This is a genomic window from Leptospira sp. B5-022 (genome assembly GCF_000347035.1).
Classification (GTDB): domain Bacteria; phylum Spirochaetota; class Leptospiria; order Leptospirales; family Leptospiraceae; genus Leptospira_B; species Leptospira_B cinconiae.
The window spans coordinates 125172-240514 of the sequence record NZ_ANIJ01000047.1 but is presented as its reverse complement, the minus strand read 5'-3'; the positions used below and the strand labels follow the sequence as shown (position 1 = coordinate 240514).

General features: G+C 42.2%; 109 protein-coding genes (2 of these 109 cut by a window edge). 61 read left to right on the top strand and 48 right to left on the bottom strand.

The annotated features are described in order from the left end of the window. The 5 genes in view from LEP1GSC192_RS17380 to rsfS are tightly spaced (at most 45 nt apart) and all read left to right on the top strand, a layout consistent with a single transcriptional unit that may run on beyond the window. A protein-coding gene (locus LEP1GSC192_RS17380; protein WP_020771197.1) for a glutamate-5-semialdehyde dehydrogenase crosses the window boundary here: on the top strand, positions 1-9 show its 3' end. 1254 nt of this gene lie to the left of the window's left edge; only the last 9 of its 1263 coding nucleotides appear in the window; its start codon lies off the left edge, out of view; the stop codon is at positions 7-9. A gap of 17 nt (positions 10-26) precedes the next feature. Further along, positions 27-635: a nicotinate-nicotinamide nucleotide adenylyltransferase gene (locus LEP1GSC192_RS17375; RefSeq protein ID WP_020771255.1), complete on the top strand. Its 609-nt coding sequence runs from the start codon at positions 27-29 to the stop codon at positions 633-635. A 24-nt stretch (positions 636-659) separates the two neighbouring features. Further along, entirely contained in the window at positions 660-1253 is a 594-nt protein-coding gene (gene yqeK, locus LEP1GSC192_RS17370; RefSeq protein ID WP_020771128.1) for a bis(5'-nucleosyl)-tetraphosphatase (symmetrical) YqeK, read from the top strand. Positions 1254-1298: 45 nt separating this feature from the next. Then, entirely contained in the window at positions 1299-2447 is a 1149-nt protein-coding gene (locus LEP1GSC192_RS17365; RefSeq protein ID WP_020771493.1) for an LCP family protein, read from the top strand. Between the two features lie 2 nt (positions 2448-2449). Continuing rightward, entirely contained in the window at positions 2450-2827 is a 378-nt protein-coding gene (gene rsfS, locus LEP1GSC192_RS17360) for a ribosome silencing factor (RefSeq protein WP_036090842.1), read from the top strand. Here the strand turns inward: rsfS and LEP1GSC192_RS17355 are convergent. Next, entirely contained in the window at positions 2824-4908 is a 2085-nt protein-coding gene (locus LEP1GSC192_RS17355; protein ID WP_020771337.1) for a thioredoxin domain-containing protein, read from the bottom strand. The genes rsfS and LEP1GSC192_RS17355 overlap by 4 nt on opposite strands. Before the next feature lie 94 nt (positions 4909-5002). On the opposite strand from LEP1GSC192_RS17355, the gene LEP1GSC192_RS17350 reads away from it, so the two are divergent. After that, complete coding sequence (locus tag LEP1GSC192_RS17350; protein WP_020771138.1) at positions 5003-6646, top strand: TolC family protein; 1644 nt, start codon at positions 5003-5005, stop codon at positions 6644-6646. 15 nt (positions 6647-6661) lie between these two features. On the opposite strand, the gene LEP1GSC192_RS17345 is transcribed toward LEP1GSC192_RS17350, so the two are convergent. Next, positions 6662-7600, bottom strand: coding sequence for a cytochrome-c peroxidase (locus tag LEP1GSC192_RS17345; RefSeq protein WP_020771239.1), 939 nt, complete (start codon positions 7598-7600; stop codon positions 6662-6664). A gap of 154 nt (positions 7601-7754) precedes the next feature. On the opposite strand from LEP1GSC192_RS17345, the gene LEP1GSC192_RS17340 reads away from it, so the two are divergent. The 4 genes from LEP1GSC192_RS17340 to LEP1GSC192_RS17325 all read left to right on the top strand — a co-directional run bounded on the left by LEP1GSC192_RS17340 (position 7755) and on the right by LEP1GSC192_RS17325 (position 11672). Beyond that, the gene (locus tag LEP1GSC192_RS17340; RefSeq protein ID WP_020771477.1) at positions 7755-8942 is read left to right on the top strand and encodes an NAD(P)/FAD-dependent oxidoreductase; all 1188 of its coding nucleotides are present in this window, start codon (positions 7755-7757) and stop codon (positions 8940-8942) included. After that, entirely contained in the window at positions 8939-9934 is a 996-nt protein-coding gene (sigJ, locus tag LEP1GSC192_RS17335; protein WP_020771473.1) for an RNA polymerase sigma factor SigJ, read from the top strand. The genes LEP1GSC192_RS17340 and sigJ overlap by 4 nt, the downstream gene beginning before the upstream one ends. 229 nt (positions 9935-10163) lie before the next feature. Then, positions 10164-11000 carry an alpha/beta fold hydrolase gene (locus LEP1GSC192_RS17330; RefSeq protein ID WP_020771103.1) on the top strand — a complete coding sequence of 279 codons (837 nt, stop codon included), beginning with the start codon at positions 10164-10166 and terminating at the stop codon, positions 10998-11000. An 81-nt stretch (positions 11001-11081) separates the two neighbouring features. Further along, positions 11082-11672, top strand: coding sequence for a Crp/Fnr family transcriptional regulator (locus LEP1GSC192_RS17325; RefSeq protein WP_020771479.1), 591 nt, complete (start codon positions 11082-11084; stop codon positions 11670-11672). 114 nt (positions 11673-11786) lie between these two features. On the opposite strand, the gene LEP1GSC192_RS17320 is transcribed toward LEP1GSC192_RS17325, so the two are convergent. Then, positions 11787-12950 carry an acyl-CoA dehydrogenase family protein gene (locus LEP1GSC192_RS17320; protein WP_020771189.1) on the bottom strand — a complete coding sequence of 388 codons (1164 nt, stop codon included), beginning with the start codon at positions 12948-12950 and terminating at the stop codon, positions 11787-11789. Between the two features lie 488 nt (positions 12951-13438). Here LEP1GSC192_RS17320 and LEP1GSC192_RS17315 point away from each other — a divergent pair, with 488 nt between their 5' ends. From LEP1GSC192_RS17315 to LEP1GSC192_RS17305, 3 genes are all read left to right on the top strand, one after another. Then, positions 13439-14086, top strand: a complete 648-nt coding sequence (locus LEP1GSC192_RS17315; protein WP_020771319.1) for a hypothetical protein — start codon at positions 13439-13441, stop codon at positions 14084-14086. A 239-nt stretch (positions 14087-14325) separates the two neighbouring features. Next, positions 14326-14721 carry a DUF1761 family protein gene (locus LEP1GSC192_RS17310; RefSeq protein WP_020771281.1) on the top strand — a complete coding sequence of 132 codons (396 nt, stop codon included), beginning with the start codon at positions 14326-14328 and terminating at the stop codon, positions 14719-14721. Then, positions 14718-15119, top strand: coding sequence for a hypothetical protein (locus LEP1GSC192_RS17305; protein ID WP_036090838.1), 402 nt, complete (start codon positions 14718-14720; stop codon positions 15117-15119). Before LEP1GSC192_RS17310 ends, LEP1GSC192_RS17305 begins: the two co-directional genes overlap by 4 nt. Positions 15120-15127: 8 nt before the next feature. On the opposite strand, the gene LEP1GSC192_RS17300 is transcribed toward LEP1GSC192_RS17305, so the two are convergent. From LEP1GSC192_RS17300 to LEP1GSC192_RS17290, 3 genes are all read right to left on the bottom strand, one after another. Further along, complete coding sequence (locus LEP1GSC192_RS17300; RefSeq protein ID WP_036091003.1) at positions 15128-16300, bottom strand: CaiB/BaiF CoA-transferase family protein; 1173 nt, start codon at positions 16298-16300, stop codon at positions 15128-15130. A gap of 86 nt (positions 16301-16386) precedes the next feature. Continuing rightward, positions 16387-17250 carry a polysaccharide deacetylase family protein gene (locus tag LEP1GSC192_RS17295; RefSeq protein WP_020771140.1) on the bottom strand — a complete coding sequence of 288 codons (864 nt, stop codon included), beginning with the start codon at positions 17248-17250 and terminating at the stop codon, positions 16387-16389. Between the two features lie 275 nt (positions 17251-17525). Further along, positions 17526-17903: an SMR family transporter gene (locus tag LEP1GSC192_RS17290; RefSeq protein WP_036090835.1), complete on the bottom strand. Its 378-nt coding sequence runs from the start codon at positions 17901-17903 to the stop codon at positions 17526-17528. A gap of 144 nt (positions 17904-18047) precedes the next feature. Between LEP1GSC192_RS17290 and LEP1GSC192_RS17285 the strand changes: the two genes are divergently transcribed. After that, positions 18048-18875, top strand: coding sequence for an alpha/beta fold hydrolase (locus LEP1GSC192_RS17285; RefSeq protein WP_020771083.1), 828 nt, complete (start codon positions 18048-18050; stop codon positions 18873-18875). A 15-nt stretch (positions 18876-18890) separates the two neighbouring features. Next, positions 18891-19673, top strand: coding sequence for an AraC family transcriptional regulator (locus tag LEP1GSC192_RS17280; protein ID WP_020771204.1), 783 nt, complete (start codon positions 18891-18893; stop codon positions 19671-19673). Between the two features lie 73 nt (positions 19674-19746). Here the strand turns inward: LEP1GSC192_RS17280 and LEP1GSC192_RS17275 are convergent, their stop codons facing one another. After that, on the bottom strand, positions 19747-20283 hold the full coding sequence (locus LEP1GSC192_RS17275) for a DUF962 domain-containing protein (RefSeq protein ID WP_020771270.1): 537 nt from the start codon (positions 20281-20283) through the stop codon (positions 19747-19749). Between the two features lie 156 nt (positions 20284-20439). Between LEP1GSC192_RS17275 and LEP1GSC192_RS17270 the strand changes: the two genes are divergently transcribed. The 6 genes from LEP1GSC192_RS17270 to LEP1GSC192_RS17245 are packed head-to-tail and all read left to right on the top strand — an operon-like array spanning position 20440 to position 25019. Next, positions 20440-20619: a 4-oxalocrotonate tautomerase family protein gene (locus LEP1GSC192_RS17270; protein WP_020771166.1), complete on the top strand. Its 180-nt coding sequence runs from the start codon at positions 20440-20442 to the stop codon at positions 20617-20619. 3 nt (positions 20620-20622) lie between these two features. Then, positions 20623-21447: a YdcF family protein gene (locus LEP1GSC192_RS17265; protein ID WP_020771329.1), complete on the top strand. Its 825-nt coding sequence runs from the start codon at positions 20623-20625 to the stop codon at positions 21445-21447. Positions 21448-21455: 8 nt separating this feature from the next. After that, positions 21456-21854 carry a cytochrome c maturation protein CcmE gene (locus LEP1GSC192_RS17260; RefSeq protein WP_020771251.1) on the top strand — a complete coding sequence of 133 codons (399 nt, stop codon included), beginning with the start codon at positions 21456-21458 and terminating at the stop codon, positions 21852-21854. Further along, positions 21851-24034: a heme lyase CcmF/NrfE family subunit gene (locus tag LEP1GSC192_RS17255; protein WP_020771111.1), complete on the top strand. Its 2184-nt coding sequence runs from the start codon at positions 21851-21853 to the stop codon at positions 24032-24034. The genes LEP1GSC192_RS17260 and LEP1GSC192_RS17255 overlap by 4 nt, the downstream gene beginning before the upstream one ends. Then, the gene (locus LEP1GSC192_RS17250) at positions 24031-24615 is read left to right on the top strand and encodes a cytochrome c-type biogenesis protein CcmH (protein WP_020771247.1); all 585 of its coding nucleotides are present in this window, start codon (positions 24031-24033) and stop codon (positions 24613-24615) included. The genes LEP1GSC192_RS17255 and LEP1GSC192_RS17250 overlap by 4 nt, the downstream gene beginning before the upstream one ends. After that, entirely contained in the window at positions 24615-25019 is a 405-nt protein-coding gene (locus LEP1GSC192_RS17245; RefSeq protein ID WP_020771482.1) for a zinc ribbon domain-containing protein, read from the top strand. Before LEP1GSC192_RS17250 ends, LEP1GSC192_RS17245 begins: the two co-directional genes overlap by 1 nt. Positions 25020-25026: 7 nt before the next feature. On the opposite strand, the gene hisE is transcribed toward LEP1GSC192_RS17245, so the two are convergent. After that, a complete protein-coding gene (hisE, locus tag LEP1GSC192_RS17240; protein WP_008593771.1) occupies positions 25027-25305 on the bottom strand; it encodes a phosphoribosyl-ATP diphosphatase in 279 nt (92 codons plus the stop codon). Between the two features lie 120 nt (positions 25306-25425). Here hisE and LEP1GSC192_RS17235 point away from each other — a divergent pair, with 120 nt between their 5' ends. Next, positions 25426-26247 carry a thioredoxin family protein gene (locus tag LEP1GSC192_RS17235; RefSeq protein ID WP_020771375.1) on the top strand — a complete coding sequence of 274 codons (822 nt, stop codon included), beginning with the start codon at positions 25426-25428 and terminating at the stop codon, positions 26245-26247. 62 nt (positions 26248-26309) lie between these two features. On the opposite strand, the gene LEP1GSC192_RS17230 is transcribed toward LEP1GSC192_RS17235, so the two are convergent. Genes LEP1GSC192_RS17230 through LEP1GSC192_RS17210 form a run of 5 tightly spaced genes read right to left on the bottom strand, consistent with a single transcriptional unit; the run spans position 26310 to position 30568 of the window. Then, the gene (locus tag LEP1GSC192_RS17230; protein WP_020771200.1) at positions 26310-27620 is read right to left on the bottom strand and encodes a UDP-glucose/GDP-mannose dehydrogenase family protein; all 1311 of its coding nucleotides are present in this window, start codon (positions 27618-27620) and stop codon (positions 26310-26312) included. A gap of 42 nt (positions 27621-27662) precedes the next feature. Further along, a complete protein-coding gene (locus LEP1GSC192_RS17225) occupies positions 27663-28865 on the bottom strand; it encodes an ABC transporter ATP-binding protein (RefSeq protein WP_020771492.1) in 1203 nt (400 codons plus the stop codon). Then, entirely contained in the window at positions 28862-29632 is a 771-nt protein-coding gene (locus LEP1GSC192_RS17220; protein WP_020771324.1) for an ABC transporter permease, read from the bottom strand. Before LEP1GSC192_RS17220 ends, LEP1GSC192_RS17225 begins: the two co-directional genes overlap by 4 nt. 37 nt (positions 29633-29669) lie before the next feature. Further along, the gene (locus LEP1GSC192_RS17215) at positions 29670-30341 is read right to left on the bottom strand and encodes a RadC family protein (protein WP_020771294.1); all 672 of its coding nucleotides are present in this window, start codon (positions 30339-30341) and stop codon (positions 29670-29672) included. A 2-nt stretch (positions 30342-30343) separates the two neighbouring features. Continuing rightward, complete coding sequence (locus LEP1GSC192_RS17210; protein WP_010515858.1) at positions 30344-30568, bottom strand: hypothetical protein; 225 nt, start codon at positions 30566-30568, stop codon at positions 30344-30346. Between the two features lie 287 nt (positions 30569-30855). On the opposite strand from LEP1GSC192_RS17210, the gene LEP1GSC192_RS17200 reads away from it, so the two are divergent. Next, the gene (locus LEP1GSC192_RS17200; protein WP_020771148.1) at positions 30856-31722 is read left to right on the top strand and encodes a hypothetical protein; all 867 of its coding nucleotides are present in this window, start codon (positions 30856-30858) and stop codon (positions 31720-31722) included. Then, entirely contained in the window at positions 31723-33021 is a 1299-nt protein-coding gene (locus LEP1GSC192_RS17195) for a hypothetical protein (protein WP_020771271.1), read from the top strand. An 86-nt stretch (positions 33022-33107) separates the two neighbouring features. Here LEP1GSC192_RS17195 and pssA read toward each other — a convergent pair whose 3' ends face one another. The 9 genes from pssA to LEP1GSC192_RS17150 all read right to left on the bottom strand — a co-directional run bounded on the left by pssA (position 33108) and on the right by LEP1GSC192_RS17150 (position 42174). Next, positions 33108-33866, bottom strand: a complete 759-nt coding sequence (gene pssA, locus LEP1GSC192_RS17190) for a CDP-diacylglycerol--serine O-phosphatidyltransferase (protein WP_036090824.1) — start codon at positions 33864-33866, stop codon at positions 33108-33110. Further along, the gene (tsaD, locus tag LEP1GSC192_RS17185; RefSeq protein ID WP_020771153.1) at positions 33863-34879 is read right to left on the bottom strand and encodes a tRNA (adenosine(37)-N6)-threonylcarbamoyltransferase complex transferase subunit TsaD; all 1017 of its coding nucleotides are present in this window, start codon (positions 34877-34879) and stop codon (positions 33863-33865) included. Before tsaD ends, pssA begins: the two co-directional genes overlap by 4 nt. A gap of 4 nt (positions 34880-34883) precedes the next feature. Beyond that, on the bottom strand, positions 34884-36251 hold the full coding sequence (locus LEP1GSC192_RS17180) for a S41 family peptidase (protein ID WP_020771529.1): 1368 nt from the start codon (positions 36249-36251) through the stop codon (positions 34884-34886). Continuing rightward, a complete protein-coding gene (locus tag LEP1GSC192_RS17175; protein WP_020771425.1) occupies positions 36241-36543 on the bottom strand; it encodes a hypothetical protein in 303 nt (100 codons plus the stop codon). The genes LEP1GSC192_RS17180 and LEP1GSC192_RS17175 overlap by 11 nt, the downstream gene beginning before the upstream one ends. Positions 36544-36602: 59 nt before the next feature. Further along, complete coding sequence (gene lexA, locus LEP1GSC192_RS17170) at positions 36603-37211, bottom strand: transcriptional repressor LexA (RefSeq protein ID WP_020771443.1); 609 nt, start codon at positions 37209-37211, stop codon at positions 36603-36605. A 55-nt stretch (positions 37212-37266) separates the two neighbouring features. After that, positions 37267-38448, bottom strand: coding sequence for an efflux RND transporter periplasmic adaptor subunit (locus tag LEP1GSC192_RS17165; RefSeq protein WP_020771227.1), 1182 nt, complete (start codon positions 38446-38448; stop codon positions 37267-37269). 2 nt (positions 38449-38450) lie between these two features. Then, entirely contained in the window at positions 38451-39911 is a 1461-nt protein-coding gene (locus tag LEP1GSC192_RS17160) for a TolC family protein (RefSeq protein WP_020771369.1), read from the bottom strand. A 74-nt stretch (positions 39912-39985) separates the two neighbouring features. After that, the gene (locus LEP1GSC192_RS17155) at positions 39986-40579 is read right to left on the bottom strand and encodes a hypothetical protein (protein ID WP_020771438.1); all 594 of its coding nucleotides are present in this window, start codon (positions 40577-40579) and stop codon (positions 39986-39988) included. A 32-nt stretch (positions 40580-40611) separates the two neighbouring features. Further along, complete coding sequence (locus tag LEP1GSC192_RS17150) at positions 40612-42174, bottom strand: lipopolysaccharide assembly protein LapB (RefSeq protein ID WP_020771305.1); 1563 nt, start codon at positions 42172-42174, stop codon at positions 40612-40614. A 70-nt stretch (positions 42175-42244) separates the two neighbouring features. Here LEP1GSC192_RS17150 and LEP1GSC192_RS17145 point away from each other — a divergent pair, with 70 nt between their 5' ends. The 5 genes from LEP1GSC192_RS17145 to LEP1GSC192_RS17125 are packed head-to-tail and all read left to right on the top strand — an operon-like array spanning position 42245 to position 45650. Continuing rightward, positions 42245-42769, top strand: coding sequence for an efflux ABC transporter permease (locus tag LEP1GSC192_RS17145; RefSeq protein ID WP_020771289.1), 525 nt, complete (start codon positions 42245-42247; stop codon positions 42767-42769). Continuing rightward, on the top strand, positions 42766-43431 hold the full coding sequence (locus tag LEP1GSC192_RS17140; protein WP_020771412.1) for an ABC transporter ATP-binding protein: 666 nt from the start codon (positions 42766-42768) through the stop codon (positions 43429-43431). Before LEP1GSC192_RS17145 ends, LEP1GSC192_RS17140 begins: the two co-directional genes overlap by 4 nt. Further along, positions 43428-44333 (top strand): ROK family protein, encoded by a 906-nt coding sequence (locus LEP1GSC192_RS17135; protein ID WP_020771520.1) that lies wholly within the window; start codon positions 43428-43430, stop codon positions 44331-44333. The genes LEP1GSC192_RS17140 and LEP1GSC192_RS17135 overlap by 4 nt, the downstream gene beginning before the upstream one ends. After that, positions 44330-44677 carry a histidine triad nucleotide-binding protein gene (locus LEP1GSC192_RS17130; RefSeq protein WP_020771192.1) on the top strand — a complete coding sequence of 116 codons (348 nt, stop codon included), beginning with the start codon at positions 44330-44332 and terminating at the stop codon, positions 44675-44677. The genes LEP1GSC192_RS17135 and LEP1GSC192_RS17130 overlap by 4 nt, the downstream gene beginning before the upstream one ends. A gap of 19 nt (positions 44678-44696) precedes the next feature. Further along, positions 44697-45650, top strand: a complete 954-nt coding sequence (locus LEP1GSC192_RS17125; RefSeq protein ID WP_020771232.1) for a lysylphosphatidylglycerol synthase transmembrane domain-containing protein — start codon at positions 44697-44699, stop codon at positions 45648-45650. On the opposite strand, the gene LEP1GSC192_RS17120 is transcribed toward LEP1GSC192_RS17125, so the two are convergent. Continuing rightward, positions 45647-46075 (bottom strand): hypothetical protein, encoded by a 429-nt coding sequence (locus LEP1GSC192_RS17120; RefSeq protein ID WP_020771311.1) that lies wholly within the window; start codon positions 46073-46075, stop codon positions 45647-45649. The genes LEP1GSC192_RS17125 and LEP1GSC192_RS17120 overlap by 4 nt on opposite strands. Before the next feature lie 266 nt (positions 46076-46341). On the opposite strand from LEP1GSC192_RS17120, the gene LEP1GSC192_RS17110 reads away from it, so the two are divergent. Beyond that, positions 46342-47628 (top strand): beta-ketoacyl synthase, encoded by a 1287-nt coding sequence (locus LEP1GSC192_RS17110; protein WP_020771343.1) that lies wholly within the window; start codon positions 46342-46344, stop codon positions 47626-47628. Between the two features lie 7 nt (positions 47629-47635). Beyond that, positions 47636-48175, top strand: a complete 540-nt coding sequence (locus LEP1GSC192_RS17105) for a SiaB family protein kinase (protein ID WP_020771257.1) — start codon at positions 47636-47638, stop codon at positions 48173-48175. 111 nt (positions 48176-48286) lie between these two features. On the opposite strand, the gene LEP1GSC192_RS17100 is transcribed toward LEP1GSC192_RS17105, so the two are convergent. The 4 genes from LEP1GSC192_RS17100 to LEP1GSC192_RS17085 form a co-directional block, all read right to left on the bottom strand. Then, the gene (locus LEP1GSC192_RS17100; RefSeq protein ID WP_020771084.1) at positions 48287-49051 is read right to left on the bottom strand and encodes a PP2C family serine/threonine-protein phosphatase; all 765 of its coding nucleotides are present in this window, start codon (positions 49049-49051) and stop codon (positions 48287-48289) included. A gap of 125 nt (positions 49052-49176) precedes the next feature. Then, on the bottom strand, positions 49177-49938 hold the full coding sequence (locus LEP1GSC192_RS17095) for an SDR family NAD(P)-dependent oxidoreductase (RefSeq protein ID WP_020771334.1): 762 nt from the start codon (positions 49936-49938) through the stop codon (positions 49177-49179). Further along, on the bottom strand, positions 49935-50813 hold the full coding sequence (locus LEP1GSC192_RS17090) for a four helix bundle protein (protein WP_020771223.1): 879 nt from the start codon (positions 50811-50813) through the stop codon (positions 49935-49937). The genes LEP1GSC192_RS17095 and LEP1GSC192_RS17090 overlap by 4 nt, the downstream gene beginning before the upstream one ends. After that, a complete protein-coding gene (locus LEP1GSC192_RS17085) occupies positions 50813-51253 on the bottom strand; it encodes a thioesterase family protein (protein ID WP_020771359.1) in 441 nt (146 codons plus the stop codon). The genes LEP1GSC192_RS17090 and LEP1GSC192_RS17085 overlap by 1 nt, the downstream gene beginning before the upstream one ends. Positions 51254-51582: 329 nt before the next feature. Here LEP1GSC192_RS17085 and LEP1GSC192_RS17080 point away from each other — a divergent pair, with 329 nt between their 5' ends. The 6 genes from LEP1GSC192_RS17080 (at position 51583) to LEP1GSC192_RS17055 (ending at position 62403) form a co-directional block, all read left to right on the top strand. Beyond that, positions 51583-53394 carry a CoA-transferase gene (locus LEP1GSC192_RS17080; protein WP_036090815.1) on the top strand — a complete coding sequence of 604 codons (1812 nt, stop codon included), beginning with the start codon at positions 51583-51585 and terminating at the stop codon, positions 53392-53394. A gap of 72 nt (positions 53395-53466) precedes the next feature. Further along, complete coding sequence (locus tag LEP1GSC192_RS17075) at positions 53467-54444, top strand: ketoacyl-ACP synthase III (RefSeq protein WP_020771385.1); 978 nt, start codon at positions 53467-53469, stop codon at positions 54442-54444. A gap of 129 nt (positions 54445-54573) precedes the next feature. After that, positions 54574-59949, top strand: coding sequence for an AAA family ATPase (locus tag LEP1GSC192_RS17070; protein WP_020771474.1), 5376 nt, complete (start codon positions 54574-54576; stop codon positions 59947-59949). 29 nt (positions 59950-59978) lie between these two features. After that, complete coding sequence (locus LEP1GSC192_RS17065) at positions 59979-60533, top strand: SiaB family protein kinase (protein WP_020771108.1); 555 nt, start codon at positions 59979-59981, stop codon at positions 60531-60533. A gap of 2 nt (positions 60534-60535) precedes the next feature. Continuing rightward, on the top strand, positions 60536-60910 hold the full coding sequence (locus LEP1GSC192_RS17060; RefSeq protein ID WP_020771230.1) for a DUF1987 domain-containing protein: 375 nt from the start codon (positions 60536-60538) through the stop codon (positions 60908-60910). 20 nt (positions 60911-60930) lie between these two features. After that, positions 60931-62403: an adenylate/guanylate cyclase domain-containing protein gene (locus tag LEP1GSC192_RS17055; RefSeq protein ID WP_020771370.1), complete on the top strand. Its 1473-nt coding sequence runs from the start codon at positions 60931-60933 to the stop codon at positions 62401-62403. A gap of 49 nt (positions 62404-62452) precedes the next feature. On the opposite strand, the gene LEP1GSC192_RS17050 is transcribed toward LEP1GSC192_RS17055, so the two are convergent. Both LEP1GSC192_RS17050 and LEP1GSC192_RS17045 read right to left on the bottom strand, forming a co-directional pair. Next, positions 62453-62911, bottom strand: a complete 459-nt coding sequence (locus LEP1GSC192_RS17050; protein WP_020771485.1) for a VOC family protein — start codon at positions 62909-62911, stop codon at positions 62453-62455. A 71-nt stretch (positions 62912-62982) separates the two neighbouring features. Next, complete coding sequence (locus LEP1GSC192_RS17045; protein WP_020771515.1) at positions 62983-64068, bottom strand: endonuclease/exonuclease/phosphatase family protein; 1086 nt, start codon at positions 64066-64068, stop codon at positions 62983-62985. Between the two features lie 150 nt (positions 64069-64218). Here LEP1GSC192_RS17045 and LEP1GSC192_RS17040 point away from each other — a divergent pair, with 150 nt between their 5' ends. Further along, positions 64219-65253, top strand: a complete 1035-nt coding sequence (locus LEP1GSC192_RS17040) for a hypothetical protein (protein WP_020771190.1) — start codon at positions 64219-64221, stop codon at positions 65251-65253. A 121-nt stretch (positions 65254-65374) separates the two neighbouring features. Here LEP1GSC192_RS17040 and LEP1GSC192_RS17035 read toward each other — a convergent pair whose 3' ends face one another. Further along, positions 65375-66325 (bottom strand): alpha/beta hydrolase, encoded by a 951-nt coding sequence (locus LEP1GSC192_RS17035; RefSeq protein ID WP_020771525.1) that lies wholly within the window; start codon positions 66323-66325, stop codon positions 65375-65377. Between the two features lie 193 nt (positions 66326-66518). Here LEP1GSC192_RS17035 and LEP1GSC192_RS17030 point away from each other — a divergent pair, with 193 nt between their 5' ends. The 3 genes from LEP1GSC192_RS17030 to LEP1GSC192_RS17020 all read left to right on the top strand — a co-directional run bounded on the left by LEP1GSC192_RS17030 (position 66519) and on the right by LEP1GSC192_RS17020 (position 70170). Next, positions 66519-67913: an MFS transporter gene (locus LEP1GSC192_RS17030; RefSeq protein WP_020771357.1), complete on the top strand. Its 1395-nt coding sequence runs from the start codon at positions 66519-66521 to the stop codon at positions 67911-67913. After that, positions 67914-68618 carry an acireductone synthase gene (gene mtnC, locus LEP1GSC192_RS17025; protein ID WP_020771241.1) on the top strand — a complete coding sequence of 235 codons (705 nt, stop codon included), beginning with the start codon at positions 67914-67916 and terminating at the stop codon, positions 68616-68618. Positions 68619-68892: 274 nt separating this feature from the next. Then, positions 68893-70170, top strand: coding sequence for a tetratricopeptide repeat protein (locus LEP1GSC192_RS17020; protein WP_020771085.1), 1278 nt, complete (start codon positions 68893-68895; stop codon positions 70168-70170). A gap of 175 nt (positions 70171-70345) precedes the next feature. On the opposite strand, the gene LEP1GSC192_RS17015 is transcribed toward LEP1GSC192_RS17020, so the two are convergent. Then, the gene (locus LEP1GSC192_RS17015) at positions 70346-71482 is read right to left on the bottom strand and encodes a putative glycoside hydrolase (protein WP_020771261.1); all 1137 of its coding nucleotides are present in this window, start codon (positions 71480-71482) and stop codon (positions 70346-70348) included. A gap of 92 nt (positions 71483-71574) precedes the next feature. Here LEP1GSC192_RS17015 and LEP1GSC192_RS17010 point away from each other — a divergent pair, with 92 nt between their 5' ends. The 8 genes from LEP1GSC192_RS17010 to zigA all read left to right on the top strand — a co-directional run bounded on the left by LEP1GSC192_RS17010 (position 71575) and on the right by zigA (position 82380). Next, the gene (locus LEP1GSC192_RS17010; protein WP_020771501.1) at positions 71575-72501 is read left to right on the top strand and encodes a histone deacetylase; all 927 of its coding nucleotides are present in this window, start codon (positions 71575-71577) and stop codon (positions 72499-72501) included. 84 nt (positions 72502-72585) lie between these two features. Beyond that, entirely contained in the window at positions 72586-72816 is a 231-nt protein-coding gene (locus LEP1GSC192_RS17005; RefSeq protein WP_020771154.1) for a hypothetical protein, read from the top strand. A 352-nt stretch (positions 72817-73168) separates the two neighbouring features. Further along, entirely contained in the window at positions 73169-75208 is a 2040-nt protein-coding gene (locus tag LEP1GSC192_RS17000; RefSeq protein ID WP_020771408.1) for a VWA domain-containing protein, read from the top strand. Further along, on the top strand, positions 75205-77226 hold the full coding sequence (locus tag LEP1GSC192_RS16995) for a tetratricopeptide repeat protein (protein WP_020771495.1): 2022 nt from the start codon (positions 75205-75207) through the stop codon (positions 77224-77226). Before LEP1GSC192_RS17000 ends, LEP1GSC192_RS16995 begins: the two co-directional genes overlap by 4 nt. A 34-nt stretch (positions 77227-77260) precedes the next feature. Continuing rightward, positions 77261-77755: an SRPBCC family protein gene (locus tag LEP1GSC192_RS16990; RefSeq protein ID WP_020771325.1), complete on the top strand. Its 495-nt coding sequence runs from the start codon at positions 77261-77263 to the stop codon at positions 77753-77755. 533 nt (positions 77756-78288) lie between these two features. After that, a complete protein-coding gene (locus LEP1GSC192_RS16980; protein WP_036090811.1) occupies positions 78289-80697 on the top strand; it encodes a TonB-dependent receptor in 2409 nt (802 codons plus the stop codon). 9 nt (positions 80698-80706) lie between these two features. After that, positions 80707-81096 (top strand): hypothetical protein, encoded by a 390-nt coding sequence (locus tag LEP1GSC192_RS16975; RefSeq protein WP_020771099.1) that lies wholly within the window; start codon positions 80707-80709, stop codon positions 81094-81096. A gap of 87 nt (positions 81097-81183) precedes the next feature. Then, positions 81184-82380, top strand: a complete 1197-nt coding sequence (zigA, locus tag LEP1GSC192_RS16970; RefSeq protein ID WP_020771101.1) for a zinc metallochaperone GTPase ZigA — start codon at positions 81184-81186, stop codon at positions 82378-82380. Between the two features lie 66 nt (positions 82381-82446). Here zigA and LEP1GSC192_RS16965 read toward each other — a convergent pair whose 3' ends face one another. Beyond that, positions 82447-82893 (bottom strand): methylglyoxal synthase, encoded by a 447-nt coding sequence (locus LEP1GSC192_RS16965; RefSeq protein ID WP_020771240.1) that lies wholly within the window; start codon positions 82891-82893, stop codon positions 82447-82449. Positions 82894-82932: 39 nt separating this feature from the next. On the opposite strand from LEP1GSC192_RS16965, the gene LEP1GSC192_RS16960 reads away from it, so the two are divergent. After that, entirely contained in the window at positions 82933-83793 is an 861-nt protein-coding gene (locus tag LEP1GSC192_RS16960) for a hypothetical protein (RefSeq protein WP_020771313.1), read from the top strand. A gap of 171 nt (positions 83794-83964) precedes the next feature. Here the strand turns inward: LEP1GSC192_RS16960 and LEP1GSC192_RS16955 are convergent, their stop codons facing one another. The 3 genes from LEP1GSC192_RS16955 to miaB form a co-directional block, all read right to left on the bottom strand. Then, entirely contained in the window at positions 83965-84801 is an 837-nt protein-coding gene (locus LEP1GSC192_RS16955) for a hypothetical protein (RefSeq protein ID WP_036090808.1), read from the bottom strand. A gap of 86 nt (positions 84802-84887) precedes the next feature. Next, positions 84888-86657 carry an LptF/LptG family permease gene (locus LEP1GSC192_RS16950; protein WP_020771445.1) on the bottom strand — a complete coding sequence of 590 codons (1770 nt, stop codon included), beginning with the start codon at positions 86655-86657 and terminating at the stop codon, positions 84888-84890. Then, positions 86654-88003, bottom strand: a complete 1350-nt coding sequence (miaB, locus tag LEP1GSC192_RS16945) for a tRNA (N6-isopentenyl adenosine(37)-C2)-methylthiotransferase MiaB (RefSeq protein ID WP_036090804.1) — start codon at positions 88001-88003, stop codon at positions 86654-86656. Before miaB ends, LEP1GSC192_RS16950 begins: the two co-directional genes overlap by 4 nt. Before the next feature lie 118 nt (positions 88004-88121). On the opposite strand from miaB, the gene LEP1GSC192_RS16940 reads away from it, so the two are divergent. Further along, positions 88122-88766 carry a hypothetical protein gene (locus LEP1GSC192_RS16940; protein WP_020771254.1) on the top strand — a complete coding sequence of 215 codons (645 nt, stop codon included), beginning with the start codon at positions 88122-88124 and terminating at the stop codon, positions 88764-88766. Beyond that, positions 88738-89379 carry a hypothetical protein gene (locus LEP1GSC192_RS16935; RefSeq protein WP_020771097.1) on the top strand — a complete coding sequence of 214 codons (642 nt, stop codon included), beginning with the start codon at positions 88738-88740 and terminating at the stop codon, positions 89377-89379. Before LEP1GSC192_RS16940 ends, LEP1GSC192_RS16935 begins: the two co-directional genes overlap by 29 nt. Positions 89380-89544: 165 nt before the next feature. Here LEP1GSC192_RS16935 and LEP1GSC192_RS16930 read toward each other — a convergent pair whose 3' ends face one another. The 5 genes from LEP1GSC192_RS16930 to ribE form a co-directional block, all read right to left on the bottom strand. Next, positions 89545-90180, bottom strand: coding sequence for a hypothetical protein (locus tag LEP1GSC192_RS16930; protein ID WP_020771444.1), 636 nt, complete (start codon positions 90178-90180; stop codon positions 89545-89547). A 71-nt stretch (positions 90181-90251) separates the two neighbouring features. After that, positions 90252-91532 carry a HEAT repeat domain-containing protein gene (locus tag LEP1GSC192_RS16925; protein ID WP_369750282.1) on the bottom strand — a complete coding sequence of 427 codons (1281 nt, stop codon included), beginning with the start codon at positions 91530-91532 and terminating at the stop codon, positions 90252-90254. Between the two features lie 56 nt (positions 91533-91588). Continuing rightward, entirely contained in the window at positions 91589-93658 is a 2070-nt protein-coding gene (locus LEP1GSC192_RS16920; RefSeq protein ID WP_036090799.1) for a tetratricopeptide repeat protein, read from the bottom strand. After that, positions 93606-94070, bottom strand: coding sequence for a transcription antitermination factor NusB (nusB, locus tag LEP1GSC192_RS16915; RefSeq protein WP_020771510.1), 465 nt, complete (start codon positions 94068-94070; stop codon positions 93606-93608). Before nusB ends, LEP1GSC192_RS16920 begins: the two co-directional genes overlap by 53 nt. Before the next feature lie 2 nt (positions 94071-94072). Further along, positions 94073-94534, bottom strand: a complete 462-nt coding sequence (ribE, locus tag LEP1GSC192_RS16910; protein WP_020771361.1) for a 6,7-dimethyl-8-ribityllumazine synthase — start codon at positions 94532-94534, stop codon at positions 94073-94075. Positions 94535-94581: 47 nt separating this feature from the next. Here ribE and LEP1GSC192_RS16905 point away from each other — a divergent pair, with 47 nt between their 5' ends. After that, positions 94582-95385, top strand: coding sequence for a hypothetical protein (locus LEP1GSC192_RS16905; RefSeq protein WP_020771296.1), 804 nt, complete (start codon positions 94582-94584; stop codon positions 95383-95385). Positions 95386-95480: 95 nt separating this feature from the next. Then, positions 95481-95867: a GxxExxY protein gene (locus LEP1GSC192_RS16900; protein WP_020771309.1), complete on the top strand. Its 387-nt coding sequence runs from the start codon at positions 95481-95483 to the stop codon at positions 95865-95867. Positions 95868-95949: 82 nt separating this feature from the next. Here the strand turns inward: LEP1GSC192_RS16900 and LEP1GSC192_RS19860 are convergent, their stop codons facing one another. Then, entirely contained in the window at positions 95950-96120 is a 171-nt protein-coding gene (locus LEP1GSC192_RS19860) for a hypothetical protein (RefSeq protein ID WP_157186931.1), read from the bottom strand. Between the two features lie 73 nt (positions 96121-96193). Here LEP1GSC192_RS19860 and LEP1GSC192_RS16895 point away from each other — a divergent pair, with 73 nt between their 5' ends. Further along, entirely contained in the window at positions 96194-96772 is a 579-nt protein-coding gene (locus LEP1GSC192_RS16895) for a hypothetical protein (RefSeq protein WP_020771352.1), read from the top strand. Further along, positions 96766-98100 (top strand): N-acetylmuramoyl-L-alanine amidase, encoded by a 1335-nt coding sequence (locus LEP1GSC192_RS16890; RefSeq protein WP_020771082.1) that lies wholly within the window; start codon positions 96766-96768, stop codon positions 98098-98100. The genes LEP1GSC192_RS16895 and LEP1GSC192_RS16890 overlap by 7 nt, the downstream gene beginning before the upstream one ends. Here the strand turns inward: LEP1GSC192_RS16890 and LEP1GSC192_RS16885 are convergent. After that, entirely contained in the window at positions 98081-99298 is a 1218-nt protein-coding gene (locus LEP1GSC192_RS16885; RefSeq protein WP_020771214.1) for an AraC family transcriptional regulator, read from the bottom strand. The two genes, LEP1GSC192_RS16890 and LEP1GSC192_RS16885, sit on opposite strands and share 20 nt — an antisense overlap. A gap of 324 nt (positions 99299-99622) precedes the next feature. On the opposite strand from LEP1GSC192_RS16885, the gene LEP1GSC192_RS16875 reads away from it, so the two are divergent. Continuing rightward, positions 99623-101926 (top strand): hypothetical protein, encoded by a 2304-nt coding sequence (locus LEP1GSC192_RS16875; RefSeq protein WP_020771456.1) that lies wholly within the window; start codon positions 99623-99625, stop codon positions 101924-101926. A gap of 106 nt (positions 101927-102032) precedes the next feature. Here the strand turns inward: LEP1GSC192_RS16875 and LEP1GSC192_RS16870 are convergent, their stop codons facing one another. The 3 genes from LEP1GSC192_RS16870 to lon form a co-directional block, all read right to left on the bottom strand. Beyond that, positions 102033-102500 carry a Dps family protein gene (locus tag LEP1GSC192_RS16870; RefSeq protein ID WP_020771404.1) on the bottom strand — a complete coding sequence of 156 codons (468 nt, stop codon included), beginning with the start codon at positions 102498-102500 and terminating at the stop codon, positions 102033-102035. A 253-nt stretch (positions 102501-102753) separates the two neighbouring features. Then, a complete protein-coding gene (locus LEP1GSC192_RS16865; RefSeq protein WP_020771206.1) occupies positions 102754-103875 on the bottom strand; it encodes a DegT/DnrJ/EryC1/StrS family aminotransferase in 1122 nt (373 codons plus the stop codon). Positions 103876-103971: 96 nt separating this feature from the next. Further along, the gene (gene lon / locus LEP1GSC192_RS16860) at positions 103972-106413 is read right to left on the bottom strand and encodes an endopeptidase La (RefSeq protein ID WP_052005250.1); all 2442 of its coding nucleotides are present in this window, start codon (positions 106411-106413) and stop codon (positions 103972-103974) included. Between the two features lie 195 nt (positions 106414-106608). Between lon and LEP1GSC192_RS16855 the strand changes: the two genes are divergently transcribed. After that, on the top strand, positions 106609-108039 hold the full coding sequence (locus LEP1GSC192_RS16855; protein ID WP_020771275.1) for a pectin acetylesterase-family hydrolase: 1431 nt from the start codon (positions 106609-106611) through the stop codon (positions 108037-108039). A 131-nt stretch (positions 108040-108170) separates the two neighbouring features. After that, positions 108171-109688 carry a pectin acetylesterase-family hydrolase gene (locus LEP1GSC192_RS16850; RefSeq protein WP_020771483.1) on the top strand — a complete coding sequence of 506 codons (1518 nt, stop codon included), beginning with the start codon at positions 108171-108173 and terminating at the stop codon, positions 109686-109688. Between the two features lie 4 nt (positions 109689-109692). Here LEP1GSC192_RS16850 and LEP1GSC192_RS16845 read toward each other — a convergent pair whose 3' ends face one another. Beyond that, positions 109693-110244 carry an O-acetyl-ADP-ribose deacetylase gene (locus LEP1GSC192_RS16845; protein ID WP_232421087.1) on the bottom strand — a complete coding sequence of 184 codons (552 nt, stop codon included), beginning with the start codon at positions 110242-110244 and terminating at the stop codon, positions 109693-109695. 338 nt (positions 110245-110582) lie between these two features. Between LEP1GSC192_RS16845 and tmpT the strand changes: the two genes are divergently transcribed. Further along, complete coding sequence (gene tmpT / locus LEP1GSC192_RS16840) at positions 110583-111212, top strand: thiopurine S-methyltransferase (protein ID WP_020771218.1); 630 nt, start codon at positions 110583-110585, stop codon at positions 111210-111212. Between the two features lie 102 nt (positions 111213-111314). Here the strand turns inward: tmpT and LEP1GSC192_RS16835 are convergent, their stop codons facing one another. Continuing rightward, the gene (locus LEP1GSC192_RS16835) at positions 111315-112814 is read right to left on the bottom strand and encodes a hypothetical protein (protein ID WP_020771286.1); all 1500 of its coding nucleotides are present in this window, start codon (positions 112812-112814) and stop codon (positions 111315-111317) included. 330 nt (positions 112815-113144) lie between these two features. Between LEP1GSC192_RS16835 and LEP1GSC192_RS16830 the strand changes: the two genes are divergently transcribed. Then, entirely contained in the window at positions 113145-114857 is a 1713-nt protein-coding gene (locus LEP1GSC192_RS16830) for a methyl-accepting chemotaxis protein (RefSeq protein WP_020771434.1), read from the top strand. On the opposite strand, the gene LEP1GSC192_RS16825 is transcribed toward LEP1GSC192_RS16830, so the two are convergent. Continuing rightward, on the bottom strand, positions 114854-115343 hold the 3' portion of the coding sequence (locus tag LEP1GSC192_RS16825) for a hypothetical protein (protein WP_020771120.1). 245 nt of this gene lie beyond the right edge of the window; only the last 490 of its 735 coding nucleotides appear in the window; the start codon falls outside the window, past its right edge; the stop codon is at positions 114854-114856. The two genes, LEP1GSC192_RS16830 and LEP1GSC192_RS16825, sit on opposite strands and share 4 nt — an antisense overlap.

Genomic DNA, 115343 nt, shown 5'->3' with positions numbered 1-115343 from the left:
CGAGGTTAAGGGACCTTCTTCTTTTTATGATCTCTTCCGATCTGGTCGGAGTTTTTGGCGGGAGTTTTGATCCTCCGCATCTAGGTCATGCGGAAGTGGCGTCCAGTTTTTGGAAAAATTTTCCGAATGCAAAAGAACTTCTGATCGTTCCAAACCATACTTCTCCCTGGAAACAGAATAAAAAAACTCCTCCTGAATCGATCATAGATCTTGTTCAGGCCCAGTTCGAAAGTTTTCCGAATACGAAAATTTGGGACTGGGAGATCAAAAGAGAAACTCCGAGTTTTACGGAAGAAACTATTTTAGAACTTTTGAAAGGTCGGCCAAATGATAAACTTGCCCTTTTGATCGGAGAAGATCAATATTCCGAATTCCATAAATGGAAAAACTGGGAAAATATTTTGGATAAGGTGGATTCTCTTTTGGTGTTCAGAAGATTCTCCCAGTCCGTACCACAAAACGCACACTTGCAAAAATTCCAAGATAAGATCGTATTTTTACAAAACCTGATCGTAGAAGCTGCATCTACCAATCTTAGAGAAGAACTTCCTAAATGTATTTTGGAAAATAGGAAACCGATTGTATTGTCCCAAAAAGTATGGGATATCATACTTAAAAATAGATCCTATTGCTAAGACCGTCAGTCTTATATATAAGAGATGATCCTGAATACTACTACAGAACAAATACAATATTTTACTGATATTGTTCCAAAAGAAATTACTAAAACCCGCTGGGAGCATAGTCTAAGAGTGGCTGAGATCGCGGAGGAACTTGCAAGTATTCATTCTCCGAACGAGACAAACGAAGCTTATTTAGCCGGTGTAGTACACGATATCACCAAACAAAAAACTAAAGAGTTCCATTTAGATCTATTTACAAAACTAGGAGATCTAGAAGCCCCTAAACTTCCGGAGGCGGCCTGGCATTCGAGATCCGCAGCCTATTATCTGGAAACGGAATACGGCTTAAAAACAAGATCCGTTTTAGATGCAGTGAAACACCATACTTTAGGTGGAGAGGACTTAAACCTCTTGGATTGTATCTTGTATGCGGCCGATTTTTTAGGTTCCGAGTTTGCGGAAAGACAAAAGGATTATTCGGATTGGAGAAACAAAGCCAAGGAAAATCTATACCTCGCCGTATTAAATAAGACCGTCCATACTATGCAGAACCTGTTGAATAATAAAGGAGCGATCCATAATAGGACGATCGCTATGTATCATTTCGCCTTGGGAAAATTATCCAATTGACAGGGTTATTTTTTCTTTCTGAATGGAATCATCCGAGGCTTTGATTTGAGTCCTAACAAACCGATTCGACCTTTTAATCTTCTTCCACTATGGATTGCCGCAGGTTTTCTGTTTTTGGCACTGTTATTTTTTCTATTTCGCAATTTCAGAAGGACCGGTCTGGACGAAAAGATCAGTTCCGGTAAACCGATCCATATTCTTTTCCATGCAGTAGGAAACGACGACGTGTATGAGTTCGGATTTTTAGCCACCATCTTCCCTTCCCAAGAAAGGGTCGGCTTATTCTTCTTTCATCCGATCACCACATTCGAAGATCCGGAAGATACTTTAGAACAAATTAAATCCAAGGCAACCTCGGCGGTAAAAGAGGCAATCCAGGACATCTTAGGTTCCAAACCGAATTATACCGTTAAGATCAACGCTTCTTCCTTTATCAAGATCGTAGATATTTTAGGCGGAGTGAATTTATACACCGATAACCGAACTAATAGGGTTTCTCCTTCTTATGTTAGGGAACCCGGTTTGTATGCTTATTCGGGCGAAGATGTGTATGATTACGTTTCTTATATGGATAAGAAGGAAACATTGGATTATCTAGATCGGATCAGCAGACAAGAGAGTGCGGTCCTATCCGTTTACGAAACTTTATATGAAAACAAAGAACTTCTTAATTCATTTTGGTCGGAAATGGTCTTCAATCTGATCGATTCGGATTTTTCCAAAGAGGATTTTTATACTCTTCTAAAATTCGCCACCTCTCATAGACTCGCATTCGGGATCACGGAACTTCCGGGAGAACCCGCTCTGGATCCCAAAACAAGACGTTTATTCCTAACTGCGGATCCGGCCAGGGCTTCTGTCGCTGTCCGAAAATTCCATAAAGATGTTTCCGCTGAAATTTTCACGGATGGGGAATATGCCAGAACGGAAGTTTTGAACGGGACCGATGTGCCCGGTCTTGCAAAGGATGTGAGAGCGACCTTGGCGGATAAAAGGATCAAAGTACTCTCCGTAGACAATGCCTGGACCAAAGACGTAAAAAAAACGATCATCTTAGATCGTTCCGGGAATACCGCTGTCGCGGATAAAATCTCCTCCATATTAGAAAAAACAAAAGTATACCATGTATTAAGAAAGGACCTTGGGCTGGATTCCACCGTGCTCTTAGGATCCGATATCGAGCCTAAAAAATAAATATGAGTCCTTCCCCCAAAAATACCCCGGAAAACACGATGGAAATCCTAAAAACGATCCATAAGATCATGCAGGATAAAAAATGCGAAGAGATCGCGGTCTTAAACTTAGAATCAGTGCATTCATACTTGAGTTTCTTTTTGATCTGCACCGTAAACTCCGCAGTTCAAGCAAACGCAGTCGCAAGAGAGATCAAAAAAGCATTAAAAAGTTTTAAATTACCTCATAAGGAAACGGATAAAACAGGAACATCCGCTTCCTCCGGTTGGACTTTATTGGACTACGGCGAATTCATAGTCCATATCATGACCCCGGAAAAAAGAGAGTATTATAATCTGGACAGGCTTTGGAGAGATGCGGAGAGAATAGAGCTCTCTTAATCCTCTATCAATTTTGCTCGTAAACTAGTCCAGTCCGATACGGGAAGTTCGCAATAGGATCCTACACAGACGTACGCCTTCACTCCCCCGCCTGAATTCCTATTTTTTAGAAGCAGGAATTTTTCTCCATTTTCTTCCGCTTCTTTATCGTTTGCCCATATAAGCACGGTTTCCGGTAAGAATAAGGAGCCGACACCTTTCCAGATCGGCAATAATTCTTCCTGACTTGAATAAACTACCGCAAGTTCTCTTCCGGGAGATTTTCTAAGCCATAATGCGGAAAGCATATATGGATAATTCATCGGGTATGTTTCCAATTCGGATTTGAAAAAGGAGAAGATAGAATCCGCATATTGCAGATATTTTTCAGAGTCCACTCCTAACTTTGAAAGTATCACTAATGCGGTCGCAAAGGAACTATTGGCAGAAGGTTCCACTCCATCGTATCCATCCACAGTTCTTCTGAGCAATGTCTCTCCGTCTATACCTGAATCGAAAAACGCGCCGGAAGGACTCCTAAAAAGTCGGATCGCTTCTTCGGTGTATCGTATCGCATTTTCCAGATACCTGAATCCTTTTCCTGCTTGGAACAGATACAAAGAAGCTAAAACAAATTCCGCATAATCAGAGCTATATGCTAAAAATCTTGCCTCTCCCTCTCTAAACCTTCTGAGCAGTCTTCCATCCTCTCGGATCAGATTTTTTTCCAGGAATTTATAAGTTTCTTCCGCTTCTCTTAATAGATCCCCGTCCCCAAATGCCATTGCAGCTTTTGTTAGGGCTTTGATATACAAACAGTTCCAAGAAAATAAAATTTTATCGTCCCTAAGCGGTCTGATCCTATGGGAGCGTCTTTCTAATAGTTTTTTTCTGTTTTTGGAAACAATCTCTTCCAATTCGGAAGGTTCCAAACCGTGCAGTCTGGAGAAGTTCATTCTGAATGTTTCATGTAGGATATTTTTCTCTTCAAAATTTCCTTTTTCGGTGATATTCCAAAATTCATCCAAGAGAAAAGCGTCTTGTCCGCAGACTTCTCTTACTTCTTCTTTTGTCCAAAGATAGAATAAGCCCTCTTCTCCTTCCGAATCAGCATCTTCTGCGCTCGCAATTCCACCTCCAGGCAATCTCATATCGCGATGAAGATATTCGATCACATCGTATGCATAATCCTTGTATTTATTTTCTCCTACCGCTTGGTAACATTCTACTAAAGCTTCCAAAAAGAGAGAATTATCGTACAACATCTTCTCGAAATGTGGTACCAACCAATGATGGTCGGTGGAATACCTGCAAAGTCCCCCGCCGATCTGATCGTATATCCCACCCTTCTTCATTGCGGTCAGTGTCTCTTCCACCATTTCGAGAGCTTTGGGTTCACCTGTAGATTTATGATAACGTAATAAAAAACCGAGCCCCATGCTGGGTGGAAATTTATTTACAGAATTGGATTTAAAACCCGCGTAATCCGGATCGTAAAATCGATCATATAATAAAAATCCATTCTCGAAAATTTCCGGGCCCGGAGAAGAAATCTCGGAAGTATCTGCAAATGCTCGAGTTTCTTCCGATTCTTTTAAGTGTTTGGTCAGATCTTCGGATGCCTCGAGTAATTCTTCTTTTTTCTCCTTCCATAAACCGTTTAAAATTCCCAAAACTTCCGTAAAACTTTTTCTTCCATACTTAGGGACAGGAGGAAAATACGTCCCGCCAGTAATCGGCTTTCCTTCGGGAGTTAAAAACATATTTAAAGGCCAGCCACCCTGCTGTCCCATGGCATGTAACGCGTCCATATAGATCCGATCCACGTCCGGTCTTTCTTCCCGATCCACCTTAATGGAAACGTAATCTCTATTTAAAACTTCCGCAGTCGTTTCGTTCTCAAACGATTCCTTTTCCATTACATGACACCAATGACAGGTAGCGTAACCGATGGATAAGAAGATCAGTTTATTCTCGGATTTCGCCTTTGCAAAGGCCTCTTCAGACCATGGAAACCAATCCACTGGGTTGGCGGAATGTTGGAGTAAATAAGGACTTTTTTCAGACGCGAGTCGGTTCAATTTTTTATCTGGAGTTTTCATCGATTTTAAGGTGTCTAGACTTTTACTTTAGATTTTTCGATTTGGCAAATTCTTCCGAAACAAAAACCATGCTCCGTAGGAAGACCAACACACTATGCTTAGGCCTGCAAATATTCCTTGGTTAAGGAAATTTTATCTGCGACTCTTGCTTGTTTGCACTTTTGCTCTTCCGGTTTCCCAATTCGCCCAAGAGTTAGACCCTTCCTTTCAAAATAAGCCCAGAGTTCTTAAGCTCACTTTGAAAGAAGCGGTCAATTATGTCCTAGCGAATAATATCACGGTAAGAAATGCCGGGATGGAATTCGTAAAAGCGGATACTGCCGAGTTAAAAAATCTATCTCAATATGCATGGACGCTGGTCGGCGGTTTTTCGAAAACAAAAACTACTCTTCCTCTGAATAATAATAACGTTCTCTCCGGAACAAAGATCTCGAACGATAGGGTAAACGTCGGGATCCAAAAGAATTTCGAAACCCAGACTTATTTTAGTTTGGAACTCAGTCATACTAGATTCGATGCGGATGCATTCGAAACTCAGGCAGCCGCTTCCAGATTAGGCGCAGTCGGTTCTTATTTAGCGGCCCCTCCCCAATACACCGATGCCCTGACGATCACTCTTGGTCAGGAACTTTTAAAGTATTCTTTCGGCCAAATTGAGAAAGAAAAACAAAAAGTATTAAAACAAAACGCAGTCATTCGTCGAGACGAACTGGTCAATATTCTTGCCCAGCTTGTGGTTAAAACTCTGGTGGATTATTGGAGTTTGAGCGTATTCGATTCTCAAGTTGAAACATTCGACAGGTTGGAAAAAAATACCAAAAATATCCGGGATCTAACGATCAGAAAACGTAACCTTGGTCTTTCCGAAGGGTTCGAGGTGAATCAATGGAATAGTGCCCTTACTCAAACCGAAAACAGTTTGGAAAGAGCAAAACTTGCCAGAGCGGAAGCGGAAAGAAATTTGATCCGTATTTTGAATGTGGACCCAAGTTCTAAAATTTCCGGGATCACCGATCTTCAAGAAAAAGTCCCGAACGATATCAATCCAACTAAGGATTATCAATACGCATTGGATCATAGGATAGACCTGAAAAATTTGATCCGTCAGAGGCAGATCGCAGAACTGGAACTGAAGATCAAGAACGCGGAAGATATGCCTTCCTTAAAGATTACCGGAAGTTATTCCACAAGAGGACAAACATACTTAAATCCTCAGACCAATTATGTGAATCCAGAAACAGGCATGATGTCCTTCCGTTATCCTGAAAAAACTTTAAACTTCGCTCTGTCATATCCTTTATTCGATACTGGGATCCAGACGGATATCAGAGACGCTAAACTTAAATTAGATATCTTGGCAAAACAAGAGACCGAACTTCGGACTCTGATCAAAGAAGAGTTGGATAATAGATATTATGCGATCGTTGCCGGGCAGGAACTTCTGGAAACCGCAAACACTCGTAGAGAAGAGGCGGAGAAGTTTTATAGAGGAGTCCAAGCACGCTTCAATCAGGGAAGATTTACGGCAGTATTGGTAAAATCCGCTTTGGACGGTTTGATCCAAGCCGAGCTACAAGTAGCCCAAGCAAGGATCAACTTTAATGTGGATATCATTCGGTACGAACTGGCAAGGAACTCTGTTTTCGAAAAGTTCGGAGTAAATGTGGATGAAATCGTAGACACGATCATCAAAAACGAAGTAGCGAAAGCCCAACAAGCTACTCCTTCTAATGATTAATTTCGGACTGTTTTATTAAGCTTTTGGAATAGAGGGGATTTCCCACTGGATGGGCTCTCCTTCTAACGCTTTTAAGAATTCGATCAAATCCTTTTTGTCCTGATCCGAAAGTTCCGCAGGTTTTAGCATAGGATCGTGGACCGCTTTGGAATGCCCACCTTCCGCAAAATGGTTCACGGTATCTTCGATCGATCCGAAGATACCATTATGCATGAAAGTTTTCTTTTTAGTGACGTCCCTTAATGTAGGAGTTCTAACCTTATCTTTGATCCCCGCAAGACCGGTTGTATGCAATTTGGAATCGGAGAAATTTGGTCCTTGGTGACACTGAATACATTTTGCCTTGTTCTGGAAAACGTTCCAACCTCTGATCTGAGCCGGGGTCAAAGCGTTCTCCTCCCCCATCACAAATTTATCGAAGTTGGAATTTTTACTTACGATCGTTCTTTGGAAAGTAGAGAGCGCTAGGACGATCCTCTCTCCGGAAATCTCCGGATCTCCATAAGCTTTTTCGAAGAGTTCCTTATAACCTTGGATAGAAGAAATTCTTTGTACAAGCTTCGTTTCGTTCTGAAACATGAGTTTAGAATGGACTTTTTCTTTTACCAGATCTTCTAATTCTTTTGCTTCAGGATCCTTGAATACGTCCTTATATAATGCCACATTGGTAAGAGATGGAGCAGGATTATGGATCTTGGTCCGAGGAAAACCTTCGGAAGGAGAAGAGGCATTATGACAACTTGCGCAACTTACGTCTTGGTTGAAAGAAAGTCTAGAATCGAAATATAATGTCTTACCTAACTCTACCTTTTCCTGGTTGAACGGATTATTACTCGGATGGATTACACTTTTAACTACAAATCCTTCCAGTTCAGGGATGGGCTTTTTTTCCTTACATGTTATCAAACATAAGATCGAAGCCAAAAAAAGGATCAGGAAAAAAATACGCTTCATAATTCCATATCCAGGATGTGGACAAGAATACCTCTGTCAATCTCCTAATCAGAACCCTTCCAAAAGTCGCTTGAGACCATTTCTCAAAGAAAATCCAAAACATTGTCACAAGAAATGACCCAGATACGTCTTGCCTTTAGAACCGGAGGCAAGTATGTCAAAGAAGAAGGTATTGATCGTAGGAGGAGGTTATGCAGGTATCGCTGCAGCAAACCGATTGTCCCGCAAAAATTCGGAAGTAGATATCACTCTGATCACTGCAGAGCCGACCTTTAGGGAAAAGATCAGAAATCACCAAGTCATCGCAGGAACCAAAGGGAAAGATTTCCAGATCCGTAATTTATTGAATCCAAAGGTAAAACTTCTGATCCAAAGAGTAGAAAAAATATTTCCGAAAGAGAACAAAGTGCTCTTAGATAACGGGACCTATTTCGAATACGATTATTTAGGTTATACCGCAGGAATGAGAGCTGGAGATCCTGGGACCAAAGGTATCAATTATTTTTCGATCGCAAGTTTTCAGGATTCGGAACGATTAAGAAAAGAATTAAGCCATCGCCCGGATGCGAAAATAACGGTATTAGGCGGCGGACTTTCCGGTATAGAAGTAGCAACGGAACTCGCAGAAAATTATCCCTTAGTGAAAATAACACTTTTGGATTCGGATAAGATCGGAAAAAATTTCTCTTCGAATGCGGTTCTTTATATGAAAGAAGTCCTGAAAAATCTGAAAGTAAACCTGATAGAAGGAGAAAGAGGCGAAGACCTATTGGAAGATAAGATTAAAACTTCCAATGGAACCCAAGTCCTTCACGATTATTGTGTGATTTCCGCAGGACTCGTCGCCTCCGATCTCGGAAAAAATTCCGGATTAGGATCAAATAAGATCGGCCAGGTATACCTGAATGAGTATATGCAAGTTCCTGAATATACAAATATTTTAGGCGCAGGTGACGGGGTAAAAGTTCCGGGAGAAGAATATTCCTATTTGAGAATGGCCTGTGCCACAGCGCTTCCTATGGGAATTTATCTGGCGGAAAGGATCTCCAACTTATTGGGAAATAAATCGAAGATAGGACAAAAACCTTTCCGATTGGCGTATGTAGGACGTTGTGTAAGTTTAGGAAGAAAAGAAGGCCTACTTCAATTCTTAAATTACGACGATAGTCCTACGGAAAAAATTTGGACCGGAAAATTAGGAGCTATTGTGAAAGAGCTTATTTGCAAATTTACAGTCTTCTCTTTTAAGGCCGAAAAATATTTCGATTTTTATGCGATCCCTCAACCTAAAGAAAGACCTTTAGTCAAACAAAACGAAAAATTCGTAACGGCAGAAAAATGAGCGCTCAAGAAAGACTAGATCAATTTATAGAAAACAAAGGTTTGGTCTTCGGGATTGCCTATAAGATGACAGGGAGCGTGGTAGAGGCAGAGGATATAGTGCAGGAGACTTTTCTGAGATGGGAAAGATCCAAAGAAGAAAAGATCAGATCTCCGAAAGCATTCTTATCCACTGTCGCGGCTAGACTCTCCTTGGATTCTTTAAGGAAGGCGAAAAGGAAAAGGGAAACCTATATCGGCCCTTGGTTACCGGAGCCCCTGGCTCCGGCACCGATAGAAGAAGAGCCTGATCCGGAAACATTGGATCTGGCGTTCTTACATTTATTAGAAAAATTGAATCCTATCGAAAGAGCGGTTTTCCTACTTCGAGAAAGTTTTGAAATGGGATATGATTCCATTGCAAAAGTTGTCGGAAAAAATCAGGAGAACTGTAGACAGATCCTAAAACGAGCCAAAGAGTCGCTAAAATCGGATCGAAAAAAATACGACGCTCCATCCGAAACAAGAAAGAAGATCTTCCGTGATTTTTTATTAGCATCTTCCAAAGGAAAACCGGAGCTGCTGGTTCCTTTCTTAAAAGAAGAGATCGTTCTTTGGTCCGATGGCGGCGGGAAAGTAAACGCGGCAAGAATTCCGATCATTGGAAAGGAGAGGACCTCTCATTTTTTCATTAGGACAAAAAGTAATAGGTTAAAATACAGATTGGATTTCTATTTCGGAATAGTGAACGGAGCGGAAACGTTGATCGGTTATTACAAAGATCAACCCGCGTATCTGCAAAGCTTCCTTATAGAAGAAGACGGGATATCCAGAATTTATTCCGTTCTTAATCCGGATAAATTAAGTTCAATGCAGAACAAACAAAAGCTGATAGAAGATGGACTGATCTTTCCTTTAGAAAACTTTTTATTATTCCCTCATACTTACAGGAATAAGGTTGCAAAATGGCTAAACCCTGTGGCCAAACTAGTAAAATGGGCCATCGTACGATAGTCGCTTCGCTCCTGAAACCCGCAAGACGGATTATAGTCGCTTCGCTCCTGAAACAACGGTACCAGACTTTGAAAAAGTAATTAACATAGGATAATTCGTTTATCCATTTATACGTTTCTCCCTTCTTGACTTGAATACATTCTTAGGACAAGATCCAAGTATGAAAAGAACTCTAACAACAAGCCTATTACTCGGTTTGTTACTGATTCAATGTAGTGGAGGAGCAAGGATGGAAACGGTTTTAGAGAACAAAACTTTATCCCCGAAATTACCCAGCGGATATTATATTTCCAAATTAGGAAAGATCGCCTATTGGATAGAAGGAAAAGGGAAACCGATTTTTCTACTCCATTCCGCGGGACATGACCATAACGATTTTGAATCTATTCTACCAAGTTTATCAGAAAAATATAAAGTGATTTCTTTGGACTGGCCGGGACACGGATTATCCGAAAATCCGCAACCGGCAACATCCGCTTCCGCGGTGGAATATGCCGAAATTTTGCCCGAAATGGTCCAACAACTTGCTCCGGAAGGAGGGATTTTTATCGGAAATTCGCTCGGAGGATTCGCTTCCATGAATCTTGCGGTCCAAAGACCGGAGCTTGTAAAAGGACTTGTGATCGTGGACACCGGAGGATTAAACGATCCGGATTGGATTACCAAAAGTTTTGCAGGACTAAAATCCAAGGTTTGGTTTACAGGACTCGTTTGGAACTTCTTCCCGAACCACTATATAAAGATCAGGAACAAATACACAGAGTCCATTCTGACCAGGATCAAGGAGAGAGAAAATGTGGAGGGGGCAAAAGAAGTGAACGCTTCTATTTGGAAAAGTTTTTTGGACGAAAAACATGATTTAAGAGAGAAAGTCTCTCAGATCCAAGCGCCTACATTAATCGTATGGGGAGAATATGACCCGGTGATAGATCCGAAACTTGCACTTAGGCTTCATGAAAAAGTAAAAGGTTCGAAACTGGCCTATCTGAAAACCGGACATGTACCTTTTGCCGAAAATCCGAAAGAATTCCTAAAGGTCGCCCTTCCTTTTTTGGATTCCATATAATATTTGGATTTTCCCAATAATTAGATTTGTAAAATTTCCGTTTGCGGACTTTCTTTAGGGAAATCCGTGAACGGGAATTGTATGGATCAGAAAGATCTGCCTTGGGAAAAAATTTATGAGACTGTGAACCGGATCTCTCCCGTCCCGATAGAAGTTTGGAAAAAATCGGAACAACTATATACGATCCGTAAATTAGGATACGGAGATTTTCTGATCAAACAAGGAGCGCAAGCTTCGGAGTTCGCCTTCGTATTCTCAGGAGTTTTGAGAGAATATTATCTCACCAACCAAGGAAACGAGTATATTAAAAGTTTCAATTTCCCGGGAGACTTTACAGGATCCTATTTCGACCTTCTCACTGAACAACCTTCTACCTGCAATATTAGAGCGATCACAGATTGCGAACTTGCAGTCGCAAAATTTTCCGAATTCAGAAAACTATTCTACCAAGATATAGCCTGGGAAAGATTGGGCCGGATATTTGCAGAAAATTTATTCTTAAAAAAAGCAAGAAGAGAATATGAACTCTTAGCGCTCAGTGCGGAAGAAAGATACGATCTACTTTTACAATCCAGACCAGATATAGAAGACCTTATTCCTCAATATCATATCGCTTCTTATCTGGGGATCACGCCTGTGTCATTGAGCAGGATCCGAGCGAAGAGGAAATAAAAAAGGCTCCCAAATTTTGTAGGAACTCCTCCATCACAACTTTCAGGTTTGGAAAATAAAAAAGGCGCCGGGGAAACCGACGCCTTCTTCAAGCTTTGCAATATTAGAAAATTCTTATTTTGCGGAAGCTGCTTCACGGATCACATAAGCTGCGATCTCGTTCTTTTGGATCTGAGTGGTTCCTTCGAAGATACAAAGGATTTTTGCATCTCTCATCAGTTTTTCAACCGGATACTCTTTAGTATAACCGTATCCACCGAAGATCTGAACCGCATCAGTAGCCGCTTTCATTGCAGTCTCGGAGCAATATGCTTTCGCGATTGCGGAATATTTCGGAAGACGAGGATCTTCAGCATCGGACATACGAGCGGAAAGATAACAGATCTGACGTGCAGTTTCCACACCGATAGACATATCTGCAAGCATGTGTTGAACCGCTTGGAAGCTGGAAATTTTAGAACCGAACTGCTCTCTTTGACGAGCGTATTTAGATGCATGATCTAAAGCAGCTTGAGCAACACCCACTCCCATAGCAGCAACGTATGGGCGAGAAGCGTTCAGAGTTTGAAGAGCGTAGATGAACCCGAGGTTTTCTTTTCCGATCATATTCGCTTCTTCTACCGCACAATCTTCGAAGATGATTTGGCGAGTATCGGATGCACGAATTCCAAGTTTATCCTCTTTTTTACCGACGATCAAACCTGGAGTGTCGCGTTTAACGTAGAAGCAGGAAACTCCACGAGTTCCACGGCCTTTATCGGTATATGCAAAAACGGTATAAGCTCCAGCGCTACCACCACCGGTAATCCACTGTTTGGTTCCGTTGATGACCCATTTGTCGCCTTTTTTAACCGCAGTAGTGCTCATACCAGGAACGTCGGAACCTGCGCCAGGCTCGGAAAGACAGAAAGAAACTCCGTATTCTCCGTCAACAACCGGTTGAAGCCATTTTTTCTTTTGTTCATGGCTTGCACCTTTCATGATTGGAAGGATACCAAGACCTGTATAACCGAAACAAAGGCTGATACCGAGACATCCTCTAGAAAGTTCTTCGGTTACCAAACACTGCTCTACTGAACCAAGGCCCCATCCACCGTATTCTTCGGGGATAGTGAGTCCGTTGACCCCTAATTCGGTTCTCATTCTATTGATAAGTTCTTCTGGATGTTTGTTTTGCTCGTCCCAGTGGATAGCAACTTCATGGGTGATTTCCTTCTTAACGAAGTTTCTGATCGTGTCCCTAATCTCGATCTGCTGCTCAGTCAGTTCCTGATACATTTTTTCCCTTCTTGCGAGAGTTTCTAATCCTAATTTTTCGCGAGGGTCGATTCCATCAAGAAAAACATGCCCGGTGAAACGCCGATTTTAGTCCTAATGGGACAGAATTCCGGGAAATCTCGATATTTTCATCCATTTTGGCGATCTGAAAGCATATAAAAAACAGAACGTTCGTTCTGTCGCAATGTTCCTTTTATATTTTGCCTGAAATAAATTGAATAACGTAAATCCACCCAATCGTAAGAAAAGAAGTGCAGAGGTCCAAAAGTCATGTTAACAATTGGAACGTAAATGATTCGGTCGGCGCTATCTCTTTCAACAAGTCTTACATTAATTTTTACGGAAAGTTATTGCGCCCTCGGCGTTGGCACTGTAACACAACCTTTCTTGTACTCGTATGATGGACAGGAATTACGAAGGGAGCTTTTTTTCTCCACCGGATTACGAATAGACAACATCGTGTATATTGTGGATCGGCTTATACATTCATGAAAAATAGTGATACACATTTACTCATTTCCGTAGGCGCTTTCATAACGTTTATTATTGGCTCATTTGTTTTTTCCTTCCTGGACCGTCGTAAAATTCAAAACGAACTTGCAAGCCCATCCGGAAAGTTGATCTCACCGAATGATCGTATCATTGTGAACCGGAATAAGATGTTCTTTATCGGGATTGTATTAATCCTTTTTGGAGGGCATTCCGTTCTCTTTGTACGAATTAATACAATATATATGACAGCGGTTAGTGCAATGTTGGTTATAGGTATTTTTATATTATTATTCTTTCTACTAAAAAGGAAGCCCAACGGTTGGCTTAAATTCTCCGAAGAAGGGATCACTATAGGTTTACGCAATGGCAGTCACACTATTCCTTGGAAATCTTTTCAAACTTGGCGGATTGTCGAAGTATTCGGAAATGTATCGGTTCTGATTAACTTAAAAGAGCCTATCTCAGAGTCGTTCCGGATAGAAAGCGGTGAACCAAACTATACGCAGAGAGTTCAGAAAATATTTTCGCAAAACTTTTCTATCTTCGGAGCCCATGTGATGATCCTCTTAGGAATTTGGAATGCAGCACCAGAGGATATTGTTTACACAATAAAAAAATACGCTAACAATATTGACCCGATCTAAAAAGTTTCCTCGGCAATCAAAAGTGTAACTATGTCGTGGATTTTACAGCCGTTACAAGGGAGTCAGTCGGTTGTGCAAAAAAACCTATACGACATTACATTTCACTCCTCCTTTCAAAAGAAAATTCCTCATTCCACCTAGTTGGAATTCCAACGATAGAATTTAGATTCGGAAATTTGTTTACTTTAGAAAAGAATACTGGATAAATATTAGCTTAAGTAGTTTGTCAGGGAGACCTCATGACACAAAGTATCGTAGCTCCTATCGTTTCCGGAATGGCAGGATTTATTTGCGCATTTCTTTTTAGCGGTCCTCTTTATTTCGGCCTTTCAAAATTCTTGACCCTTCCTACACAAGAGGAGAAGAAGAATTTAGGAATTCGAATATTTTTGAATTTCTGCGTTTTCTTAACTACCGCTTTTTCTCTTTCTTTAATATTACAATATATGAACCTGCAAAATAAAGCTCATGGGCAATCCATCGCTTTTCTCCTATGGTTCGGATTTATATTCACTTATAGTTCCATCGATGTGATATGGAAGGGCAAACATCTAAAGTTATGGATTTACGAATCGATATCATCCCTAATCACAGTCCAAGTTTTAATGTTTGTTCTATTATGGTTTTATAAATGAAACAAGCTCGTTTTTTTCTTACACTCGATTCTGCCGGAGCATTTGTAGTAGGGACTTTTATACTTCTTTTCTCTTCTCTTATTTCAAACTTGGCCGGCTGGGAGGAAAGTTTCACCCGCATGGAAGGTTTTGCGAATTTGGTATACGGTTCTTATTCCGGAACTCTTCTATTGCTCTTCGGAAGAGGGCAACTTCGCCGGATATTCATTGTCGTCTTAATTATAGCTAATTCTTTTTGGGGTTTGCAATGTTTTGTGCAAGTTTGGAGATTGAAAGAAGAAGCCACTTACCTCGGGACCGTTGCACTATTGCTCGAAGGTATCTATCTATTGGCATTAGCATATTTCGAGGCGAAGTTCGTTTTACCAATTGTTTCCAACCTGCCTAGAGTATCGTAAGTAAAAAACTATATTACCTTATCTTTCTTCAATTCTTCTATCTCGGAGTCGGTATAACCCAAGGAATTTAGGATTTCCCGATTATGCTCTCCATGCTCGGGAGGATCTGTTCGATAAGTCACCTTACTCTCCGAAAAAGGAAACGGGGAACCGAATTGAATATAATCCCCGTATTGTTTGTGCTTACGATCCAGGATCATCCCTTTCTCTTTCATTACCGGATCCTTGGAAACCTCATCCAGTGTTTTGACAGGGGTAAGACATGAATCAGGATTTTGGAATATAGGCTCCAAGTCGGCAAGTGTTTTAGAGGCGAAATATTCCGTTAGGATCTTTTTCCACTCTGCAAAATGTGTTTCTGCAATCGGAGTTTTTTCCAAATGTGTATCAAGCCCGGATTGTCTTAAGAACGTTTTGAAAAACATTTCCTCAAGTGCACCTAACGCGACCCACCGTCCTTCCTTGGTCTTGTACGTGGAATAATTTGGCAGTTTTCCGGATAATAATTCGTTTCCACCTTCCGGATTTTTTCCCGTCGCAGAATAGATGCCTCCGTACAAGGAAACGAATTGTAGGGACGCTTCCATCATAGAGATAGCGATCTTTTGTCCGCGACCTGTTTTTTCGCGATAATACAATGCGGCCAGGATAGAAGATAGTGCGGTTAATGTTCCGCCACCTATATCCGCTAATTGGAATCCGGGGGCCTGCGGATTTTTTCCGGTCTGGTCCAATACTCCGGAGAGGGAGAGATAATTTAAGTCATGTCCCGCAAAATCCTTATAAGCTCCGGAATCTCCGTAACCGTATATCCCACAATAGATTAGTCTCGGGAATTTTTCTTTTAAATCGTCGTAACCGAGTCCCATTTTGGAAAGTCCGTCGGGACGAAACCCTTCCAATAATATATCAGCATCTTCCAAGAGTTTAAAGAGGATCTCTTTGGACTTTTCTCTTTTGAGATTGAGTGTGATCGCTTTTTTATTTCTGTTCAACATCAGATATAAGGAAGGTGCACCGTTCTCTTTTTTGAACATCACCCTAGTTGCATCCATCGCTCTTGGATTTTCTACCTTGATGATCTCGGCTCCCATATCTCCTAAATACATGGAGCATAACGGACCTGGCAGTAATAAGCTCAAATCGACTACCTTAACTCCAGAAAGTGGACCTTTGTTCATTTTTATGTTCCTGAATATTAAACTTCGGACCTGTTTAGATCCGGAATGTGGAAAGAAAAGTGTTTTTTGTTTTTTGAAAACGGCGTTCAATCCGAGTCCTCTTCGCTTAACTCTTCGCTAGTTTTTCCCCAACGCCATCGGGTATAATCTTCCGCGGTAGCGAAAGTGTATCCTTCCGATTTCAATTTTTCAATGATAAAAGGTAGAACTTCCTTAGTAGTAGGATGTGTATCATGGAATAAGATCACTACTCCTTGTCCTTCCGCCTTGGATGCTAAGGAGTTATAGATACGATCCATTTTCCTTTTAAACTTTTCATGATCTGGATTGATCTTTGGTCCTTTTTCGTACCATTCTCCTTTGACCCATTCTTTGGAATCTGTCGAGTCAAACTCTTTGGTCCACATGAATATAAATCCTTTACCTTGTAGTGCTGAGCTGACCCTTCTGCGGACTGTTTCGTTCTTTGTTTTGATATAAGGAGAGCCGAAAGGCGGACGAATCCATATTAGTTTTCCGGAATATTCTCCGAGTTCGTTTTGGTATAATCTCTGATTCTCTTCCAATTGGCTTTCTATTTTTTTGGGAGACATGTACGCGAAGTTTTGGTGCCCAAGCGTGTGATTTCCGATCGTATGGCCTTCTTCTTTCATTCGGACGAGTACTGTTTTGTATTTCCGGAAACTATTTCCTTTTGTGCTGGCCTTAGGTAACCAGGCTCCGCATACGAAGAATGTAGCCTTTATGTTTTCTTTTTTAAGTACATCCAATACGTCGGAAGTCCAATCGGATGGACCATCATCGAACGTTAAGAATGCCGTCTTGGGTGGAAGAGGATCTCCTGCGTAATATCCGATGGGACCTTTATGATCGGCCCGGCTAATTGTAGCAGGTTCGAAACTGGAGCAGTAGGTTAGAAGCAGTACGGATAAGGATATGGTGGTCTTCATAAAACTCATACCATCCTATAAAGTTAAAAAACTTTAAGCTTGGATCGGTTTGAATTTTTAGCTTATTGTCCGGCTACGGGCTTCAGGAGCGAAGCGACTATCCTCCATTAATTAGACTCTAGGAGTAACGATCTTAGTCGTCATTTCAATTCGAGACTACTACTCTCTTCGGGTTATTATTATATAACTTTATAATATATGGTCCTTCTTTGGGCTTGGTTCTATGTCAAAGTCAATTTCTGGCCGATAGAACCGGGACCATTTAAGGTAGGCTCTTAGGCAAACATTTCCGCAGAAGTCAACCATACTCCTGCGAGTATCAAACCGATCCCAGTCCATTGAGTCCAGTTCAGTTCTTCTTTGAAAAATATTGCGGAGGCTACGAGCACTATGATAAATCCCGCGGATGTGAAAAGCGGATAAGCTAACGATAATTTTAATCCGTTACCCAATACCCATCTATAACCCAATAACGCGATCCCAAAAGAAACAAGTCCTGCAAAAAATACAGGATGTAAAAATGCTTTGATCAATCCTTCGATTCCGGAAGCCGTATCCGTTTTATCTCCTAAAGAACTTGCCTTGATCAGAATGTTTGCCAGGGCATTGAAGAATAATGCGACTACGAAAATGATTATCACCGTTAATTTCATCTATCTCTCTCAAGAATTCGATTATTGTTTTCTTGTAATCTCCCCTTAGGAAGAGTGTATTATCCCTCTTTTGGGAATCGGTCGAAACTCCGAATTCCTGTCCATCGAAAGCAAAGGGAATGAAATAGCAAGGGCAAATCTTGAATGGATAGAAAAACATTTAACTTCCGAGGGATCAAACTTTCTTATATAGATTCAGGCAACAAATCCTTGGATCCGATTTTGATCGCTCATGCTAACGGATTTTCCGCAGGTTGTTATTCCTTCTTCATCCAAAAACTTTCCGAAACTTATAGAGTTCTTGCCTTAGATTTTTGCGGTCATGGAGAATCGGAAGCGAACATGGATTGGAAGGATTGGTTTTTCTTTAGAGATCAAATTTTAGCTCTGATCGAAACGGAAAATTTGAAAAATGTTGTGGGTGTTGGACATTCTCTAGGAGGAGCAAGTCTTATTCTTTCTTCTTATAAAAGACCGGATCTCTTTCGTAAAATTTTCGCAATGGACCCGGTGATCTTAAATTTTGCGTATCTTCTTCTTGCCTTAGCCTTCGATACTCCTTTAGCAAAAGGAGCTCTCAAAAGAAGAAGGGAATTTAAAGACTTAGCTCTCGTCAAAAAAGCATATAGAAAGACTCCTACTTTTGTGAATTGGTCCGACGAGGTTTTCGAAGATTATTTGAATTCTTGTTTTAGAAAAGAAGGAGAGAAATGGATCTTATGTTGTCCGCCTGAATTGGAGGCCAAAATTTTCAACTCGGTCAGTTTTTTAAGCTTGTTCCAATATGGAAGGATCAAAACGGAAACTCATATCACTCTCCCTCGAAAATACGAGGTATGCTCCCCATCTGCGGCCAAAAGGATTATTAAAGGAAATTCGAATTCAAGCTTAGAGTTATGGGATGACATTTCCCATTTTTTTCCGTTTGAGCGTCCCGAAAAAACCCTGGAAAGAATCATTCAAAAATTATAATCCGGTATGCGGGAAATGGAAGAGTCTCAGATCGGAACCTTATTTTATTTCGGAGCGAGGGTATTCCTCGCCCAGAAAGGACTTACTACAGATCCTCACTCTCATTATGCGGTTTCCATTTTGATCTCCTTAACTTCTAAGTTTAAAGTGATCGAGGAATCGGGTACCATATTGGAATTCCAAGCTGTAGTTTTGGCTCCCAATACGTATCATACTCTTTCCGCCGAAAATTCGGATCTGATCGTTTTACAGATCGATCCATACGGTATCGACTATGCTTCCATCGCTTCTAGATTCGGGAGAAAGGGAATCTCGGAGATCCCGTTCGAAAATTTGGATCCGGTTCTTTCCAGATGTAAAAATCTATTTCATGAAAAAGTAAATTGCCAAGCCGCGAAGGAACTATTCGAAGATATTCTTGCCTGCGTTGGGACGGAAAAACCTTCCAGAGTTTCTTTGGATCCAAGAGTTTTATCCGCGACAAATCGTATGAAATCCGCTCTTCCAGGTTCTATCTCCGTTCCGGAACTTGCAAAGGAAGCGGGATTTTCAGAAACAAGGTTTATGCATGTTTTCAAATTACAGATGGGTCTACCTGTCAGACAATATCAACTTTGGTTGAGACTTCATGAAGCGGCAAAACTTTTGAAAGAAGGGGGAAATCTAACGGAAGCTTCCCATGCCGCAGGTTTTGCGGACCAAGCTCACTTGAGTCGCACATTCAAAAGAATGTTCGGTGTGCAACCTTCCAAATTTTTAGGATCGAACACGAACGTCACAGTTCATTTTTGTGTTTAAAGCTAGAAAATAATCTAAAAAAGAAAAGCGCCCGCTTAAGACCGCGGGCGTGTGCCTGAAGCAAGAGAGAAAGTTAATGAGCAGTGCTGAAGTTTTTGAGTTTACCTTGTGCCGCTAATTCTTTACGAACAGCTTCTTGCACATCTTTTCTAAATCCCAATTCGAAGAACACATCCGCAATTACGAAAATCGGAGCGGATACGATCGCTTGGAATAAATTGTCGAACAATGCAGGACGGCTTTTTTCAAAAATGAAATGTCCGTAGAATTGGGCTCCCCAACCTACTAACTGAGCAACTGCGAAAATACTCCATGCAGTAGTAGCCGTTAAAGACAGAGTAATATACTGCGCCAAAAACATTAAAGAGCCGAATACAACGGTGGTTGCCAAAGCAAAAATAAAATCCAAGGTGAAATAGTAGGCAAGTACTACGATCCCGAATACGGTAGCAGCGGTTACTGTGTAACCTAAAACATTGATCAACTCTAATCTATTCAGCACTAAAAACAAGGTGAAGGTGATGGTAGGAACTCCTAATACGTGGATCCAAACATTTCTTTTTTCTTGGTGGTACGCGGAATAGAAGGCCATTTCCTTAGCGAATTTCATGGATAAAACTCCTCACAATTTCAGATCCAGTATATACCGGAAGTCGTAGTTCCGGCTTGAACGAACCTGCCATTTTTAGAAAAAAAATCCGTTGCGTAATACCCGTTCGAAATAAACTATTGAGTCGTTCCGAAAACCTATTCCAACCGGAGATTTATGCCTTACATTAATTTAAAAGTAGCCGGACCTCTTACAAAAGAGCAAAAACAGCAGATAACGAAAGAATTCACCGAAACTCTTACAAAAGTTGCCGCAAAACCTCCTGAATCCACCTATATCGTGATCGACGAAGTTTCCAGAGAAAACTGGGCTGTAGGTGGAAAACTCTTAGAATAAAAAATGGATACGACCTTTTTTGCGGCCTCCAAACTTGCGGGAGCTTTTATATTTCCCCTACCTGCCTCCCTACTTCTGTTGGTATTTTTCGGTCTCAGACTTCCTAAATTTAAACATAAGATTTGGGTTTTATTTCCTACATTGATTATCTGGGTCGCGTCCACTGATAGTTTTTCGCAATGGTTAGTCAAAGGCCTGGAAGAAAAACATCCTCCGGTTCGTTTGGAAACCTTAGAAAATGCAGATGCCATTCTAGTTTTGGGCGGAGCCGTGGACAATCTTGCATTATACGAACAACAGGTGCAGTTGACTTCCGCTGCGGAACGAATGACTGATGCTGTATTATTATTCCAAAAAAGAAAAGCGCCTCGGATCGTTTTCACCGGAGGTTCCGGGAATTTATTCTTCCAAACTCGAAAAGAATCCGACTTTGCACTTCAATTTTTCGAATCTTTAGGAATTCCTACAAAAGCTGTTTTTTTGGAGAACGAAAGCAGAAACACTAAGGAGAATGCGGAAAAAACCGCGGAACTCTTTCGCAAATACAAATGGAAGTCCGCAATCCTGATCACGTCCGCATTTCATATGGAAAGATCCTTATCGGTATTTGCAAACACAGGGATCAAAATCCATCCTTGGCCGACAGATTATAGGTCCCGGGTAAAAATACTGACCATAGACGATTTTATACCTTCTTCCCAAAGTTTGGAGAATACAAGTATTGCCTGGAAAGAAAGAATCGGGTTATTTGTTTACGGTTTCAGAGAGAGTATTTCCACTTTTCTTCCCCTCCGTATCCGATATCCTTGGTCTAAGGACTGGAATTAAACATAGATATGAACGTGAAATTTACCGTACTTGCGAGTATCATCGCACTTTCCTTAGGGACAATCGCCTTCTTCTCCTCTAAAGAAACTTCTTATACTCTATTGGATGCATCCGATCTTGCGGCGAATCCAGCTAAATACGAACCGGATGATCTCTTAAGAGTAAGAGGATTCGTAAAATTGGGTTCAGTGATCCGTGAAGGAAAAACTGCCAAGTTTGTTCTCCAACTAAACGAAAAAGAAGTGCCTGTTTTTTTTACGGGAGCTACATTATTGCCGGACGCATTTAAAGAAGGTACAAGAGCTCGAGTGGACGGAGTCTGGAAAAACGGAGTCCTAGTCGCAGATAAGGTAGAAGCAAAATGTGCCTCCAAATACGAAGCAGGTTATAAAGAAGAAGAACAATGAACGATTTAGGCGCAGTTTGTCTCATCTCCTCCTTCTCTATCCTATTATTTTCCATTATCCAAACCGGCTACGGAATTTTTAAGAACGATTCCAGAGCATTAGAATTAGGCCGTTATACTTTGATGGCCAATTTTGCGGTCATTCTTTTGGCTTTTATTGTGTTGGTCGTCCAACTCATGAGAACGGATCTATCCAACTATTACGTTGCGATGCATTCCAGCGAACATCTTCCTTTATTCTATAAGATCACTTCCGTTTGGTCCGGATCTTCCGGTTCACTTCTCTTCTGGAATTTACTTCTCTCCGGATTTACATTTATCGTTCTTTGGCAAACAAAGGATCTATTAAACGAAAGAATCCCGGTAATGCATCTTTCTTTAGCGGTAATCGCATGTTTTTTTTCGTTCCTGGCGATCTTTTTTCCCGATGCACAACCGTTCCGTGAATTCCAACCCGCTGCGGTCGCAGGGAGAGGATTAAATCCACTACTACAACACTGGGCGATGATCATTCATCCTCCTATCTTGTATATAGGATATGTGAGTTTTGCGATTCCGTTCGCGATCGCTTCTTCCGCATTAATTACCGGACAATTATCCGAGAACTGGTTCAGATTCGTAAGAAGATGGAGTATCTTCTCTTGGTTTTTCTTAGGAACGGGAATCCTCTTGGGTTCCAAATGGGCTTACGAAGAATTAGGATGGGGCGGTTATTGGGCCTGGGACCCGGTAGAGAACGCAAGTTTGATGCCTTGGCTTTTATCCACGGCATTCCTTCATTCCATGATTATCCAGGAACGAAGAGGAATGTTAAAATTTTGGAATATGCTTCTGATCATTCTGGCATTCCATTTCTGCTTACTTGGCACCTGGATCACTCGAAGCGGAGTTTTAGAAGGACCACATTCGTTTTCCAAATCCAGCATCGGAACCCCGTTTATAGTTTTTATCGGAGCAAGCTTCCTATTCTATCTCGGAATTTTAATATATAGGAAAGATAGACTTAAACCGGAAAGGAACTTAGAGGCGATCACTTCCAAAGAAGGAAGTTTCTTATTGAACAATTTCCTTTTGGTGATCGCAACACTGTCCATTTTATTAGGAGTATTCTCTCCTTTATTGTCCGGAGTAGAATACAAGGCGCCTTGGTTCAACTCATGGGGAGTTCCTGCGGGAATTCTACTCATTCTATTAATGGGAGCGGCTCCTCTACTCGCATGGAGAAAAGGCGCAGACCAGATATTTTTTACCACATTATTAAAACCTCTGATTGCGGGAGTGATTGGTGCAGGGATCTATATCCTATACTACAGAAGTAATTTTTCGATCAGCGATTATAGCCTAGGCGACGTTCTTGGAGAAGTTTATAGCGTTCTCACTGTTGGGCTCGGAATATTCACGATAGCCGGGATCGCACAAGAATATCATAACGGTATCCAAGCGAGAAGGTCCGCTATCCAGGGAGAAAATTACCTTCAAGCCGGATTCCGAATGCTTCTCAAAAACAAAAGAAGATACGGCGGATATTTAGTTCACTTGTCCATGGTGATCCTGTTTATCGGTCTTGCAGGAAACGCATTCAAACAGAACACCTCCGTTAAGTTTTTCTATTTCTTGAGATTTTCCCCTACGAATGAACTCATCTATACAAGCGATGATACTGCAATTTTAGGAGATTATACGATAAGCGCGAACACTCTTAAGATTAAACCGATCATAAACGGAGATCCGGAAGCAGGCGTCAATCATAGGAATGTGATCGTTTCTCACGAAGCAACCTTCGAAGTCAAAAAACAATTAAAAGATTTCGATACCATGGTCACTGAAAGAAGATATTATCCCCAGATCTCCCATTTGAGTGGGGACTTCGAGACTCATATCCCTACAAGCGAACCGTCCATTTCCTCTACTCCGAAAGAAGATCTTTATATCCAATTGGGAGCGATCGAACATGCGGATCTTTCGGATGAGAATCCGGATCTACCCGGAATGTTCTTGGACTTCTTTTTTACGAGAGATCCTGCGATCAAGGCCGCAAAATATCTGAAATTCCCGAACCAGATCGTAGCAAACTTGGAAGTTTGGATCAATCCGATGGTAAAATTCATCTGGGCGGGATCTTTGATGTTCTTCTTATCCGGACTACTGATCCTATTGCCGATAGGAGAGGATAAAAAATGAAAGTTTTAGTCACTCCTAATCTATATAAGAAAATTATAATTCTTTTTTTCGGATTATCCGTTTGGGCCGGCGCGGTCCATGCGGATTCCACTTTTACGAATCTAACGGATCAGGAACAGATACGCACATTCCATAATGTGACGGAAAGGATCCGATGTATTTGTATCCCTTCTATCGCGATCAAAAGTTGTTCTTTCAATAATTGTACAGTTTCCGCAAAACTGAAACTGTTCATTGAGAACAGGATCCGAGCGGGAGAATCTGCGGATGTGATCGTGGACAAAATGATCCACGGATTCGGTCAAGATGTGATTTCCGATCCGATCATTGCAAAGTTTATCGAAACTGGCAATCAGGGAATGGCGCAAGGAGTTATCATGGGTTTCGGTCCCGATATCCTGGCAAAACCCGATTCTTCCTGGATCGATTTCAGTATAGCTGCCGCTGCTGCATTCGGGATACTTCTTATCTATCTATATTTAAAAAGAAGAACCGCTCCTAAGGCGGCAATCGCAACGGAATCGGAAAATCATTCCTCTTTCGATAAATACATCTCCGAAATAGAGGAGAAACAGAAATAATGGATTTTTTATTAATTTTCTTTTATATACTTTTAGTCGCCATCATCGCAGCTCCGTTCGTTTACGTGAGTATGTTCGCAAAACATATTCCGTACGAGACGGATCCTAAAAGTTCGGAGTTATTCGACAGAAGGGACGTTCTTCTGGATAACCTGAAAGATCTAAAAATAGAATTCGATACCGGAAAATTGACTGAGACTGAATTCAGATCCATCTCTTCCGGTTTAGTAAAAGAATTGGAAGAGCAGGACAAAATGATCAGCCAAGGCGCCAATGTTTCCTCTAAAACGGAAACATCCGCCAAACCTCAACTCGGCGGAAAGTTCTGTCATAACTGTGGATTTAAAATAGAAATTTTCGGAGCAAAATTTTGTCCTGAATGTGGGACAAAACTACAGGTTTAAAGATCGATTAGGAATGTCTTTTTTTAAGTTCTTCCACTATGTCGGAAAGAGAAAGACCTCTTTCCACAAGAAGGACTTGCAAATGAAAAAGTAAATCCGCGGATTCGTGAGTGAGTTCTTTTTTATCCGCATTTTTTGCGGCGATAATCACTTCTCCAGCTTCTTCCCCTACTTTTTTAAGGATACGATCTACGCCGCCTCGGAAGAGGTCTGCTGTATAGGATTTTTCGGGAAGTTCTTCTTTTCTTTTTTTAAGGATTTGCTCTAACTGAAGCAGGAAGTCCATTATTACCACCGGAGATACTTCGAATATTAAGGCCTATTCTTGACGGTAAACAAAAAATTCCGTATTTCCGCGTTTCCTTAAAAACGAAACGGAGAAAAAAAGGTCGAAGAGATAAGAATCATGGTCCCTTTTTCAAAGATCCGATACTTCCTTGCACTACTTCTCCTAATATTCACATCCGAAATGACTGCTGAGGTTTGGGAGACTTCCGTGGAGACCGCCTTTAATAAGGCAAAGAAGGAAGGAAGGCCCATTTTTATAGATGTATACGCGGATTGGTGCGGATACTGCAAAACCCTTAAGAAGGAAATTTACCCTAAAAAAGAGGTGAAACAGGAAATGTCCAAGTTTGTACTTCTTTCTTTGGACGGGGATAGATTCCCTAACTTAAAGAAAAAGTACGGTGTCACCGGATATCCCACACTCTTATTTTTGGATAAGAACGGAAGTCTTACGGAAAAGATCGCAGGAATGCCGGATCATAAAATGGTGATCAGAACTTTACGATCCGCATATTCAAAACGTGATAAAGAAGTTAGCCTTCTTGCCGACTTGGAAAAAGACCCCGAAAACAATCTTCTTCTTTTGAAAGCAGGCGAATATTATTTCGAAGCCAAAGAATTCAAAAAGGCAGCGGATTATTTTTATAGATCGTTCGCATCCGAAGATCCAAGAATGCCCGAAAACAAACACAAGGCACTGTTTAATTTAGGTCTCAGCTTTTCGGAATTGAAAAACTGGGAAAAAGCGATCAAAACGTTTTCTTTATATTTGGACAAGTTTCCGACGGGACATTCCAAGGCAGCATTGTTTTATCGAGGGGGGGCTTACTCTTCTCTCGGCAAAAAACCGGAAGCGAAAGAAGATCTGAAAAAAGCCCTGGAACTCAGCTCTGATCCGGAGGAAAAAAAAGAGATCCAGGACTTATTAAATCGACTATAGTCGCTTTGCTCCTGAAGTCCGGGATTATACATTTACCGATAACTTCAGTTTCGGAAGAGACTTTAGACCGCTTGTTTACCTATGGAGAAGTATTTGAATCCTTCTTTTTTCATATGATCCGGACGATATTGGTTTCTACCGTCAAAGATCACATGGCCTTTCATTAATTTTTTTATTCTGGAAAAATCAGGTTCTCTGAACTCTCTCCATTCGGTAAGAAGAAGGAGCGCATCTGCTCCTTCTAACGCGTCATACGCATCTTTCGCATATTCTATCTTATCTTTGAAATAATACTCGGAAGTTTCTTTCGCGACCGGATCGAATGCTTTGATCTTTGCACCTTCTTCATACAATTTTAATAATAGAGGTATGGAAGGAGCTTCTCTCATGTCGTCTGTGCCAGGCTTGAACGCAAGTCCCCAGACTGCGAAAGTTTTTCCTTTGATCTGGCCTTTCCCGAAGAAGTTCTCAATTTTGGTGAATAAACGGACCTTCTGATCCTCGTTCACTCTTTCTACTTCTCTAATAATTCTCAAAGAAGAAGAGAAATTTTCCGAAGTTCGGATCAATGCACGAACGTCTTTAGGAAAACAAGATCCCCCGTAACCGATACCTGCATATAAGAATTGGCGGCCGATCCTGGAATCGGTTCCCATTCCTTTCCGCACATCTTCGTAATCAGCGCCCACGGTTTCGCATAGGTTCGCGATCTCGTTCGCAAAAGAGATCTTAGTGGCTAAGAATGCGTTACATGCATATTTAGTAAGCTCCGCAGAAACGGTTCCCATTTTGATGATAGGATTTCCGTTCAGTACAAATGGAGCATAAAGTTGCGCGACAAGCTCTCCAGCTCTTTCGCTGTCTGCACCGATCACAACCCTTTCAGGTTTCATGAAGTCGTCGATTGCAGCGCCTTCTTTCAGGAATTCAGGGTTGGACACGACATCGAATTCATGTTTGGTGTTTTTAGAAATAATTTCTTTTACCTTGGCGGCGGTTCCTACAGGAACAGTGGATTTATCCACAATTACCTTATAACCGTTGATGGATTTTCCGATCTGTTCAGCCACTGCGAATACAGCGCTTAGATCCGCGGAGCCATCCTCGGATGTTGGAGTTCCAACTGCGATAAAAATGATTTCGGAGCCTTCCACACCTTCTTGGATGGAAGTGCTGAAACCCAATCGATTTTCCTTATGGTTGTTCAAAACCAATTCGGACAAACCAGGTTCATATATAGGTATGATTCCTTTTTTCAAGTCCTCTATTTTTTTAGAGTCCTTATCCACGCAGATTACATGATTTCCATATTCCGCAAAGCAGGCCCCGGCCACAAGGCCCACATAGCCGCTTCCAATTACGCAAACTTTCATACGGAAACCAGAATCCTTTCAAAGGGGAGGCTGGGAAGGAATTTATCCGGAAAAATCCCCTTTTTTCGCCTCCACTTTGACCGGTATCCAAGCTGCACCTTCAAATTTAGGGACGTCCAATCTTTCCAGCTCGAATTGTAAAACCCCATCCTTCCAAAGATAGGAACCTTCCGCATGACTTTCCCCCGAATGTAATGCGATCCCTAAGGAGTATTTGCCTGGAGAAAGATTCATCGGAAAACGGAAATCGATCCGAACCGGTTCCTTAGGTTTTAGATTTTTTTGTCGTCCGCCTATATGGAATGTATTCGTTCCGAAAACACGGATCCCTCTATGATCATCGATATGAAAACCGACCGTTAGATCCTCAATAGAAGAACGGAATGTCGCTCCTACTCTCAAGAGAACTTCCGCACCTACAGGCAGGATAGAAGGATTGGATTTGCCGGCGTATTGGATCTCCACATCCAGAGACTCGACCAAAGAATCCTTATCCTGGATCTTAGTGTTTCCTTCTAAAGACGAAGATGCGATGATCTGCATATACTCCCTAAAGCCGTCTATCGGATCTCCATCGAATACTAGTTTTCCTCTTTCTAATACGAGAAGCCGCGTGCAAACTGATTTTAAAAGTTCCAGATCATGACTTACGATCAAGGTCAGAGTTCCTTCTTCGGAGAATTTACGGAATCTGTTTAAACTTTTCTGTTGGAAGCTTGCATCACCAACCGCTAAAGCTTCGTCCACTATCAGGATGTCAGGACGTTTTGCAGTCGCGAGCGCAAAACCCAATCTCATTGTCATTCCGGAAGAATAATTTTTTAAAGGGCTTTTGCGAAATTCGGACAAACCGGAAAAAAGAAAAATTTCCTCGGAGGATCGTATCAGTTCCTCAGGATCTAAGCCCCAGACCAAACCGTTATAGTATAAGTTTTCTTCCCCGGAAAGTTCCGGATTAAAACCCACTCCCAGTTCCAGGATGGACCGAACAGTTCCTTTTTTTTCCAATTTTCCGGTATCCGGTTTGGAAACTCCGGTCAGTAGTTTCAATAAGGTGGATTTACCCGCACCGTTACGACCGATAATTCCGATCACTTCTCCCTTCTCCGCAGAAAAAGAGATCCCGTCCAGCGCCTTATATTTTACGTCCAATCCGAAATAACCGAAGGTTATCGCGCTCAAGAGTCGATTCCAAGGTTTACTATAACCTTGGTAAGTTTTGGAAATATTCTCAATCCTGATCAAAGGTGATCCAACACTATCTGATTTAATTTAGTACGGCTCAAAAAAAAGATCCCCAAAAAAATCACAAAAAAAGGAAGAAAGTCCAAGGTCCCTACTTTCGGCTCGTATCCGACAAGTAAGGCGGAACGAAAAACTTCCAGAGGAAAGAAAAACGGATTAAACACATTCAATTTCCCTAAAATACCTTTGGACTCATAGAGAATAGGTAATCCCCAAAATAGAAACTGGGTCAATAATCTCACTAAAGGAGAAATATCTCTTAGAATAATATTCACTCTTGCCAAGTAACTTTGGAGACAGGCCAAAAATAATCCTGTGCAAAACATAGAAAGAAAAGAAAGAGGTAAACTCCATATCCCAAGTTTACCTGCCCATGCCAAAAATAGAAAGATCGGGATAGAAGTCACAATCCAATGCAGTAAAAACTGAACAAAAGGGATCCAAAGAAAAATTTCGGGACCCAACGGAGATCTTTTGATCAACTGTCTATTGTCCGTGAGAATTCCTGTACCTCGGATCAAATATTCCTGCAAAGGGATCCAAAACAGAAGCCCGCTAAGTACATTAGAAAAATATTCTATGGAATTTTCGCCCTGAGATCTGAAGCCTATAAAATAGAATACGACCGTATAAATTAGAATAAGACTTACGTTCTGTAGGAACATCCATGTCAGGCCCAATGCGGAACCTGCATACTGCAAAGCATAATCCCTTCTTACAAGAACCGATAAAATTCTGAGATTACGCAAAAAAACGAAAGAGGTCATCTATAACCTAGGATTGGAATTTAAGAGGAGAAATAGATCAGTTCCCTTCTAGTCGAGTAGATTGTTTGCAGGAAAAGATCCCGTCAATTCCAAAAATCCAATGGTCCAAGAGCTCTACATCCAAATTACCCAGCAGATCCTTTAGGTGAAAGTAAACTTCCCAATCCTCTTGGCTGGGATAACAGATCATACCTGGATGGTTATGGGCCAGTATCGCTTGAGAAGCTTCGTCGTTCAGTACGATCCGGACTAAATCCCTGGGAAGAACTCCCACTTCTTCCAAACTCCCTTTGGAAACGATCTCAACTCTTAAAAGATCACCTGCAGGAGAAATGGTAGCTAAAACAAAACATTCTCTTTTTAAAGGGGAGAATAAGCCCTGCAAATAAGAAGAAAGTGTGGCCGGGTTATAACCCGTCATTCGGATCGATTTGTATTTGAGTCTTTTAGCAAGCTCTAAAGCGGCGAGTAAGGTAGAAATTTTTGCCCTACCCAATCCGTTGATGCGGAAATTTCTAGGAATATTGGATGAGAGAAGTCCTCCCAGTCCTCGGGATGTTTTTAGAATATCTCGGCTGAGATCTTCGACAGGAAGGCCTCTGCTTCCTTTGCCCAAAAGAACGGCAATCAGCTCCCAATCCTCTAGACTTTCCGCATCGTGAAAGATACGAGACCTAGGATCAGGGCCTGAGCCCCAGCGCTCAGCCAAGTTTAAATTTTTCTCAGGTTCTTCTTGCTCAGCTCGGAAAGAGTTTCAGAGAACCAATTTCCGTCCTGGACCAAGTCCCCTTGGAAGGATTCTTCCAAATAATCCGCGAAGGTCTTAGAGTTCGGTTCAGAAGAACGAACTTTTTCCCTCCAATCGAACCCTGCTCCAGCGAGACCTTTACGGTTTCTCTCGTAAGCACCTGAATCTTGTAGAGATCGAATCATCATAACTTTCTCTCCCTCGCCTAGTTAGACGACATAAATTGAAATTTTACCACCAATAATCTACTAAACGGTTATTAATATACTATACGCATTTATAGCAACCGTCAAGCGTTTACTGTATTTTTTTAGAGAAATTTCCAAACTTCTGCCCGGAACTCTCTCCATCACAAGATCCATTCTACTTCTGACCCGGACAAATCCGGACCTCGAACCGGATTTTCTTTGGGAAAAAATAGACCGGTCCCGTAAAAATCGCACTCGTCACTGACAATATTTGACCCGTCTCGGGAATGAGGTTCCCCTATTTAGCCATCCTTCTTCTCCCCAGTACGTTTGTTTTCGGGTCCGATCGAAACATACCGGCAGAAATCTGGTTCCGACCTTGGTGGAACGGAGGGGAAATATCCTTTTTTGGAATATATGGAAAAGAAGAAGTTCCGCTCTCCGGAATTTCACTCCAGCTCCCATTCTCATTCGAATCCAAAGAAGAATATAGGCTCTCCTATGTTCGCAGCGGCCGGAACAAAGAAGGGAAATTTTTCGAAACAGTTTCCTTAGCTTATCAAGTAGAGCTAAATAAAAATTTCGGCTTTAGAGTCAGGTTCGGAACGGGAGGTTTTGAGCCTTCTTCTTATTTTACTTCACTAGGGATCTATAACTCCAAACTGAGTTGGGATCTTTTCGGAAGAAAGGACCGGGAAGAAAATTCCTTAGGAGTATTACTCAACTCTTCTCGAGACACGGAATTTAGGATCGGTTTAGGACTCGAAAGGATCCAAAGCAGCTCTTCAGATCCGGAAGATAGGATCTCTATCGGGGTTTACTGGAACTGGGAAGGATTTCTAGGACAAATCGAAGGATTTGAATCCCGGAAAGATCCGCTCGGAATTGTTGGACTCGGATATTCTCCATTTTATAAAAAAGAAGAAGGTCCCGAATCGGCAACTACATCGCAAATTCCCGTCGAAAGAACGAATATATACCCTTCTCTCGAAACGGAAGAACTTTTAAGATTTGGATTTTCCTTACAAGAATCCATTTTCATTTCTTCACTTTCCAAGGGACCTGCTGAAAAATTCAAGGCCTATCTGGATTCAACTCCGGAATCGAAAAGAAATAAAATCAAAAAACTGATCCGCACCAAAAGGGGTTTTTGAATGAAAAGATCCCTTCTTCTATTATTTCTTTTTTCGAATATTCTATTTGCGGAAAGTAATCCTTCTCCTTTTTCCACAGGAGTTTCCTTTTCCGGATACGATTCCAGGTATTATACAAAAAGACAAGAGACTGTCTGGTTTAGGGGAGAAGTCTGTTTAAAAGATTTTTTCTTTATCTTTCCGAATGCGGATTGTCCAAAACATAAGGTATTTTTAGAAAAAAGAGGGGAAACTTACTTAGGTTCTTATCAATTCGAAAATAATAATATATATCTTTCTTACGGAAATCGGTTTAGGCCTCTCAATCATTTTTTCTTTTTAAGGGAAAAATTCGATTTTTCATCCTTCTGGTTTTTAGAACAACCGACTGTAAGAACAGGATTTTTAGGTCTAAAATTTAAGGAAAGTATATTAGGAACGTATTATGCGGAGAACTCAGCGGGCAAACAGCCGGGCTTCTTCTTCAAACCGTATAAAAATTATTTGGAACTCGCGTATTCTCCCCAAACGAAGGAAGGATTTATGCTTTTTGAATTTCCTTCTTCCGAAGAAAGAAAATCGGAAAAGAAAACTTACTGGTTTCGAACTGAAATTTTCGGGACCAAAACGGATCTGCAAGGGATCGTATCCGCCTCTTGGTCGGATAAGGAGAAGGATAAAAGAATATTTGCCTCAGGATTTAGAGGAAGAGCGGAACAATTATTCCAACTTTCGGAAAGAACAGACCCGGAAGAAAAAGCGGAAATTTTCAGATTCGTCTGGGAACCGGCTGCTTATAGAAGATTACAATTTGCGGAATCCAGTCGATATTCTTCGGACGGCAAAGAGATCTATTCCGCACAATCCGCTTTAGGCAGGATGGAAATAATAGAATTTCCTTGGTTTGCGATCCTTGCTCAAGCCAGGGCTTATCATTTTTCGGATCATTCTTCCTGGGTTTGGGGAAAGGGTTTATATCTATCCTATCAGAGAAAATTTTGGAGATGGGAGATCGGACAGGAGTGGAGAAAAAACGGAGATAGACTGACCGAAGCAGGATTACAAATCTCTATCGGTAAAAATTGGAAGATCTATTCTAGCCTGATCTACGCGGAAGAAAAAAATTTACTCCCAGCATTCGCAGAAGAATCCATCACCCCGGAGGAAACCGGACTAGTCGTAACGGATAAATCTTTTTATTCTTTCTTGAGGATCTTTCATCCTTACTTTGCGATCCATATCCGCCACACTCGAGAGAAGGAAGGCAAAGGAGACGGTTTAAGTATGAGATTTCAGATGTATATTCCGCTCTTCGATTAAGCACCAACGGCATATTACAAATATAAAGGAGAAGCGCCCATTCGATTGCTTCTCCTTTATAAAAACTTAATGTTTAATAAAAATTTTTAGTCCAGTTTGACTCTCAACTCTTGCAGAATATGGATGAGGAAAGTCAAAATCCCGGAGAAGATATATAGACAGATCAATCCATACACAAGCCAAGGCCAACGAGCAAAACCCACGAAGAACAAGGCGATCAAAGCGGCGCCAAGCATCAAACCGGCGCGTAACGGAGACAGTTTGGAACGAATTGCCACCTGAGGTTTTCCATAACGAATATTAGAAACCATCAAAAAAGCGATCAGTATAAACAAAGGGATTCCGAGCCAATGAGGAAGAGTATGATCTTTCCCTAAAAAGATCGGAAGAAATCCGATCGTAATTCCTGCGATCGGAGAAGGTAATCCGGTAAAAGAAGAAGGATCATGAGCCACATTAAATCTTGCTAATCTATATGCGGCGCAAGCAGGGAAAATCGCCGCGATCAACATTCCGATCGGGAAAAGATCCTCTTTTCCGAATACGTCCACTTTGTATTCTCCCAAAACCATATTATAAAAAAGGAATCCGGGTGCGATACCGAAAGCGGTGAGATCCGCAAGGCTGTCCAGATCGGCGCCGAGTTCACTCGTTGCATCCAATGCTCTTGCCACCATTCCATCCAATCCGTCGCAGATCGCTGCGAGTAAGATAAAAAATCCGGAGAGTATATAGGATTGAGGTCCGTTCCCTGTGGCCTCGGAAGCGATCAATATGGAAACGAATCCCATACTTAAGTTTCCGAGAGTGATCATATTTGGAATCCAATGTAGCCTGCGATTCATATATAGGTCTCCTGCCTTACCGGACTTACGGTAAAGTCCAAACTCTTAGAATATCCCTGCTGAAACAGATAATAACCGAGGGCGGCAACCATGGCGCCATTATCCGTGCAGTAGATCTTTTTTTGGGGAGAAAAAAATTCCAGGGAATTTTTTTCCGCGAATTGGGATAATCTGTTACGAAGTGTGGAATTCGCCAAGACCCCTCCTCCTGCCAGGATCCTTTTGATCCCGGTAATGGAGACTGCACGTTTTAAATTTCTTTCCACAAGCTCGAAAGCCGTCTTTTGGAAATGATAACATACCGCCTGAGTGGAAAGTTCCGGTTGTTTCGCGATTAAATGAGAGACCGCAGTTTTTAAGCCGGAAAAAGAAAACGCCACTCGATCCTGCTCTAGGTTCCTAAGCAAAGGAGGCAAAAGATCTTTTTCCTTAGGACTAGGGACATACTTAGATGCTTCTTTTTCGATCGGAGGTCCGCCCGGATAAGGCAAGGACAATAGGCCGGCCACCTTATCGAATGCCTCTCCCAAAGCGTCGTCCATCGTATCTCCCACCACTTCCATTTTGCCGAAATGTGGGATCTTAAAGATTGCGGAATTCCCGCCGGAAAGAAGTAAACCTAACACCGGAAAGACGGGCTCCACTCCTTCTAAATGTAATACCGCGAAGTGAGCCTGCAAATGACAAAGGGGAACGATAGGCGTTCCGTACACCGCGTGGATGGACCTAGCTAATTGTGCCCCGATCATAAGGGAACCTGTCAAACCGGGAGATCTAGTCACGGCAACGTAGTCCAGATCGGAAAGTTTCAGTCCGGATTCTTCCAAAACTTCCGAAAGTAAAGGATTGATCTTTTCCAGATGAGCGCGAGACGCGATCTCCGGAACAATACCTCGAAAAGGTTTATGCAGATCTATCTGACTGAAAATTTTAAGGGAAAGTAATTCTTTCCCGTTTTTTACGATAGCAAGACTAGTTTCATCGCAGCTAGTCTCTATTCCAAGACCGATCATAGTTTTAAGATTTGGAAGAAAGTAGATCCACCGCTTTTTTCAATTGTGGATCCAATTCCAAATCGGTCATAGTTCTGTCTTTTTCCGCTTGGGTTTTATTTTTATAAACCGCTTTTGCGACATCTGAACTAAGTTTGATCCCATGCTCTTTCAGTGCCTTTTCGAAATTTACGAAATTCTGCTCATTATAATCCGGATACTTGGAAACAAGTTGATCGAGTAACTTTTTCTCGCTCATTTTTCTGAGATAAAAACGATCGTCTTCGTTCGGTTCTATTCCTTTTACAGTCACATCGGGCTGTATTCCTTTTCCATGAAGAGATTTACCGGAAGGAGTATAATATTTTTGGACGGTGAGCTTTACGGCCATTCCGAAAGAAAGCGGATACACGATCTGAACGGAACCTTTTCCAAAAGACGTAACCCCTACAATTTTTCCTCTTTTATGGTCCTGGATGGCTCCCGCAAAAATTTCGGATGCGGATGCGGAACCTTCGTTGATTAAAACGACCAAAGGTATGGAAGTATATTTGTCTCCCTTGTTTGTGGACTTGGAAACGTCGGCAAGTTCCCCTCCTCTTCCTTTCACGGAAACTATATCCAATCCTTCCGGAAGAAAAATATCGGACAATGCAACAGATAAGGGCAATAAACCCCCGGGGTTCATTCTCAGGTCGACGATCAGTCCTTCCGATTTTTTATCCGCGAGAGACTTTAGATGTTTTTTAAATTCTTCTAATGTGTTTTCTCCCATAAATTGGTTCAAACGGAGATAACCCACTTTTTCCTTTTCAAAAAAGAAAGAACGAACATAACGTATTTTAATATTTTCGCGTACTAAAGTGAATTGTAAAGGTTCTTTGATATTTTTCCTTTCCACCTTGATACTTACGGAACTTCCCGGCTTTCCACGCATGAGTCTGATCCCTTCTGCATAGCCCAAATTTGCCGTACTTTTTCCGTCTATCTCGATGATCCTATCTTGAGGCAAGATCCCTGCTTTCATTGCAGGAGTGTCTTCGATAGGAGAGACTACTACAATAGCTCCGTCGGTATAAGCCACTTCCATTCCGACTCCACCGAAAGATCCGCGAGTTTCTTCCCGCATCTGTCTGTATTCTTCTTCTTCCAAAAAAGTAGAATGAGGATCTCCCAAAGATCCCAACATTCCTTTGATCGCACCTAAGAACGCTTTTTCCTCATCTACGGTTTCCACATAACCGTTTTGCATGAGTCCGAAAACTTCATGGAATAATTGCAGGTATTTTTCGGCGGTTTCGGAAACCGCTTTTGCTTGTACCGGTCGGAATACGAGTGTGGTAAATAGGATCAGAACCAAAGCGGCCCAGGCGAATCTTTCCTTATTCTTCATTTTTGCCGACCAATGCGAAGTATGTCTTCGGATATTTGATTCGAATTTGTTCCATTACGGAATCCTTATCTAGTTGATATCTCTCGCAGGCAGCTTCCAAAATTTCGGGATCCTTTCGAATGGATTGTTCGGAGGTGTAATTCAATCTTTCCGCAAGGCGGGCCTCGGTCAGATATTCAAGTACAAGTTTTAAGTCCCTGTCACCGATCTCTTTTTTTCGGGAGGCACAATCGAATAATAGAAATAAAAGGAAGAAGGCCGCGAATACGCGGAAAAAGGAAAGATAGTTCACTCTTTCAAAATCTTTCCTCTCTCAAGGGCTAATGTCAACTCCGAAATCCGAAGTGTTGGTCAATAGGTACGATAAAGACCGATCAACTTTCCTACGATGGTTACTTTCTTACTACGAATGGGTTTGTATTTTGGATTTCTAGCTTCCAGACGAATATGATCCGCTTCTTTAAAATAAACTTTTAAAGTCGCCTCGTCCTCGATCAGCGCCACAACGATCTCCCCATTTCTGGCTATATCCTTTTTCTGGATAATTGCCACGTCTCCGTCGTTGATCCCAGCTTCTATCATGGAATCCCCTTGCACTTTCAAAGCGAACGTAATCCCTTTGGAGGCCATCTCTTCCGGAACTGGGATATACGCTTCGATATTTTCTTCGGCCAGGATGGGGAGTCCGGCGGCTACTCTACCTAAGAGCGGGATACTTGGGGTAGGAACCGGTAAACTTTCGAATGGACTTTGGCGGGTAAGCTCTATAGCTCTGGATTGATTTTTGGAGGTCTTGAGGTATCCTTTTTTCTCGATGGCTTTCAGGTGATCGTAAGCACCTTTTGCAGTGATCCCAAACTCATCTCCAATCTCTCGGATCGTCGGTGGAAAGCCCCTTTCTTTGATCACATTGGTAATAAAATGTAAAACTGCGAGTTGCTTTTCCGTTAGATCTTTCATGCTTAACAAGTTATTAGTGAATAAATGTTGTGCAAGTACTTTTTTGGTAACAGATCTAAAACTTCATAAATTCGCTTTTGAGCACGAATGAACCTTTCGAAACGACTTCGGCGCCGTCCGGAAGTCCACCTAAGATGATAATATCGTCTTCTATCGTGTCCCCTACAACTACGCTAACCGCTTCGAAATTACCTTCTCCACGAGGAATGAATACGAAAAATTTTCCTTCTATCTCATGGACAGCTTCTAGAGGGATCATCTTACGTTTTCCGCCTCCGGTGCTTACCACAAGGCCGGCTACTTTTGCAGTAACCGTTTGACCAGGCTTTAATTTATTTCCTTTATTGGAGACCATGATCCTGAGTTTCGCAGTACGTTTTACGCTATCCAAAACCGTTCCTACGTAAGCCACTTTCCCTAATATCTGAACACTGCTGTGTTCGTCTCCTAGAGGGAAGATGGTAGCCTGAGCGCCTTCTTTCACCCCGCCTAGATCCTTTTCATACACGTCCAGTAAGACCCAAAGATGACTTAAGTTTGCGATCGTAAATAGTTCTTCGTTACGAGTCACCTGTTGCCCTAGGATGGCTTTTCTTTCCGTAACTTCTCCGTTGATAGGACTTCTCAGGATCAAGTTGGAAGAAACATAGATCCCTCTTTCGATTCCTTCTATTTCGGAAGGGGTTAGACCGTAATTGTCCAGTTTTATACGAGTGGTCTCCACTTCCGTTTTTGCGGTTTTATATTGCATGGTGGCGAACTCGTATTCTTTTGCAGAAGTAACTTTCATTTCAAAAAGTTCCTTAGCACGATCCGCTTGCATTTTTAATGCATCCAAGGAAGCCCTTGCTTTAACGTAAGCGGCTTCCACTTCTCCCAATTGGATGGAGGAAAGAATCGCCAAAGGTGATCCTTGGCTCACTCGATCTCCTTCTTTGACTAAAACTTTTTTGATCCTGGCTTCGACCTGAGAGCCAACCTTTGCCATACTTTCCGGATCGTAAGTAATCCTACCGGGCAATGCCAGTTCTTCGAATTGAGAGACTTCTTTTAAACCGACGTAAGTGAGAGGATGTCTTCGTAATACGTCTTCCGGGACCGTGAATATACTTTTGTTCTCTTCCGTGATCTTTTTTTCGGGTTTCTTTTTGGAAAAGTATTTGAACCCGAAAAATACGATCGTGATCCCCAAGGCTAAAACGATCAGAACTTTATATTTTTGGAATAATAGTTTCATTTTCATTCTCCCTTCGCCTTGTTTGCAGAAGAAATTTCCGCGATTTTTCCGGTTGCGGCCTTGTAGTTTTCCACCGCGTTAAAATATAAATACAATAAATCGTAATATTCCCTAAGGATAGTGAGGTAATTTTTTTCCGCTTGGAGGAAGGTTACTTGATCGGAGGCGCCGCGGACATATGCTATTCTGGACTTCTCTTCCAATTGTTTGTTCTTTTGGAGCAAGTTGATCCTTTCGTATTTGGTTAAAAGTTCCTCTCTCGCCAAGAGTTCTTTTTTTGCGGCTTCTATCTCGGCGATTACTTCCCTTTTTTTTGCGTCCAGGGCCAATTCGAATTTTCTATATTCTTCTTTTGCGGAATATACTTTTCCTTGACCTCTATCATTTAAAGGAATAGGTATGGAGGCGAATACTCCTCCATAATTTTCCCCACCTTTGACTCTCCATTCTCCGCCTAATTGCAACCAGCCGAAGGACTCCCTTCTTTGCAGTTCTATATTCATCTTCTTCTCTTGGAGTCTTTGTTCCAAGGCGGTTACGTCAGGGCGTTCTATGGAAGGAAAGTCCTCTTTTAAATGAAGTCCCATTTCTTCCAATGGCCTGAATTTCATGGAATCCACTTTGAATGCGAATACACCTTCTTCTTCCGATAAACCGGTGAGAATGCGTAAGTCTTTTTCGATAACTTGTCTGCGAACGATCGCATCACGGTAGAATTTTTCTACCTGTATCCTTTCCAACTCCAAACGTTCGAATTCCAAAGGAGAGATATCCCCTTTCTGCACTCTAAACTTTGTGAGTTCCAAAAGATCGCTGTAATTTTCGTAGAATTCCTTGTTGGTGTCCACTAAAAGGGTGAGAAATACGAATGCCCAATAATTTTGGCGGAGTCTCATTCGGAAAATACGGTCGAAATTCCTGAAATCCTGGATGGATGCTTCGAATGATTTTTTGGCCACTCTGGTCCTAAGAGGTACGACCCCATACACGTCCACTTCTTGGTACATTCCGGGTGCGGTCTCAGGACTTCCCCCCTGGGAGTTAGGAGTTCCACCGATGAACTGTTGCTGGAATTGAATGACCGGATTTCGATATAAGGAAGCGGTGATCACCCGTCCTCTTTCGATCCCCATATTTTGTTTTTCGGATAAATACAGAGGGTTATTGGAAATCGCATATTCAGTCAAACGATCCACATCCCAATCTATGACCTTTCCGGAATTCGGGGCCGCACTTGTCGAGGCGCTGGCCGTATCGGTAGTTTGGTTGGATTTATAGATTGAACTTCCCTTTTTATCTTCGCTAGTCGTTTCAAAAGGGATCGTTTCCGGAAAGACCAGGGTCCCGAAGGGGAATAAGAACGCGGACGCTGCAAAAATAGAAAGAAGGATCCAACTTCTGTTTTTTTTATCGGAAGTTTTATCGAGTATATCTTGTTCGTGTTCCGATTGGAAGTCTCGCATCCTCTTTCCTTATGGCTATTTCAATATCACGCCCTGGTACCGCAAGTCCGTTTGCCTTTTTAGAAGATTTCATTTTAAAAAAGCCGGAATAAATACCATTTTCCGTCCTGCTTTATAAAATACGGATTGATGAGCTCTCTTTCTAATTTTTGGTTCTCTTTAAACTTGAGTTTCAACTCGCAAGCACTCTTGCTCTCGTAATAAAAATCGACCTCTATTCCTTCGGAAGAAAGTAACAGATCCCTAACTGTTCTTACTTCTTTCGAGTTCTTCTGTTTTTCTAATAGTTCTCTATCGAAGAAGTATATGCGAAAATAATTATCTGGAGTAGAAAGCTCTTGGATAAGTTGTTCTCTGGTCCGATTCCCTTTTATGTCCAGAAAGATCCCTTCTTTTCCCGATACGATCTCCGGTAAAAAATCCAAGTCTCTTGCGATCGTTCCTGAAACAAGACGTTTTATCAATTTCAGGATCTCTTCCGTATCCTTGGAATGTTCTCCGGTATGTCCTGCTAAAAAAACTTTTCCTTTGACGATATTGGGAGGGATTTCCGGACTTCGCTTAGCAGAAAGAGCAAATTCCCCTCCTGTCGCGCAAGAAATTTGTAATAAGATTAGAAGTAATAGTCCTCTGAACAAAACGGATCCGTTGAAAGATGGATGGAACATTATTGAGACCCGTAATAAGACCGAAGGTTCCGTTAACCTTGGGATTTAAGCGCCTTTTTTAAAAGTTCTTCTAAGTCTTTTCCGTAGAGTACGGAGAGTCTGGACGGATTATCGGCTAAAAACCTACGGGCACCTTCCGTAAAATCCGCATCACCGACAACAAAGGCCTTGTCCAGGCCGAGATCTTTTACCTGGCCTAAAGTATCCCTTAAGAATATATCCGAAATTTTAGCGTCCTTCCATTTCCTGAATTTAAAAAGAGCTCTCGTTTCCTTATCCGTTTTATTTAGGCCTTGGAAATTAACCCCATCCCCTTCTTTGTTTGGGATCTCCCGACTCACGGTGTAATTCAATGCGAGCACAACTTTTACGCATAGATTTTTGAAATCCACACCCTTTAAGGATCTGTAATGATCCATGGCGCTGATCCCGATCTTGTTTACGTCGATTACGATCTTATTTCCTTCTTCGTCTATGATCCCTTTGATATGGAAGGACTTGGAAGATTTTAAACCCGAGATCTCATAATAACGTTCCACCGGAAATAGTTCCGTGAATAATTTTCCAAGCTCTTGATCCGGACTGAATCCGCTCTTGGAAACCTTACCAAGTTCCAATCTTTTGGTTTCTACTTGGTACTTATAATTTGCGAGCTCTATGATCCGATCGTCGTCCACTCTTTCGGATTCCGCTTCGATCAGATACTCGCTAGCGTCTTCCAATCTCCCCATCTTAACAGCCACAAGGGAGAAATGGAAATCGGAGTCTATCATCTCCTGTTTCCATCCGTTATTCCTTGCGATTTCCATACAAAGTCGGGCGTGCTTTAATGCCTCGTTCCAATTCTCTTTTAGTATGAATTCCAACATGATAAATTGGAATAATGTGTAACGAACATACTCGTCTGTGACAACATCAACTACAGAGTTTGCTACACGGATTGCCTCGTCATGTTCTCCCGCTCTGGACAGAGAGATAGCGTATAAAAATCCCCCTACGGAAGACGTTGGATCCTCTTCGTATGCTTTTTGGAAATACGTCCTTGGATCTCCTTTTCGTAAGATCCCTGCAACCACTCCCTTTGCTAAGAGTAAGGCAGGCATTTTGATCTTCTCATCCGGGATCCTGGAAAGAAATTTATCTGCGATCCCGAATTCTTTTTGGCCGATCGCCATAAAGCCGATCCGGATACAAGCTTCTAAATTATCCGGGTCTACGGAAAGAGTATCCGAATAATGGAATACGGCCTCTTCAAATAGATCTTGTTGGTAATATATATCAGCAATCCGATTGGAAACCGCTACCTCCGAAATTTCCTTATCGAAGTTCCCGATCTTTTTGATCTTATCGAGATGTTTCGCTTCGTTATTATAATCGCCCTCCATGGCGTAAATTTTCGCCATGATAAAATGGGCCCTGGTGTTAGATGGATTGGAATCAAGAATGTCTCGGATGAGGATCCGAGAGTCGACGTAATTTCCCATAGCCGCCAAAGCCAGAGCTTTCTCAAACGAATCCTTTTTGGACTGAATGAGAAACGAACCTGCCGCGACGATCAGGATGATTCCAGCTGCTACGAGAATTACAAAGATCATTTTTCGGAATTTCTGCTATTAACTAAATAAATGTTGGATAAAATCAAACGTTTTCAATATCCTGCTCCCGATGGGAAGAATCACTTACCTGAGGTTTGCATTTTCCCTCTTCCTCCGGGACTCGATCACCAGCTTTTTGCACGTCGTATTCTCGACGTTTTTTGCCTACGGATTTTTGTTCGGAATTTTCTCCCTTCGTACGGAAAAAAGACCCACGGACGTTTCTAGTATCGATCTATTTCTGAATTCTCCGTACTTGGTTTTATCTCTTTGTGGCCTTGCTTTAATTTTTATGAGCATAGTTCGGGTGATGACTCGTTCCGGGGATAACGGAATTATGATGGCTGTGGGGGGAAACCGCCAAGGGGTTATCCTCCTTCAAACCGTGGAACTCTGGATCATTCATGGGATCGGGTTCTTACTTTCGTTCATTTTAAGCGTTTTTATCCCTATCGGAAAGTCCGAATTAATCTCTCCTTTGGACTATATCACAAGTTTTGGTTCGGAAGCCATTCTAATCGGCGGAGTCAGCGCACTTGTAGCCTATTTATACACCTTGGTTGATCCATACAGATCGATCCGGAGGGGAAAATGATCCTTAGGATTAATAATCTCTCCAGGCAATACGGTTCCACTAAGGCGGTCAATGGGATCTCCTTCGATATCAACCAATCCGACTATGTCGCGATCGTAGGACCTTCCGGTTCCGGAAAGACCACACTACTTTCCATGATCACAGGAATGTTGACCAGTAGTTCCGGAGAGATCTATTTTGATACATTAAAACTTTCCTCCATGACCAAAGGGGAACTTGCTCGATTCAGAGCGAAAAACATAGGATTGATCTTCCAATTTTCGGAACTGGTCTCTCATCTAAGTGTGGAAGAGAATATCCTTCTACCTGCATTACTCGTAGGAAAATTCGAAGAACAGGAATATAGAGAAAAATGTGAGTATCTGATCTCCAGTTTGAATCTTCATACGATACGCAATCAACTTCCAAGTAGTCTTTCCGGCGGTCAGATCCAGATGACGGCGATAGCGAGAGCACTTATCAATGAGCCTGAAATACTTCTTGCGGACGAACCATCCGGCGACTTGGATCCGGAAAACAGCGAATTAGTACGTAAACTTCTCTCAGATTTTAATTCGAGAGGACTCACGATCCTACTCGTGACCCACGATATGAATCTGGCATTCGACGCTAAAACGATCTACGAAATGAGAGAAGGAAGTTTTACCAGAGTCGTTAAATGAGTTCCATCATAGGCGTAGATATCGGCGCCCAAAGTATCAAGGCATGCCTTACCAACGAATTGGGCAAAATAATTTCCCATTCCGATCGAAAGACCGGACCGGAAACGGATTCTAAACTATTTTTATCTACTTTAGAAGAACAGATCTCCGAACTGATCTCCGAATCCAAAGATCCGGTGACAGGGATCGGACTCGGGAGTCCCGGGCCTATAGATAAAGAAAACGGAATATTGATCTCTTCCGCTAATCTTCCCTTATTAAAAAATGTTCCATTAGTCGATTTTTTAAGGAAGAAGTTCAACATTCCGGTATATTACGATAATGACGCAAACTGTGCGGCGCTCGGAGAGTATTGGTTCGGAGAAGGTAAAGCTTCACCGAATCTAATCGTTCTTACCCTTGGAACGGGGCTCGGCGGAGGATGGGTCTTCGAAGGAAAATTGTTCGACGGATATCTTGGAAATTCCATGGAAGTAGGTCATACTACCATCCATCCGGGTGGAGCGCTTTGTGGGTGCGGGCAAAGAGGATGTGCGGAAGCTTATTTTAGTGCGAGCGGATTCTCTTCCAGATTTTTAGAAAAAACAGGATCCAAACTTCCCGATATCGAAACTCTTTTCGACCTGGCTTCCAAAAATCATAAGGAAGCGAATGAGATCTTGGAAGAAGGATTAGAATGTTTGGCGCAACTCATGCGTAATCTGATCCATTTGTTCAATCCCGAACATATCGTATTATCCGGAGGGATAGCCAAGTCCTATCCCTTTTTCGGAAAACGACTTGAAAACAGGGTGAAAGAAATCATATTTCCCATATTCAAAGAATACGTAAAGATTCTTCCGGGAAAATCGGTCACCGGTGCTCTGGGAGCCGCAAGTTTATGTTTGGATAATAGGTCATGACAGATTCGTGCATATTTTGTAGACTGATCAACAAAGAGATCCCTGCTAAGATCGTTTTTGAGGACGAGAATTTATTAGCTTTTCATGATATTGCTCCTCAGGCACCCGTCCATATCCTGGTCATTCCTAAAAAACATATCGTGGACATCGACAAAACCGGAGCGGAAGACAAAGCGCTTCTGGGAGAAATTTTATTTAGAGCCACCGAGATCGCAAGATCCTTAGGGCTTAATAAGGAAGGTTTCCGGATCGTAAACAATATGGGCTTACTCGGCGGTCAAACGGTTTTCCATCTTCATTTCCATATACTGGGTGGAAGACAAATGAAATGGCCTCCAGGTTGATCTGTAGCGAGGATCTATTTTGAAAAAATTATTAGTCGGGTTCGGGATTAGCGCTTTATCTCTGGGTTTTTTATTTTGGAACCTGGATCTTTCCGGTTTTGCTTCCATTTTAGAAAGATGGCAGCCAATCTACTTATTTCCGTTCTTTGTCGCCATTCTTTGGGGATTACTTCTGTTCTCCTGGAGATGGTATTTACTTTTAAACAAAAAAGTCCCGTTTAAGACTGCACTTCTTTCCGCGTACATAGGAGTCGGAGCCAACCAATTTTTGCCTGCAAGAGGTGGGGATATATTTCGTCTCTATCTTTGCAAAAAAGGAGAAAATATCGGTTACGGAAGTTTGGTTAGCGGTATTTTTTTAGAAAAGGTGTTGGACTTCTCCTTCATATTTTGCGCTGGCCTTGGCGCCCTTTTTGTTTTAGGAGTGAATGGGTCCGAAACAAAGATCCTATTTCCTTTATTAGGAATCTTCGGAATATTTTCCGCGCTTGTTATCGTCCGTTTATTCCATAAACAACTGATTTCCTTGGGAGAATTTTTATTTTCCAGAATCAGGAAGAAGGAATTTTTCTCGGAAAAATTAGCGCCACAGGTCGCTGAACTCGGAAGTTTTTTAACTTTTCGTAATGTTTCCAGTTATGGAGTCTTAACAGCCGGCACATGGCTTTTCGGTTATGCGATCCATTATACTCTTTTGCAATACTTGGTCGGGATCCATTTAAGCCCCTTAGAGACCGTATTTATCATGTTCTGCGGTGCCGTGGGTGTAATGGTACCTTCCGCACCATCCGGAGCCGGAGTGTATCATGCTTCCATCACATCGGGATTCGTTTTATTAGGAAGGGAAAGTTCGGAAGGATTGGTATATGCAACCACCGTTCACCTAGGACAAATGGTCGCACTTGGAATTTTGACGACTATACTTTATGTGTACTGGTCTTTTACCGAAAAGGAAAAGGTCGCCGTTAATTAAGGAATTTCCGGTTGGGCGATCTTACGAAGTCCTTCGCAGCCAGGCACACCTAATTGTTTTGATTTTTCTCTTTGGAACATATCGCAAGTGGATTTTTCTAAAGCCGATACGCAGTTCTCGAATTCTTGGGCCATTTCGGGAGTGGCTTCTTCTCTTTTGGCTTTTCTTTGTTCTCGTGCCTGATCGAAATTTTCCTTAAAAAAAGTAACACAAGCCTCTTGAGATTGTAGAAATGCGGGAAGAGTGTTCCTGTATTTAGGAGGGATCTTTTCTATCTCTTCTTTTCCACATTCGATTACCTTAGAACAAAATGCTAATTGGAACCTAGGTCCTAATTCCATAATTTTCTGTTCGGGAGATTTGGAACAATTCACTAAAGCAAAAACTGCAATCGATAATAACATTATATTTTTTATATATTTCATACGATGACCTCTGGAAATTTTTTATCAATATTAGGATCCCTGGCAGATCCGAAAACCGTTTTTCAAAAACCGCTCGCCGAAAGCCTAATCCTGGTTTGGGAGAATTTCGGACGGAATTTCACAAACAAGCGGAACTTCTACCCATTTTGCCCGTGTATTTCCGGTTTTATGGGAATTTTCTCCCTTTTTTGCGTCCTATATGTTTCGGAATGATTTTTTTATTTCCAAATCTAATCCACCTAGGTAATTTCTAAACCCGCTATTCTATGGATAAATCTAAAAACGGAAAAAACTCCCGAGTAGTCATCACCGGTATCGGAGTCATTCTTCCGAACACTTTTTCGGTGCAGGACTTCTGGACAAATCTTTCGGAGGGAAGATCCCAACTGGATTTTATCACTCGTTTTCCTACGGAAGATTTCCCGATCAAGGTCGCAGGAGAAATGAATACTTTCGACTGGAAAAAACATCTGCCGGACTTGAGCGATAAATATTCCAAAAATTATAATACGGAAACTCTCGCACTCATGGCAGCTATGGAAGAAGCCAATAAGGATGCAGGTATAGCTAAAGGAGACTTGCATCCAAGCAGAGTCGGTTTTATAGATTCTTCATCCAGAGCTTCTATGGCTTGGTGGGATTTTGCTTGGAGAAAATATTTGGAAGAAAAGGATGATAACGTGTTCGATCGTTATTCCGTTCTTACTTCCATGGCTTCCAATCCTACGAACTTAACCGCAATTAACGCGAATATCCAAGGTTTCGTGACAACGGTTTCCGCAGCTTGTGTGGGCGGGCATCATGCGATCAGTTTATGTTACCAGGCGATCCGTAAAGGTAGAGCGGAAGTAATGTATGCTGGGGGTCACGAATTTCCTCTTCTCAAACCTTTAATGATGATGTACTCCGACCCAATGAGTCGGGTCATGTCTTTGGAAAAGGATAATCCCAAAAAAGGGATACGGCCTTATGATAAGAACAGAGACGGGTTCTTATTGGGGGAAGGTGCAGTCGTTCTTGTCATGGAAAGATTGGACAGAGCCTTACAAAGAGGCGCCAAAATCTATTCGGAAGTTTTAGGAACTTACAGTTATAATGAAGCGGACCACGCGATGAGAATGGACTTAACCGGTAAAAAGGCCACAACCGGTCTTAGACATCTCATGAAGATCAGCGGACTTCGTTTGGGAGATATCGATTATTTTTGCGGGCATGGAACCGCCACGCATAATAACGATTTAGCGGAGAGTCGAGCGATCGGTCATCTCTATGAGGGTCGGCCCAAATTTCATTGGGCTCCCGTCGGTTCAATTAAACCTATATTCGGTCATACATTCGGAGCGGCGGGAATTATCAATGTAGCTGCAACTTCTCTTATGTTGAAAAATCAGATACTCTGTCCAACCATCAACCTGGAAAATCCGGATCCCGAATGCGATCACGATCATATCGCAGAAGGAGCCAGAAAGGCGAAAATCAGATATGCGATTTCCATGGCGTTTGCAATCGGAAGCCAATCTTCATTCGTAAGTTTGGCGGCGCCGGAATTTTGAGGGGTATATGCAATTATCAAAACAATATAATGTTCTTAAAAGGACCGGAGTCGCTCTCCTTTATAAGGGACCTTTTTCGGAGACCACCATTTCTTCCTTAAACGATCTTCTAAAGGAAAAGTTAGAAGGGGAAAAGAAGAAGAATCGTATCCTCACCGTGTTCGTGGAAATGGCCCAGAACGTTGCTCATTATTCCATAGAAAGGGACGAAAAAAGCGGGATCGGGATCTTAGTATTAAGAAGAAAGGCGCATAATTGGGAACTCAATTGTGGGAATGCGATCTCCCGAGAGCAGGCCGAGTTCTTAAAAAGTAAATTGGAAGAGACTAAAAAACTTTCTCAAGAAGAACTCAAACAAAGATACAACGAACAGATCCGTTCCGATAGACCCGAAAAAAGTAAGGGCGCAGGTTTAGGATTTTTTGAGATCGCAAGAAAATCGGATATGCCCTTGGTATACCAATTCGAGGAGGCGGACAACGGGGACCTATTCTTCCGATTGACCGCCCGATTTCTGTTAGAAGGCGCCTATTCTTCCAATCTTTAAAAGTTGAGAAGCCGCCATTACCGACATAGAATTACATAAATCTAAGAGCGTATCGTAAAAACATTTTAATTTTTCTTAGATTTCTTGGAATAAGCTTTTAAATTTATGTAATCAAACTGAATCGATCTTGATGATCACAATCGTGTGATTGTCCCTGGTCAGTCTGAGGTTGGCTTCTTCCGACAGTATCCTGCAGGTTTCTCTAAGATCCTCGTGTTCTCTCAGGATCTTTTCTATCTGGTCTATATTCAGGACTTCCGTGAGACCATCGGTGCAGATCAATATAAAATCTCCCGGAGATAATTTTCCCGAATAGTCGAATGTATCCACTTCTATACTTTTAGTTCCGCCGCCGATACAACTAGTTAAAAGATTTCTTCCGTAACTGGTTCCCAACTCTTCTCCGATATTATGATCTACCGTTACCTTGCTAAGTCCGTTCTTCGTAAAATGATAAAGGCGACTGTCTCCTACGTTGAAGATCCAGGACTTTCTTCTTCCCAAAAGGCAACCGACTAGAGTGGTCCCCATCTTCGGTTTTCCAATGGATTCACCGTAGGCGTTTACTTCGTTATTAATTTTTCGGATCAGGTTTTTCCAGCCGGAGGAAGGTAATTCTTCGATAGGACGGATCGCTTTTTCCATCCATGCAAGTTTTTCTAATGCAACTCGACTTGCGATCTCTCCAGCCTCGTGTCCGCCGAGCCCATCCGCCAATGCAAAAAGTCCGGAAGATTCTTCCGTGTCTAATGTTCGGACTGTTTCCGATTCTCCGTGAGTTTGGCCGCATACCAAACTATCTACGGTTAAAAAAGAATCCTCGTTATGAGAACGAAAGTTTCCTTTATCCGTAATTGCGTAATACCGGAGTTTCATATAATTTTCGAAACGGAATTACGCAATGTTGACTCATCCAAACTTTCCTACAAGAAAAAAGATTACGTTTTCTAGATGAGAAAATAACGAAATTTTGATGGATTCCTGTGAAAAATCTTTCCTTTTTACTTTGCAGTATAGCCGCCATCCACCGGAAGCGCCACACCGGTAATAAAGGAAGCCTCGTCGGAACATAACCAAACCGCCGCTTTAGCGACTTCTCCCGGTTCGGAAAGCCGATTGACCGGATGTAATCTGGTGATTTTTTTCTCCGCTTCTTTCGGATCGGAAGAAGACTGAAATAATCCCTCCAACATTTCCGTTCGGATAAATCCGGGACATACTGCGTTCACTCTGATCTTTTTTTCCGCGTATTCTAATGCAGCGGATTTTGTAAGTCCGACTACTCCGTGTTTTGCCGCGGAATAAGGAGCCACTTTCCAATCTGCACCGACTAACCCCGCGATAGAAGATACGTTAACGATAGAACCTCCCCCTCTTTTTAAAAGAAGTTCTATTTCATGTTTCATACAAAGCCAGGTGCCTTTTAGATCCACTGCGATCACTTTGTCCCAAACTTTCTCGGGATATTGGTGAAGATCGCTAGCGAGTCCTCCCACTGCGGCGTTATTCACTGCGTAGTCCAGGCCTCCGAATTCGGACTCGACTTTTTGTACCAATTCTTTTACTTGAGAATCGTCCGACACATCGCATCGAAAGAATTTTACCTTTCCACCCAGTTTGGAAATTTCTTCTTCCGTTTTTTTTCCTTCTTCTTCTCTTCTTCCGCAGAATAGAACTTTCGCACCTCTGGAAACGAATTCGTGTACGATTGCTTTTCCGATCCCTGCGTTCCCGCCTGTGACTAATGCGACCTTATCTTTCATCGGATCTTTCTAGTTTCTCCGGTCCTGACTTTGTTCAGATATTTTTTAAGATGAGAATTGATCGTCTGAAGATCATCCAGTTCTTGAGAAGGATCCACTTTTCCAAGATCCGCAACTAAGATCAGAAGATATCTCAGCTCTTCCAAATGTACTTTCGCTCTTAGGATATTTTTTACTTTTTCGGCGCGGATCCGGGTTCCCCAGGCTCCTGCGATCCTGACAGGCAATAAGGAAGAAATGGATCTGATATGTTCCAAAAGGCTAGGTTCCACTTTACCTTTCCAGGTTTCACAAAGTTCGTATAAATGAAGAAGGAACACGTGAGCCAAATTCCAAACTTCCAATTTACGGAATCCGAATACGAATCCATCGGGTCCTACGGCACTCGAGATCTCTTTTCCGATCTCGGGACTTTGCATCTTGATGTATTTGCCTGTATCGAATTTCTTTTTGAATTCGGAAGGAACAGGAACTACTTTTCTTTGTTTATAATCGAAGAATAAAACTCTGATCTTTACGAGGGATACCTTCTCCGCTCGATTCCTTTTGGAAAGCCGGAAGTATAGATCGAAAGACTTCTCCCCGAAATTATCCAAGGAAACGTCTATAATCACTTTATCCTTATATAATAATTCTCCTTGGTATTGTATGGAAGCATTCGCGAATATGATACTATTTCCATGTATATCGGTTACGGAATAACCCAGGTATTGGAAGAATTGAAGGTGAGCTTCCATCACAAGATCCAAAACGCTTGCGAAAGAAACGTGTATGTCCAAACTCAGATCGATCTTACGGATCGGTATCTCCGTCGAAAAATAATATTCCGAAGGGAACTCAGCTTCCGTCTGAGAAGTTTGGACCTTGGAATTCATTATTCGAATTTCGCCCTAAATGCGGACGGGATCTCCAAGGTTTTTTTAGAAACATAGTCGTAAAAGACTAGAGAAATTTTCGCAAGGCCCACTTCTTCTTTGGAAACTTTTTGAGAAGCGGAGATATGTAACTCGCAGGACTTCTTTCCTAAATTAAAAACTCCTGCGGAAAATTCCAGGACGTCCCCTGCTTTCGCTTCGGACTTATATTCCACTTCCATTTTTGGGATGATGATATTGGCCCCTGCAATATTTGCCTTAGACCAGGAGTACGCCTCTAAGAAAGTATCGAACACTTCGTTCACAAGCGGGATAAAGGTTTCGTAGGTTAGGTGAGAAACAAAAAGTCCGCCTACTACTGTGGCGCTCCTGGTATCGGATCTGCGGACAACAAGTTCTGTCTTAAAAGTAGAAGACTCTTGATTCGTGGATTGAGACATCTGATTTTTTTTCTCGAAGGGTTCTATCTTAGTATCGGAGTCTGGAAATCCGATCTTAAAGCCTGGGAACCTGGATCAGAATGGATTGGAGGGATGTTCTGAAATTTTTTATACCGAAGTCTGGTAAAAAAGAGAGGCCTAATCCCTCTTATTTAGTAAACACTCGCATTAAACGATGTTAGTCTTTCTTTGCGAAATATCAGTGGATTTAAGCTCACGATTTGACAGTATTTTCACACATATTTCGTATGAATTCGGCCTTTTTTCCGTCAAAAATTTAACCTTTGGTGAAAAAGCTCTTTGTCCGGGCTTTTTTGCAAAATAAACGAATGCCACAAGAATCGAAACATCAGACTACTCAGATTCTTTCCGATCCTGACTCCCTTGTACGGGAATTCGTCAAACCTGGCATGTACATACATTTGGCCACTACCATGTCTAGGCCGAATGCACTTATCTATTCTCTCTCCAGAGTTTTTGACGGAACAAATCCCGAGTTTACCGTAAGCGTGGCCGGTATTCATTCTAGCGCTCATTGTCTCGCTCTTTCCGGCATTGTAAAAAAGATGATCACCGGTTTTGCCGGAGATAATTATCCTAAGCCAAGTCCGAACGGATTATATAAGGACTTAATGAGAGGAAAACCATTCGAGTTGGAACTTTGGTCCCTTCTTAGCTTGGTGCAAAGATTGATAGCAGGGGCCATGAAACTTCCGGGCTTTGTTTCGAACTCTTTAGTAGGGTCTGACCTAATTACGGACAAGTTAGGAAAGACTGCATTCTTATACCATAAACCAACCGACGGAAATCCTTTCGGAGAAGCTGCAAGCCCTCATCTAGATTCCGAAAGTAGAGGAACAAAAGAAAAGGACATGGTGGTCCTTCTTCCGCTCTGCCCCGAAATCACATTGGTCCACGGCATAGTTGCGGATGAAGACGGAAATATCGTTCTCTCACAACCTGGGGGAGAAGGAGCATGGGGTGCGCTTGCCGCCACAAAAGGTGTGATCGCTACAGTGGAAAAGATCGTACCAAGAGGAACCTTGCCTCCCGAACTAGTGCATATACCCGGCACGAAAGTTTTAGGGATCGCTCCCGCAAGATTCGGGGCTCATCCTCAATCCTTGCGAGTCCAAGGTTTTCCCGAGATCCCGGCATTCGAAGGTGTGGAATCCTATCTGGACGATTACGAATTCCAAATGGAGGCCAATAAAGCGGCAGGCATTCCCGCTAAGGCCGAAAAATGGTATAAAGAAAACGTAATGCTAGTAGGAGGTCATGAGGAATACCTGGAACTAATGGGAGAAGTCAGGCTTAGACGTTTAAAAATGACTCCTCCGGAACATTCTTTATCCTCTCCGGAAGATCCGAAAACGGTAAATGATTCGGAACAGATGATCATTCTTGCCGCAAGGGCAATCATAGAGAAGGTCAAAACAAAAGGATACAAAACAATTCTCGCAGGAATTGGAGCCGCACATATCGCCGCCTGGACAGCGGCCAAACTTCTGGAAAAAGAAGGGATCCATATCAAAATCGTCGCAGAGCTCGGATTTTATGGAATGAAACCTTTTGCGGGTGATGTGTTTCTTTTCAGCCAACTTCATACACACCAATGTTCTATGCTCTCGGATATAGTAAGTATATTGGGAACCATCGTACCTGACGATTGTTTGGGAGTGATCGGGGCTGCCGAAGTGGACTGGTTCGGAAATATCAACTCCGTCCTAGATGGAAAGGGGAACTTTTTAGTAGGGTCCGGAGGAGCAAACGATATTGTTTCCACAGCGGATACCATCGTTGTAGCGAAGGCAAACCGTTTCCGTTTCGTACGAAAAGTAAAACATATCACTTCTCCCGGAGACAGGGTGATAGAAGCAGTATGTCAATACGGTAGATTCCAAAGGTCTCCTTTTTCGGATCACCCTTTCGAATTGAGCTCCTGGCTTGCTCCCGCCTCCGACGACGAGATGGAACCGGAAGAAGCTGTTCTAAGATATACACTTTGGCTTCCTCCTGACGAGGACCTTCCTATTGCCCAAGAACCGGCAATCAATTCGGATGAATTGACGGCACTCAGAGAATTGGATCCGGAAAGAATTTATACGGAACAGTTTATGGTGTATACCCGTTTGCCTTAAGTATGATAAAGATGAAGCAAAAGATTGGAATTATGACTGGAAATTTATTATGGACCAAAGGAGTATTGATCCATGGCGAATTCTAAAAACCTAGTTTCGAACGGAGTTCGAATTACCGGGATCGGGCATTATCTCCCGGAAAGGATCGTTACCAACGATGAAATTCGTCCTAGATTAAAATATCCAGAAATGCATCCTGCCGAAAAAGCGGTCATCGGAAATATAGGTGTAACGGAAAGAAGAAGGGCGAATGAAAAAGAGACCGCCCAGTTCATGGCCGCGGAAACCTCCAAAATGATCCTGAAAGATGCAGGCAAAAAAGCGGAGGATGTGGACTTATTCATTCTAGCAAACTGGACGGACCGCCTCTATCTTCCCGACCTAGCTCCCCAGGCTTCTAAACTTGCGGGAACTTCCAACTCATTGGCATTCGATATATGTACGGCCTGTACCGGCTTTGTGCACGGAGTACAAATGGCATCCGCTTTCTTAAGCAGCGGTAAATTTAAGAACGCACTCGTCATCGGCAGCGAAAGATTTTCTGTCAGAACCAAAATGAACGGTTATGGAGAATTCACAGCAGGTGATGCGGCGGCCGGAGTACTTTTGGAATACACCGGAAATACAGAATTCGGGATCATAGATTCCTTCTTAAAGGATGACGGAGATCTTTCCAATATCATTGAGATCGGACCAGGACCGAATTTTTATATAAAAAGTTATCCGGAACTTGTAACCAATGCTGCGGATCTTACACTTTCATCCATGGATGATCTATTAAAAAAGAACGGTATAACCTTGGAAGATATAGACTGGGTCATCCCTCATCCGGGAACGGACGTAGTCGTGCAGGATGTACTGAACAGAACAAAATTCCCAAGAGAAAAAATACTTCTGAATTTTGAAAGAGTGGGAAATACTTCGGCTGCATCCATTCCGATCGCATTATCCGAATTTTATTATAAAGGGATCGTCAAAAAAGGTGATTTAATCCTTTCCCCTGCAGTTGGAGCCGGATTTTATTGGGGCGGACTTTTGTATCGTCTCTGAAAATTCGATATTTAGAATAATATATTAGGGTCTGTCCCGAAAGGTCCAGGCTCCCGAAGAACAAGACCGAATTTTATCGAATGCCTTGGTCTTCGGAATGGACTATAAAAATAAAGGTGAAGTAGAAGGATGATCGTAACTGGGTTCGAACTAAAAGAAAGACTGAATGCCGAATCTGCGTCCGAAGTTTATAAAGCTGTCCGCAAAGAGGACAGTAAGTCCGTTATCATCAAATTTCTTCCGGTATTGGATGAATTACATCCATCGGTGGTCAATCTTAGGAACGAATTCGAGATCCTGAATTTACTTTCTTCCGGTTATTTTGTTAAACCTATCAAGTTCGAAAAACTCCAAGACGGATTCGCACTTTTTATGGACTTCGTGCCTGGAGGTTCTTTAAAGGATTTTATCTCCAAAAAGCCGATGACTCTTTCGGATTTTTTCCCGATCGCCATCCAACTCGCGGAAAGATTAAGCGAGATACATTCCAAAAAGATCATACACAAGGACTTAAAACCTGAGAATATAATATTCAATAAGGATGAAAAACAGATCCGGATCATAGATTTCGGAATTTCCACCAGACTGAATAAGGAGGAAACTTCTTGGTCCGCTCCGAATATCCTAGAGGGTTCCATCCACTATGTTTCTCCGGAGCAAACCGGAAGAATGAACCGTTCGGTAGATTACAGAAGTGATTTTTATTCTTTGGGGATCACTTACTACGAGATGCTTCTTGGAAAGTTACCGTTCGACGGAGACGATCTTCTACAATTAGTACATTCCCATTTGGCAAAAATCCCCTCTTCTCCGAAAGAAGTAAGATCCGAAATCCCTACCGTACTTTCAGAGATCGTAATGAAACTTCTAGCAAAAAATGCGGAAGATAGATACCAGACGGCAAGGGGACTCCAGGGAGATCTGGAAAAAGCATACGCTCTCTGGAAAGAAAAAACAGACTTCCCTCCTTTCCCTCTCGCCCAAACGGATTTCTCCACGGAATTCAAGATCCCTCAGAAACTATACGGAAGGGATGAGTATATTAAAACTCTTTTGGAAGAATTCAAATCCGTTGCCACAAACGGAAGATCCAGAATGGTTTTGATCGGAGGTTACTCCGGTGTGGGAAAATCCTCACTTGTTAAGGAAATCAATAAACCTCTCACCGAATCCAAAGGTTATTTCATCTCGGGTAAGTTCGACCAGTACAATCGGAACCTCCCCTTCTCCGCCATCATCCAAGTGTTCTCCAGTTTGGTGGAATTGATCCTGACCGAATCTCCGGAAAGGATCGAGGCATGGAAGAGTAAGATCAAAAAAGCGGTAGGCGCCAACGGAAAAGTGGTCACGGACGTGATCCCGGAATTGGAGATCATTATAGGTAAACAGGATCCTGTTCCGGAACTTGGACCTCAAGAGAACGCAAACCGTTTTTACATAGTATTCCAAAACTTCATTAAGGTTTTTGCAAGTCCCGACCATCCTCTTGCAATTTTCCTGGACGATATGCAATGGGCGGATACCGCTTCCTTAGAACTTCTCAAAAATCTGATGGAAGACGTAACCGTAAATTACCTTTTCATCATATTGGCATACAGGGACAACGAAGTGGATTCTTCCCATCCTTTCCAAGTATTGCTGGATACGCTGGAAAAGGAAGGATTGGATCCTTATAAGATCGTACTCCAACCTTTGGCATTAAAGGACGTAAGACAATTACTCTCGGACAGCCTTTATACTTCGGAAGATAAAACCTCCGAATTTGCGGAAATCGTACATTCCAAAACCGGAGGAAACCCATTCTTTATCGGGGAACTTCTGAAACAACTCGCCAAGGAAGACTCGGTCTATTTCGATCATGGTTCCGGAAAACCGGGCGAAGGAATCTGGAAATGGGATATCACCAAGATCCGGAATACTAAGATTTCGGATAACGTAGTAGAACTTTTAGTGAATAGGATCCGTAAACTTTCACCTAAGATCCAAGAAACCTTGGAATTGGCGGCATGTATAGGGAGCAGTTTTGATCTAGCTCTTTTGACTAGGATTTTAGAAACGGATTATAAAACCGCGCTCAGTTCCTTACAGGAGACCATCGCGGAAGAATTGATTGTGCCGATCGGGGAAAACTATCGCCTTGCGGAATCGTTCGAGGAAACGGAAGCGAATAAGGAAAAAAATTACCAGACCGCAAAAACGGTCACCTTCCGATTCCAACACGATAGGGTCCAACAAGCGGCGTATGAAATTATAGAAGAAGAAAAGAAAAAAAAGATCCGCTTACAATTGGGAAGATTCCTATTGGAAGGAGCGGACCCTAAACATATCGAAGACAATATTTTCGATATTGCAAATCACATGAATATCGGCTCCGGGCTAATTACCGAACCGGCGGAAAAACTAAAACTGGCCCAATTGGATCTGATCGCAGGAAAGAAGGCCAAAAACTCCACGGCTTACAAACCGGCTCTTTCCTATATCGCAAAAGCCAGGGAATTGCTCTTCCTTCTTCCGGAGGCTTCCAAAGGGGATGACGCTCTTTGGAACGCCAAGTACGATCTTTGTTACTCCATCTTCAGAGAGTTAGGCGAAACCCAATATCTGACCGGGAACTTCGAGGATTCCCAAAAGACGATAGATACACTTTTAAAATACGCAAGATCTCCGATCGAAAAGGCGGATGCTTGTAACCTGCTCATTATCCAATATTCCGCCCTTGGAAAATTCGACCTCGCTCTTCCGATGATCATAAAGGCGCTCCAACCGTTAGGTGTGGATATTCCTGAAAAAGATCATGAAAAAGTAACGGGGGAAGAGATAGAGATCGTAAACAAAGCCTTGGAAGGAAAGACGGTAGATTCCTTGTTGGACCTCCCACTGATCCAAAAACAGGAACAGATCATGGCAGTGAACCTTTTGATTAGCGCCATCCCAACCGTTTACAATTTTGCGTTGTCCCTTTTCCCGATTGTTTCCTTAAAAATGGTGAACCTATTCTTGAAGTACGGGAACCTTTCCGATCCGTACGGATATTCCATGTATGCGATCCTTCTCACTTCGGGTTTCCAACAATATAGAAAAGGTTACGAATTTGCGGAACTCGCGGTCAAGGTGAGTGAAAAATACAAGAACCCGAGCGGGATCACGAAGGCAGCGAATATTCTCGCAAACTACACGACTCCGTTCGTAAGACATTTAAAATATTCGGAAGAGATCAACCATAGAGGGATCCAAGCCAGCTTAGAATCCGGGGAATTCCTGCATGGCGGTTATTGCGCCATGAACGACGCAGTCAACGTGGTCCTTCAGTCCAAAAATCTAGAATTAGTAAAACCTAAAATAGATGGACTATTAAAATTCACTCGTAAGGTAAAGAACAACTTAGCGATAGATACGGTTCTCGCATCCGCACTGGTGGTTTCCAACCTGAGAGGAAAAACTCCTTCTCATTTGGAATTTTCCATCGAGGAAATGGATGAGAAAGATTATATAGAATTATGTAATTCTCACCAAAGTCCTTTCCCGGTCTGTCTTTTCAAGATTATGAAGGCGAGAACGTTACTTAGCTATGGAGAAGCAGAAAGCGCGTTAAAAGAATTGGAAGAATCCGAAAGTATGCTCGGATTCATTTCAGGTCAAATAGCGGTGGAAGAGCACGGGTATCTTCATTCTCTCGCAATGGCTGCGAACTATAAACTTTCTACCCAAGAACAAAAAGTAAAATTCTTGGAAAGGATCAAGAAGAATCAACAGAAACTAAAAGTCCTTTCCGAAAACGCCCCTGAAAATTTCGAACATAAATATCTATTGGTAGAAGCGGAACTTGCAAGACTAGAATACAAAAACTGGAAAGCTGCGAAAACCTACGAGCAAGCGGTTCAACTCGCGGGTAAAAACGAATATTATAACGATGAGGCTTTAGCCGCGGAACTGGCATCCAAATTCTGGTTCTCCAAAGGAAGCGCCAAAATCGGATCCCAATATATCGCGGAAGCTTACCAAAAATACGGAAGATGGGGAGCGACTAAAAAGCAGGAACTCCTCAAAACCAAGTTCCCGGAATTCATCCGAGAAAAAGGAAGAGATACTTTCCGCACTACCCGCACCATGGGGACCTTAAGCACCAGGACCGCTTCCGCTACGGAAGTATATTCCGGTCAGACCCTGGACTTCCAATCCATCCTGAAAAGTTCCACTGCGATCTCCGGCGAGATCAAACTAGAGTCCTTATTGGATACTTTAATGCAGATTTCCATAGAGAACGTGGGTGCGGAAAAAGGGGTCATGATCCTACGAAGGGACGGAAAACTATTCGTAGAAGCGGAAGGAAGTACGACGGACGATGAGATCAGAGTCCTCCAAGGAATTCCGATCCAAGAAAGTAAAAATTTACCTATCAGCGTTATCTACTATGTAGAAAGGACCAAAGAGGATCTGGTGCTCAGAAACGCTTTCGCAGATGAGAAATTCAACAAGGATCCGTATATAAGAGAAAGGAAAACAAAATCCGTTCTATGTTCTCCGATCATCAAACAAGGAGAACTGATCGGTATATTATATTTGGAGAATAATCTTTCCGAGGCTGCATTCACTTCGGATAGACTCCAGACTATCTCCATTCTATCCTCGCAGGCCGCGATATCCATCGATAACGCATTACTTTACGCGAATTTGGAAAGTAAGGTCGCCGAAAGAACCAAAGAATTAGCTCAGGCCAACGATGATCTGGCATTAAAAAACCAGCATATTACGGACAGTATTACATATTCCTTGAATATCCAGCAGGCAATTTTACCTTCTTCTGAAGTATTGGGAGGTGCACTTTCCGATTATTTTGTGGTATTCCGCCCGAAAGATATTGTATCAGGAGATTTTTACTGGTTTTCAAAACAGGAAGATACAATATATATCGCATCCGTCGATTGTACCGGCCACGGAGTGCCGGGAGCTCTTATGTCCATGATCGGAAATACTTTGCTTAATCAGATCGTAAACGAAATTGGTATTACCGATCCGGGATCTATTTTAGAACATTTACATAAAAAAGTCAGGCAGGCTCTCAAACAGGACATGGACCAAACGAATTCTAGGGACGGAATGGATCTTTGTTTATTAAAGATTGAAGGAAACAATTTATACTTTGCGGGAGCAAAACGGCCTATTTTTATTGGAAAAGGCGGAGTCTTGACCGAAATTAAAGGTGATAGATTCTCGATCGGCGGAAGGCAAAAAGAAGAAACGCGAAAATTTACAACACACTCGATTCCCTTGGAAAAAGGAATACGTACGAGTGTTTACTTAACCACGGACGGCTTTATGGATCAGCCGAATCCGGACCGGCAAAAAATCGGTACCAAAGGGTTACTAAACTTCTTAAGCGGAATCGAACATCTTTCCGGTGAAGAACAAAAAGAACGTTTAGAATCCTTCCTGTTAGCCCATCAAAACGGAGAGGCACAGCGGGACGACATAACACTAGTCGGTGTAATATTGGGGGGAAGATAAGGAGATGTTTCTGAAAAAGGAAGATGCTGATGATGGAAAATGAAGTCATAAATCTATTTAAGACTTATCAGGAAACCAGCGAATACAACCTGCTCGTATCCTTTAAGGGCAGACTGTCCCAGGAAGTTCTGACCGAGTTGGGATCAATGATCCGGACTTCTTTAAGCACGGAATCTAAAATTAAGAAAATTTTCGCCGTTTTTATTGAACTAGCGCAAAATATGCTGCACTACTCCGCCGAGCGAAAAATTAATGAAGAGCAGAAAGATGCAGGCGTAGGGATCCTCATAGTTAGGGAAAATTCGGTTGGCTACCATGTTGCTTCGGGAAATTTGGTACTAAACGAGAAGATCGAGTTTTTGACCGAAAGGATACAAAAAATCAACTCCATGAGTAAGGACGAATTAAAGTCCTTCTACCAACAGCAACTTAGATCGGAGAGGCCGGAAGATAGCAAAGGAGCAGGTGTGGGATTAATCGATATTGCCAGGAAGTCGGACGGGCCTCTGGTATTTCGTTTCGACAAATTGGATGGCAAACTATCCTTTTTTACAATCTCCGCATTCTTTACGAAGGAAAACTAATCATGGAATCCTTACATATACAACAGACTAAAACTTCACCGGAAATCATCTTAGAATCGGACAAGGGGCTCGCGGAAATTATCGGAGAATCCTATCCGGAAAACGCAATGGCGTTTTACAAACCTGTCTTTGACTGGTTGACCGCAATCCAGACGACAGGCAAACAGATCCAGTTCCGTTTTCAAATGGATTATTTTAACACCAGCTCTTCCAAAGTGATCATGGATATTTTGGACAATCTCCAGAAGTATCATGACAAAGGCGGAAAGGTGGAAGTCGAGTGGCTCTATAAAGAAGACGACGAAGACATGCAGGAAACCGGAGAGGAATTCTCTTCCGATTTGTCCCTACCTTTCAAAATGAAATCTTATAAATAAGATTTCTTTCGTGCGGAAAAGTGGAAAAGAGCGAAACTTCGAATTCAAAAGAGCAGAATACTTTTTTCGAGCAGGAATTTAAACTTCTCTCGGACGTTCAGTCTTTTTTAGAAGATCCGAATACCAAAGAGGATCCGAAACAAAAATTAAAAACCCTAGTAGGATCCTACGAGTCCCTTCTCAAACAATCTTCAAAGATCATGAAGATCGGGGACTCCACTCAGCACAGGCTTCTTAAAACCCAAGAAGCATTAACCGATTCTAATATAATGTTAGAGGCCGCCTATATGGACCTCAAACTTGTGACTGAGATCGGAAAGATCATTACTTCTTCCCTCGAACCTAAAATTATCATACAATCCGTTTACGAGAATACCAAGTCCATCGTTCCTATGGACGTTCTCGCCTTCGGTATTTACGACGAAGAGAAAAAAGAGATCAAATATAAGTTTTGCGTAATAGACGGTAGGTATGTTCCGGCTCCGTCCGTGGATTCTTTGGAAGAGGATAACCCTTCTTCTTATTGTGTTAAACAACAAAAAGAACTGATCACTCTGGATATCGAAAAGGATTTTCCGAATTATTTGGCGGACATCCGAAAACATTTCGGAGAAAATTCACAGTCGGCATTATACTTCCCACTGCATGTGGAAGAACGTCTAATCGGAATACTCACCGTTCACAGTTATTCCAAAAACGCATTCCAGCCCAACCAGCTGAATATTCTCAGAACATTGGCTAACTATGTAGCGATCGGTGTGGATAATGCGGATGCTTATAGGACACTTTCCAAAAGAAACAAAGAATTAAAGGATTCTTTGGAAAAGATCGAGGTTCTGAACAAAAGTATAGAGGAAGAAAGACAGAAGTCCGAAAATCTACTTTTGAACATTTTACCAAGAAGTATTGCGGACCGTTTAAAAGGAGGAGAAGGAGTGATCGCGGATTATTTCCCTTCTTCTACCGTACTTTTTGCAGATATTGTAGGTTTTTCCAAGCTTACGACTAAGATACAAACTCCAACCAGGCTTGTAGGGATCTTAAATCGTATTTTTACGGAATTCGACGTGATTGCCGACAAATATAAATTAGAAAAAATTAAAACGATCGGCGATTGTTATATGCTCGCAGGCGGTATTCCAGTCCCGACGGAAGATCACGCTCATAAGGCAGCCCAAGCGGCATTAGATATGTTACATCGTTTGGATGAATTAAAACCCGAGCTTGAATTCGAGTTTAATGTCAGGATTGGCCTTCATACCGGCGAGGTTGTAGCCGGAGTGATCGGTAAGAATAAATTCGTATACGATCTATGGGGTGATTCGGTAAACACGGCATCTAGGATGGAATCGCACGGCGCAACGGGAAGGATCCATGTTTCAGAGTCCGTTTTTCTTGCCTTAAAAGATAAGTATAATTTCGAAGATAGGAGTGTGATCGAGGTTAAAGGAAAAGGCCCGATGCACACTTACTTTCTGCAAGGCGTTAAATAATCCTAATATACAAAAAAGGATCTCCGAAAAGATCCTTTTTTAATCCTTATTAACCTAAAGCTTCGATCACTTCTTTGGGTGCCTGGACAAGTTCTACAAGAACCCCTTCTCCGCAGATCGGAAATTCCTCATTCCCTTTAGGATGGATAAAAGTCACTTCGTGACCTCCGGCTCCTTTGCGAATACCGCCGGGGGTAAAACGAACTCCTTGTGCAGTCAGCCATTCCACTGCCTTATGGATATCGTCCACCCAAAGTCCGATATGATTTAACTTCGGATCGTTGACTCTTGGACTTTTGTTCGGATCCACTGGTTCCATGATATCGACTTCTACAGCATAGGGGCCTTTGCCCATCTGTAGGATATCTTCGTCTACGTTCTCTTTTTCACTTCTAAAAGAACCAATGTTCTGCAATCCGAGAGTATCCACCCAAAATTTTTTGAGCTTATCCTTACTGTCTCCGCCGACTGCGATTTGTTGTACGCCCAGAATTTTAAACGGTCTCATAATGCCCTATCTTTCGTTTTTTCCAAATTCTTGTCCTCTAAGAAAAGAGCAAGGATTTGTCCGATCAAAAATTAACGAGATTCCAAGGAGAATACCGCCTCTAACGGAAGATGATCACTGGATTCGGAGGCTTCTCCTTCCCGTAACACTAAGTATTCTTTTTTAGTTAATCCCTTTGAATAGAAGATATAATCGATCGTTCTATCCGGCTTTGCGATCTGAGGATCATTCGGCACATGAGTATAGAATTTTTCCCGATTTGGTCCGTTCAATTCTTCCACACTTGCGGTCGAATCCCATTTTTTGAATAAGGGTGCAATTTCCTCATCGTCACTGTAAAAGAATGCTCCATTAGGATGTAATTGTTTTCTGGAAAAACCGGGAGGAAGAAGATTAAAATCCCCCGCTAATATCCATTCTAATTTTTCGGAATCCAATTTATCCAGTAAGTTTTCAATAAATGCAACCTGCCTTTGCATCGTATCCGTTCCCATGGAGAACGCATCCAGATGTGTGTTTAAAAGGATCAGAGGTTTTTTATCTTTTACGTCTATCGAAGCCTCCAAGATCGCACGTTTTAATTGCAGCTGTTTGGTAATAGGATCGGCGGGAGGTGTGGGAAGCTGGTGCCGAGTCGCGGAAAGTATTTTATATTTACTGAATATAGTCAGCTTCATTCCCACAGAGCCCATGATCTTTGGATGAGGAACAAAACCCGCCTTCCAATAGAACGCTTCCGTTTGGCATGGATATCGATCGGAGAGTAAGGGCATAATTCTTTCGGATTGATTTTCCGAGTACGTTTTTTTAGCTCCGTCATCCACCTCTTGGAATAAAACGAAATCCGGATCTCTTTCTAAGATCACACTCGCCACTTTTTTAAGAGTAGATTTAATCTCTTCTCTAGAAGGTCCGGTATCCGGTCCGGTCTCGTCCGGAACATCGTACCAAAATACTCTATTCCTTCCTGCGAAATATTGCACGTTCCAAGATAATACTTTGATCGGTTCGGAAGATTCTAGGCTCGGCGCACCTTCTTCACATTTTACTTGTACCGATTCCAAGTCCGAAGGATGGAATGTGGAAAAATAAACCAGCAGAAGTAATATAGTGAAAACACTCAGCAAAACGATAAGGATTCTTTTGAATAATTTCAAGGCGACCTCTTTCTATTTGTATCGATTCTTGGGCATCCTTTCTAACGAAATTCCCCACATTCGTCCACAATTTTAGAGATTTCGATTACAAGAATCAGAACGGAAAGACTTTCCCTTTTTCAGGGGATAAGAAACATTGGAATCGATCCCATGCAGAATAAATTCCTAATCCTATTCTTTTCTCTTTTTATATGTTTTAGCCTATCTCCCTTGTTCGGGGAGGAACTGGAACTTCAGATAGTCCTCAAAAACGGAAGCACGGGCGGCCCGGGTTCCGCGGAGAGTATTCGTTTATTCGCATTGGAAAGACAGATGATGCCCTTACCTCTTCCTGACCAAGGGCCTGTACGAGGAAGTTTTAAACTTCCTAAGATCAATGCTCCGGATGGGCTTCCTATTCTGTTGCAAGTGACTTATAATGGAGTAAATTATAATAAGTTGATCCCTCCGGTCCCTATGATGAGGTCTCGGCCGCAAGAGGTAACAGTTTATGATAAGACTCTGGATCGTTCCGTAGTTAAAACCAAATCCTTACTCCAGGTAGTGAGAGAAAAAGACGCATTAGTAATTTCTAAAGTATCGATCCTTACAAATAATACGATTCCGCCTAAAAGTTTTCAGAACCCGAACGATCCTTTGGAAGTGTATGTGCCCGAGGAAGCTTTGGAAGTCAGCGCCCAATTGACCCAAAGTACGAATAAGATGGCGATCCCGATCCAATTGACCAAAGGGAAAAACGGTTGGGTCATCGATAGAGCAATCCTTCCGGGGACTTCTCAGTTATTTGTAAGTTACGTGATCCCTTCGACCAATCTGTCCCCTACCCAATTCAAGGACAGATTATTATTCGAGAGTCAAGAAGGAGAGAAGGTGATCTTTTCCAAGCCCAAGGATATGCAGGTTTCTTTTATCGGGCAGAAGGGTACACGTCCCGTTTCTGTGGACGCTCCTCCTGATGTGAATTCGAATATAGTCAGTTATGCGGGACCTCAGTATGAGATCACTCTTTCCGTGATCGGAGGAGAACCGATCAACGAATCTGCAAACCAAGAGCGAGAGATCAATAACGGAAGTATATTCGTATCTACCGAAAAGACGATCTATGGAGTGATCGGAATACTTTCTTTCTTATTCTTTCTTTCCTTTACGATTACTTATAGTTCGTTCCGAAAATCAAAATTATAAATAACTATTTGGTTTCCGGGCTTGAGGAGCTGGACCTCTTAGGCACAGCTCCAACGGATTTTGGGACTCCAGCGTCCGATTTGTCCGACCAATTTTACTATTTCCGGATTTTAATAAGGACTTACTTCTTCTTTGCTAAAGTTTTCTTTTTAGGAGAAGGTTTTGACTTTGTAACTTTCTTAACACTCCGCTTCTTGGCGGAAGACTTTGCCCGTTCCGGGACCAAAGAATCCATAAATTCTTTGATATCTTTTAAAACCTTATCTCTCTCTCCTACCGGTTCGTTCATAAGTTCGTGATAAAATCCTTTATAGGTCTTCATTCTTTTGTTCTTATAAACTAAATGATTATAAAATTCTAAACTCCCCGCAGGGTCCGCAATCCCGTCTGCCAAACCGTGCAAGATCAGGATAGGAGTCCTTAAGATACCCGCCTTTCTATTCGCTAAGGCTCCTTGTTGGAATAATTCGTAACCCATGGAGAATGAAATTTTGCCGTGAACCAAAGGATCTTCGATATAACTTTTCACCACTTCGGGGTCCCTACTGACCAAACTTGTATCCAGGTTCGCGTCCAAAGTGGTCGAAGGTGCGATCTTACGCAAGAAACCCGCTACAGAGATCTGAAATCTCTGGAATGCAGTGGTAGGGATCTTTAATGCGGAAGAACAAGCTACAAGTCCGTAGATATAATCCTGATTGATTCCTTCCAAAGCGTAGCGAATGACCACCACTCCTCCCATAGAATGTCCTAAAAGTAAGATCTTGTCTTTCTGTTCTTTTTTGCGAACCTCATGTACGAAGTCCGCCAGATCATCCACAAACGCTTCGAAACCGGAAGCATGCCCTCTTTTACCTTCCGATTTGCCGTGCCCCCTTAGATCCAATCCGTAAAAACTGACATCACTATCCTTAAAATATTGGATGAGGTTGGAATACCTACCACTATGTTCTCCGAATCCATGACAAAAAACAATTACACGATTGGCACCCGACTTGGTCCAAGCTTGACCGTATAATTTGGTATTGTCTCTGGAAGATTGAAAGAAGAACTCTTTATGTTGGTAGGCCATGCTGTTTGGCTCCAGTTAGGTTTGGGCGGTATCCCTTGTAGTCGGACCGAAGCTATAGACAAGTAAACGTCGGGTCAAGTATTTATTCCAAAACGGATTTTCGTTGCCGATTCCTTTTCCCTTCACCAATCTGTCGCTTTACGTGCTTCTTAAAGAAGCCGACATCAAACAGAAACAATTTGGAGAGAATTGGATGTCTCAACCGACCTCGGAAAAAAGCCTGCTTCGATATTTCGGATTAGGTGAACTCGCAAGCCACGGAGGAAACGCGATCCTCGCCTTCTGGATGATCATGGGAATGGCTTTCTTTCTATTCGCGGACCAAAACCTGATCGCCCCCAACCTTAGAAATATCGCAGGCTCTTTCGGGATCACAGACCAAAAAGAGATCGATTGGAAATTAGGGGGACTGATCCCGATTTGTTTCTTCGTTTTGGGAGGGTTAGTCTCGGTTTACATGGGTTACCTTACGCAAAGATTTCCCAGAAAACCTTTGGTCATCGGAACGGTATTATTAGGAGAGATCCCTTGTCTTCTTTCCGGATTCGCAAGAAACTACGAAGAATTTTTGATCCTCAGAACCCTTACAGGTTTCGGTTTGGGAGGAAGTTTCCCTCTTCTATTCTCTCTAGTCGGGGATTATTTCTCGGACAAGTCCCGCTCCACAGCAGCAGGTTATCTTTCTCTAGCCATCGGGCTCGGAGTCGGAGTCGGGCAATTGGTCGGAGGGACCTTAGGCACCGAGGACCCGATCAATGGATGGAGACAAAGTTTTATTTATATGGCTACCCCTTCTTTCCTATTCATGCTTGTTTACGGATTATTCTGTAAGGAGCCGGTTCGAGGCGGAAGTGAGAAGGAATTGGCAAGCCTATCTCCGGATTCTCTGGATGTAAACTCGGAAGCAGTTCGTTTAACCTGGAAGGATATCAAAAATATCTTCCAGAGCAAAACAAACGTAGGGATCTTTATGCAAGGAATTCCAGGCTGCGTGCCTTGGGGTGTGTTCTTCGTGTTTTTGAACGACTATTACGAATTCAGTTACGGTCTACCTAAAGACCAAGCCTCCGCTTTGGTCATCTTCGCAGCCTTAGGGATCTTCGCAGGTACGTTTTTCGGTGGGGTCATCGGGCAGAAACTATACGATACCAATAAAAAGTTCCTTCCTATATTCTGCGGAAGTTCCATATTATTAGGTATCATCCCTACACTATATCTATTATACGCAAAGAATATTGCAGGTAGTCCATTATTCATTTTTATTAATATTCTTGCAGGTATTATTATTTCCGTAACAGGCCCGAATGTAAGAGCGTTGATCATAAACGTCAACCCGCCTAAAAGTAGATCTTCTATGTTCGCTTTATACAATCTGACGGATAATCTTGGGAACGGACTTGGACCTGCAATGGCTGCATTGATCCTCACAGTATTGCCGGACAGGACTCAGGCTTTCACAATCGCGATCCTTTTCTGGATACCTTGCGGACTTGCTTGGTTCTATATCTTGAAAAATTTCAAACATGACGAACAAAAGATGCATGAAGAACTGGCAGCCGAAGCAGGCAGGATCAAAAGGACCGCTTAATTGGAAGAACAAAACACCGAGTTATATTTATTCGATATAGAAGGGACAACTACGCCGATAGAATTCGTGCACAAAGTTTTATTCCCTTACTCGGTCCAAAACTTTCAGACATTCTTCTCCGAGACCTCGGCGGAAACCGGCTTCGCCGAGGAACTCATCCTTGCCTCCAAAAACGAAACCGATTACGCGGAAGAAGTTACCGATTCTCCCGAATCACTTACCGGATTCTGCAAATACCTTGTATCCAAAGATCGTAAATTAGGAATTTTGAAAGAAATCCAAGGAAGAATCTGGAAAAAAGGATATGAGTCGGGAGAATTGAAAAGTACGATCTTTTCGGATGTTCCTCCCTTTTTGGAAAGGATCAAAAACTCAGGCAAACGTGCCGCAGTATATTCTTCCGGGAGTGTGGAAGCCCAAATCCTGATCTATAGATATTGTGAGGCAGGAGATCTTACTGTATATTTTGAAAGTTATTTCGATACCGCAGTAGGCGGAAAAAAAGAATCTTCAAGTTATACCAAGATCGCCGAGAAACTTTCTTTATCTCCGAACTCTATCGTATTCTTCACGGACATAAAAGAAGAAGCGGACGCCGCTTCCGAAGCAGGGATCCGGCCGATTTTACTCTCCCGTCCCGGAAACCATCCCCAAGCGGAACATAAGTACCAGGTGATCGAGAACTTTAACAAGATCTTGGTCTAGGTTGGCTCGGATAGAGACCACTGAGATCGCAGAGGGTTTTGCAAATACAATGCGACAGCGATGCGTAGACCTTTAGTCTGGGCTCTGCCCGGATGAGCGCGAATGCGCGAAGTCGTAGCAGCGCGGTCCGAGCGATCGCAGTTAGTTTGGAGTGCCCTCGATCGCGCCTCCGGCTATCTCGGGCTCGCTCACTCCCTACGGGTCGTTTGCGAGGAGTCGCCCAAAGTTCTAAAATTTCTATTGGCAAAGCCTCAATCCGGCCGAATATAAAAGTATGGCCCTAACCCGACCTGTAATCATACTATTCCTTTGCGCTTTTTCCTCCTCCTTATTCTCCAGAGAATTCGTGTATGCGTTCCGAGATGTGGGAATGCCTAAAAACGGCGGAAAAGACGGAATGCCTAGAAAGGAAAAAATGGTCTTAGTCGGGGAGACCATTATGTTCGATAAGGTTAAACCGATCGAATACGAAGGAAAATACAAAAACTTCGAATTAGGATACGATACTAGACCGGATATAGTCACAGTCAAAGTACATTACGATCCGGGTATTCGTCCGGGACAGATACTCTATTTGATCGAAAAAGATTTCGACCACGTAACATTCAAAGACGGAAGTATCGTGGGCCAAATAGAAGTGAAATCCATCTTCCAGACCGCGTTTACCGGAAAACAATTAAGAGGTGTCGGATATTTAGGGATGGCAAAAGAGAAGGTATTAACCGTAGCCTATCCGGTCTCTTCCGAACTCAGCGGACCTGCATTAGTAGAGCGTAAAACCGGTGATTATCATTTTACAAGAGACGAGGTCCCGGAAGCGATCCAATCCTACCGCAAGGCAATTCGTCTTGATCCGATGTCTCCGGTACCACATTACAGATTAGGAATATTGTATTTAAACGAGGCGGGAGTGGATTCCAAAGAACCGATTTGTTCCGGGATCCTACCGATGAGTGCGGGAGCAGAGTTTTCCTCGGCATGGAAGAAGAGATCCAGATTCGATTCCGACCAGGACTTAATCCGATTCTCCAGAGAATATGTTTCCTTTTTAAATTGTAAGGCGGACCAGGCTCCCAGTTTTTCCAAGAACAGTTTTATCCCGGAAGAATTAGAAAGAGCGCAGGAAGTTGCCAGAGAAGGATTCCGACTTTCTAAAACGGATTACGAACTTTTGATCAGAAGCGCCGAGACCTATTATAAATTATATCTTTCCTATTCTTCAGGAAAACGACCTAAAGGAAGTGTTTTACCGGAAGAGGAGCCTAAACTCAGAAATCGTCAGGAAAAATCCTGGGAAATCGCCCAAAAACTCCTAAAAGAAGCGGGACTGGATAATATCACCGACTATAGGCTTCATAGACTGACTTCACTTCTGTACGGGAAGAGACATTTGGAACTTTCAGGTGGGATAAAATCCACTACGATCAGTGAAGAAGCGAACTTCTTAAGAACGAAGGCAATCGAATCCATTCAAGCGTATAAGCTTCATAGACCGAAGAATGTTCCGGGAGATAAGGATCTCCTAATATTAGAAAAAGATCTTGGACTCTAATAGTCATGTAGGAATTCCTACATGTCAGAAGGCGGCCCCCACCCGAATTTTTTGGGTGGCGGGGAGTGGCCCGTGGGAGCACCACGTCCCTATATCATAAAATCCTAATTATTGCAACAGGTTTTTACGTAAAATTCGTGTTGGAACTCCAACATCGGGGTCATATTACAAAACCTCAATCTTCTATTTTTAACTTCCCGCTCCGAATACTTTCCTCGATGGCTCTAAAAGTATCTCCGTATTTTCCCAATATATTCCAGACAATAAAACCGTCACTCTCGCTATCCACACTTGCTTCGATCTGGGCCTTGATATAATCTTTCAAGGACTTACCGGAAGGTCCAAGGCTCATCCCGAAACCTTGGATCCAACCGACCACTCTAGTGGTGGATAAGGATCTTTTCCTGGTGTTCTTTAAACCATCATAAACGGTTTGGTACGGATTTGCGATACGACCGGGTTGACCGTAAAAATGAGAAGGATACAACATTGGATAGATCACATCCACAAGTTGGGCGAAGTTCTCCACCTTCTGACCGATCTGGTCGTCTTTATTAAAAGGGATCCTACCGAATATATCCGCGCTCAAATAGGGAAGTTTCTCGCATTGATTGGCTTCTCCGCGGATCCGATTCACGATCTGGTTGATATTGTTATACTTTTCCTTTAAAGAAAGAGGTATATCGGTAACATCCGCATAACGTATATAGTCCAACTGAACTTCCGGAAATCCGGAAATACATGCCTTTCTCACATAACCTAAAATAGAATTCAATCTTTCCGGGCTAGGAAATTTGGTTTTAAGTCCTCCGTCAAAATTCACAAGTCTTGCGACCGGATAAAAACCCATTTCTTTAATACGAGAGATCTCTTCCGGAGGAGGAGTTTTAGGTTGAAGATCGATCACCAAAACGTTTATCCCATAATCGGAAGCGTCTTTTAATAAAGACTCCCATTCGTTCCTTCGAGATTTATCCGATATCAAAGCATTATTCACATAAAGACCGCGATAGAATGTAGGACGATCCGCATAAGTAACCTTGTCCGCAGATCTTGTAAAAAACTTTTTAATCTTATCTTTAGGAGCTTCCTTTTCGCTTTCCATCGGAGTGTTCCTGGAAGAAAGTCGTATCTCACCTTTCTTCTCCTTTTCTTTGGATAAAGACTGTGGTTTGGTTTTAATGTCCCCGGACGATTCTAAAACAGGGATCTCTTTCTTATTGGAATTCTCAGGATAAGGGATAGTGAACTCTGCACAGACCGGAAAAGCGGTAAGAACTAAGATAGGAAAAAGGGAAAACGGTTTGCGCACAAATTTACTCCGGATCTACATTATAATATCGAACCGAAAACCTCGGTACTTGTCCTCTTTGTTGGAGTTCCGATAAAAAACGGGAGCGGAAAATGAAACTAGGTTACGCCTATGACGATACATTCTTATTGCATGACACCGGGACATTCCACCCGGAATCCCCGCAAAGACTGGAGGCTATACTCGATCGCCTGCATAAGACATCCTATTTTAAGGACATGCAATGGATCAAGCCCAACAAACTTCCATTCGAACTAATCGAGTCCGTACATAATCAGCGACATAGGGAGCGATTCTCCCATATCCAAGGCAAAAGAGGAAGTTTCGACGGAGACACTCCTTATTCCGAATCCAGTTTTGATGCGGCGATCTTGGCGGCAGGAAGCGGAGTGGACTTAGTGAATAAGATCAGATCCGATGAAATCGAATCAGGGATCGCACTCGTAAGACCGCCAGGACATCATGCGGAAACCGGAAGATCCATGGGCTTTTGTTTATTAAATAATATAGCGATTACCGCGACCCATCTACTCGCCCAAGGAGTAGAAAAAGTTTATATACTGGATTGGGATGTACATCATGGGAACGGGACCCAGGAAATATTTTACGAATCGGATAAAGTATACTTCACGTCGCTCCACCAATATCCGTACTACCCCGGAACAGGTTCAGCCCAGGAAAGAGGGAAAGGAAGAGGGCAAAACTTTACATTAAACATCCCTTTGCCTATGGGATCAGGAGATAAAGAATACCTGCATTATTTTCAAGAAACAGTGATACCTTCCCTGTTGGAATTCCAACCGGAGTATGTATTGATTTCCGCAGGATTTGACGGACATAAAAGAGATCCGTTAGCAGGCATGAACCTTAGCACCAACGCATTTGCAGAATTCACACGATTGGTATTATCTGCAACAAAACAGATCGGCGCTAAAACGGTATCCTTCCTAGAAGGAGGTTACGACCTAGACGCCTTGGCTGAAAGTGTGGAGGCGCATATAGCAGTCCTCGCAGGGTAATTATGCCCCGATTTCTTGTCGATTCCCGCCGAAAATTCCCGGAAAAAATGCCTCTTCGCATCGGCTTGAACCGATATGTAAACCATGCAGGAATTTTCCTCAAATACCGACCTAGCCCTGCGATTCAGAAACTACGTGATCCTATTGGACCGACTGATGAGAGAGGTCGAAGAGGAACTTCAACAGAACCAATCCGTTCGAAACGAATGGTCCGAATGGCATTCCAACTGGAAAAACGTATGGCTCTCCCCCACAGGAAATTCCCACTCCTCCCATCTTAAGGAAAGATTTTCAGTCAAAAGAAGACTCGGATAATTTTCTGGGCGGCTCCTGGCTTCGCCCGGACCGGGATTTGCCCGAAGACGCCCTCCATAATCCCTGCCGTGAGAACCTTAAAGAGTAGATTTTTCCCAGGTAGGAACTCCAACTTGCGCGGGAATCGGCCCCGCCCGATTCGGGTGGGGGCCGGAGCGTAGCGGTGGAGAAAAACGGATAATTTCACAAAAAGCCGGTTTCGACAAACAATTTATCACCGCTCGGTTTGTAGGAGCTCCAACAAAAGCGCCTCTAAATAATACTTGCTTAGATGAGAAAACCCATGTAGAAGCCCTGAAAAATAGGTTGAAATTATGTCTCTTAAGATGTTCTATCGACTAAGAGGATTAGAATGGGGAGACGTACGCAAACAAAACTTTTCGTTTTAATTCTACTCTTAGGAATTCTCAGCCAATCAGGATGGTCCGAACCCCTACCCAATTTCGGATTAAAAGAAAAAGAAGCCAAGACATTCTTCAAACGAGGTCTTGCTTACTATAACAAGGGAGAATTCTCGGCAGCTAGAGAGAATTTTATTCGCTCCCTTTCTATAAAACCGGATTTCGTTCATCCAAAATTCTTTCTTTCCGAAGCTTATTATCTAAGCGGAGATTGGCAGGAAAGTCTTTCCGAATTGGAACAATTGGAATCTTCCAATAAACTCGATCTGATCAGTAAGAACCGTTTAGACGCACTAAGATATAGGCTCGGTGGCGGGAATAGAAAAGATAATTTAGAATATTATAAATCGATTTTCGGGGATGATCTAAGAAGATTCCGTTTTAGGAACCCGGCCGATCTCGGAGTCGACGATGAAGGATATCTTTACGTAGTAAGTTTCGATACTGCTAACGTGGTTAAATTCGATGCCAACGGTTTTGCAGTCGAGAATTTTAAAGGTTCCTTCGGCCGAAATTTAGAAGGCCCCGTCGGAATTAGTATTCGAGGCAAATCCATCTTCGTTGCAGATTATGCAGGAGATAAAATTTACGAATTCGATACCAGAGGATCTTACGTGAATCGTTTCGGTTCCACAGGAAAAGATCCCGGAAGTTTTCATGGACCGGCAGGTCTTTATTTTACGAAAGAAGGTTTTTTGTATGTTTCCGATATGGGTAATAATCGGATCCAAAAACTTTCCAGAACGGGGGAGCCACTCCAAGAGATCGGAGTCGGTATCTTAAAACAACCTGCCGGGATTAAGGTCAATAACCGTGGAGAAATTTTTGTAGCGGATCGGGGAAACAAAAGACTAGTCGTTTTCGATCATGAGGGAAATTTTCTAAAAGAAATAAACAATCCTTCTTTTAAAAGACCCAGAAATCTTTCGATCAAAGATAATAAGGTTGTCGTGGCCGACGAGACCGCAGGTCTTTTTATTTACGATTCCATATCTAAAACTTGGTCAAGTTTCGATAACTTTAAGGATTCCAAAAATACTGTTCGAAATTTCGACCAGGCATTCTCGGTAACTTTCGATTACACCGGTTCCATGTTTGTTGCGGATTTTAACAGACATAGGATCGAATCCTTTTCTCCCAAAGGCCAACTTTCTTCCAACTTAGATCTGATCGTAGAAAGAACGATCAGTTCGGATTATCCAGATATTTCCTTAGTTCTTCATGCGAAAGATAGACACGGGGTTCCGGTGAAGGCTATTCCCCGAAACTCTTTCCGAATCTACGAGATGGATAATCTTTCGCCTTTGATCGGTCTGACCGATATGAAAAAATATAATAATAGAGTTAGTGTTTCCATCGTCGCGGAAAATTCTCAGATAGTATCCGATTCGTATGCGACAATCGAGAAGGCAATCCGCCCATTTTTGTCCGAGATCAGAGTAGAAGATAAAATCCAACTGTTACGTTCCGGCAAAGATACCCAAACCGCCTACCCTTTCGGAAAAAGTATGTACGATATCCTGAAAGCGTTACGCTCTTTCACACCGGAAGAAGAATCTCAAATCGGGAAATCGCTCCAAAAAGGGATCACGGACCTATTAGATAGTTTAGGACCAAGAGCCATCATCGCAATCGTATCCGGAAAAGATTCCAAAGCTGCATTCACTCAATTCTCACCGACAAAGATCATCCGTTTTGCGATGGCCCACGATATTCCTATCTACTTCTTATGTTTAGGAGAAAGCGGAGAATCGGTTTCCGTATATAAAGAGATCGCTGAAAAAACGGGAGGGAAATTCTTAACGATCCCGTCCGGTGGAACGGAGAAAAATCTAAGAAGTTGGATAGATTCTAAAAAGGATAGAAGATATCTTCTTTCTTTTAAAAGTAGGATCAACCACGAAGGAATGGATGTCTACGTCCCGGTGGTCGTAGAAGCTATATTCAGAAATTCGAATGGAAAAGCGGAGACCGGATTTTTTACGCCATGATATTCGGATCAAAAACCCCATATAAGCTGCGAGTCTTAAAATTTCTTTTCGGGAGTTTTACGGTTCTTTTCGTTTCATCCTTCTCTTATCCCCTTTCGTCTAAACAAACAATAGACTGGATCAAAGAAGGAGAAGGCGCATTAGCTTCCAGAAATTATCCGGCTGCTTACGATTCGTTTAGGGAAGCTGTAAACCTAAACCCGCTCTCCGTTCGCTCCAGATTGGGGCTTGCGGATGCCGCATTAAAACTTCATAAAGAAAAAGAAGCGTTACAATCTTTGGATAAGGTCCTCGAGTTAGAACCGAAAAACAAAAAAGCTGTCCGAGAAAAAGCTGTCACTTTAGCGAAATTAAGACGTTATGAAGAAGCTTTTTCGATCCTTAAGCCGTTTTTGGAAGAAGATAAGTACGATTCCGATCTATTTCCGATCTATATAGAAGTACAACTTGCCTCCGGAAAGACCCAAAGAGCAAGTTTCGAATTTCATTCTGCTTATTCCAGAATTCCAAAAAACAAAGAAGTCAGAGCTTTGGAAGCGAAAGTAGAGGCTTTTGACGGTAACTTTACGAAAGCGGCCTCTCTCAGAAATCAATTGGAAGCCGAAGCATCCGACGATCCATCCATCTTTTTAGAATCCGGTAAGTTTTTACTTATTTGGGCTGAAAAATCCCAAGGAAACAAACGGGATTCCAAAATTGCGGAAGCCGCTGAAAAATTCGAAAGGTCCATTTCCCTTCATCCGAACGAAGAAGAAGCCCTCAAACTTTTAACTAAGGCAAGAATATATTTCGGAAGATACCAAGAAGCTGAGGAATATCTAAACCGCTTATTAAGCTTATTCCCGAATTCCACCGAGTATTTATACTTACGTTCTTATGCAAGACTGAGGAAGGACCCTGCTTCCAAGGAAGCAAAGGCGGATCTAGAAAAATTGATCTCTTTGGATGATCTGGATCCGATTGCGAGAAACCGTTCGGAGTTGTACGTATTGGAGAATCTACCCGAAGGAAACTCATTAAGAAGGACCTTAGGAGAATATAGGCTTCAGCGATATAGAGCGAATAAGAATGCTTTCTTATATGATCTAGCCTGGTATCATTTGATCAGAGCGAAAGAACTCCTTCCGAACCGTCCGGAAATCCTAGTACTAACGTTAGAAGAATATAAAAGAAGGGGATTCTTTCCTAGTTACTTCAACCTACTCCTGCTTTTGAGAAATAAATTTCCGGATAATAAAAAATACGGATATTCCGTGGAGAATAATCTGGAAGGTTTTAAAACTTCCTTAAGCTATCGAGAAGGTTTAGTCAAGATCGGAGAGTTCGGTATTCAGGAAGACTATGGCAGAACTCCTCCCGAGGTCCTTGTTTTCGATCCGGATGGAGAGGATTTCCTAGCCAAACATACCGATCTTCCTGCCTTATCAGGTAAAGTTCTTCGACATTTTTTGAATTCGGACCCAAGGGTCCGAAATATCGATCTAGATAATATTAGAAAATCGGAAAGTTTAGAATCCGAGCCGTATTCCGGCGCAATTCATAAAACGGAAAAAAACTATTCTTCTATTAAGAATTCCAAAGGTGAAAATATCAGATTCGTTGTGAGCGGAAAAATTTCCTTCCAAGAAAATAATTTACGTCTGGAATGGAGCCTTCGAGATCATAAGGAAGAGAAAATTTTAGGTAAATTTAGGATATATGCGAAAGGAAGAGATGCTCTCGCAGAAGCGACCTTAAGAGCACGAGACAAGATCTTAGCTTTAATTCCTGCCAGCGGAAAAGTACATAGGGTAAAAGAAGACTCACTTATCGTAAATGCAGGTATTATAGACGGACTTAAAAAAGGGACAACCGTTTACTTCTTTAATTCGGCAAATCTACTTGGAGAGGGAACGGTAACGGAAGCCGATCTTTATACGGCAAAAGTGGTCCCAAAAAATCAGGATGTCGTTTTAAGGAATATCGCGGTAGGAAACAAAGCTTATTGGAAAAAAACGGAAAATTCCCGTACGAATTAAATATATTTAGTTTTCTTAATGTTATGGTTTTCTCTTGATATTCGTTTGCCGTTCTGAATTCGATTGTAAGGTTTCCGAATTATTCGGATTTCATGCCGGACCGGACGGTTTTTCCGCCTTGGTAGGTTCTTCCAAAAAAGCAAAAGTGATTCTACCGCCTTCGTCTTTGGAACCCGGCTCGAAAGCAGTCGTAAGAGTAAAAGTTTTTCCCGGAATTTCTTTCCGTTGGGTTGCTTTGCATACCGAATTAGATCCTGGCAAACGTTTTGTCGATATCCAAGAATCGGGGCCATTTGCAAAATTTAAACATGAACATATTTTTATCCAAACCGGTGAAAACTCTTCGGTGTTAGAGGATAGGATCACCTGCACTCCACCTTGGTATTCAAATCACTTCTTGTTTGAGTTCCTCCTTGAAAGAATGATGAAGAATGAATTCCACATTCGGCATAAAATTACAGCCAAAGAGATCGGTTGTAATTTCAGGAACCAGTTCTGCGGAAAGGTAAAGCGGCCGCCTCAAGGTTGAGAATTCCCTATTCCTCAGAAACAGCCAGGTCCATTGACAGCGGAGGTGAGCAAAAAATTGCTTGCTTATTAATAACGATTTATCATTATTGAAAAAAATGGGATTCTTCGTAAAAAAACGAAAAAACGGACTTAGGTCCTTCTTTGCGTTATTCGCTTTTTGCGGCGGACTTCTGCTTACAAGCGTGCATTCCCACGCTGATATTTCCGAAAAGGGAATATTTTCCAAACATTCACCGAAAATTTCCTCGGAATCCTGTTTTCTTTGTATTCATATCCAAATCAATTCGGGTGCAAACCTTATCCAAGGATCTGCAACTGAACAACCTATTCGGGAATATAAGAAATTTATAATTCTCGCTTCTATTCCCGTTCAAATCTCCATACCGGGGATCTTGAAAGGCCGAGCTCCTCCTTTTTTCTCCTAATCAACGCGCATCTATCGCTTTCGGCGGTTTTGGCGTTCGCCATCCGTTTCGAAATTTACTTTGTATGTTGAAAACCCGACCTTAATAGGTCCGGAGTTTAGGAAGAATGAAAAGTACTTTATATAAATTTAATATATTAACCGTTTTTATCGCCTTGATTTTACCTTTCTCGGAAGTTTTTTCCCTGGATGTGAACGTCAAAGGGTTTCTTAAAGACCCGGAGGGTCGTCCAATTTCCGGCGCAAAATTGCTCCTTACGGAGAACAAGTTCATATCCAGGTCCGGAAAGGACGGAAGTTTCGAATTCCAACACGTTTCGCCGGGTAATTACACGTTAGTTGTTTCCGCACCGAACTATGAATTAAAAACGGAAAGATTCGAAATAAAGGATTTGGACAAGGTTTTGGATATCGTTCTAAAACCTTCTCTCTTGGAAGGTGTGGCAATCAACATCACTGCCAAAACTTTAGCTTCGGATTTTTTATCCACCCCACAACCCACCACGGTTCTTGAAGGAAGACAATTAGAAAGGTTACGCGGACAGAATGTTATGTCTGCTCTGGAAAATACTCCAGGTGCTTCGACTTTAACTACGGGAGCTGGGACTTCTAAGCCGGTAATCCGAGGTTTGACCGGCCAGAGAGTTCTTGTTATGACCGACGGTGTCCGACAAGAAGAACAACAATTTGGAGACGACCATACTGTCGATCTAGATGCATTTAACATTGATAAGATGGAGGTCGTTAGAGGTCCGGCTTCCGTTCTTTATGGTTCGGATGCGTTAGGAGGTGTGATTAACGTTATCCGTTCCAAGGCACCGACTGCAAAAGACGGCGCTCCTCGTTTGGGAGGAACTATATCCACGAATAGTTTTTCGAATAATAAACAAGACGCAGGTGCCATTTCCCTATTCGGTTATCATAAAGAGACCAACTTCGGCTACCGAGTACAAACGGATACAAGAAAGGCGGGCAGGATAACCACACCAAGGGGAACTCTTCCTAATACCGGCTTTAATGAAAGAAACGTAAACGCGTCTTTGGGAACGGATGGTTCCTGGGGGAATTTTTATGTGGATTCATTCCAGAGATACCAAGAACAAGATTTATATGATAACCCGAACGAGTCTCCCGGGGCAAGTGCATACCAAACAGTCTTTCATCAGAAAACTCATATGCATGCATTCTTCATCCTTCCCTTTGTGAACGTCGAATTGGATGCGGCCTATCAACGAAACAATCGAAGAGAGATTGAAGATAAGAATAGATATATGCCGATCAAGGATACTTTGTTGGATCCGTCTATCGATTCGTTCACAAAGGTAGCTTCCGCGTATCAAGTGAATAAATACGATTATAAGCAGGGTTTAAATCTCTCCTTAGACACCACAACGGCGGATGCGAAAGTCCATCATAAAGAATGGAAGGGTTTGAAAGGTACTGTCGGTATTTCCGGAATGCAGCAAAGAAGTAATACTATCGGGACGGAACCTTTGATCCCGGGTTACGGCCTGAGTAATATTGGATTTTTCTTATTCGAAGAGTGGAAGCTCGGGGATTTCAGTTTTTCCGCAGGGGCTCGAACTGATAAAAGAAGTATGGACGTTCGTGCGAATGCGGATTTAGGGAATTTGGAGCAAACCAGAAATTTTTCCGCGAGCACAGGAACTCTCGGGACTGTTTGGAGATTTGCAAAAGATTTCTCTTTGGCCTTAAATGCAGGTAGAGGTTTTAGGGCTCCCACTCCTTTTGAGTTATTCGCTAATGGAGTTCACGAAGGAAGCGGCAGATTCGAGATAGGTAAAGAAACTTTAAGACCGGAAACATCCTTGAACTACGATGCGTCCGTCCGTTTTGCGAACGATAAATTCCAAGCCGAGCTTAGTGTTTTTAGGAACAAGATCGATAATTACATTTATTCGGTAAGTGCAGGAGCCACCGACTCGGATTCCGGTTTACCGGTTTATAGATACCGACAAGACGCCGCTAAATTAGAAGGTGGAGAATTCAGTTTTCAAGCCCAGGCAGCTTCTTGGTTAGTACTAACGGGAGGTATCGATATCCTAAGAGCTACCATTCAGAAGAATATTCCGCCTGAAATCATTTTGAATCCTGCGGGCACCGATCCAAATTCGGTATATACGGACGTTAACAATAAGTATCTTCCGAGGATGACACCGAACAGAGCCCGTTTAGGTTTACGATTTACAACCGACAAACTTTTCGGGATCTCCAAACCTTACTTCTCCGTAAACGGCACTTTCGTTCAGTCCCAGTATAAAGTCGATAACAGGGAAACTCCCACCCAAGGTTATAATTTATACGATCTCGGCTTCGGTGGAGAGATTCCCGGCTTAACGAACGGAACCGAATCTGCAACTTTCGATGTGGCAGTTCTGAACGTTTTCGATAAGGAATACGTGAACCATCTAAGCCGTTACAAAGAATACGCTCTAAACCCCGGGACTAACGTTACCTTCAAGACAACGATCCCGTTTACTCTGATCTCAGAATGAGGAATTTTTATGGATTTTAGATCATTTACACTTTCTATCTTTATAATATTATTATTTTCCTACTGCACCTCCGATCCACAAACACAAAAGGAGAAGGAAGATTATCAAAATCAGTCTTTGATCTCGGCTGCATTAAACGGAGACCAAAGGTCCGATTGTGTCTACTGTTCAGACACTAGAGCCTTCGAAGGAAATTGTTCCTGCTATAAACAGATCCCCGTCTTTTCCTGTGCAGGTATTCCTTCCGGCAAAGGTAAATCTAATTCTTATAAGATCTCTTGCGACGAGTTGGTGGAATTAGGGACTTGGACTCAGGTATCTTCCGATTCTTATTCTTGCAGTTATCTGACCTGCCCTCCGGAAGCGTATAGGGCAGCGTTTACAGAAGAAGGTAAATAATAAGCTCCCCAAGCTTATCGAATCCAACCTTTTAAAATTGAATTAGTTCCGGAGGAAAAGCTCCGGGACATTGATAGGACTATTCATATGAAATTGGAGAAAAAACTCCCTACTACCGTATTGTCCGGCTTTTTAGGAGCCGGAAAAACTACCGTTTTAAATCACATACTAAAAAACCGAGAAGGGTTGAAAGTAGCGGTGATCGTAAACGATATGAGCGAAATCAATATCGATTCCTCTTTGATTAAGAACGGTGGAGCCGATCTGGTCAGGACCGAAGAAAAACTGGTAGAGATGTCTAACGGATGTATTTGTTGCACCTTGCGAGAGGACCTTCTGCTCGAGATCCGTCGCTTGGCTTTAGAGAAAAGATTCGACTATTTACTCATCGAATCGACAGGCATCTCGGAACCGTTACCTATTGCAGAAACTTTCACATTTAGCGATGAAGGAGGAGCTAGCCTTTCAGATTTCGCCAAATTGGATACTATGGTCACAGTAGTGGATGCATATCATTTCCTGAAAGATTACGGATCTTCCGATGGATTGGCGGATAGAAACCTGGCCTTAGACGCTACGGACGATAGAAATATCGTGGAACTTTTGGTTGATCAGGTGGAATTCGCAGATGTGATCCTTTTGAATAAAACGGATCTAATCACTGACGAGGAACTAAAAAAACTTCTACTTATATTAAGAAAACTGAACGCTACTGCAAAATTGATTCCTATCTCGGAAGGCCGCGTTCCTGTTTCTGGAATTCTGAACACGGGGTTGTTCGATTTTCAAAAAGCCTCGGAAAGTCCCGGTTGGCTACAGGAACTCAGGGGAACTCACAATCCTGAAACCGAAGAATACGGGATTTCCAGTTTCGTCTATCGCGCCAGAAAACCTTTTCATCCGGAAAGATTCTATCAAGCTATAGAATTCGAATGGGAAGGTGTGATCCGATCCAAAGGATTTTTCTGGTTGGCAACAAGGATGCAATATGCAGGGATCTGGTCCCAAGCAGGGATTTCCTGCAGAACGGAAATCGCCGGTCAATGGTGGTCTTCAACGGACTCTTCCTTATGGCCTAAAGACAAAGAGTCCAGAGAAGAAATCGAATCCGTATGGGAAGAACCTTATGGAGATAGAAGACAAGAGTTGGTGTTGATCGGGCAAAATTTAGATCGGGAAAAGATGACTAGAGTTTTGGACTCCTGTTTGGTGTCAGAGGAAGAATATGCAGGCGGACCGAAACTTTGGAAAACTTTTTCGGATCCCTTCGGATCTTGGGAATAAGTGTTTTACGATTTAGTTCCATTTCGATCCGTTTGAACGTACCATATCGAAAAATAAAAGTGATTCCTAATAGATAGGAAGACCCGTATTGTAATCGATCGTCGTTTTTTTATAAGAACTGGAGAGAAGGTCGGAAGAGATCAAGTAATCAGCGGACCTTCTATTATTTGCAATTGGAATATTATAAAGAACTGCGATCCTCAAAAGGGCCTTAACGTCAGGATCATGCGGTTGTGCGGTTAACGGATCCCAGAAGAAAATGACCACATCTATTTCTCCGTCTACGATCTTTGCACCGATCTGTTGGTCCCCACCGAGCGGTCCGGATAAAAATCTATGAACCGGTAGATCCGTTTTTTCATGAACGATCTTTCCTGTGGTCCCCGTCGCATAAAGATGATGTTTGGAAAGAATGTCCTTATGAAGTTGTACCCATTCCACTAAATCCTCTTTTTTATTATCATGTGCAATGAGTACGATACGTTTCGTTTTCGGGACTTCGGGGCTTTGCATATTGTGCTCCTAAATCAAATTCATCGGAAGCCTTTCCTAATGAAACCATTTTTATGGTTTATCTCTCGGAGTGGTTTCCCGATCCTAGTGTTAATGAAACTCGGCAAGCTTTCATTCTTAAGATATTTGTTCTTATTCTCATTGATCGCCCCCACTTCCTATCTATTTCCCCAAGAAGATCCGCATGATCGGCCTAAAAGGCTGGAGATCCTGATTCCTGAATCGGTGAAAGACGGCCCGTGGAGCGATGATCCCAACGAATTCAAGGATATAGATCTATTAGGAGATTTTTCTGAGGGTAATTCCAAACAGGCTTTGGAGAGAACGGAAGGTTACTTCTCCGCTGCATTGGACGGTTTCAAAAAAGTATCGGATAGTATCAAATCCAAGAGAGAAAAAGAAGAAGGCAAAGTCCTTGATTCGGAAAGATTTCCCTGGCAAAGAAAGACCAGGTTAGAGAACGCGGAAAGGCTTTGGAATAGGGAACTAACCAGAGCAAGATTAGATTCGGTCAAAAATTTATCTCTTGCTATGAAAAACCTGGATAAAATAGCGAACCCAAATATTAGAAAATCTGAATCTTTTCTTGAATTGCAAGCCGGCATCTATCGCGAATTCATTAAACACCAATATGCTTTAAAAAACTTCAATCAGTCTGCTGAATTTCTGGAGAAGTATATTTCCTTAGATCCTAAGTTTAACGACGAAGCGGAACCTCATCGTATTTTATCTCATTGCTACGAAAGGCTCTATCTTTCCGCTAAAAAGTCGGGTCATCCGGAAGGTATGGAATATTATAAGGATAGGAGAAAAAAACACGGGATATTATATGCAGAAAAAGCATACGGTAGGAACTCCTACGAATTCAAAAAAGTTTTGGAATTATTTGCAAGAGATTAAGTAAGCGCGTTTGTTGGAATTCCAACAAGGTTTATCAGAAGATAATTCTATTGCACGTTTTAAGAAAATGTGGTAAGGCGTATGCGATCTCCCACGAACCACTCCCCCCAAATCCCAATGCAGGGCGGGGGCGCCCCTTTGCCCGTATAGTAGGAGTTCCGACACTCAGATCTAATAATTTTCAGGAAGTCCTAGTTCTTTTCTAAGGCGTTTGTTTTCCTCGACCAGATCTTTGATTTCTTGTTCTGTATACTCGAACAATTTAGTATGAGCCTCGAGGATATTTTTCATCTCGATCTCTTCAATGCTGGAATATTCCAAGGCTCTTTCGGTTGCCTTTTTCAGCTCAAGCGCATGTTTTAATTCCATAGTTTTAAGGTTGTCTATGATCTCGGAAACTTTCAGCCTTTCGTGAAGTGTTAGAAGCTCTTGGTTCTTGAGTTCATTCACCCTTTCGATCGCTTTGTTGATATCTTCATTGTTCTTTTTGATCTTAGCTTCGAACTCAAGGATTGCATGAAGAGCTGCGTTTGCTTTATGAGCATCTTTGTATTCTTTATTGGCGAGTTCAAAAACACCTTCGAAAAACCCTACGTTTGCCAGGCAACTATTCCCGATCTCGTTGGCCACCATCTTGAAAAACTCTGTTTGGATCACTCTATCCAAGATGATCCTTAAAGACCTAGGCTGGACCGGATTTTCTAAAACTTCGGTTTTACCTTTAGGTGAAAGTTTATTATAAATTTCTTCCGCGTCCGGAGAAGAGATGATGGTAAGCGCTACAAACGGATGAAGTTCAAAACGTTTTAGGAAATCTTCCTTAATTTCTGCCCATTCTTTCAAATTAGTATTCACATAGAATACATTAATATCCTGAGCATCCAACTCTATCGATCTATAATCCTTTAACTGGACCTTACGCAGTTCGATATTAATTCTCGGATGTTTCCATATATGTACGGGGAATTCAGCTCCGGAAGTTATGTGCCAAATATTCGCGGTTTTCAAAGCCGACTCTCCCCCTTACTCGACGCCATAAATGAGACGCCGAAAGCCGATCCCGTCCTTCTAAAAAACGGAAATCAGTAACGATTTTATCGATTTCTCCATAAGGATAATTTTTTGAGTCCCTCTGTCAATTTTGTTTTTAGGAAAGAAAGGGGTCCTTCCATCCGGGCGAAAACGAGGGCAACCGGGGAAAAGAACTTAGCTAAGATCTGAAAGAAATTTACTACAGCGGGCGGAAAACGCATATCGGTTCGTTTTAACATAACAACAGAACCAATGATCGCGATCGCTATATTCCCACTCCATGGTCCTAGCCAAACCGGGAACTTGGAATTTTCGGAAATATTCGATCCGAATGTGAAAAGCGCCCAATACACAATGATCAAAACCACCGCCATTGTAAAACTCATCCCTTTTCCGGACCGTTTCACTACAAGGCCTAAAGGTAACGAGACTAAGGAAAAAATAATACAAGAAACAGGGATTGCGTATCTTCTCTGGATCTCCACATCGAATTGAGAGACTCTTTTTTTGGCCTCTTTTAATAAAGTAGTCAACTGAAGAACGATCGTAACACTCTGGGATTTTTGAGCATCCGAGATCGTTGGATCGTTCATGATATTTGGCAATTCCAATTGAAGCCGCAATACTCTATCTTTTAGATTTTCCGATCCATCCGAAGGAATTCCCATCTCTTGTAAAATTTCAAGTCCTGGGATCCTTTCCAATCTTCCCGCTTTGATATTATTTCTGATATCGATCAATGTCCATAAAGTGAATGAACCCGGATCCACATTGATGACTAGACTTTTTTTCTCTTCGGTTTTCGGAATATTATAATCCATCTCCCCTTTGCGGAGATCTCCCACCGAAAATTGTTGTTTAGCCCTATCCCATTCCAAGATCCAAGCGTCCTTCAAGCGGATGGATTTTTCGAATTCGCCATCAGGTCCCATTTTTTCCACCAAGGTACCCTTTTTAGCGGAAATAATTTGTGTAATATAAGATTCTCCTAATTGAATAGGACGGTTAGCTGCTCCCATGGAAAGAAGAAAGGGATCTTGGTTTTGCGGAATAAAAACAGTCCATTCACGGATCTGAACTCCGGAAAGTTCTCCCGTTTTCGCGTTCACACCTTCCGTATACATCGCAATCGCTTTTTCAGAACCTGCATTCTGCACCTGATCACCGGCAAACTGTCCCGGAGTTAATGCAAGAAGAGGGTTATAAGCCAAAACCCATTTATTGAACTCCGTCATTTTTCGGGTATTGATCGGAGAAAGATAGAAGCACAAGTAGGCAACGATAGCAGCTAAGAATATGCCGAACCCCACAAACACCACGTAAATCCGAGAGAATCCAATCCCCGCGGAACGTATCGCGGTAATTTCCGAGTCACCTGATAGCCTCCCCGCAGCCATCACCCCGCTCATCAAACAAGCCAATGGAGCAGTTGTAGGGAGAATGTTCCCCAACAGATAGCCGAAATAATCCAGAAGCCGGAAAGGATCCACACCCTTCCCCACAAAAAGACCGATCATACTTTTAAGTGCGATAGCCATATAGATGCTTGTGAAAAATAAAAGTGCGACTAAGAAAGAAGGAATAATTTCGGATAGAATATACCGGTCCAAGATCGGGATCCATCTCCAGAATTTTTCCCTGTCCGTATGAACAAAAAATCCGGGGGGAAGATCCGCAACGTTATGCACCCTTACGGAACGTAAATCTTTTCCTTCCGCTACTTTTCCGGCAGCTTCCGTTCCGAAACCTGTGGTATCAGTCCGATGAACTGCCTCGGACTTCTTTTTTTTTGGAGAGGAATCGCCTCCCGAAGTACGGGAGATCTTTTTCACTCGATCACCTCTCCTTTAAGAGTGGCGCTAGTGGCAAAATTGATTTTTACAGAGACCGTTTTTCCGATCAGAGATTCAACGCTAACATTCTCCGGAATTTTAAAAACCGTCATTCTTCCGCAAGGTGTGCGACCGCAAGCTTCCTTGGATGATTTTTTCGAAGCACCTTCCACCAAGATCGGGAACGTTTTTCCGATCCTGGCTTTGTTCTGTTCCAAAGAAATCGAGGTTTGAAGATCGACTAACTTGGTAAGACGTTCTCCCTTAACTTCTTCAGGTACGTCGTCCGGATATCTTTTCTGGGCGATAGTACCTTCTCTCTCCGAATACTTGAACATAAATGCCATGTCGAATCCGACCTTGCGGACCATATCCAATGTATCTTCGAATTGTTCTTCCGTTTCGCCGGGAAAACCTACGATAATGTCAGTAGTAAGGCCGACGTTCGGAACGATCGTTTTGATCCGATCCACCACTTCCAAAAATTCCTCTTTGGAATAAGTTCTTTTCATATTTTCCAATACATCCGTATTTCCGGACTGTAATGGAAGGTGAATATTAGGACAGAACCTTGGATTCTCAGCCATAAGTTCTAAAAGATGAGTCGGAAAATCTTTCGGGTGAGGAGAAGTAAAACGGATTCTTTCTATATCAGTTTCTTCTAATAGAAGACGAACAAGGCCTGTAAAGTCCACACCTTCCGACTTATAAGAGTTCACATTTTGCCCAAGCAAAGTAAGTTGTTTTACGCCTTGGGCTACAAGATCCCGGGTCTCTCTTACGATAGAATGAGGATCTCTGCTTCTTTCTCTTCCTCTTGTATAAGGAACCACGCAGAATGTGCAGAAATTATTACACCCCCTCATGATGGTTACGAATGCCTGAATGCCGTTTACAACTCTTGGCTCTATTTCGTCATAAGTTTCGATCTTAGAAAGACGGGTCAAAGAAACGGGTTGTTTATCAGAGCGAATTGTTTGGATAAGTTCGGGAAGTGTTCTATAATTATCCGGACCGACCACCAGATCTAAAGGAAGTTCCTGATGGAATAGATCGTCTCCCAAATTCTGGGCCATACATCCCAAGACTCCGATGACCAAGTCCGGATTTCTTTTTTTCAGATAACCGAGACTTTGGAGCCTTCCGTAAATTTTTGCATGAGCATTTTCACGGATCGCACAAGTATTTAAAAAAATAACGTCAGAAAGTTCAGGATCGGAAACCGTCTCGAACTGAGCGCCTTGCATCAAACTGGACACGATACCCGAATCGTACTCGTTCATCTGGCAGCCATAAGTTTCTATATAAACCTTACCGGCCTTTTTTTCTACTTCTAGAACGCTCATAGGCCCAGTTTTGGAGAAGTAAAGACCCTGTCAACCCGCTCGAAACCTTAAAAAAAAGTTTCCTTTCCTGCTGGAATCGGATCATAATCAGAATCAGAATCCTCTTAAGACGAATCAGATGAATCGATCAGGAACAGGACTCAGCCGCAAAACGGACTATTATGTATTATTGGGCCTTTCCAGAGACGCCTCTCCCCAAGCTGTGGATGAAGGTTTTTATCGATATGTACAAGGTCTAAAGGAACATTCCTGGGTACCCTGGAAGGACTCGGAATTGAGAGAAGGTGCGGAAGCATACTATCATCTGTCGGATCCCACTCGGCGCAAACGTTACGATTCTTCCTTAGATTATGAATTAGTGCTTCCGGATCCGGAAGGAGTGCCGGAAGAATTTGAAAGATACTTCGAGGTCCAAAAAATTTCCACGCCTAAGGAATACGAAAGATTATACAAACAATTCCTAATGCTAAAATATGAAAGAGAAGATAAACTCTGGATCTTTAGGGCTACGGTATATTTTATACTGGCTTGTTTTGCAATATTGGTGCTTTCCTCTCTCGTTTTTGTAGTATTCCAAAAAAACGGCTGGCTCTCCACGAGCGCAGACCTTTTCTATCGTAGATGGGGACTCTTATTTTCCTGCACGTTTCTGGGAACGGCATATATGCTATTTCGAGTATTCTATCTGGAAAAAGTGATCACAATAAGAGAGAAAAAAAGAGAAATAGAGCAGAATGAAGAAGTCTCGGACATCGGATCCTAAAGCATTAACGGAAGACGAAATACAATACTATTATACCTTACTTCAAGAAGAAGTAACCGAGTACAACTGTGGAAGTTTATGTGCTCCTTCAAACGGAGGGATTCCCGTATGTTGCCAGGCGGACAACGCACTCCCTGCATTGTATAAAGCGGAATACGAAATGTTATCCAAAAGAACGGACTTATGGAAAGCGTATGTTCCGATGACTAGGGAAGAAAAAAAGGATTTTGCCGTATATGATCACAGGAAAATTACGTTTTGTGAATGTAAAGGAGTGGCTCATTGTGAAAGAGAAAACCGCTCCATCAGCTGTAGGACTTTTCCCTTAGAACCATATTTAGACACAAGAGGAGTTCTGGTGGGATTGGTTTTTATGCAGGAATTCCAAACTAAATGTCCTCTAACCTCCAGGGCAAAGGACATCAGACAAGAATTCATAGACAATCACTTCCTATTCTGGGAAAAACTTCTATTTAGAGTGGAATCAGAATACGAAGTTTATACTGAATCCAGTAAGGCATATCGTAGGAAAAGAAAACGTACAGGTGCGGAATTTCCAATTTTATATCCAAGCCATCTCAAAGGGAAAGAATATCTGAAGCAGTATATTTAGAGAGAAACTTTGTTGGAATTCCTACACGGAGTAGCGGTAGGAAATATTGTTGTAAGTTTTAGTGAAATATGATAGAGGGGAACGAGCTCTCCCACAGGCCACTCCCCCCAATCCCAACGCAGGGTGGGGGCGCGCCATCACACGTTGGAATTCCAACATCCCACTCTAATACTCGAACAAAAATCTAAAAGTAAAAAGTTCATAACCCAGGATCTGAACTTCCAACGGATTCGGACCTTTTTGAAAACAGGACTCCGGAAATGCCGCTAACACCTTTTTGGTTTCTTCTTCATAAGAATTTTTAGGCTTCACTTTTGTAGTCGAGGAAGAAGATTTAGAATTTTCGAATTTGTATTTGGTGATCTGATTCTTACCGTCTTTTCCTCCGCCTTTTTCTACCGGGAAAAAATAGTATGTGTAAGGAAATTCTATCTTATCCTTTCCTTCACATTCTCCTAAACGAATACCGATCTCTCCCAAAATATCGACGGGACGATAAATCGTATTAGAGCGAATATCTATTAAGAACACCCGCTTCCCTTTCGGATCCCAACCCAAATCGGACCCCAAAATGCTCTCTTTGGAATTGGATGGGATCGTATTGTTATTAGGATCTTCTAATATATTTCTTAAAAGTTCGCCCCGAACTTCCCATACCCGAACATCATAGGCGCCTCTTTCTCTTTCAGAACGTTCCGCTCTTCCTTCTTTCCTTTCCCAGGAATCGTTCTGAATATATTTGCGCTCTAAAGTAGTTTTGCAGGAAGCGATTAATAATAAAAGAAGAAGTACAACTCGCATTCCCTAAACTCTCCGTGACTTCGTGTCTCTGTGTGAGAACACCTTGTGTCTCAACTCCCCCTCCGCGCCTCTTATTTGGAGACCTTAATGGAAATAATCTCTCTAATCGCTTTTTCCATTTCGGATTTCACTTCAGGAGTTTTTTCAATCACATACGCATCAAATAACGCAGGCAAACATTCCGGATCACCGATGATCCGAACAGTATCGACAGCTTGCAAACGAAGAGGAAGGTATTCTTTTTTATTATTCGAAGCAAATGAAATGAGAGCCGGAACGGAAGTTTTATCCTTGAGTTCTCCTAATGCTTTTAGAAGGGAAAGTTTTACATCGTTTACTTTTTCTTTCTCGAAGATACGTTTGAGTTCGTACGTTCCAGGATTGAATCCTAATTTTCCCATCACTTCCGCAGCCCGAGAACGAAGACCAGGATCCTTATCTCCGTCCAAAACAGTCAGTAACCCCTGACCGCCGCCGTGAGCACCAAGTTCCAAAAGTAAATCGATCAATCTGGCCTTGAGTCCTGGAACAGTTTCTTTCACTAACTGTTCCGAAACCGATTTGGCTCCTTGTTTATCGTTCAGGTAAAACAAAGCTTCCGTGCAGATCTTTCTCAAATCCGGGTTCGGCTCTGTAATCCCTTTATAAAAAAGTGAAATATACTGCCTGCTTTTTCTATTCTTGAGGATTTCCAAACCGTGAAGACGAACATCTTCATCCGGATCGGAGGCAGCCATTCTCGGAATATTTCCGCGGTTATCCGGAGTATTTGTTTTATTTAATACTGTAAAAAATCTTCTACGAAGAGCCGGAATATCGTCCGTTGCGAATTTACCGATCAAATTCTGGACCCTCTCGTCTTTGATCCAGATAGCGGACTCTAAAAAATATTCCCTATATACCGGATTAGTGGAAACTGCAAGATCCAAAACATGAGGCATCGCCCTATCGTCTTTGATCCCTTGCACATATCTGTAAGAGGATTGTCTCACTTCAAAATCAGTATGAGTGAGTCCCGCAATTACTGCATAGATCAGTCTTTTTTCCTTTTTTCGGTCTGCGAGTTCTAAGATCCTAGTTTGGATCTCCGTGTTTCGAGTGGTTTTAAAAACCGTGTCAAGTTCGTTTGCCCAACTGGGAGCAAGAGAATCCAAATCTTCCAATTCTACAAAAAGCGCTATCGATGCGAAGATACTATCTTCTCTTGCATCCGGTTCTGAAATAATTTTAGGAAGTTCTTTTACCAAATCCAAACGGTTCTTGGATTTGATCTCGGAGATTGCTTTAGCCTGGGATCTTCCTTTGGAAAAAACGGATTCCTTAAACGGATCCTTTTGTTCTTCGGCGAAAATATTCCCGCCGAAATTGAAAGTGAAGATTAGAACCAGAAAAAAGAATGGAATTCTTTTCAGAAAAGACCGTCCCTCTTGGAGGAATCCTCCAACGCGGCCGTTGCGGCACGCTTATTATCGTAAGCTTCCGTATTTGATGGATCTAAGTCTATTGCATTTTGGAAGGAACGAACCGCCTTTTTATATTCTCCGTTCTTATAAAATGCGACTCCCAGATAATTATAAGCGGTGGATGCAGTCTTAGGTTTTACTTCCGATCTTACGATCGCGGTCAACTCTTCGATCGCCTTTTCACGATCCAGAACGGAATTCGAATCCAACAGGATTTTAGAAAGAACTAAGCGCCCTTCGTAATCTTCCGGATCCATATGAGCGGAACGATATGCTTCGTCCTTCGCTCTATTTTTCATATCCGGATCCTTGGACTTGTTATATAGAAGTGCCAATTTTTTATGAGCCTGCTTGAGCTCACCTGCGTTCCTAGATCTATTCAAGACTTGTAACAGGATCTTTTCCGCGCTGGAAGATTCTCCAGTGCCCATGTATGCTTCCGCAAGTTTTAGGGCTACCTTGTAGTAATCTTCTTTTTGTTTAAAAAGTGCGGAATATTCTTCTATCGCTTCCCTATAAAATTTGTTTTCCAGATAATAATCACCCAAGGCTTCCTTAGGTTTAATATCATCCGGATCCAAATAGGATGCCTTACGGAAATTTTCGATGGCTTGGGTTCCGTTGCCCGTGTGTTTATAAACCAGGCCTAAATTATAATACGCCTTAGCATTTTTAGGATTTAGATCCAAGACTCGGTTCAGATAGGTAATCGCTTCTCCGTATCTTTCCATTTGGTCTAATACGACGCCTAAATTTAATAATGCAGTTTCTGTAAAACTATCTCCTGGTGTGGAGTCCACGATCCTTCGGTACGTTTCTTCCGCGGAAAGAAGGTCTCCCTTATTATAATAGGTTTCCGCAAGTTGGAAGAGAAGATCCAAATTGTTCGGATTATACTTCAGACCTTTTTGGAGCGCATTGATGGATTGCTCACCTTGGTTCAATTGCTCGAAACCTTCCGCAATAGAACGAAATAATTCAGGATCGTTAGAGCCGGCTTGGTTGGCAAGTTCCAGATATTTTACGGACTCTTCCAATTTACCGTTCTTTTTCAAAACGATAGAAAGATTGTACAATGCCTTTGCATCGTTCGGAGTTATGGTTGCCGCTTCTCTAAAATAATGTTCCGCAGAAACATAATCTCCTCGATTATAAGAAATATTTCCCAGATAAGAATTGGAAAGAGCTGCGAGTTTTCCGCCTCTTGCTCTCATCACCACAAGTTTGAAATGTTCTTCCGCTTGCGGGATCTCTCCTTTCTTAAAATAACTTAATGCAAGGTTATAGGTCAGATAAGGATCGTCCGGAGAAGAAGAAAGTCCTTGTTTATACGCATCTATCGCTGCGTCGGGATCATTGATCTCGTTAAAAAGATTCCCCGCCATAAGGGCGATCCGCGGATCGTTAGGCGCAATCTCCCTTGCTTTTAAAGCGGTGCTTCTTGCTGCGGAATTTTGACCGCTATGAGCATAAGCTAACGTTAAATTATAATACGCATATACGTTATTGCCGTCGAGAGTAATGGCCTTCTGCAACGAATCGATTGCTTGCGGAAATCTTCCATCTTCGTCGTAGATCACTCCGAGAACCGTTAAGGCCAATGACTTCTCCTGGCTTGTGGCCGGCCCCGTCAAAAATTCAGTGCAATAATCGAAGGACTGCTTTCTATAATTCTGTTTATATAAAGTAACACATTTAGTTAGAAGAGGATTATTTGTGCCGTCAGGAAGATAAGGTCTTTGTAATTCTTGGGCAAGACTTCCCTTAGGCATAAGAGGTGATTTACCGTCTGCAACACCGGTTCCGAAACCCGGTTTTCCTTCTCTGAAAAAAGAATACCAAATCGCAAGACCGATCAAAAGAAGAAGGGACGCTGCGAGTGCCCCCCAAGCAAATGCTGTCGGATTATAATGTCGTCTGGGACGAAACTCTTCCGGTTCGTCTCCGTAATAATAAGAAGGTTTAGGTTCTTCCGTCTCCAGGAAGATTCGGTTCTTGCGGATCGGGTTTTCCATGTCGGTTCGTCTCGTACTGAAGGATGGAGTCCAGGATCCCATTTATAAAAGGGACCGAATTCTCACTTTCAAATTCCTTAGTCAACTCGACCGCCTCGTCGATGGTGACCCTTGGCGGAATTTCCTTGGAATGCAATAACCCATAAATGGACAAACGTAGAATACATTTGTTCACCGGGGAAATTCTGGCAAAATCCCAATTTCTCGAGTACTTCTTGATGAGAGTATCGATTGTTTCCTCGTTTTTCACAACACCATTTATGATAGAAACGGCAAAATCCCTTTCTTCCGTTTCGATCTTTTTGTCGTACCAACGGAACTTCAGGACTTCCGACAATGCGGAATCTACCAGTTCCAACTGGTACAATGCCATTAACGCGATCTCTCTGGACTTCCTTCTGGAAGAAGACATGATTAAAGAAGTTTCAGTAGATTTGTCATTTCCACCGCAGTTAAAGCCGCCTCGTAGCCCTTATTACCTGCCTTGGTACCGGCTCTTTCGATGGCTTGCTCAATTGTATCCGTAGTTAAAACCCCGAAAATTACAGGCACGGAATATTGCACTCCGATGGAACCCACTTTGGCGGATTCTCCGGCCACAAAATCAAAATGAGCGGTAGCTCCTCGGATCACTGCGCCTAAACAAATGATAGAATCGTATTTTTTACTTTGAGCGGCTTTGGAGACCACGATCGGAAGTTCGTAAGCTCCCGGGATCCGTACCACTGTGATATCTTTATCTTCGACCCCTGTCGCTTGGAGTCCGTCTAGAGAACCTTTCAAAAGGCTTTCGACTATGAATTCGTTAAAACGGGAGACAACAATACAATGTTTTTGTCCCTTTCCGTCCAGCTTGGCTTTCAATTCTTGAGGCATCTGTTTCCTGGTTGCTTCTTATATCGAGAAAACACAAGTTACCCTGAGTGGCAACCGGAAAAGAAGCTTCCAAATCCAAATTCTGCATATTCCTGATCCTTGTCGGAATCCAGGTTTTCACCCTTTCTTCTTGTGAAACAATCCGATCTTTTTGGAAACCCAAAGACGCATTTTTAAAAAGTTTAGATCTACCGGATTGGGTCTTAGAATCCTCCATCAAGCTTCGAATATTCAACGATTCTCCCAATGTGATCAACCCGGAAGACGCAATGCCCGAAGACGATATCGCATCTTACGCAAACCAACTGAGAGTATTACTCGCAGTTTCACCTGCCGCCATGAGAGATATATACGAGATGGCAGGATGTTTGGACGGAAGCGATCTAATCAAAGTCCGCGGGAACAAAATGACGGATAGCGGAGAAGATATCTGGTTCGGAGTCTGTAAGAGCGGAGCCCAAGACGCGATCGTATTCCGAGTATTGGAGATGGGAAATAACCAACTCTATTATTTATACGAAGAAGAGTTGATCAAAACCTGGGATGAAGCCAAGAAGAATGCAAAAACAAATCCGGACAAGTCTATGAGACTCGCCACCAAGATCATAGAACATGAGCCTGCTCATCCGGGAGCCAGAAGATTATTGGGAAGTTTATATCTAAAGACAGGATATTGTCCGGGAGCGGTCCGCAATTATAGGATTTATCTTAGGATCCTTCCCCACTCACTTGAAAAATCTAAAATAGATTCTCTACTCAAAAAAAGCTGTGGGGATACGTTGGTCCCGAAAAAACCGGAACCGAAAGAATTTTCGGATGAATTGCCTACGTTAGAGGAATCCGGCTCTTAGTCTTTTTTTCGCACAGAGACCACAAAGATCACGGAGATACTAGAAAAAATACAATCAGAATAAACGTGTGAAGACCTGCATTTTTGGAGGTTCATATGCAAGGTCTAAAAATCGACGACATCACAGAGATTATCATCGGCTCTGCCTTAAAAATACATAAAGACATAGGTCCAGGTTTATTTGAATCTGTTTATGAATTCATTTTAGAGAAAGAATTACAAAAGCAAAATCTCCAGGTCGATCGGCAGAAAAATATAACATTTCGGTATGAAGATATTATTTTAGAGAATGCCTTTCGCGTAGATTTGCTTGTAGAAAATCGGATTATAGTAGAAGTGAAGTCCGTGGAAAATATCCTTCCGATTCATGCAAAACAAACACTTACATACCTGCGATTGATGAATTTACGATATGGATTGCTTATTAATTTTAATGAGAAATTGCTAAAAAACGGGATTACTAGATTAGTGAATGGTTATTAATAAAAGCTGTCTGTGATCTCCGTGTCATCTGTGCGAAACACCTCAGAGCCTCTTAATATCTCTCCGCGTCCTTTTCTGTGACTCAGTCTTTCACTCTAAGCACTAAAGTGATCTTGCCGTCCGCTTTTTCCACCACTTCGAAACCTTCTTCCCTTAGAGTTTTTTTGATCCGATAAAATCCAAGGTTCACGACTTTAGGAGGGTCGGATTTGCGGGAAGAAGAAGGGAAACGATTCGCAGAGGCATCCATCACTATTTAGTTTCGGCTCCAAGAAGCTTCGTCTTGACCTTGACAGAAAGAAAACCTTTTCCTAAATGAGAAAGAGATGAGGCGAATTTTTGCTCTCGTATTATTTTTAATCCTATTGGCTTTGGGAATCTCCGCCTTTTATTTACAGGAATGGTTCGATTCTCCCGGATTCCGTTGGATAATTTCCAAGTTTTCCTTTTGGGTCTTTCTGTCGGTTCTCATACTTTCCTCCTTGGCAATGTTTCGGATTTTCAGAAGGGCCAAAAAGGCTATTCACACCCAAAGACAGGCTCTCGAAAAACATTTAAGCGGAATTTTAGAAGAACTGGTCCAGGACTCCCAGGCTTTAAGCGAATTTCTAAAGATAGACCTTCCTCAAATGGAAGAACGTATCAAGATTTCCAAGGACAAACTACCAAAAGAGATCTATTCTTCTTACACTTCAAATTGGACCAAGATCAGAACGGATGCAGAATCAGCACTTAGAGATCTGGAAACACTTCCTTTAGAGCCCGACTTCGGAGAGGAAAAAAACCGCGCAGTTCCGGAATATAAGGATCTTCTAAACAAACATACTAAAGCGAAATCCATTTTAGAAAGAGTCAGATCCGACCTTTCTTTATTAAAAGAAAAACTAACGGAGAAAGGATGTTGAGAACTGTCCTTATCATATTCGCAGCCTGTATAATATCCGCTTGCACCTCTATTCCGGAAACGAACTTTTCCATCGCAGAGTTAGCCTCTCCTATTCATCCGCTCTCTCCGTTATTACCTAAGGACAAAAGTGTAATTTCTCTATCCACACTTCGCAAAAAAACGAAAGTGAGCGGAATATTGCTCCACCATACCAAGGGACTTTCCAGTGAAGAATATATTACAAAAAGCGCAAATTCAGGATGGCTCGTACATTATATCGTAGATAAAAAAGGAAAAATCTACGGGGTAGAAGATCCCGGAACCTCGCTCATCAAAGCGGCTCCAAAAATGGACGCAAGTATGATCCATATTTCCTGGGAAGGAGATAAGGAGGACATACTCAAACGCCCGGCTCAGAAAAAATCTTTGCTCTATACGATCGCAAGAACTGCCCAAGAATTCGGGATCCCTGTTACAAATTTCGATGTGGGCTCGCGATCCGGAATATTTACGCATAGCCAGGCCAAAAAAAAATTCGGCGGCTTCTTAAACGGAAGCGATTGCGGAAACGAAAATGTATTAAAAGCTCTCCTGGAAGAACTAAAGGGCTCCTACTTTTCCGAAATGGAATGGAAGGATAGATACGGAGAATGGGTGCTCCGAAAGGAAAAACCTTTCGTCGGACAAAACGGAGAGATAAAAGAACCGAGTTACGATAAAGGCAGAGGTATCACCCCTACTCCCAGGGCGGAACTGGACAGTATCGAAAAAACAACAGACGGACTGGTTCCGGAAGAAAGAAGACTAAAATACAATTATAGAGGTGCAATTACCGCCGATTGTATCGTATTACACTTCACTGCAATCAACGATTATGAAGGCACTCTAAGAGTATTAGAAAAACGGAATTTGGCTGCCACCTTCCTGGCGGATAAAGACGGAAAAATGTATCAATTACTGGATTCTCCGCTTCATATGGCTGCTGCCGCTACCGGCACTAACCGAAATTGTTTCCAAATAGAGATCGTTGGCAAGGATACCGAGATGTTACTTGCAAATCCCGCTCAAACTACGGCAGTCTCAAAACTTGTGCATGAGCTTTGTCAAAAATACCAGATCCCTTTGAATAACCAAAGAATTGAATCCCTAAAAGGTGTATTCTCCCATACCCAGGCCAAGAAAAAATGGGGAGGATCCATCTTTTTGGATGCCCAGGACTTTGATCCAGGCGAACCGTATATGAAAAAAGTAATAGAGACCTTGGGTGGGACGTATTATTCGGAAAAAGATTGGTACGATAGAAATGGAGAAGATTGGATCCTTCTATTCACCGATTTTCAGCCTTGATCGGTCGATTTTTTACGGATATTCGATCCGAATTTCCCAATTCCACCATACCGCCTAGTCCCTTTCCTAAAGGAATTCCCGCGCGAGTGGTATGGTACTTTTGTTTTTCAGGAGCCTCCGACTTTTTCTGACGAAGTTGAGTAGGAGTTTTGCCCGTTACTTTTCGGAATGCGTCGTTAAAAGATGATTTGGAATTGAATCCCACAAAATAGCATATAGAAAGAATGTCCTGATCCGGCTTATCTTCCAGAAGTTTGACGGCTTCCTCTATTCTAAAACCGTTGATATAATTATGAAATCCAGTTTGCAGATGTTCATTTAAAAATTCGGTTAACTGGTACGGTTTTATCCCCAAATCCTCGGATAAAGAGTGAAGAGTTAGTTCCGGATCTCGATACAGTTTATCTTCTCTCATCAACTCTTGGATCCTAAGTTCCAATAAGTTCAGATCCAAACCGATCAGAAGAGATTTTTCATACTTCTTCTTTCGTACTTCTCTGGTCAATGGAGCAAAAAAGTCCGGATATCTAGAAGGGGCCAAAAACAGAAGGGTAACGATGCAGGTCACAAGAAGTCCACCGATCCTAAACAATACATCCAACCCGAACATAAATCCGAAAACCAATGAATACATTGCAAACATTGTGATGGTTGCCAGAATGAAGATAAATCTGATCTGAGACTTTAATTCCGGAACCGAGATCACTGTTAATAACATCCTATATCTAAATCCGAAGTAGGCGGTAGTGAGCGCTGTCGTTAGGAAAAATCCCCAAGAAAGATAATGTCTATATCTAATATTTCTAAAATCTCCCAGGTCGGAAATGATGGAATCCCAAGGCCTTCCGAAAAAAAGTATTTCACCTAATAAAAAAAGACCAGGCACAAGAAAGTGGAGCCGGATATCCCGATACAAAGTTTGGTTCGGATATATCAAAGAATGTGTATATAGCAAAGATAAGGGCCCGATAGCCGAAAAAGAAGTGAGTAATAAGAAGATCGCATGCGGATAAGTCCTGTCAATTTCCAAGACTGCATTCGCAACCGTAAATAGTATGATCCCCAACGAAAGAAACAGAAGGGCTCCAATCCTGTCTTCTCTGCGTTTTATAGGTGGTATTAATTTTTGGACCACCAATAAAAAGGATAGGCCGCTTCCGAAGTAGAATAGAGGAGTGACCACTTCGGGATTTAACATAAGCGGTATATTAAGAAAATACCTAGGCTTGTCAAGTGTTCTCATCCGAAATGAATGATAGAACGATTTGGGACCCAATAAAATAAGTGGAAAATTTTTATTTCGAACACTTGCATTTATCTTAAATTATCAAAACCAAATCTTCCTCTCTCTTATATTTTACTTATTTTATAAGTTTCGATTTTTACACAACTGTTCGAATAATGAAACTCGAACGTTCGAATTTCATGTCTCGGACGACCCGATTTTTTTTATGGAGTATTCTTCTCTGCCAGAACTTGATCCGGGATTTCCAATTCCGGACTAAGGAGCGGAAAAATGGAAATGCAAAGAATACGTGCCGCAAAACGTTATTTGCGGTACGCCTTGTTAGGGATGGCTGTGTTAGCTGCGGGTTGCCCCGTAGGAATTTTTACCGAATTCCCCAACCAGGAAGAAGTATGTAAATTTGATCCGATCCGAGAAGGAATTCGCGCAGTATCCGCATCTTCTTTCCCGGAGCCGGTACTACAATCGGTGTTGGTGAATGGAAATCTTGTTTGGCAGGATGTAACGGATGGGCCGGCGTACCCTACCCCTACTTTCAGCCCTGGCCAAACCATCACACTTAGAGGAACAGGTTTCGGAGCCGGACCTGAGATCGATTTTTCTAAAATTATGATCGGGAATACCAGGATTTTGGAAACCGACCTAAGAATGTTCGAACAGAGACTGGACATCACCAAACAGGTGAACTTCGAAGTGGACGAACCTTTGGATAGTTGGAGCAAGTATATTCTTGCTTGGACGGACAATCAGATCCAATTCAAGGTCCCGGAACACACAACCTCGGGCCCTCTGGTAGTTCAGATCCAAAAAAGAGTCGGATATAACGATTCTTTACTTCATCCGGGACAACCACATAACGTGATCGATGCCCAGACTCGAAGGGTCACCGATGAAGATTTCAAACATAAATGTGATGTTGTTTCTATCTTAAGCGATGCGAAAGGAACAGTTCCTTTACAAGTAAACGTAAATAATCCCGGATTTTCTTCCATCATCGCTTTAGGAGAAAAGATATTCTGGTCTTACGACTTTAATATCGGAGTGGCTCATGCCGTCCGAAATCTGGATTGGAAGAAAATTTTCGCATACCAGGCGAAAGATCCAGTTACTGGATACACGGCTGATCCGCTTCTTCTATTCGGAGCGTACCAAACGGTCGCGGGCCAAGTCCCTTCCGTAGCTATCGACAATGTGTATTTCGATCGTTATCCGCAGCCTACTCCTATACCAGGGCTTTTAGGCGGGGAACAAAAATTTAAAGGGAATACTAAAAATAGCGGTTGGGCAGGTTATAGATATGCGGAAGCATCTCATCCATACACCGGTAACGGAGAATGGATCGGATTCAACTGCGCTTCCTGCCATGGTTACAAGATCTCGTATGAGGCTTCTCCAGGTAACACAGTAACCAAAGTGATCCCTGGACTTCCGAATCCTAAATGGTCCATGAAATGGGCTTTATTAGGGGAATTTAAAGGAATTAAAGAGAAAGAGCCGGGACCAAGTTTCGATTCTTCCTCTAAAGACGTGGATAAAACCATGATCGTCTACGTTATGCCTCAAGGAGCCGGAGAACATTCCTTGATCCGTATAAAAGGAGAAGGTAGCGAAACTGATAACGATTACGAGTTCTCTCCGATTGCTATTCCGAACGTTACCAACTATATGGGGATCAGAAGATCTCTTTCTCACACGGAATCCTATGTTGGATTCGAAGGATCGTATATCCATTCCGAAGAGCCTGACGGAGCTACCGGTGCAATGTATGCCAAAGAACTTCAGGCTCTTACCGCTTACATGACCAAGCTAGACCAAAATGATAAGGCCCTAAGACAAGTTGGAATGTATCGTTGGTTGAAATCCAAAGGAAAACTGATTGCTCAGACCGGCTCAGATCCTGGAGAAGGAGCTTTCGTCCAAGCCGGATGGGAAAGCCAACCCGGTATTGCTGCGGCAGTTGCCAGAGGAAAGGCTACCTTCCAAAGAGATTGCGGATCTTGTCATAATGATAAAGTAGGACTGAACTCGAACGAAAAGATGTTCAAGCTGAACGAAGTGGGAAGATTTTTCGCACCCACCATCTATCATAAGCATCAACAATCCATTCGGGCCACATTCTTAAGGGACATGTATTGGGTTCAGCACAGAGGTTTATTGAGCGACGGTCACGTTCGTAATTTGGAAGACCTGGTCAATCCTGCTCGATGCACGGAAGGGTCCGCTTTATACAACCAGTACTATACCTTACACGCGCCTGTTTCTCCTGCTTTAGGTGGACCGGATCATCCGGAACCTTATCCTCCTCAAAACAGAAAGTCAGACGTGTTCCGAGTTTTCAAATCACCTAATAATGACACGGGTATTAAGAGAAACAGATTCATCGAAAGACATAAATATTTCGTAACTGTTCCTTGGGATCCGGATTGGTATTATTGGGATTACCAAAAGATGAGAAGAGAATACGGCCCTCAAGAGTTGGGAACTTCCCAGCCTATCGGGATGCCTGCAGCTCCTCACCCATGGTGTTCCGCCTCTGCAACCGAGGTGGATGATCTAGTGGAGTATATCCTCACTCTCTAACTCTCTACGACCCGGAGAGAAAGATCGAATACCAGGTCGATCTCTCCGGGTTTTTATTTCTGGGATTACACCCCAAAATATTCGATTTTCAGAATATACTAAAATTCTACTCCAGCATGCTCCTAAGCATCCAAGCGGTTTTTTCGTGGATCTCTAATCTTTGAGTAAGAAGATCCGTAGTCACCTCGTCTCCTCCCGAATCTGCCGAAGGAAGAATGGCTCTTGCCGTACGAATAACGGCCTCATGTCCATCCACAAGATTTTTAAGCATGTCTTCCGCTTTAGGAACTCCGTCTTCCTCTTTCAAAGACGTTAGAGAAGAGAATGCTTTATAGGTCCCCGGAGCCGGGTAACCAAGAGAACGAATTCTTTCCGCCACAAGATCCAAAGCATTCCAAAGCTCCGTATACTGGGTCATGAACATCAAATGTAATGTATTAAATAAGGGACCGGTTACGTTCCAGTGATAGTTATGGGTTTTTAAATATAAAAAATACGTGTCTGCTAAAAGTTTTTGCAGGCCCTGGTTGATGGCCTCTCTATCCTTCTCCGGGATTCCTATATTCGGTTTCATACATTTCTCCTTTCAGTTTATCTAGTTTAGAATCATTCTAAACTTAAATCTTAGACAGTGGCAACCTAATTTCTTTCGGAATAATGATGATTTTTTGCAGATTTTGGCGAGAAAGAAAAACAAAAAGCCGCTGAAAGATCAGCGGCTTTTTTCATTTTTGAGAAAATGTAAAAATCTTACTTTTTATAGTCCGCTAAACCATTAGAAAATTATATAAATCTACATTAGCTCAGGGACCTCAAGAGCCCGGCCTTTAGGACAGGCTCTTATATTCCTTGATCGCGGCAAAAACTTCTTCCAGCTCGGAATCGGTCATGTACGGAAATAAAGGAAAATTTAATACTGAATCGCAGATCCTTCCGGTCCTATGTTCTTTTCCAAATTTACCTACGATATACGGTTTTGCTCCGGGTTGATCGCTCATCGCTCCGGGATAAATAACACCGAAACCGATCCCCTTTGTTTTTAGGACTTCTTGGATCTTAGGTCTTTCTGCAGGATCAAAAAGAGTAACGTTGCAATATCCGTTTTCTTGAAAGTCTTTTGGAGGATGGATCACATTCACTCCTAAACTAGGAAGAACTTGATAATATTTTTCTGCCGCCTTTCTGCGTGAAACAAGTCTTGCTTCCAAATGAGGAAGATTCAAATTTAAGAATGCGGCTTGCAATGTATCCATTCTGGAATTCCAACCTACATCCCCGTAACCGTAATGAGAAGTTCTACCGTGGTTTCCAAGCATTCTGACTTTATTCGCAAGCTCTTCGTCGTTTGTGAAAACCGCTCCACCATCTCCTGCTCCACCTAAAACTTTTGCAGGATAGAAAGAAGTAGTGGTGATCAACGCATCTTGGTAGATAGGTTTTCCTTTATACAAGACTCCGAAAGATTGTGCTCCGTCTTCTAGTAGGAACACTCCCTTTTCTTTACAAAGTTTGCGGTAATCTTCTAACTTAGCGCTTCCCCAACCGTAAAGGTGAACTATGATCGCAGCTTTTGGTTTTAGTTCTTCGAGTGCTTTTTTAAATTCTTCGAAATCCATTTGTAGATCGTCCGGATTCGTATCTACTGTAGCAGGATCAGCTCCTACGTTTACCACGGATTCGAATGTTGCCCAGAAGGTGGAATCGGGAACTAATACCTTATCACCCTTTCCGACCCCCAAGGCTCTCAACGCCAATTGGAGTGCGTCCGTTCCGTTTGCACATGCGATCGAGTATTTAGTCCCGGCGGTTGTTGCTAGATTTTTTTCTAATAATGCGACTTCTTCTCCTCCGATAAAGGAGGCGTTCTTGCTGAGGGTTTTTACTTTATCTTCCCAAGCTTCCAGTAATCCTGGCTCGAATCTTTTGATATCTATGAAAGGTACGCCCATTATGGTCTCCTCCGAACAGCGTCCGAAAAGGGTCCTAAAAAGCAAATTATTTTGAGCCGCTTAAGGACCTCCATATTTGGGCGAAACCTTGGAGATTTATTTTTTCTTACGAGAAACTGTCTTCTTTTTAGGAGAAGGTTTCGGCTTCTTCCCAGCAACTACTTGTTCCGTCTTAGGTTTCAAAACTCCATCGATCATTTTCGGTTCGAATAAAATTTTGGCAACCTCCTCGAATTTAGAGACAGGAAAGAATTCCATCCCCTTCTTCACATAGTCAGGTATTTCGTCTAACTGAGGTCGATTGTCCGAAGGAAAAATGATCTTATGAACTCCCACCCTTTTAGCTGCCACGATCTTTTCTCTTAGGCCACCGATGGCTAAAACTTCTCCCGTAAGGGTCAATTCTCCGGTCATACCGAACCCGAGTTTGATCCTTTTGTTCAATGCCAAGGAAAGAATGGCGGTTGCCATCGTGATCCCCGCACTTGGACCGTCTTTTGGAGTCGCACCGTCAGGGACATGAAGGTGAATGGTTTTTTCGCTGAATAATTCCTCACTACCTAAGAAATTTTTAATATAGCTAAGAGCTATACTGGAAGATTCTTCCATAGATTTTCCGATCATTCCCGTAAGAAGTATGCCGCCTTTTCCTTTTACAAATACCGCTTCTATGAGTAATGTTGCTCCTCCAACGGAAGTCCAAGCAAGTCCCAAAGCGGTTCCAGGAACGGTAGGCTTAGTCATCCTATCATCCACGTATTTTGGAACTCCTAACAGTTTTTCCACATCGTTAGGAAGGATATGTTTCGGATAAGATTCTCCCTTCACAATCTGAAGAGCGAGCTTTCTAGCCAGTTTGTCGGATTGTTTTTCAAGACCTCTCACTCCGGACTCTCTGGAATAATGATCTATCAGAGCGACTACGGCTTTTTTATCTATCTGTATTCCGTAAGGTTCTATTCCGTTTTTCTCTAACACCTTTTTCCAAAGATGTTTATTGAATATCTGGACTTTTTCATCCGTAATATATCCGGAAAGATTGATCACTTCCATACGATCCAAAAGTATCCGACTAATGGAATCCAACGTGTTTGCCGTCGCGATAAAGAATACGGAAGAAAGATCGAAAGGAAGATCCAAATAATGATCTCTGAACGTTTTATTCTGCTCCGGATCCAATACTTCCAAGAGAGCGGCCGCTGGATCTCCCTGCATTCCAAGGCCAAGTTTGTCTATCTCATCCAAAAGAATAACGGAATCTTTTTCTTTAGTAATTCTTAATGCAGTTATGATCTTACCCGGCATGGCACCGATATAAGTCCTGCGATGTCCTTTGATCTCCGCTTCGTCTCTCATCCCGCCCACGGAAAATCTAAAAAACTTTCTACCCATGGCTTCCGCAATCGATTTTGCAATGGAAGTTTTACCCACCCCCGGAGGTCCTACCAAAAGAATAATGGAACCTTTTTCCGTAGGTTTGAGTTTCTTCACGGCCAAAAATTCCAGGATCCGTTCCTTTACATCATCTAACTTATAGTGATCGCGATCTAAAGTTTTTCGAGCTTTATCCAGATCGATTTCCCGAGCAGGCGGAGCTTCCCAAGGAAGACTTTCCATTATATCTAAGTAATTCCGCACAACGTTATAATCCGCGGTATTTTGATCGGTATAGAAGAACTTATCCATTTCTCGTTCCACTTCTTCGACCACTTCCGGATCTGCAGGAATGGCTTTGAGTCTTTCCAGGAATTTTTCGTATTTCTTCTCGTATTTCCCTTCTTTCTGACCGAGTTCCGCTTGGATGGCCTTCAATTGTTCTCTTAAGAAAAACTGTCTCTGTTGTTTATCGATCTTATCCTGGATATTTTCCTGGATCTCCCTTTGAAGACTTACAAGATCGATTTCCTTTTTCAAATACAGAAGGACTTTTTCGATCCGATCCTTCAGGTTCACGGACTCTATTACGGATTGATAATCTTCCTTCTCAATATTCAAAATACTGCATACAAAATCCGCCATCTTACCAGGCTCGTTCACATTCAGCATGGTCAGCTTCATTTCTTCCGTAAAAAGCGGATTATTCTGAGCAAGTTCCCTGGTCATAATAAGCAGGGTTCTCATCATAGCTTTGATCGTATTTTTAGAAGCGCCCGGCTCTTCTTCCGGATAATTCACCTTCGCGATCAACAAAGGTTCCACGGAAGAAAAAGATTCCACCTTAAACCTGCGCACGGTATTAATGAGAATATTCACCGCGCCGTCCGGAAGATTTACCTTCTTCAAGATCTTGGCAACGACGCCGAAATCGTAAATATTCTCTTCCGTTTTCTTTTCATTCTCCTCATCTTTGAGAAGAACCAGTCCGATGAAAGAATTCCCTTTTAAGACCTCGTCAACGGCCTTTGCAAACTTTCCCCCAGGAACAATAAGAGGGGTGATGATCCCGGGAAATACCGGTCTGGTCTTGATCGGAACCAGAAATAATTCGGGAGGAAGAATGGAGTCTACCGGTACGATATTGCCTTCCGCTTCACCCATATTATCAAAAAGATCCACGTTTCACCTTCGGTTTAAAAAATAATAGGACCGATTCCAATTTCTGGGTTCGCTCTTATTACTCAAATCTTTCTTTTTCTTCGATGTTGAAAAGAACTTGAATCTTTAGCGATATGCGTCAGTCTAAAATGGAAAAATATAAACATTTCAACTGTTTTCTAGAGCGGGGAAAAACGAATGCAGGTCAGAAACCTATCTCTTCTCTTTTTGATTCCGATGTTATTTTCTATCGGCTGTCAAAAAGACGAACCGGACAATACAAAAGCCCTTACAGGATTGGTCTTAGCCGAAATTCTTTATAATCCTTACGAAAGGATCACCCCTCCGGCAGAAGATACGATCCAAATCCCGCTCACAAATTCCGATTATCAAACCGGTAGGCAATATTTCCCGAAATGTTTCGGAAACTCGGGAAACACCAACTTTTATTTCTTCCGGAAGGCAGTTTCCTCGAATAATAAAAAATTACTGATCAATTTTATGGGAGGAGGAGCTTGCTGGAGTAATAACAACTGTTTCGGAAAGAATACCACAACATTCTTCAATTTCCTAAATGATGTGCCTGATCTTTTTATCAAGGTCGCTTTTCAGGGGATCCTGGATGCGGAAAACCCATCCAATCCATTAAAGAATTATGATGTTCTTTTTATTCCGTACTGCACGGGGGATCTTCATATCGGTTCCAATGATGTAACTACTTATGATGACCCGTACGTTTCATCCGACCCTTCCGCATATAGTCACAGAGGACACGATAACGTTCTTTCTGTCCTAAAATATATCCAATCGAATTACACTCAGGTGACCGATGTAGTGGTCGCAGGGCAAAGTGCCGGAGGGTATGGAGCAATATTAAATTATCCTCATATTCGCCAAGTATTCGCAGAAAGCGCCCGATTCCCAAACTTCAATAAGATCAGCTTAGTGGCGGATGCTTCTAACGGGGCGGTAATCGACGGATTTTTTACGAATATAGTAAAAAATCAATGGGGAAGCGCTCAGAATATTCCGGATTGGGTGGTGGGTTCCAATTATCTGGACGGAACTCCTTCCATCAGAGATTATCTCAGCAAGATCACAACTGAATACCCGAACGATGTAGTAGGACAATACACTTCCGCATTCGATTCTACGCAAAGATGGTTCTTTAATGTAATGGGGATCATAGATTCAGGATCTCCTTCTTATTCGGATTCCAGTTCGTATTTTGGACCGGGGGATGCCAAAGATGTGCCTGATCTTCCCGACAACGGCTCCAATACTCCTTCTAACTGTAACTGGGCAATTAACGCGAATACTGCGATGAGCAATACGACCGGATCTAAATATTATTTTTATCGAGCTCCCGGAGATATTCATACAATCACTACGAGTGATACGATGTATGGGCTTTCCAGTAACGGAGTGAACTTCAATACCTGGTTAAAGTCGATCGTATCGAATGTGGGAACTCCAACGGACGTAGATTGTTCAGCCGGTGCCGGCTCTCATCCTTGCACGGATAGGAATTTCGGGGCAAATTCATTGAACAATAGTTTAGGAAGGGCGACCTCTCAGGACTCATTTGACAACGATAAAGATCTGTACGAGACCTGCTTCGGTCCTTGACATTCTATAAACCGGGAATAAACTATAATCGGAAGGCAATTGGTGCAACGTTTATCTTTATATGTCCTAATGCGGCAAGTTTGGGAACGCTGTAGTGAAAGTTTCCATTGGTTTAGGCGGTACATTTCGTTATGAAAATCCGGTATTTTAGCATTGTACTATTATTCACTCAAATCTATTGCACGAAAGAGAAAGATAATACCCAGGAACTTCTTGCTACCGCATTCATTATAGATCTGGTCACAACCCCGTTCGCGAGGATCACTCCGGAACCTGGGACCTTTACTACACAAGTGGATCACGGCGCAACACCATATACATACACTGCGACTTTTGATCCGAAATGCAGCGGCACGGAAGGGAATGTAAACTTTTATTTTTTCAGAAAGACCGTTGCTGCGAATAACAAAAAACTTCTGATCAACTTCATGGGTGGAGGAGCCTGTTGGGACAATGCAAACTGTTTCGGAAGTAATACGGTCACTTATTTCAATCAATTGAATGTGATCCCGGATTTTGCCTTAGACCTTTTATTCAAAGGGATCATCGATCAATCCGTGGCTGCGAACCCGTTCAAAGATTATGATATCATTTTTGTCCCGTATTGCACAGGTGATCTTCATATCGGAAGTAAGGACAAAACGTATACAAGCGGGACCATCCAACATCATGGGTATGATAATGTAATTTCCGTTCTGAAATTTATCCAAAATTCCTATCCGCAATTGGACCGGGTTTTTGTGACCGGTCAAAGCGCCGGAGGTTACGGAGCGATCTTAAATTATCCTATTATTCGAGAGACTGTAACCACAATTGATCCGAGTGCTAAGGTCAGAATGTTATCCGATGCATCTAATGCCGTAGTGCCTACTTCCGCTCATACAATCGGTCCTGCATTTTTTCCACTGCTAGAAAGTTCCTGGGGCGTAGAAACGAACGGCATCGGAAATGGGACCGGCTTTTCTTCTTCCAATCTTCCGATTTGGGTGAATGGCATCGGGGCAAATTACGCCACTACAGGTTCACCTTCTATCAATGACTTTTTCAAAAAGGTGGCGACCGAATATTCGGGAGATGTACTCGGACAATATACCGCCTTGTTCGATGGGAACCAAAGATTCTTTTATCATGTGATGGGCCAGATCAACAAGATCAATAATACCAGTTTAACCTATTCCAATGCGACAACTGCCGACCCTTACCAAGCGGGAAAATTTTATTCTGTCATCTACGGGGACAGCGACGGAAGTTCAGTACCGGACGGAAATTCTTCCAGCTCTAACGATTATACTACTTGTGATTGGTCTAAACAGGCAGTTTCCAAAATGAAGGACGCTAGTTCCCAGTCCAATTTCAGATACTATATAGGTCCCGGTGACGTTCATACGATCACCACGTATAACGATATGTATTCTTTAAATAGCGGAGGAATTAAGTTCTCCTCTTGGTTGAATACTTTGGCAAATGGAGCAAGTCCACCCGCAAATGTTCAATGTAATGATGCTTCCGGATCTTGTGTGAATACGAATCTGTTCGATAGCACGATCAATGGAAATTTAGGAAAGGCGACTTCCGATGAATCTTATACGTTAAATCCGAAACAAGATTTGTATACTACCTGCGGAGGAGCGGCAGGCATAGGCTTGTAATATATTAAAAATAAGAAATTCCTTCCTTAAAATTGACTCCGGACTGGTTTAGAATTTCCTCATATATCTCCTTTGTTTCCTGATCGAAACATACAAATATCAACTTTCTAGGAAACTGATCCTTATGTTCCAGAATGGTCCGTATCGCAATTGGAGTCGCTAATTCTTTTGGATAAGCATAAATCCCTGTGCTAATACTAGGGACCGCAATCGATTCGAACGCACGATCCGACGATAACTGCAAAATATTCCTATAACAGGTTTCTAATAGAGAAGCTTCTTGATAATCTCCTCCCTTCCAAACAGGACCCACAGCATGGATCACATACTTAGCAGGAAGTTGCCCTCCGGAAGTAAGAATACATTGACCGGTAGGAAGACCATTCGGATATTTTTTGATCTTTAATATCCTACATTCCTCCATAATCTTCGGCCCACCTACCCTATGAATGGCCCCATCCACACCGCCTCCCCCAGATAAGGAAGAATTGGCAGCGTTTACCACAACATCCGTTTGAACGGACGTAATATCGCCTTTCCAAACAAAAATTTCCATCGTCATTTAAAGAGACCAAAAAAGGATCTCTTGCAAGGAAAATTTATATTTTATTTTCATAATTCGTTTAATAATGACTTTGGATTATATCGGCTGTTTGGCGAAAGGTAAGGTCAGAATGCCAGGATCTGCGAAATATTTAGAATAAAATAATAGGTATTTTATAAAAAAGAGAGAATACAGACTGTTATAAAATGAAAAAGGGGGAGCAACCAATTTAAACAGTCCGTGTTCTCCACCTTCTTTTCCATCTGAAAGTCTTGCCAGGTTCTCAAGAACGAATATTATGGATAGGAGCGCTTACAAATTTACGGAGTTCAAACCAGAGGGGATTACAAATGGAAAAAGACTTTTGGTTAAGCAGATGGAAAGAGAATAATATCCCCTTCCACGAAGCCGAGACAAACCCGCTTCTACTTAAATATTTCAAAGAACTTTCTTTGGCAAAAGATAGCCGTATCTTTATTCCATTATGCGGAAAAACATTGGATATAACCTGGCTTCTTTCCAACGGATATAGGATCGCCGGCGCGGAACTCGTCGAGATGGCGGTCCAGCAACTATTCCAAGAGTTAGCAGTGGAACCTGAAATTTCTAAAGTGGACAAACTCACTCTTTACAGTGCCAAGGGTATAGATATTTTCGTGGGGGACATATTCGATTTATCCAAAGAGACCTTAGGTCCTGTGGATGCAGTTTATGATAGAGCAGCCTTAGTAGCCCTCCCCCGAGAGACGAGGGTTCGTTATTCCGCTCATTTAGCGAAGATTACCAATCAAGCGCCTCAACTTTTGATCACTTTTGAATACGACCAATCCAAAATGGCCGGTCCTCCTTTTTCCATTTCAGCGGAAGAAGTAAGCCAACACTATAAAGACACTTTCAATTTAGTTAATCTTCTAAGCCGGGAAATGGCAGGAGGATTAAAGGGACAAGCTGCAAAAGAAAACGTTTGGAAATTGTATTAAAACAGGAATACCAAAGCTCACATAACTGTGAGCCTTAAAAAGTTGATCTTTTATGATTTTATTTCGACCATTTGGGTCTGATTTGTTTCGATCATTAAATTGTTAAATTCCTTTTAACAATAGATCGATTGTTTTGGAAAGTACAGCTCTGATATCGTCTTTAGCATCTTCATCAGGAAGAACCTTATGATTCCAGATCTTTAAACCGAATCGGATGAAAAAATTATCCAAAAATTCCGTTTCAATATGGGTCCTCATAGCTGTTTTAGAAGAATCTCGATCCCATCTCAATACGATGCTTGTCCCTTTCCCATTATTCGCCTTTACCAAAGTTTCGGTAAACTCGTAGATAATTGACTGAAGATTACCGGGAATAAATAGATTGATCGCCCAAGAAGGTGCAAAGTAACCAAAAGCACCACTCACGTCAAATTCTTCTATTTTAGTTATTTTTAAATTTAGAACTCCGGAAGTTGCCGTATTGGTGAATCTGCCAAGCAATTGAACGTCGTTGTTCTCCAAAACCAGACCGTATAAATTAGCTTCTAAACTTGCTTTTACTACAAAAGGAAACTCGGAAAGAGAATTAAGAGTGAAAGCCTCTTGGGGATAAAAATTACCCTTTGTATCGTAAGGGATTACTTTTCCGTTCAACGTGAAAAACTTGAAACGGATCTCCCTGGTTTTAGATTCTATCGCAAATTCCGCCAATGATCTTCCGGAAACATTCGTAATTCTTAATTTAATAAAACCTAAATATTTGATATCGTCCAGATAATCGCCTAGATCCGGATAATCCCTCATCAAGGTCTGTTCTATGTTTCCCTCGAATGTAAACGCCGTAACACCGGGGAGTTTTCCATCCTGTTGGACCTTTAACAAAGAATCCAAACCGAAATAGTAACCCATAAACTTTGCAAGGGCGGGAAATGATTCCGTAAAATCGTTAATTGCCTTTCTTGCATCCGGGTCCTTAATTTTTTTGAAAGAAGTTGTCTCCGGTGCAGTGATGGATTTCAGATTATTCGAATCTAAAAAGTGTAATCCCGAGTCCATTGCACTCAATCCATGTTTATGAGTGAATGGTCCCATATGCGTAAGAACGTCCAAATTTCCGGAGTAAGAGTTCCCGCCATACGTTGGATTCGGATTATGTTTTAACGAAAACTCGGCGGTAAAATCACCGAAATTTGGAATTGGAACCTCCTTCATTCTTACGTTTTCTAGACTTACCTTATAACCGTCGTTGGCGAATCGTCCCCGATAAGTAACGTAATGTTGCCCGTTATTATCCTTTGTCATATATTCGGAATTAAACAGGTTTTTTAATTCGAATCTTTCCAAGGAACGATCCAGGTATTTATGAAAACCTTCCGCTCTTCCGTCATATTTATTTTTGATGATTGCAGTTTTCAAAAATTGGAAGAACTGTCTGGAGATATTACGTCCATCCGGACCGATAGAATCCGGGATCTGTTTTAAGGAAAACGCAGCGGATAAGGACAGAGCAGATCCGCAAATAACAAATGCTAGGATTAGCAAACGGAGCAGCAGTTTCCCGGATTTTCTTTCTCTTTCTATTTTTTGTTTCAAAAGGCTCATTTACCGCCTCTCCCTTTTTATAACGTTCGTATTATATAAAGCCAGGGGGCTTGATCTCCGATATTAGTGGTTAATCCGAACCTGTCAAGCCTATAGCAAGCGCTACAGAGATACCAGCAATCCCAATTCAGTGAACATAAAGTTGTCTCTATGTGGTACATTCTATTTCGTATACTAAAATGGATTTTGTCTAAATTCGAAAAATGACATGCCCCGTGTGAAATAAATTCTTCCCTAAAAAATCATTTCTTTGATTTAGTTGGTGAAAGTGTTCTAATTTGCTCGATTAATATTCCATTCTGTGCTATACTCCCCGCCCGGAGGGTTTTCATGAAATGGTATTCACGACTAAGTTTAAATTTAAAATTAGCGATCTTATTCTCTTCAGTATTAATTCCTTTTTTAATCATACTGGCTCTATCTCTTATCAATTCAGCTTCTCGGATCGCTGATATAGAAACGATCCGCAACGATAGATTAATTCCGTTACAACAGCTAAAAACGATCTCGGATCATTACGCGATCTCGATTGTGGATTGTGTTCACAAAACTCGCAGCGGTGCATTCACGTATGAAGAAGGTGTCGAAAAACTAGATACTGCGATGAAGGAGATCAAATTGCAGTGGAATATCTATCTTCAAACACATTTAGTGGAGGAAGAAAAAGTCCTTATCGAAAAATTGAAACCTTTATTTGACGAAGCCGACAAGAGTGTGGAAGAAGTTCGAGCGCTTATGGTCGCTAAAGATAAGGAAGGTTTGGGAAATTTTGCGGACAATAAAATGTATTCGAAAATAGACCCCGTTGCGGGTAATATCGAAAAGCTGATCTCCGTGCAGTTGTTTATCTCGGAAAAGATCTACCAAAAAGCGGAGACGGAATATACGTTTAGTCTTACGGTTTTTCTTTCTATTTCGGCGCTGACACTCGTTTATATTCTTTACGCTTCGATTAAATTTTCGATCCGACTTGTGCAAGGTTTAAATCGAGTCAGAATTTCCATCCGGGACGCTGATTTTAGTCATCCAATAGAAGTGGAAGAGGACGAACGAAATTTAGACGAACTCTACCTTCTATCATTAGTGTTCCGTAATTTTCAGTCCAAGGTGAAGGAGATGTTGTCCTCTATCCTTACTTTTTCGGAATCTATCTTGGTAGCGGCTGAACAACTTTCCAAATCCAGCGAATATCTTTCGGAGAATGCGCAAAGTGAATCCGCTTCCGTCGAAGAAATTTCCGCTTCCGTCGAAGAGATCAGTGCCGGTATGGAACAGGTCACCATGAATGCGGAAGGACAGTATAAACTTATTCTTTCGTTTTCCGGAGAAATGAAAGAGTTGGATAGTTTGATCACGAAAGTCGGGGATTCAGTTTCCGATTCTTTGGGAAAAATTTCGGATATGTATACCAAAACGGAGGCCGGTAAAAAAAATATGGGCAGCCTCTCCGAAAGTATGATAAAAATTGAATCTAGTTCCGGAGAGATGAGATCGATTACTGCGATCATCCAGGAAATTTCCGAAAAAGTGAACCTTCTCGCATTGAATGCGGCTATAGAAGCTGCAAGAGCGGGAGAACATGGAAAAGGTTTCGCGGTTGTCGCGACGGAGATCACAAGACTCGCCGAACAAACGGATCAAAGTACGAAAACTATCGAAAGCCTGATCCGCACGAGTAACCAAGAAATTGAATCGGGGAAAAATTTTGTGGATAGTTGTGTGAGAGTTTATGCGGAAATCCTGGAGGGTCTTTCCTTTATCAAACTTTCCTCGGACAATATAGTCTCAACGATGCAAGTCCAGCAGGAGAAAAAGGCAACGATTATCACAGCGGTCAACGAAGTGGATACCAAATCGGAAGAGATCCGAACTTCAGTTAAAGAACAAAAAGTGGCGATCTCCGAGACTGCAAACGCAGTTTCGAATATCTCCGTTACGGTCCAGAATAGCGCTGCAAACTCGGAAGAGATCGCAGGAAGTGCAACGGCACTTTTAAATATCGCTAAAAGTTTAAGAGATACGATGAGCTTCCTGAAAGCTTAAACGTTATCCGGACCTTCTGCGATCTTCTTCTCTGTGCGAACCAAATAATACGTCGGGTATTGTAAAAAAATATCCGATGTAAGCATAAAGAAGAAGATAACAATCAGTAATATTTGTCCAAACATTGAAACCATCATTTCTTCCGAATTGGAGATAAGAGAAACCAGTAGATCCGGAACAAACATGATCACGAAAGGTGTCCAGGCCGCCACAATATAGTCGGAACGTTTGATACAACTTGGTAATTCTTTTATTCCTTGGATCAAACTTAGCTTTGAAAAGAGCACCGGAAGGATCAGATGAAGAACAAGCCCCAATACAAATGCAAATATCAGATAAAATCGAACAAATTCCGCGGGAAGTGGAGTGCCCGGTTCAGTACTTTGTTTTTTTAAGAACTCTTGCAATTGTGTCCCTAAAAAAGGTTCCACCAATCTAGCTACGATCAAAAAGAATAAAATCAAGAACAAGGCTAAAGTAAGCAAG

Bases quoted from the DNA above. Each gene is read 5' to 3' on its own strand.
- LEP1GSC192_RS17375 (WP_020771255.1), top strand. From the start codon at position 27: ATGATCTCTTCCGATCTGGTCGGAGTTTTTGGCGGGAGTTTTGATCCT.
- yqeK (WP_020771128.1), top strand. From the start codon at position 660: ATGATCCTGAATACTACTACAGAACAAATACAATATTTTACTGATATT.
- rsfS (WP_036090842.1), top strand. From the start codon at position 2,450: ATGAGTCCTTCCCCCAAAAATACCCCGGAAAACACGATGGAAATCCTA.
- LEP1GSC192_RS17355 (WP_020771337.1), bottom strand. From the start codon at position 4,908: ATGAAAACTCCAGATAAAAAATTGAACCGACTCGCGTCTGAAAAAAGT.
- LEP1GSC192_RS17350 (WP_020771138.1), top strand. From the start codon at position 5,003: ATGCTTAGGCCTGCAAATATTCCTTGGTTAAGGAAATTTTATCTGCGA.
- LEP1GSC192_RS17345 (WP_020771239.1), bottom strand. From the start codon at position 7,600: ATGAAGCGTATTTTTTTCCTGATCCTTTTTTTGGCTTCGATCTTATGT.
- LEP1GSC192_RS17340 (WP_020771477.1), top strand. From the start codon at position 7,755: ATGTCAAAGAAGAAGGTATTGATCGTAGGAGGAGGTTATGCAGGTATC.
- sigJ (WP_020771473.1), top strand. From the start codon at position 8,939: ATGAGCGCTCAAGAAAGACTAGATCAATTTATAGAAAACAAAGGTTTG.
- LEP1GSC192_RS17330 (WP_020771103.1), top strand. From the start codon at position 10,164: ATGGAAACGGTTTTAGAGAACAAAACTTTATCCCCGAAATTACCCAGC.
- LEP1GSC192_RS17325 (WP_020771479.1), top strand. From the start codon at position 11,082: ATGGATCAGAAAGATCTGCCTTGGGAAAAAATTTATGAGACTGTGAAC.
- LEP1GSC192_RS17320 (WP_020771189.1), bottom strand. From the start codon at position 12,950: ATGTATCAGGAACTGACTGAGCAGCAGATCGAGATTAGGGACACGATC.
- LEP1GSC192_RS17315 (WP_020771319.1), top strand. From the start codon at position 13,439: ATGAAAAATAGTGATACACATTTACTCATTTCCGTAGGCGCTTTCATA.
- LEP1GSC192_RS17310 (WP_020771281.1), top strand. From the start codon at position 14,326: ATGACACAAAGTATCGTAGCTCCTATCGTTTCCGGAATGGCAGGATTT.
- LEP1GSC192_RS17305 (WP_036090838.1), top strand. From the start codon at position 14,718: ATGAAACAAGCTCGTTTTTTTCTTACACTCGATTCTGCCGGAGCATTT.
- LEP1GSC192_RS17300 (WP_036091003.1), bottom strand. From the start codon at position 16,300: ATGAACAAAGGTCCACTTTCTGGAGTTAAGGTAGTCGATTTGAGCTTA.
- LEP1GSC192_RS17295 (WP_020771140.1), bottom strand. From the start codon at position 17,250: ATGAAGACCACCATATCCTTATCCGTACTGCTTCTAACCTACTGCTCC.
- LEP1GSC192_RS17290 (WP_036090835.1), bottom strand. From the start codon at position 17,903: ATGAAATTAACGGTGATAATCATTTTCGTAGTCGCATTATTCTTCAAT.
- LEP1GSC192_RS17285 (WP_020771083.1), top strand. From the start codon at position 18,048: ATGGATAGAAAAACATTTAACTTCCGAGGGATCAAACTTTCTTATATA.
- LEP1GSC192_RS17280 (WP_020771204.1), top strand. From the start codon at position 18,891: ATGGAAGAGTCTCAGATCGGAACCTTATTTTATTTCGGAGCGAGGGTA.
- LEP1GSC192_RS17275 (WP_020771270.1), bottom strand. From the start codon at position 20,283: ATGAAATTCGCTAAGGAAATGGCCTTCTATTCCGCGTACCACCAAGAA.
- LEP1GSC192_RS17270 (WP_020771166.1), top strand. From the start codon at position 20,440: ATGCCTTACATTAATTTAAAAGTAGCCGGACCTCTTACAAAAGAGCAA.
- LEP1GSC192_RS17265 (WP_020771329.1), top strand. From the start codon at position 20,623: ATGGATACGACCTTTTTTGCGGCCTCCAAACTTGCGGGAGCTTTTATA.
- LEP1GSC192_RS17260 (WP_020771251.1), top strand. From the start codon at position 21,456: ATGAACGTGAAATTTACCGTACTTGCGAGTATCATCGCACTTTCCTTA.
- LEP1GSC192_RS17255 (WP_020771111.1), top strand. From the start codon at position 21,851: ATGAACGATTTAGGCGCAGTTTGTCTCATCTCCTCCTTCTCTATCCTA.
- LEP1GSC192_RS17250 (WP_020771247.1), top strand. From the start codon at position 24,031: ATGAAAGTTTTAGTCACTCCTAATCTATATAAGAAAATTATAATTCTT.
- LEP1GSC192_RS17245 (WP_020771482.1), top strand. From the start codon at position 24,615: ATGGATTTTTTATTAATTTTCTTTTATATACTTTTAGTCGCCATCATC.
- hisE (WP_008593771.1), bottom strand. From the start codon at position 25,305: ATGGACTTCCTGCTTCAGTTAGAGCAAATCCTTAAAAAAAGAAAAGAA.
- LEP1GSC192_RS17235 (WP_020771375.1), top strand. From the start codon at position 25,426: ATGGTCCCTTTTTCAAAGATCCGATACTTCCTTGCACTACTTCTCCTA.
- LEP1GSC192_RS17230 (WP_020771200.1), bottom strand. From the start codon at position 27,620: ATGAAAGTTTGCGTAATTGGAAGCGGCTATGTGGGCCTTGTGGCCGGG.
- LEP1GSC192_RS17220 (WP_020771324.1), bottom strand. From the start codon at position 29,632: ATGACCTCTTTCGTTTTTTTGCGTAATCTCAGAATTTTATCGGTTCTT.
- LEP1GSC192_RS17210 (WP_010515858.1), bottom strand. From the start codon at position 30,568: ATGATGATTCGATCTCTACAAGATTCAGGTGCTTACGAGAGAAACCGT.
- LEP1GSC192_RS17200 (WP_020771148.1), top strand. From the start codon at position 30,856: ATGAGGTTCCCCTATTTAGCCATCCTTCTTCTCCCCAGTACGTTTGTT.
- LEP1GSC192_RS17195 (WP_020771271.1), top strand. From the start codon at position 31,723: ATGAAAAGATCCCTTCTTCTATTATTTCTTTTTTCGAATATTCTATTT.
- pssA (WP_036090824.1), bottom strand. From the start codon at position 33,866: ATGAATCGCAGGCTACATTGGATTCCAAATATGATCACTCTCGGAAAC.
- tsaD (WP_020771153.1), bottom strand. From the start codon at position 34,879: ATGATCGGTCTTGGAATAGAGACTAGCTGCGATGAAACTAGTCTTGCT.
- LEP1GSC192_RS17180 (WP_020771529.1), bottom strand. From the start codon at position 36,251: ATGAAGAATAAGGAAAGATTCGCCTGGGCCGCTTTGGTTCTGATCCTA.
- lexA (WP_020771443.1), bottom strand. From the start codon at position 37,211: ATGAAAGATCTAACGGAAAAGCAACTCGCAGTTTTACATTTTATTACC.
- LEP1GSC192_RS17165 (WP_020771227.1), bottom strand. From the start codon at position 38,448: ATGAAACTATTATTCCAAAAATATAAAGTTCTGATCGTTTTAGCCTTG.
- LEP1GSC192_RS17160 (WP_020771369.1), bottom strand. From the start codon at position 39,911: ATGCGAGACTTCCAATCGGAACACGAACAAGATATACTCGATAAAACT.
- LEP1GSC192_RS17155 (WP_020771438.1), bottom strand. From the start codon at position 40,579: ATGTTCCATCCATCTTTCAACGGATCCGTTTTGTTCAGAGGACTATTA.
- LEP1GSC192_RS17150 (WP_020771305.1), bottom strand. From the start codon at position 42,174: ATGATCTTTGTAATTCTCGTAGCAGCTGGAATCATCCTGATCGTCGCG.
- LEP1GSC192_RS17145 (WP_020771289.1), top strand. From the start codon at position 42,245: ATGGGAAGAATCACTTACCTGAGGTTTGCATTTTCCCTCTTCCTCCGG.
- LEP1GSC192_RS17140 (WP_020771412.1), top strand. From the start codon at position 42,766: ATGATCCTTAGGATTAATAATCTCTCCAGGCAATACGGTTCCACTAAG.
- LEP1GSC192_RS17135 (WP_020771520.1), top strand. From the start codon at position 43,428: ATGAGTTCCATCATAGGCGTAGATATCGGCGCCCAAAGTATCAAGGCA.
- LEP1GSC192_RS17130 (WP_020771192.1), top strand. From the start codon at position 44,330: ATGACAGATTCGTGCATATTTTGTAGACTGATCAACAAAGAGATCCCT.
- LEP1GSC192_RS17120 (WP_020771311.1), bottom strand. From the start codon at position 46,075: ATGAAATATATAAAAAATATAATGTTATTATCGATTGCAGTTTTTGCT.
- LEP1GSC192_RS17110 (WP_020771343.1), top strand. From the start codon at position 46,342: ATGGATAAATCTAAAAACGGAAAAAACTCCCGAGTAGTCATCACCGGT.
- LEP1GSC192_RS17105 (WP_020771257.1), top strand. From the start codon at position 47,636: ATGCAATTATCAAAACAATATAATGTTCTTAAAAGGACCGGAGTCGCT.
- LEP1GSC192_RS17100 (WP_020771084.1), bottom strand. From the start codon at position 49,051: ATGAAACTCCGGTATTACGCAATTACGGATAAAGGAAACTTTCGTTCT.
- LEP1GSC192_RS17095 (WP_020771334.1), bottom strand. From the start codon at position 49,938: ATGAAAGATAAGGTCGCATTAGTCACAGGCGGGAACGCAGGGATCGGA.
- LEP1GSC192_RS17090 (WP_020771223.1), bottom strand. From the start codon at position 50,813: ATGAATTCCAAGGTCCAAACTTCTCAGACGGAAGCTGAGTTCCCTTCG.
- LEP1GSC192_RS17085 (WP_020771359.1), bottom strand. From the start codon at position 51,253: ATGTCTCAATCCACGAATCAAGAGTCTTCTACTTTTAAGACAGAACTT.
- LEP1GSC192_RS17080 (WP_036090815.1), top strand. From the start codon at position 51,583: ATGCCACAAGAATCGAAACATCAGACTACTCAGATTCTTTCCGATCCT.
- LEP1GSC192_RS17075 (WP_020771385.1), top strand. From the start codon at position 53,467: ATGGCGAATTCTAAAAACCTAGTTTCGAACGGAGTTCGAATTACCGGG.
- LEP1GSC192_RS17070 (WP_020771474.1), top strand. From the start codon at position 54,574: ATGATCGTAACTGGGTTCGAACTAAAAGAAAGACTGAATGCCGAATCT.
- LEP1GSC192_RS17065 (WP_020771108.1), top strand. From the start codon at position 59,979: ATGATGGAAAATGAAGTCATAAATCTATTTAAGACTTATCAGGAAACC.
- LEP1GSC192_RS17060 (WP_020771230.1), top strand. From the start codon at position 60,536: ATGGAATCCTTACATATACAACAGACTAAAACTTCACCGGAAATCATC.
- LEP1GSC192_RS17050 (WP_020771485.1), bottom strand. From the start codon at position 62,911: ATGAGACCGTTTAAAATTCTGGGCGTACAACAAATCGCAGTCGGCGGA.
- LEP1GSC192_RS17040 (WP_020771190.1), top strand. From the start codon at position 64,219: ATGCAGAATAAATTCCTAATCCTATTCTTTTCTCTTTTTATATGTTTT.
- LEP1GSC192_RS17035 (WP_020771525.1), bottom strand. From the start codon at position 66,325: ATGGCCTACCAACATAAAGAGTTCTTCTTTCAATCTTCCAGAGACAAT.
- LEP1GSC192_RS17030 (WP_020771357.1), top strand. From the start codon at position 66,519: ATGTCTCAACCGACCTCGGAAAAAAGCCTGCTTCGATATTTCGGATTA.
- LEP1GSC192_RS17020 (WP_020771085.1), top strand. From the start codon at position 68,893: ATGGCCCTAACCCGACCTGTAATCATACTATTCCTTTGCGCTTTTTCC.
- LEP1GSC192_RS17010 (WP_020771501.1), top strand. From the start codon at position 71,575: ATGAAACTAGGTTACGCCTATGACGATACATTCTTATTGCATGACACC.
- LEP1GSC192_RS17005 (WP_020771154.1), top strand. From the start codon at position 72,586: ATGCAGGAATTTTCCTCAAATACCGACCTAGCCCTGCGATTCAGAAAC.
- LEP1GSC192_RS17000 (WP_020771408.1), top strand. From the start codon at position 73,169: ATGGGGAGACGTACGCAAACAAAACTTTTCGTTTTAATTCTACTCTTA.
- LEP1GSC192_RS16995 (WP_020771495.1), top strand. From the start codon at position 75,205: ATGATATTCGGATCAAAAACCCCATATAAGCTGCGAGTCTTAAAATTT.
- LEP1GSC192_RS16980 (WP_036090811.1), top strand. From the start codon at position 78,289: ATGAAAAGTACTTTATATAAATTTAATATATTAACCGTTTTTATCGCC.
- LEP1GSC192_RS16975 (WP_020771099.1), top strand. From the start codon at position 80,707: ATGGATTTTAGATCATTTACACTTTCTATCTTTATAATATTATTATTT.
- zigA (WP_020771101.1), top strand. From the start codon at position 81,184: ATGAAATTGGAGAAAAAACTCCCTACTACCGTATTGTCCGGCTTTTTA.
- LEP1GSC192_RS16965 (WP_020771240.1), bottom strand. From the start codon at position 82,893: ATGCAAAGCCCCGAAGTCCCGAAAACGAAACGTATCGTACTCATTGCA.
- LEP1GSC192_RS16960 (WP_020771313.1), top strand. From the start codon at position 82,933: ATGAAACCATTTTTATGGTTTATCTCTCGGAGTGGTTTCCCGATCCTA.
- miaB (WP_036090804.1), bottom strand. From the start codon at position 88,003: ATGAGCGTTCTAGAAGTAGAAAAAAAGGCCGGTAAGGTTTATATAGAA.
- LEP1GSC192_RS16940 (WP_020771254.1), top strand. From the start codon at position 88,122: ATGAATCGATCAGGAACAGGACTCAGCCGCAAAACGGACTATTATGTA.
- LEP1GSC192_RS16935 (WP_020771097.1), top strand. From the start codon at position 88,738: ATGAAGAAGTCTCGGACATCGGATCCTAAAGCATTAACGGAAGACGAA.
- LEP1GSC192_RS16930 (WP_020771444.1), bottom strand. From the start codon at position 90,180: ATGCGAGTTGTACTTCTTCTTTTATTATTAATCGCTTCCTGCAAAACT.
- LEP1GSC192_RS16920 (WP_036090799.1), bottom strand. From the start codon at position 93,658: ATGGAAAACCCGATCCGCAAGAACCGAATCTTCCTGGAGACGGAAGAA.
- nusB (WP_020771510.1), bottom strand. From the start codon at position 94,070: ATGTCTTCTTCCAGAAGGAAGTCCAGAGAGATCGCGTTAATGGCATTG.
- ribE (WP_020771361.1), bottom strand. From the start codon at position 94,534: ATGCCTCAAGAATTGAAAGCCAAGCTGGACGGAAAGGGACAAAAACAT.
- LEP1GSC192_RS16900 (WP_020771309.1), top strand. From the start codon at position 95,481: ATGCAAGGTCTAAAAATCGACGACATCACAGAGATTATCATCGGCTCT.
- LEP1GSC192_RS16895 (WP_020771352.1), top strand. From the start codon at position 96,194: ATGAGGCGAATTTTTGCTCTCGTATTATTTTTAATCCTATTGGCTTTG.
- LEP1GSC192_RS16890 (WP_020771082.1), top strand. From the start codon at position 96,766: ATGTTGAGAACTGTCCTTATCATATTCGCAGCCTGTATAATATCCGCT.
- LEP1GSC192_RS16885 (WP_020771214.1), bottom strand. From the start codon at position 99,298: ATGTTAAATCCCGAAGTGGTCACTCCTCTATTCTACTTCGGAAGCGGC.
- LEP1GSC192_RS16875 (WP_020771456.1), top strand. From the start codon at position 99,623: ATGCAAAGAATACGTGCCGCAAAACGTTATTTGCGGTACGCCTTGTTA.
- LEP1GSC192_RS16870 (WP_020771404.1), bottom strand. From the start codon at position 102,500: ATGAAACCGAATATAGGAATCCCGGAGAAGGATAGAGAGGCCATCAAC.
- LEP1GSC192_RS16865 (WP_020771206.1), bottom strand. From the start codon at position 103,875: ATGGGCGTACCTTTCATAGATATCAAAAGATTCGAGCCAGGATTACTG.
- lon (WP_052005250.1), bottom strand. From the start codon at position 106,413: ATGGGTGAAGCGGAAGGCAATATCGTACCGGTAGACTCCATTCTTCCT.
- LEP1GSC192_RS16855 (WP_020771275.1), top strand. From the start codon at position 106,609: ATGCAGGTCAGAAACCTATCTCTTCTCTTTTTGATTCCGATGTTATTT.
- LEP1GSC192_RS16850 (WP_020771483.1), top strand. From the start codon at position 108,171: ATGAAAATCCGGTATTTTAGCATTGTACTATTATTCACTCAAATCTAT.
- LEP1GSC192_RS16845 (WP_232421087.1), bottom strand. From the start codon at position 110,244: ATGGAAATTTTTGTTTGGAAAGGCGATATTACGTCCGTTCAAACGGAT.
- tmpT (WP_020771218.1), top strand. From the start codon at position 110,583: ATGGAAAAAGACTTTTGGTTAAGCAGATGGAAAGAGAATAATATCCCC.
- LEP1GSC192_RS16835 (WP_020771286.1), bottom strand. From the start codon at position 112,814: ATGAGCCTTTTGAAACAAAAAATAGAAAGAGAAAGAAAATCCGGGAAA.
- LEP1GSC192_RS16830 (WP_020771434.1), top strand. From the start codon at position 113,145: ATGAAATGGTATTCACGACTAAGTTTAAATTTAAAATTAGCGATCTTA.